This is a genomic window from Amycolatopsis sp. TNS106, assembly GCF_019330265.1.
Taxonomy (GTDB): Bacteria; Actinomycetota; Actinomycetes; order Mycobacteriales; family Pseudonocardiaceae; genus Amycolatopsis; species Amycolatopsis lurida.
Genome location: NZ_CP024972.1, coordinates 7,014,302 through 7,127,853, shown reverse-complemented (window position 1 = coordinate 7,127,853; position 113,552 = coordinate 7,014,302). Strand labels below are relative to the sequence as shown.

Annotated in this window: 109 protein-coding genes, 1 tRNA gene and 1 pseudogene (2 of these 111 running past the window's edge); 49 read left to right on the top strand and 62 right to left on the bottom strand. The window is 68.9% G+C overall.

Annotated elements, in window-relative coordinates:
* The 3 genes in view from boxB to CVV72_RS32840 are tightly spaced (at most 32 nt apart) and all read right to left on the bottom strand, a layout consistent with a single transcriptional unit that may run on beyond the window.
* Positions 1–1,213, bottom strand: partial view of a benzoyl-CoA 2,3-epoxidase subunit BoxB gene (boxB, locus tag CVV72_RS32850; RefSeq protein ID WP_219147787.1) — the 5' portion only. 209 nt of this gene lie to the left of the window's left edge; the window shows 1,213 of its 1,422 coding nt (coding positions 1–1,213); its start codon is at positions 1,211–1,213; its stop codon lies off the left edge, out of view.
* 7 nt (positions 1,214–1,220) lie between these two features.
* Positions 1,221–2,813: a 2,3-epoxybenzoyl-CoA dihydrolase gene (boxC, locus tag CVV72_RS32845; RefSeq protein WP_219147786.1), complete on the bottom strand. Its 1,593-nt coding sequence runs from the start codon at positions 2,811–2,813 to the stop codon at positions 1,221–1,223.
* Positions 2,814–2,845: 32 nt separating this feature from the next.
* Complete coding sequence (locus tag CVV72_RS32840) at positions 2,846–3,286, bottom strand: hypothetical protein (RefSeq protein WP_219147785.1); 441 nt, start codon at positions 3,284–3,286, stop codon at positions 2,846–2,848.
* A 732-nt stretch (positions 3,287–4,018) separates the two neighbouring features.
* On the opposite strand from CVV72_RS32840, the gene CVV72_RS32835 reads away from it, so the two are divergent.
* From CVV72_RS32835 to CVV72_RS32825, 3 genes are read left to right on the top strand one after another with little or no spacing between them, the layout of a single operon-like run.
* Complete coding sequence (locus tag CVV72_RS32835; protein WP_219147783.1) at positions 4,019–5,920, top strand: ABC transporter ATP-binding protein; 1,902 nt, start codon at positions 4,019–4,021, stop codon at positions 5,918–5,920.
* Between the two features lie 45 nt (positions 5,921–5,965).
* Positions 5,966–6,157 (top strand): hypothetical protein, encoded by a 192-nt coding sequence (locus CVV72_RS32830; protein WP_219147782.1) that lies wholly within the window; start codon positions 5,966–5,968, stop codon positions 6,155–6,157.
* Between the two features lie 32 nt (positions 6,158–6,189).
* A complete protein-coding gene (locus tag CVV72_RS32825) occupies positions 6,190–7,074 on the top strand; it encodes an alpha/beta fold hydrolase (RefSeq protein WP_219147781.1) in 885 nt (294 codons plus the stop codon).
* On the opposite strand, the gene CVV72_RS32820 is transcribed toward CVV72_RS32825, so the two are convergent.
* Together CVV72_RS32820 and CVV72_RS32815 are read right to left on the bottom strand one after the other, a co-directional pair.
* Entirely contained in the window at positions 7,055–7,816 is a 762-nt protein-coding gene (locus CVV72_RS32820; RefSeq protein WP_219147780.1) for a 2-keto-4-pentenoate hydratase, read from the bottom strand. The two genes, CVV72_RS32825 and CVV72_RS32820, sit on opposite strands and share 20 nt — an antisense overlap.
* On the bottom strand, positions 7,813–8,610 hold the full coding sequence (locus tag CVV72_RS32815; RefSeq protein WP_219147779.1) for a 2-keto-4-pentenoate hydratase: 798 nt from the start codon (positions 8,608–8,610) through the stop codon (positions 7,813–7,815). The genes CVV72_RS32820 and CVV72_RS32815 overlap by 4 nt, the downstream gene beginning before the upstream one ends.
* A gap of 162 nt (positions 8,611–8,772) precedes the next feature.
* Here CVV72_RS32815 and CVV72_RS32810 point away from each other — a divergent pair, with 162 nt between their 5' ends.
* The 4 genes from CVV72_RS32810 to CVV72_RS32795 all read left to right on the top strand — a co-directional run bounded on the left by CVV72_RS32810 (position 8,773) and on the right by CVV72_RS32795 (position 12,572).
* Positions 8,773–9,345 (top strand): hypothetical protein, encoded by a 573-nt coding sequence (locus tag CVV72_RS32810; protein ID WP_219147778.1) that lies wholly within the window; start codon positions 8,773–8,775, stop codon positions 9,343–9,345.
* Positions 9,346–9,407: 62 nt separating this feature from the next.
* Positions 9,408–9,815: a CoA-binding protein gene (locus CVV72_RS32805; protein ID WP_219147777.1), complete on the top strand. Its 408-nt coding sequence runs from the start codon at positions 9,408–9,410 to the stop codon at positions 9,813–9,815.
* Between the two features lie 281 nt (positions 9,816–10,096).
* Complete coding sequence (locus CVV72_RS32800) at positions 10,097–10,879, top strand: IclR family transcriptional regulator (protein WP_219147776.1); 783 nt, start codon at positions 10,097–10,099, stop codon at positions 10,877–10,879.
* A gap of 1 nt (position 10,880) precedes the next feature.
* Positions 10,881–12,572 (top strand): L-lactate permease, encoded by a 1,692-nt coding sequence (locus tag CVV72_RS32795; RefSeq protein ID WP_219147775.1) that lies wholly within the window; start codon positions 10,881–10,883, stop codon positions 12,570–12,572.
* Here CVV72_RS32795 and CVV72_RS32790 read toward each other — a convergent pair.
* On the bottom strand, positions 12,553–12,963 hold the full coding sequence (locus tag CVV72_RS32790) for a GNAT family N-acetyltransferase (protein WP_219147773.1): 411 nt from the start codon (positions 12,961–12,963) through the stop codon (positions 12,553–12,555). The two genes, CVV72_RS32795 and CVV72_RS32790, sit on opposite strands and share 20 nt — an antisense overlap.
* Before the next feature lie 150 nt (positions 12,964–13,113).
* Here CVV72_RS32790 and CVV72_RS32785 point away from each other — a divergent pair, with 150 nt between their 5' ends.
* Together CVV72_RS32785 and CVV72_RS32780 are read left to right on the top strand one after the other, a co-directional pair.
* On the top strand, positions 13,114–13,986 hold the full coding sequence (locus CVV72_RS32785; protein WP_219147772.1) for a nuclease: 873 nt from the start codon (positions 13,114–13,116) through the stop codon (positions 13,984–13,986).
* Between the two features lie 124 nt (positions 13,987–14,110).
* Complete coding sequence (locus CVV72_RS32780) at positions 14,111–14,506, top strand: sigma factor-like helix-turn-helix DNA-binding protein (RefSeq protein WP_219147770.1); 396 nt, start codon at positions 14,111–14,113, stop codon at positions 14,504–14,506.
* A gap of 76 nt (positions 14,507–14,582) precedes the next feature.
* Here CVV72_RS32780 and CVV72_RS32775 read toward each other — a convergent pair whose 3' ends face one another.
* Entirely contained in the window at positions 14,583–15,851 is a 1,269-nt protein-coding gene (locus CVV72_RS32775) for an RNA polymerase sigma factor (protein WP_219147768.1), read from the bottom strand.
* Between the two features lie 30 nt (positions 15,852–15,881).
* The gene (locus CVV72_RS32770; RefSeq protein ID WP_219147766.1) at positions 15,882–16,298 is read right to left on the bottom strand and encodes a YciI family protein; all 417 of its coding nucleotides are present in this window, start codon (positions 16,296–16,298) and stop codon (positions 15,882–15,884) included.
* 152 nt (positions 16,299–16,450) lie between these two features.
* Here CVV72_RS32770 and CVV72_RS32765 point away from each other — a divergent pair, with 152 nt between their 5' ends.
* Complete coding sequence (locus tag CVV72_RS32765; RefSeq protein ID WP_219147765.1) at positions 16,451–17,440, top strand: small ribosomal subunit Rsm22 family protein; 990 nt, start codon at positions 16,451–16,453, stop codon at positions 17,438–17,440.
* On the opposite strand, the gene CVV72_RS32760 is transcribed toward CVV72_RS32765, so the two are convergent.
* The 4 genes from CVV72_RS32760 to CVV72_RS32745 form a co-directional block, all read right to left on the bottom strand.
* A complete protein-coding gene (locus CVV72_RS32760; RefSeq protein WP_219147763.1) occupies positions 17,422–18,336 on the bottom strand; it encodes a LysR family transcriptional regulator in 915 nt (304 codons plus the stop codon). The genes CVV72_RS32765 and CVV72_RS32760 overlap by 19 nt on opposite strands.
* A gap of 52 nt (positions 18,337–18,388) precedes the next feature.
* Positions 18,389–19,102: a GAF and ANTAR domain-containing protein gene (locus tag CVV72_RS32755; protein WP_219147762.1), complete on the bottom strand. Its 714-nt coding sequence runs from the start codon at positions 19,100–19,102 to the stop codon at positions 18,389–18,391.
* A 31-nt stretch (positions 19,103–19,133) separates the two neighbouring features.
* Complete coding sequence (locus CVV72_RS32750) at positions 19,134–19,856, bottom strand: GAF and ANTAR domain-containing protein (protein WP_219147761.1); 723 nt, start codon at positions 19,854–19,856, stop codon at positions 19,134–19,136.
* A gap of 224 nt (positions 19,857–20,080) precedes the next feature.
* Positions 20,081–20,701: a sigma-70 family RNA polymerase sigma factor gene (locus CVV72_RS32745; RefSeq protein ID WP_219147759.1), complete on the bottom strand. Its 621-nt coding sequence runs from the start codon at positions 20,699–20,701 to the stop codon at positions 20,081–20,083.
* 306 nt (positions 20,702–21,007) lie between these two features.
* Between CVV72_RS32745 and CVV72_RS32740 the strand changes: the two genes are divergently transcribed.
* Positions 21,008–22,195, top strand: a complete 1,188-nt coding sequence (locus CVV72_RS32740; protein WP_219147758.1) for a glycoside hydrolase family 64 protein — start codon at positions 21,008–21,010, stop codon at positions 22,193–22,195.
* A gap of 367 nt (positions 22,196–22,562) precedes the next feature.
* Here CVV72_RS32740 and CVV72_RS32735 read toward each other — a convergent pair whose 3' ends face one another.
* The 3 genes from CVV72_RS32735 to CVV72_RS32725 form a co-directional block, all read right to left on the bottom strand.
* A complete protein-coding gene (locus CVV72_RS32735) occupies positions 22,563–24,716 on the bottom strand; it encodes a germacradienol/geosmin synthase (RefSeq protein WP_219147756.1) in 2,154 nt (717 codons plus the stop codon).
* A 105-nt stretch (positions 24,717–24,821) separates the two neighbouring features.
* Positions 24,822–25,601: a DUF3800 domain-containing protein gene (locus tag CVV72_RS32730; RefSeq protein ID WP_219147754.1), complete on the bottom strand. Its 780-nt coding sequence runs from the start codon at positions 25,599–25,601 to the stop codon at positions 24,822–24,824.
* A gap of 32 nt (positions 25,602–25,633) precedes the next feature.
* The gene (locus CVV72_RS32725) at positions 25,634–26,425 is read right to left on the bottom strand and encodes a metalloregulator ArsR/SmtB family transcription factor (RefSeq protein WP_219147753.1); all 792 of its coding nucleotides are present in this window, start codon (positions 26,423–26,425) and stop codon (positions 25,634–25,636) included.
* A gap of 157 nt (positions 26,426–26,582) precedes the next feature.
* On the opposite strand from CVV72_RS32725, the gene CVV72_RS32720 reads away from it, so the two are divergent.
* Positions 26,583–26,951 carry a hypothetical protein gene (locus tag CVV72_RS32720; protein ID WP_219147751.1) on the top strand — a complete coding sequence of 123 codons (369 nt, stop codon included), beginning with the start codon at positions 26,583–26,585 and terminating at the stop codon, positions 26,949–26,951.
* Between the two features lie 43 nt (positions 26,952–26,994).
* Here the strand turns inward: CVV72_RS32720 and rfbB are convergent, their stop codons facing one another.
* Together rfbB and CVV72_RS32710 are read right to left on the bottom strand one after the other, a co-directional pair.
* Positions 26,995–27,987 carry a dTDP-glucose 4,6-dehydratase gene (gene rfbB / locus CVV72_RS32715; protein WP_219147750.1) on the bottom strand — a complete coding sequence of 331 codons (993 nt, stop codon included), beginning with the start codon at positions 27,985–27,987 and terminating at the stop codon, positions 26,995–26,997.
* 1 nt (position 27,988) lies between these two features.
* Entirely contained in the window at positions 27,989–28,771 is a 783-nt protein-coding gene (locus CVV72_RS32710; RefSeq protein WP_219147749.1) for a GntR family transcriptional regulator, read from the bottom strand.
* Positions 28,772–28,862: 91 nt separating this feature from the next.
* Here CVV72_RS32710 and CVV72_RS32705 point away from each other — a divergent pair, with 91 nt between their 5' ends.
* Together CVV72_RS32705 and CVV72_RS32700 are read left to right on the top strand one after the other, a co-directional pair.
* Positions 28,863–31,985 carry an AAA family ATPase gene (locus CVV72_RS32705; protein ID WP_255632338.1) on the top strand — a complete coding sequence of 1,041 codons (3,123 nt, stop codon included), beginning with the start codon at positions 28,863–28,865 and terminating at the stop codon, positions 31,983–31,985.
* A 137-nt stretch (positions 31,986–32,122) separates the two neighbouring features.
* Positions 32,123–32,941 (top strand): NAD(P)H-binding protein, encoded by an 819-nt coding sequence (locus tag CVV72_RS32700; RefSeq protein ID WP_219147748.1) that lies wholly within the window; start codon positions 32,123–32,125, stop codon positions 32,939–32,941.
* Between the two features lie 26 nt (positions 32,942–32,967).
* Here the strand turns inward: CVV72_RS32700 and CVV72_RS32695 are convergent, their stop codons facing one another.
* From CVV72_RS32695 to CVV72_RS32585, 24 genes and pseudogenes are all read right to left on the bottom strand, one after another.
* Positions 32,968–33,870, bottom strand: coding sequence for an ACP S-malonyltransferase (locus CVV72_RS32695; protein ID WP_255632337.1), 903 nt, complete (start codon positions 33,868–33,870; stop codon positions 32,968–32,970).
* A gap of 56 nt (positions 33,871–33,926) precedes the next feature.
* Positions 33,927–35,090 carry a glycosyltransferase gene (locus CVV72_RS32690; RefSeq protein ID WP_219147746.1) on the bottom strand — a complete coding sequence of 388 codons (1,164 nt, stop codon included), beginning with the start codon at positions 35,088–35,090 and terminating at the stop codon, positions 33,927–33,929.
* 35 nt (positions 35,091–35,125) lie between these two features.
* Entirely contained in the window at positions 35,126–36,070 is a 945-nt protein-coding gene (locus CVV72_RS32685) for an NAD(P)-dependent oxidoreductase (protein WP_219147745.1), read from the bottom strand.
* A 30-nt stretch (positions 36,071–36,100) separates the two neighbouring features.
* The gene (locus CVV72_RS32680) at positions 36,101–36,811 is read right to left on the bottom strand and encodes a class I SAM-dependent methyltransferase (protein ID WP_219147744.1); all 711 of its coding nucleotides are present in this window, start codon (positions 36,809–36,811) and stop codon (positions 36,101–36,103) included.
* 25 nt (positions 36,812–36,836) lie between these two features.
* A complete protein-coding gene (locus tag CVV72_RS32675; protein WP_219147743.1) occupies positions 36,837–37,994 on the bottom strand; it encodes a nucleotide disphospho-sugar-binding domain-containing protein in 1,158 nt (385 codons plus the stop codon).
* Positions 37,991–39,457, bottom strand: coding sequence for an FAD-dependent monooxygenase (locus tag CVV72_RS32670; RefSeq protein ID WP_219147742.1), 1,467 nt, complete (start codon positions 39,455–39,457; stop codon positions 37,991–37,993). Before CVV72_RS32670 ends, CVV72_RS32675 begins: the two co-directional genes overlap by 4 nt.
* Positions 39,454–40,398, bottom strand: coding sequence for an aromatase/cyclase (locus tag CVV72_RS32665; protein ID WP_219147741.1), 945 nt, complete (start codon positions 40,396–40,398; stop codon positions 39,454–39,456). Before CVV72_RS32665 ends, CVV72_RS32670 begins: the two co-directional genes overlap by 4 nt.
* Positions 40,399–40,425: 27 nt before the next feature.
* A complete protein-coding gene (gene fabG / locus CVV72_RS32660; protein ID WP_219147740.1) occupies positions 40,426–41,208 on the bottom strand; it encodes a 3-oxoacyl-ACP reductase FabG in 783 nt (260 codons plus the stop codon).
* 21 nt (positions 41,209–41,229) lie between these two features.
* Positions 41,230–41,499: an acyl carrier protein gene (locus CVV72_RS32655; RefSeq protein WP_034310255.1), complete on the bottom strand. Its 270-nt coding sequence runs from the start codon at positions 41,497–41,499 to the stop codon at positions 41,230–41,232.
* A 26-nt stretch (positions 41,500–41,525) separates the two neighbouring features.
* Positions 41,526–42,746 carry a ketosynthase chain-length factor gene (locus tag CVV72_RS32650; RefSeq protein ID WP_219147736.1) on the bottom strand — a complete coding sequence of 407 codons (1,221 nt, stop codon included), beginning with the start codon at positions 42,744–42,746 and terminating at the stop codon, positions 41,526–41,528.
* Positions 42,743–44,014, bottom strand: a complete 1,272-nt coding sequence (locus CVV72_RS32645) for a beta-ketoacyl synthase (RefSeq protein WP_219147734.1) — start codon at positions 44,012–44,014, stop codon at positions 42,743–42,745. Before CVV72_RS32645 ends, CVV72_RS32650 begins: the two co-directional genes overlap by 4 nt.
* Positions 44,011–44,340 (bottom strand): TcmI family type II polyketide cyclase, encoded by a 330-nt coding sequence (locus CVV72_RS32640; RefSeq protein WP_034310249.1) that lies wholly within the window; start codon positions 44,338–44,340, stop codon positions 44,011–44,013. Before CVV72_RS32640 ends, CVV72_RS32645 begins: the two co-directional genes overlap by 4 nt.
* Positions 44,341–44,368: 28 nt before the next feature.
* Positions 44,369–45,841 (bottom strand): FAD-dependent monooxygenase, encoded by a 1,473-nt coding sequence (locus CVV72_RS32635; protein ID WP_219147733.1) that lies wholly within the window; start codon positions 45,839–45,841, stop codon positions 44,369–44,371.
* A gap of 41 nt (positions 45,842–45,882) precedes the next feature.
* Complete coding sequence (locus CVV72_RS32630; RefSeq protein WP_219147732.1) at positions 45,883–46,992, bottom strand: DegT/DnrJ/EryC1/StrS aminotransferase family protein; 1,110 nt, start codon at positions 46,990–46,992, stop codon at positions 45,883–45,885.
* Entirely contained in the window at positions 46,989–48,746 is a 1,758-nt protein-coding gene (locus CVV72_RS41790) for an NAD-dependent epimerase/dehydratase family protein (protein WP_255632336.1), read from the bottom strand. Before CVV72_RS41790 ends, CVV72_RS32630 begins: the two co-directional genes overlap by 4 nt.
* Before the next feature lie 123 nt (positions 48,747–48,869).
* Complete coding sequence (locus CVV72_RS42030) at positions 48,870–49,610, bottom strand: NDP-hexose 2,3-dehydratase family protein (protein WP_370641979.1); 741 nt, start codon at positions 49,608–49,610, stop codon at positions 48,870–48,872.
* Positions 49,556–49,672, bottom strand: a complete 117-nt coding sequence (locus CVV72_RS42025) for a hypothetical protein (protein WP_370641978.1) — start codon at positions 49,670–49,672, stop codon at positions 49,556–49,558. The genes CVV72_RS42030 and CVV72_RS42025 overlap by 55 nt, the downstream gene beginning before the upstream one ends.
* Positions 49,641–50,249, bottom strand: a pseudogene (locus CVV72_RS42020) (NDP-hexose 2,3-dehydratase family protein); the annotation flags it as partial. The gene CVV72_RS42025 and the pseudogene CVV72_RS42020, both read right to left, overlap by 32 nt.
* Positions 50,250–50,306: 57 nt before the next feature.
* Entirely contained in the window at positions 50,307–51,197 is an 891-nt protein-coding gene (gene rfbA / locus CVV72_RS32610) for a glucose-1-phosphate thymidylyltransferase RfbA (RefSeq protein WP_219147730.1), read from the bottom strand.
* A gap of 186 nt (positions 51,198–51,383) precedes the next feature.
* Complete coding sequence (locus tag CVV72_RS32605) at positions 51,384–52,157, bottom strand: AfsR/SARP family transcriptional regulator (protein WP_255632335.1); 774 nt, start codon at positions 52,155–52,157, stop codon at positions 51,384–51,386.
* Between the two features lie 128 nt (positions 52,158–52,285).
* A complete protein-coding gene (locus CVV72_RS32600; protein WP_219147728.1) occupies positions 52,286–53,677 on the bottom strand; it encodes an acetyl/propionyl/methylcrotonyl-CoA carboxylase subunit alpha in 1,392 nt (463 codons plus the stop codon).
* 12 nt (positions 53,678–53,689) lie between these two features.
* Entirely contained in the window at positions 53,690–54,223 is a 534-nt protein-coding gene (locus CVV72_RS32595) for a biotin/lipoyl-containing protein (protein ID WP_219147727.1), read from the bottom strand.
* On the bottom strand, positions 54,220–55,923 hold the full coding sequence (gene accD, locus CVV72_RS32590) for an acetyl-CoA carboxylase, carboxyltransferase subunit beta (protein ID WP_219147726.1): 1,704 nt from the start codon (positions 55,921–55,923) through the stop codon (positions 54,220–54,222). The genes CVV72_RS32595 and accD overlap by 4 nt, the downstream gene beginning before the upstream one ends.
* Before the next feature lie 618 nt (positions 55,924–56,541).
* Positions 56,542–57,234, bottom strand: a complete 693-nt coding sequence (locus tag CVV72_RS32585) for a TetR/AcrR family transcriptional regulator (protein WP_219147725.1) — start codon at positions 57,232–57,234, stop codon at positions 56,542–56,544.
* Between the two features lie 88 nt (positions 57,235–57,322).
* Between CVV72_RS32585 and CVV72_RS32580 the strand changes: the two genes are divergently transcribed.
* Complete coding sequence (locus CVV72_RS32580) at positions 57,323–58,900, top strand: MFS transporter (RefSeq protein WP_219147723.1); 1,578 nt, start codon at positions 57,323–57,325, stop codon at positions 58,898–58,900.
* Positions 58,901–58,991: 91 nt separating this feature from the next.
* Here the strand turns inward: CVV72_RS32580 and CVV72_RS32575 are convergent, their stop codons facing one another.
* On the bottom strand, positions 58,992–60,443 hold the full coding sequence (locus CVV72_RS32575; protein WP_219147722.1) for a hypothetical protein: 1,452 nt from the start codon (positions 60,441–60,443) through the stop codon (positions 58,992–58,994).
* Positions 60,444–60,513: 70 nt separating this feature from the next.
* On the opposite strand from CVV72_RS32575, the gene CVV72_RS32570 reads away from it, so the two are divergent.
* Positions 60,514–61,098, top strand: coding sequence for an RNA polymerase sigma factor (locus CVV72_RS32570; protein ID WP_034310236.1), 585 nt, complete (start codon positions 60,514–60,516; stop codon positions 61,096–61,098).
* Positions 61,095–62,345, top strand: a complete 1,251-nt coding sequence (locus tag CVV72_RS32565) for a hypothetical protein (protein ID WP_219147721.1) — start codon at positions 61,095–61,097, stop codon at positions 62,343–62,345. Before CVV72_RS32570 ends, CVV72_RS32565 begins: the two co-directional genes overlap by 4 nt.
* 717 nt (positions 62,346–63,062) lie before the next feature.
* Here CVV72_RS32565 and CVV72_RS32560 read toward each other — a convergent pair.
* Both CVV72_RS32560 and CVV72_RS32555 read right to left on the bottom strand, forming a co-directional pair.
* Positions 63,063–63,135, bottom strand: a tRNA-Thr gene (locus tag CVV72_RS32560).
* Between the two features lie 44 nt (positions 63,136–63,179).
* Positions 63,180–64,748: an alkaline phosphatase gene (locus tag CVV72_RS32555; RefSeq protein WP_255632334.1), complete on the bottom strand. Its 1,569-nt coding sequence runs from the start codon at positions 64,746–64,748 to the stop codon at positions 63,180–63,182.
* 149 nt (positions 64,749–64,897) lie between these two features.
* Between CVV72_RS32555 and CVV72_RS32550 the strand changes: the two genes are divergently transcribed.
* From CVV72_RS32550 to otsB, 3 genes are all read left to right on the top strand, one after another.
* Positions 64,898–66,472: a threonine/serine exporter ThrE family protein gene (locus CVV72_RS32550; protein ID WP_219147720.1), complete on the top strand. Its 1,575-nt coding sequence runs from the start codon at positions 64,898–64,900 to the stop codon at positions 66,470–66,472.
* 81 nt (positions 66,473–66,553) lie between these two features.
* The gene (locus CVV72_RS32545; protein ID WP_219147718.1) at positions 66,554–68,005 is read left to right on the top strand and encodes a trehalose-6-phosphate synthase; all 1,452 of its coding nucleotides are present in this window, start codon (positions 66,554–66,556) and stop codon (positions 68,003–68,005) included.
* A gap of 36 nt (positions 68,006–68,041) precedes the next feature.
* Positions 68,042–70,570, top strand: a complete 2,529-nt coding sequence (gene otsB, locus CVV72_RS32540) for a trehalose-phosphatase (protein ID WP_219147716.1) — start codon at positions 68,042–68,044, stop codon at positions 70,568–70,570.
* A gap of 75 nt (positions 70,571–70,645) precedes the next feature.
* Here the strand turns inward: otsB and CVV72_RS32535 are convergent, their stop codons facing one another.
* From CVV72_RS32535 to CVV72_RS32520, 4 genes are all read right to left on the bottom strand, one after another.
* Positions 70,646–70,918, bottom strand: a complete 273-nt coding sequence (locus CVV72_RS32535) for a MoaD/ThiS family protein (RefSeq protein ID WP_091598452.1) — start codon at positions 70,916–70,918, stop codon at positions 70,646–70,648.
* Positions 70,919–71,971, bottom strand: a complete 1,053-nt coding sequence (locus CVV72_RS32530) for a glycoside hydrolase (protein ID WP_219147715.1) — start codon at positions 71,969–71,971, stop codon at positions 70,919–70,921.
* 211 nt (positions 71,972–72,182) lie between these two features.
* The gene (locus CVV72_RS32525; RefSeq protein ID WP_219147713.1) at positions 72,183–73,139 is read right to left on the bottom strand and encodes a glycoside hydrolase family 6 protein; all 957 of its coding nucleotides are present in this window, start codon (positions 73,137–73,139) and stop codon (positions 72,183–72,185) included.
* A 107-nt stretch (positions 73,140–73,246) separates the two neighbouring features.
* Positions 73,247–73,912 (bottom strand): C39 family peptidase, encoded by a 666-nt coding sequence (locus CVV72_RS32520; RefSeq protein WP_219147712.1) that lies wholly within the window; start codon positions 73,910–73,912, stop codon positions 73,247–73,249.
* Between the two features lie 158 nt (positions 73,913–74,070).
* Between CVV72_RS32520 and CVV72_RS32515 the strand changes: the two genes are divergently transcribed.
* Positions 74,071–74,700, top strand: coding sequence for an RNA polymerase sigma factor (locus CVV72_RS32515; protein WP_219147711.1), 630 nt, complete (start codon positions 74,071–74,073; stop codon positions 74,698–74,700).
* A complete protein-coding gene (locus tag CVV72_RS32510; protein ID WP_219147710.1) occupies positions 74,687–75,820 on the top strand; it encodes a CU044_5270 family protein in 1,134 nt (377 codons plus the stop codon). The genes CVV72_RS32515 and CVV72_RS32510 overlap by 14 nt, the downstream gene beginning before the upstream one ends.
* On the opposite strand, the gene radA is transcribed toward CVV72_RS32510, so the two are convergent.
* Together radA and CVV72_RS32500 are read right to left on the bottom strand one after the other, a co-directional pair.
* Entirely contained in the window at positions 75,817–77,175 is a 1,359-nt protein-coding gene (gene radA, locus CVV72_RS32505; RefSeq protein ID WP_034310209.1) for a DNA repair protein RadA, read from the bottom strand. The two genes, CVV72_RS32510 and radA, sit on opposite strands and share 4 nt — an antisense overlap.
* Before the next feature lie 112 nt (positions 77,176–77,287).
* Complete coding sequence (locus tag CVV72_RS32500) at positions 77,288–77,995, bottom strand: hypothetical protein (RefSeq protein ID WP_219147709.1); 708 nt, start codon at positions 77,993–77,995, stop codon at positions 77,288–77,290.
* Between the two features lie 297 nt (positions 77,996–78,292).
* On the opposite strand from CVV72_RS32500, the gene CVV72_RS32495 reads away from it, so the two are divergent.
* The 11 genes from CVV72_RS32495 (at position 78,293) to CVV72_RS32445 (ending at position 86,571) form a co-directional block, all read left to right on the top strand.
* The gene (locus tag CVV72_RS32495; protein WP_005165253.1) at positions 78,293–78,784 is read left to right on the top strand and encodes a CarD family transcriptional regulator; all 492 of its coding nucleotides are present in this window, start codon (positions 78,293–78,295) and stop codon (positions 78,782–78,784) included.
* 74 nt (positions 78,785–78,858) lie between these two features.
* Positions 78,859–79,491, top strand: a complete 633-nt coding sequence (locus CVV72_RS32490) for a 2-C-methyl-D-erythritol 4-phosphate cytidylyltransferase (RefSeq protein ID WP_219147708.1) — start codon at positions 78,859–78,861, stop codon at positions 79,489–79,491.
* An 87-nt stretch (positions 79,492–79,578) separates the two neighbouring features.
* Complete coding sequence (ispF, locus tag CVV72_RS32485) at positions 79,579–80,049, top strand: 2-C-methyl-D-erythritol 2,4-cyclodiphosphate synthase (RefSeq protein WP_034310203.1); 471 nt, start codon at positions 79,579–79,581, stop codon at positions 80,047–80,049.
* 28 nt (positions 80,050–80,077) lie between these two features.
* Positions 80,078–80,473: a PPOX class F420-dependent oxidoreductase gene (locus CVV72_RS32480; RefSeq protein WP_219147706.1), complete on the top strand. Its 396-nt coding sequence runs from the start codon at positions 80,078–80,080 to the stop codon at positions 80,471–80,473.
* A gap of 22 nt (positions 80,474–80,495) precedes the next feature.
* The gene (locus CVV72_RS32475; protein ID WP_034310197.1) at positions 80,496–80,891 is read left to right on the top strand and encodes a PPOX class F420-dependent oxidoreductase; all 396 of its coding nucleotides are present in this window, start codon (positions 80,496–80,498) and stop codon (positions 80,889–80,891) included.
* A gap of 107 nt (positions 80,892–80,998) precedes the next feature.
* Positions 80,999–81,685 (top strand): HAD family hydrolase, encoded by a 687-nt coding sequence (locus CVV72_RS32470; protein WP_255632330.1) that lies wholly within the window; start codon positions 80,999–81,001, stop codon positions 81,683–81,685.
* 46 nt (positions 81,686–81,731) lie between these two features.
* Positions 81,732–83,123, top strand: a complete 1,392-nt coding sequence (gene cysS, locus CVV72_RS32465) for a cysteine--tRNA ligase (protein ID WP_219147702.1) — start codon at positions 81,732–81,734, stop codon at positions 83,121–83,123.
* Between the two features lie 35 nt (positions 83,124–83,158).
* Entirely contained in the window at positions 83,159–84,115 is a 957-nt protein-coding gene (rlmB, locus tag CVV72_RS32460; protein ID WP_034310192.1) for a 23S rRNA (guanosine(2251)-2'-O)-methyltransferase RlmB, read from the top strand.
* 181 nt (positions 84,116–84,296) lie between these two features.
* Positions 84,297–85,730 carry an MBOAT family protein gene (locus CVV72_RS32455; protein ID WP_219147700.1) on the top strand — a complete coding sequence of 478 codons (1,434 nt, stop codon included), beginning with the start codon at positions 84,297–84,299 and terminating at the stop codon, positions 85,728–85,730.
* 13 nt (positions 85,731–85,743) lie between these two features.
* Entirely contained in the window at positions 85,744–86,097 is a 354-nt protein-coding gene (locus tag CVV72_RS32450; RefSeq protein WP_219147698.1) for a hypothetical protein, read from the top strand.
* Positions 86,098–86,106: 9 nt separating this feature from the next.
* On the top strand, positions 86,107–86,571 hold the full coding sequence (locus CVV72_RS32445; RefSeq protein WP_219147696.1) for an HIT family protein: 465 nt from the start codon (positions 86,107–86,109) through the stop codon (positions 86,569–86,571).
* Positions 86,572–86,610: 39 nt separating this feature from the next.
* On the opposite strand, the gene CVV72_RS32440 is transcribed toward CVV72_RS32445, so the two are convergent.
* Positions 86,611–87,474: an alpha/beta hydrolase gene (locus CVV72_RS32440; RefSeq protein WP_219147694.1), complete on the bottom strand. Its 864-nt coding sequence runs from the start codon at positions 87,472–87,474 to the stop codon at positions 86,611–86,613.
* 138 nt (positions 87,475–87,612) lie between these two features.
* A complete protein-coding gene (locus CVV72_RS32435) occupies positions 87,613–88,335 on the bottom strand; it encodes an alpha/beta fold hydrolase (RefSeq protein WP_219147692.1) in 723 nt (240 codons plus the stop codon).
* Positions 88,336–88,422: 87 nt separating this feature from the next.
* Between CVV72_RS32435 and CVV72_RS32430 the strand changes: the two genes are divergently transcribed.
* The 5 genes from CVV72_RS32430 (at position 88,423) to CVV72_RS32410 (ending at position 92,210) form a co-directional block, all read left to right on the top strand.
* A complete protein-coding gene (locus tag CVV72_RS32430) occupies positions 88,423–88,983 on the top strand; it encodes a TetR/AcrR family transcriptional regulator (RefSeq protein WP_219147690.1) in 561 nt (186 codons plus the stop codon).
* Positions 88,980–89,585, top strand: a complete 606-nt coding sequence (locus CVV72_RS32425; protein ID WP_219147688.1) for a transglutaminase family protein — start codon at positions 88,980–88,982, stop codon at positions 89,583–89,585. Before CVV72_RS32430 ends, CVV72_RS32425 begins: the two co-directional genes overlap by 4 nt.
* A 149-nt stretch (positions 89,586–89,734) precedes the next feature.
* A complete protein-coding gene (locus tag CVV72_RS32420; RefSeq protein ID WP_255632809.1) occupies positions 89,735–90,781 on the top strand; it encodes a hypothetical protein in 1,047 nt (348 codons plus the stop codon).
* A gap of 40 nt (positions 90,782–90,821) precedes the next feature.
* Entirely contained in the window at positions 90,822–91,460 is a 639-nt protein-coding gene (locus CVV72_RS32415; RefSeq protein ID WP_034310175.1) for a hypothetical protein, read from the top strand.
* Positions 91,461–91,526: 66 nt separating this feature from the next.
* Positions 91,527–92,210: an HD domain-containing protein gene (locus CVV72_RS32410; protein WP_219147683.1), complete on the top strand. Its 684-nt coding sequence runs from the start codon at positions 91,527–91,529 to the stop codon at positions 92,208–92,210.
* A 5-nt stretch (positions 92,211–92,215) separates the two neighbouring features.
* On the opposite strand, the gene CVV72_RS32405 is transcribed toward CVV72_RS32410, so the two are convergent.
* Genes CVV72_RS32405 through CVV72_RS32380 form a run of 6 tightly spaced genes read right to left on the bottom strand, consistent with a single transcriptional unit; the run spans position 92,216 to position 98,210 of the window.
* Positions 92,216–92,866, bottom strand: a complete 651-nt coding sequence (locus CVV72_RS32405) for a class II aldolase/adducin family protein (protein ID WP_219147681.1) — start codon at positions 92,864–92,866, stop codon at positions 92,216–92,218.
* 2 nt (positions 92,867–92,868) lie between these two features.
* Positions 92,869–94,317 (bottom strand): FGGY-family carbohydrate kinase, encoded by a 1,449-nt coding sequence (locus CVV72_RS32400; protein ID WP_219147678.1) that lies wholly within the window; start codon positions 94,315–94,317, stop codon positions 92,869–92,871.
* Positions 94,314–95,348, bottom strand: a complete 1,035-nt coding sequence (locus tag CVV72_RS32395; protein WP_219147676.1) for a 2-hydroxyacid dehydrogenase — start codon at positions 95,346–95,348, stop codon at positions 94,314–94,316. Before CVV72_RS32395 ends, CVV72_RS32400 begins: the two co-directional genes overlap by 4 nt.
* Positions 95,349–95,385: 37 nt before the next feature.
* Positions 95,386–95,841 carry a ribose-5-phosphate isomerase gene (locus tag CVV72_RS32390; protein ID WP_219147675.1) on the bottom strand — a complete coding sequence of 152 codons (456 nt, stop codon included), beginning with the start codon at positions 95,839–95,841 and terminating at the stop codon, positions 95,386–95,388.
* Positions 95,842–97,527: a dihydroxyacetone kinase family protein gene (locus CVV72_RS32385; RefSeq protein ID WP_219147673.1), complete on the bottom strand. Its 1,686-nt coding sequence runs from the start codon at positions 97,525–97,527 to the stop codon at positions 95,842–95,844.
* Positions 97,524–98,210: an HAD family phosphatase gene (locus CVV72_RS32380; RefSeq protein WP_219147671.1), complete on the bottom strand. Its 687-nt coding sequence runs from the start codon at positions 98,208–98,210 to the stop codon at positions 97,524–97,526. Before CVV72_RS32380 ends, CVV72_RS32385 begins: the two co-directional genes overlap by 4 nt.
* A 77-nt stretch (positions 98,211–98,287) precedes the next feature.
* Between CVV72_RS32380 and CVV72_RS32375 the strand changes: the two genes are divergently transcribed.
* The 4 genes from CVV72_RS32375 (at position 98,288) to CVV72_RS32360 (ending at position 102,933) form a co-directional block, all read left to right on the top strand.
* A complete protein-coding gene (locus CVV72_RS32375) occupies positions 98,288–98,905 on the top strand; it encodes a histidine phosphatase family protein (protein WP_219147669.1) in 618 nt (205 codons plus the stop codon).
* 5 nt (positions 98,906–98,910) lie between these two features.
* On the top strand, positions 98,911–99,705 hold the full coding sequence (locus CVV72_RS32370) for a DeoR/GlpR family DNA-binding transcription regulator (protein WP_034310157.1): 795 nt from the start codon (positions 98,911–98,913) through the stop codon (positions 99,703–99,705).
* A gap of 457 nt (positions 99,706–100,162) precedes the next feature.
* Complete coding sequence (locus CVV72_RS32365) at positions 100,163–101,497, top strand: MFS transporter (protein ID WP_219147667.1); 1,335 nt, start codon at positions 100,163–100,165, stop codon at positions 101,495–101,497.
* Positions 101,494–102,933 (top strand): FGGY-family carbohydrate kinase, encoded by a 1,440-nt coding sequence (locus tag CVV72_RS32360; RefSeq protein WP_219147666.1) that lies wholly within the window; start codon positions 101,494–101,496, stop codon positions 102,931–102,933. Before CVV72_RS32365 ends, CVV72_RS32360 begins: the two co-directional genes overlap by 4 nt.
* 4 nt (positions 102,934–102,937) lie before the next feature.
* Here CVV72_RS32360 and CVV72_RS32355 read toward each other — a convergent pair whose 3' ends face one another.
* Positions 102,938–103,876: a hypothetical protein gene (locus CVV72_RS32355; RefSeq protein WP_219147665.1), complete on the bottom strand. Its 939-nt coding sequence runs from the start codon at positions 103,874–103,876 to the stop codon at positions 102,938–102,940.
* A gap of 123 nt (positions 103,877–103,999) precedes the next feature.
* Between CVV72_RS32355 and CVV72_RS32350 the strand changes: the two genes are divergently transcribed.
* Genes CVV72_RS32350 through CVV72_RS32340 form a run of 3 tightly spaced genes read left to right on the top strand, consistent with a single transcriptional unit; the run spans position 104,000 to position 107,779 of the window.
* Positions 104,000–105,229, top strand: coding sequence for a DUF445 family protein (locus tag CVV72_RS32350; protein ID WP_219147664.1), 1,230 nt, complete (start codon positions 104,000–104,002; stop codon positions 105,227–105,229).
* A gap of 50 nt (positions 105,230–105,279) precedes the next feature.
* Positions 105,280–106,506 carry a DUF445 domain-containing protein gene (locus CVV72_RS32345; protein WP_370641835.1) on the top strand — a complete coding sequence of 409 codons (1,227 nt, stop codon included), beginning with the start codon at positions 105,280–105,282 and terminating at the stop codon, positions 106,504–106,506.
* 49 nt (positions 106,507–106,555) lie between these two features.
* A complete protein-coding gene (locus tag CVV72_RS32340) occupies positions 106,556–107,779 on the top strand; it encodes a DUF445 domain-containing protein (protein ID WP_219147663.1) in 1,224 nt (407 codons plus the stop codon).
* A 184-nt stretch (positions 107,780–107,963) separates the two neighbouring features.
* On the opposite strand, the gene CVV72_RS32335 is transcribed toward CVV72_RS32340, so the two are convergent.
* The 3 genes from CVV72_RS32335 to CVV72_RS32325 all read right to left on the bottom strand — a co-directional run bounded on the left by CVV72_RS32335 (position 107,964) and on the right by CVV72_RS32325 (position 110,716).
* Positions 107,964–108,839 carry a metal ABC transporter permease gene (locus tag CVV72_RS32335; RefSeq protein ID WP_219147662.1) on the bottom strand — a complete coding sequence of 292 codons (876 nt, stop codon included), beginning with the start codon at positions 108,837–108,839 and terminating at the stop codon, positions 107,964–107,966.
* Positions 108,840–108,950: 111 nt separating this feature from the next.
* Positions 108,951–109,784, bottom strand: a complete 834-nt coding sequence (locus tag CVV72_RS32330; protein WP_219147661.1) for a metal ABC transporter ATP-binding protein — start codon at positions 109,782–109,784, stop codon at positions 108,951–108,953.
* Positions 109,784–110,716 carry a metal ABC transporter solute-binding protein, Zn/Mn family gene (locus CVV72_RS32325; protein WP_219147659.1) on the bottom strand — a complete coding sequence of 311 codons (933 nt, stop codon included), beginning with the start codon at positions 110,714–110,716 and terminating at the stop codon, positions 109,784–109,786. The genes CVV72_RS32330 and CVV72_RS32325 overlap by 1 nt, the downstream gene beginning before the upstream one ends.
* Before the next feature lie 200 nt (positions 110,717–110,916).
* Between CVV72_RS32325 and CVV72_RS32320 the strand changes: the two genes are divergently transcribed.
* The 4 genes from CVV72_RS32320 to CVV72_RS32305 form a co-directional block, all read left to right on the top strand.
* Complete coding sequence (locus tag CVV72_RS32320; RefSeq protein ID WP_005165317.1) at positions 110,917–112,017, top strand: LacI family DNA-binding transcriptional regulator; 1,101 nt, start codon at positions 110,917–110,919, stop codon at positions 112,015–112,017.
* Between the two features lie 51 nt (positions 112,018–112,068).
* Entirely contained in the window at positions 112,069–112,560 is a 492-nt protein-coding gene (locus tag CVV72_RS32315) for a carbonic anhydrase (protein ID WP_219147658.1), read from the top strand.
* An 18-nt stretch (positions 112,561–112,578) separates the two neighbouring features.
* Entirely contained in the window at positions 112,579–113,454 is an 876-nt protein-coding gene (locus tag CVV72_RS32310) for an A/G-specific adenine glycosylase (RefSeq protein WP_219147657.1), read from the top strand.
* Positions 113,455–113,542: 88 nt separating this feature from the next.
* Positions 113,543–113,552, top strand: partial view of an N-acetylmuramoyl-L-alanine amidase gene (locus tag CVV72_RS32305; protein ID WP_219147656.1) — the beginning only. It continues 953 nt past the right edge of the window; the window shows 10 of its 963 coding nt (coding positions 1–10); the start codon lies at positions 113,543–113,545; its stop codon lies off the right edge, out of view.

The following is a 113,552-nucleotide window of genomic DNA, read 5'->3' as shown; positions in this document are numbered from 1 at the left end:
GGCCGGAGTTTATGCCGACTTCGCGATTGAATCCAGGGTGCGGGAGGACGAATCGGAAGTCGATGCCCGCCTCCTCCAGGATCCTGTTCCAGCGGTTGACGCCGGTCTGGCAGTCGGCGCGGTACTCCTCCCGCAGGTCGAGGTTCAGCAGCAGGATGGCCGCGAGTTCCTCGGTCTCCCAGGTGCCGTCGGCCCGCGGCCGGGACAGCGAGCCGGCGGCGTCGGTGAGCTTGTGGTCGTCCTTGCGGCGAGCCTCCTGCCAGCGGCCTTTCAGCCCGGCGGTGTAGTAGTTCGCCGCGTTGGTCGACGTTTCGCCACCGAACAGGTCGAGCGACACGGTGTAGTGGAAGTTGAGGTAACGCTGGATGACGTCCAGCGGGATCCCGCCGTGCCCGGCGATGTCGAAGGTGTCGTGCTCGCGGATCAGCTCGGCACTGCGGGTGACCACCCGGTCGACCCCGGTGGTGCCGACGAACATGTGGTGCGCCTCTTCCTTGAGCATGAATTCACAAGTGCGGGAAAGCGGGTCGAAGCCGCTTTCCTTGAGGGTGCCGAGCTGATATTTGCCATCACGATCGGTGAAATAAGTGAACATGTAGAACGCGAGCCAATCCGCGGTCTCCTCGTTGAAGGCGCCGAGGATCCGGGGTGCGTCCGGACTTCCGGAATTCCGGAGCAGCAATCCTTCCGCTTCGTCCCGGCCTTCGCGGCCGAAGTAGGCGTGCAGCAGATACACCATCGCCCACAGATGGCGGCCTTCTTCGACGTTGACCTGGAACAGGTTCCGCAGGTCGTAGAGGCTCGGCGCGGTGAGCCCCAGCAGCTTCTGCTGCTCGACCGACGCGGGTTCGGTGTCACCCTGGATCACGATGAGCCGCTGCAGGTCGGCGCGGTATTCGCCGGGCACCTGCTGCCAGGCGGGCTCGCCCTTGTGCTCGCCGAAGCCGATGACCCGGTCCGGATCCGGCTCCGCGAGGAAGATCCCCCACCGGTAGTCGGGCACGTCGACGTGGTCGAAATGCGCCCAGCCGTCCCGGCCGACGCTGACCGCGGTGCGCAGATAGACCCCTTGCGTCCGCAGCGCGGGGCCCATTTCGCCCCACCAGTCAAGGAACTTCGGCTGCCAGCCCTCCAGTGCCCGCTGGAGGCGGCGATCGCCGGAGAGGTCGACGTTGTTGGGGATCTTGGCGTCGTAATCGATCTTGGTCGGCATGGGCTGTTCAAACCCGCTTCCTGTCGAAGACGGCCTTCTGACCGGTACCGTAGCGACGCAGCGCGCCCTCGGGGCCGGATGCGTTCGGACGAGTGAAGATCCAGTTCTGCCAAGCGGCCAGGCGGCCGAAGATCTTGCTTTCCAGTGTCTCGGGGCCGACGAACCGGTGGTTCGCCTCCATTCCGGTCAAGGCGTCCGGGCTGAGCGAAGCCCGTCCTTCCAGCGCGATCCGGATCTCGTCCTCCCAATCGAGGTCGTCCGGGGCGTCGGTGACCAAGCCGAGTTCGTTCGCCTCCGCCGGGCTCAGCGGCTTGCCGCGGAACTTCGCGAGCCTCGTGACGTGATCCGGGTCGCCGAAGAACCGGGATTCGAGGCGCGTCAAGCCGTTACTCATCGGGAAGCGGCCGAAGTTGGCTTCGGACAACGTGATCGACGCACGTTCTTCACTGTCTTCGTCGTCGACCAGCGGACCGTCCAAGATGTACTGCCGGTCCGCGGCGAGCGCGAGCTCCAGCAACAGCCCGGCATAGCAGCTACCAGGCTCGACGAGGGCGATCAGGCTGCGGCTGGTGACGTCCAGCCGCTTCAGCGTCCGTTTGAAGTAGTGGACGATTTCGTTGCTCAGACAGTCTTTCGCGTCGAACACGACGCGTTCGTGTTCGAGGACCTTCGCCGGATCGCCTTCGGTGCGGAGCACCCACGTGCCGAGTTCAGGTTCGTTGGTGCGCAGGCGAAGGATCGCGTCGTCGAGTTCGCGGGTGACGTCCAGGAGCCAGCCGTCGTCGCCGTCCGGACCCTTGACGGTGATCGTCGCATCGGTCTTGCCGAGGCCGATGTCGACATAACGATGCTTGAGTGGCTTCAGCTCGACGCCTTCGCCGTCGAGCCGCTCGCTCGTCCGCGCGATCTCCTTCGCCCTGGCCAGCACGGCTTCGCGGAAGCCCTGCCGCGGTACGAGTTCGTCGACGAGCCGCCAGTCGACCGCGGTCCGCCCCTTCACCCCATCGGGGCGGGTGGCGAAGACGTCGGCGAGGTCCCGCCGCACGCCGCGTTTGTCGACCACCCTGGTGAGCCCGCCGGTGCCGGGCAGGACGCCGAGGAGCGGCACCTCCGGCAGCGCGACGGTCGAGGAGTTGTCGTCGACCAGCAGGATCTTTTCGCAGGCGAGCGCGATCTCGTAGCCACCGCCGGCGCAGGTGCCGTTGACCGCCGCGACGTAGATCTGCCCGGAGTGCGCGGCGGCGTCCTCCATGGCGTTGCGGGTCTCATTGGTGAATTTGCAGAAGTTCACCTTCCACTCGTGCGACGACGAAGCCAGCATGCGGATGTTCGCGCCCGCGCAGAAGACGTTGTCCTTCGCGCTGGTCACGATGACCACGCGGACCTCGGGATGCTCGAACCGCAGCCGCTGCGTCGCGTCGTACAACTCGATGTCGACGCCGAGGTCGTACGAGTTGAGCTTGAGCTCGTAACCCGGTACGAGACCCCCGTCGGCGTCGACATCGAGTTCGAGCCACGCGACGTCGCCGTCGGTGGACAGTTTCCAGTGCCGGTAGCCGCTGGGATGACGTTCGAACGTCACCGATGTGGTCCGCGTCACCCTACTGATTGTCTACATGGCACTGATCAGCGTCAATGTTGTGTAGAAAGTTGGTCACGGAGCGCGGGCTCCCGGTTGAGTTTCGTTGCCGCCCAGGTCACGAACGCCCACAGCACCAGCGCGGAAGCCGTGTCGGTGTAGATCGTGGCGAACCAGAAGGCCGGGATCTGCGGCACGGCGACCAGGAAGTGGCCGAGGCTCGCGAGCCCGGACAGCGAATAGACCATCAGGAAGGCGAGCGCCCGCCAATAACGTCCGCGCAGGTAGTCGCGGTAGCCGAGCACGCCGAAGACGGTGAGCAGGACGTACGCGACGACGACCAGGGTGGCGGCCATGCCCACCGAGATGCCCTCGACCTGCGGATAGTCCGCCGCCCTGAGCACGTTGTGCGCGTAGTGCAGCGTGGTGGACAACAGCGTGAAGGCGAGGATCAGCCGTAACGCGGTGAGCCCCCGGCCTTGAAGAGTTTCCATGTTCGCCCCCTTTGCGACTTGATAGATCGCTCTAGCGAGAGAGTAGCCCATGGCGGGCGAGAGATGAAGGGACCTTTGGTCCTGCGCGTGACAGGAGGGGCGCCGCGGCTGACCGTGTGGATTTCGGTGCGTTGGACGACCCAAAACCCACACAGTCACCTGGAGGAGCAAGGGACCTTCACCACCGCGGGGCGTGACCGGGGATAGAGACGTTGAGTGTCCGTATCTCCAGACACCCCTCATGTAGCGACCGTGTGGGTTTCGGGACGTCGGATGTCCTGAAACGCCACAGTCACCCGTAGGAAGCAAGGGACCTTCGCTACCGCGGGGCGTGACCGGGCCGGAGACAGGAGGGTGTGCGGGGATAGAGACGTTGAGTGTCCCTATCTCCACACACCCCTCACCCCGCGTAACGACCGTGCGGGTTCAGGACACCAGGCGTTCTGAACCCCCAGTCACCGAAAGGAAGCAAAGGACCTTCGCTACCGCGAGCCGTGACCGGGCCGGAGACACAACGGTGTGCGGAAATAGAGACGTTGAGTGTCCCTATCTCCACACACCCCTCACCCCACGTAACGACCGTGCGGGTTCAGGACACCAGGCGTTCTGAAACCCACAGTCACCTTCAGGAAGCAAGGGACCTTTGCTACCCCCAGCCGCCGAACGCGGGTCGCGAACCATCGCGTCACCGTCAGCTCAAAAATGTCGGTGGGTGCGCGTAGAGAAGGAGGAGTGCCCGAATCGACCGTGCCCCTGATCGGGGTCGAGAACCTGAAGATGCCCGACTGGGCCACCCCCGACGAGACTGTGGCCGACGCGGGGATGGTCAAGGCCATCCGCGCGCTCCCGTCCGCCGTGGCGATCGTGCTGCGGCTGGCCTGGCGGACGTCGGCGCGGCTGACCCTGCTCGCCGGCGTCGTCCACGTTCTTTCCGGTTGTGTCACGGCGTTCGGCCTGCTGGCGACGGCGAACGTGTTCACCGCACTGCTGGAGAGCGGGCCGACACCGGACAGGGTGCTGGAATCGCTGCCCGCGCTGATGATCGTCATCGGCTCGTACGCCTTGCGCGCGCTGCTGGACACGGCGGTGGCCGCGGTCGAGGGCACGCTCCGGCCGCGGGTCGTGACCTCGGCGGGCGACGAGGTCACCGCCGCCATGGTCAGGGTCCGGTTGCTGGCCTTCGAGGACGCCGATTTCCGGGAACTGGCCAGGCAGGGCGCGCGGGACGGGGTCCGGTCGATCGAGATGAGCCTGCGCTGGATCGCGGATCTGACGTCGGCGCTGATCTCGCTGATCGCCGCGCTGGTAGCGGCGGGTCTGCTGAACCCTTGGCTCGCGCCGGTGCTCCTGCTCGCGGCGGCGGCCGACGGCTGGGCGGCGGCCAAGGTCGCGCGGCTGAACTACCGGCACTACCTCGACACCGTCGGCCGGAACATCCGGAAGAGGATCGTCGAAGAGGTGGCCACCTGGCGCCAATTCGCCCTCGAACGGCACGCCCTCACCTTGCAGGAGCCCTTGCTCGACGAGTACCGCCGGATCACCGAAAGCCTGATGCGCGAGGAGGTCCGGCTCGCGCATCGCAGCAACATGGTCCGCCTGACCGGTCGCGCGGCGGCCGGGGTGGGCACCGCGATCGCGTATCTGGTGCTCGGTCTCCTGCTCTACGGCGGGCAGATGGAACTCGCCCTCGCCGGGACGGCCGCGCTCGCCATGCGGACGGCGTCGAACTCGCTGTCCGTCACGATGCGCGCGGTGAACGCCATGTACGAGGAGTCGTTCTACATCGCCTTCTTCCAGCGGTTGCTCGTGGAATCCGGGAAACGCGGCCCGGTGAAGGACGGGGTCTCCGCGCCGCCGGATCCGGCGGAGATCCGGTTGGAGAACGTCGGTTTCACCTATCCCGGCCAGGAAACCCCCGCGCTGCGCGAGGTTTCGCTGACCATCCGGCGTGGTGAGGTGATCGCCCTCGTCGGGGAGAACGGTTCGGGCAAGACCACGCTGGGCAAGCTGCTCACCGGGCTCTATCCGCCTTCGGAGGGAAAGGTGTTCTGGGACGACGTCGATCTCGCCGGTGCCGATCACGAGTCGGTGCACGCCAACATCGCGGTCATCGCCCAGGATCCCGCCGAATGGCCGATGACCGCGGAGCACAACGTGACCGTCGGCAGGCTCGGCCGGGAAGACCCGGAGCGCACCGCGTGGCATGACGCGATCATCTCTTCCGGCGCCGACGAAGTGATCGATTCCTTGCCCGCCAAGGAGAAAACGGTGCTGTCCAAGAAGTTCAACGACGGGCAGGACCTTTCGGGCGGGCAGTGGCAGCGGATGGGCATCGCCCGCGGGATCTACCGCGACGCCGCCGTCCTGGTCGCCGACGAGCCGACGGCCGCCCTCGACGCGAAGGCCGAGGCACGGGTCTTCGCGGGGCTGAGGCACGCGAGTGTTTCCGGGGCGGGCAGGCGTACGACGATCCTGGTGACCCATCGGCTGGCCAACATCCGCTCCGCGGACCGGATCCTGGTGCTGGAGAAAGGGCGGCTGATCGAGCAGGGCACGCATGCCGAACTCATCGAGGAAGGAGGCCTCTACCACGAGCTTTACGAAATCCAGGCCCGTGCGTATCGCGGCGAGTGAGCGGGTAACCGGTGGACGGCAAGGACCCGATCCACCGGAGGAACCATGTCCGACCAGGAAGACCGCGAAGCAGCCGACGGCCCGAGCCCGGCCGACGTCTCCGAAGAAGCCGTCCAGCTCAGCAGGCCCGACGGCGGCGAACCGGGCGACACCGAGCCGGAGGAGATCGCCGAAGACGAGGGCACGCAGCGAACCGCCGGGCCGGAGAGCCAAGCCGTCCACATCGAGGAGGCGTAGCCGATTTCGCCTTGGCCGGTCACACTGTCCTGATGCCGGAGAAGATCGCCGAAGTGAACGGCATCCAGCTGTGCCACGAGACGTTCGGTCCGTCGGACGGCAGGCCGTTGCTGATGATCATGGGTTTGGCGTCGCAGATGATCTGGTGGGACGACGAACTCTGCGAGGACCTCGCGGCCGAGGGGTTCTACGTCATCCGTTACGACAACCGGGACGCCGGCCGGTCCAGCCGGATGTCCGGCCGGGCGAACCTGCCGCTCGCGTACGCCCTCCGCACGGCGCCGTACTCCCTGGCGGACATGGCGGGTGACGCCGCCGGGCTGCTGACCGCGCTCGGTGTCGAGAGCGCGCACGTCGTGGGCGCGTCGATGGGCGGGATGGTCGCGCAGACGCTGGCCATCGAGTATCCGTCGCGGGTGCGATCGCTGACTTCGATCATGTCGACCACCGGCAACCGGTTCGTCGGGCGGCCGAGCGCCAAGGCGATGGCGATGCTGCTTTCGGCGCCTCCTCGCGGCCGCGAGGAGTACGTCGATTCGCTGGTGCGCACCTTCCGCGTCATCGGGTCGCCCGGTTACCCCTTCGACGAGGCCAGGATGCGTGAACGCGCGGAGCGGTCGTTCGACCGCGGCGTCAATCCCGGCGGGACCGCGCGGCAGCTGGCGGCGATCGTTTCCAGCCGGGATCGCTTCCGCGCGTTGCGGAAACTCGAAGTGCCCGCACTGGTCGTGCACGGTTCGAAGGATCCGCTCGTGCACGTTTCCGGCGGCCATGCGACGGCCCGCGCCCTGCGGGAGTCCGAAGTGGACATCGTCCCCGGGATGGGACACGATCTCCCGCGCGCGATCTGGCCCCGGCTGACGCGTGGTCTGGTCCGGACGGCCGACCGCGCCGACGTCAAGACCCGGCGAGCGTGATCGAACCCAGATGCGAGAAATGCGCCGCCACCCGTGAACCCGGGCGCACGTCGACCGCGTCGGTCATCCCGCCGGTGAGCACGATCCAGCCGGGCTCCAGCGCGAGCCCTCGGGCACCGAGGGTGTTGGCCGCCAGCGCCAGCGCTTCCGCCGGATGTCCCTGCACGGCCGCACCGGTGGCGGTGTCGACGATGGCACCGTCGACCTCCAAAAGCGCCGCCTCCAGCGAAAGGTCCACTGCAGACGGTTCGATGCCGACCGGACCCAACGTGAAATACGCCGAGAAACCGTTGTCCGCCACGGCGTCCGGGAGCTTGCCCCGGTAGTCACGGTAGCGGCTGTCGACGATCTCGATGCCGCCGTGGACCCGGTCCACCGCCGCCATCGCGGTCGCCGCGGTGACACCGGGGCCCGCGAGCCGGTCGCCCAATACGAAGACCAGCTCGGGTTCCGCCCGCGGGTGGATCAGCGACGGCACGGGGACGCCGGCAGGCAGCACCATCGCGTCGGTCAGCCACGCGAGCAACGGCGAGTCGATCCCCATCCGCCGCTGCATCACCCGCGAGGTCAGGCCCAGCTTGACGCCGATCACCGTCTCGCCGCGTGCCCGCCGAAGCCGCAGCGCCTCGTCCTGGATCGCATAGGCGGTATCGACGTCCAGATCCGGCCAGGCGTCGGTCAGCGGTTCGCGTTCTTCCCCGGACAGCAGCGCTTCCGCCGCCTCCCGCACACCAAGGCTCACGGCCGTTCCTCCCCGGAGAACTTCGCGGTGACACTGCCGAGCCCCGCCATCGTCGCGACCACGGTGTCGCCCGGACTCACCGGGATCGCCCGCGTCATCGAACCCGGCAGCACGACGTGCCCCGGTTCGAGCGCGACGCCGAGCGGCCCGACCGTGTTCGCGAGCCACACCAGCGCGTTCACCGGCGAGCCGAGCACCGCGCCGCCCGCGCCGGTCGCCGCGATCTCGCCGTTCTGGTGCAGGACACAACCCACGAGCCGCAGGTCGATGTCGCCGATCGCGGTCGGCCTGCTGCCGAGGACGACCCCGCCCGAGGACGCGTTGTCCGCGATCGTGTCGACGATGCTGATCTTCCAGTCCTGGATACGGGAATCGACGATCTCCAGCGCCGGGACGACGAAGTCCACCGCCCGCAGCGCGTCCGCCACCGTGACGCCGGGGCCGCGCAGCCGCGAGCCGAGCACGAACGCGATCTCCGGCTCGATCCTCGGCTGGAGGAAACCGCCGATCGGGATCGCCTGGTGTTCGAGGTGGAACATCGAGGCGGTCAGATGGCCGTAGTCGGGCTGATCGACGCCCATCTGCCGCTGCATGGCGGCGGACGCGAGACCGACCTTGTGCCCGCGCACCTCGTCGCCGCGTTCGGCCCAGTGGCGGACGAGCCGCTGCTGAATGCGGTACGCGTCCTCCAGGGTCGCGGCGGGATACGTCTCGATGAGGGGCGCGATCGGCTTGCCGGTCTCGTACGCGCTGAGCAGCGCGGCCGCGGCCTCCTGCAGCGTGCTGGCGTCCATGGGCTCCTTCCGACAGCCGAACTCTGCCCCGTCGCCTGGGCCCGCACAAGACGCCCGTTCCACTGGCCGGTACGCACGGGGTCGGGCCGAGTCCTGGCCGCCGCCGTACTGATTAGGCCGAAAGGGTCTCGCACGACCCCGATCATCACCTAGCCTGCTCCCATGTCCGATTGGGCGCTCTCACGGGCGAAGGCCAGGATCGACCGTCGCGAAGAGCTCGACGAGCTCACCGCGCGCATCCGCTACGAGGTACGGGTGCACCTCAACGAGCCCACCGCGCACAACGCCTACGACGAGCTGACCGACATCTTCGCTATCGGACACGCGGAGTGTTCGGCGCTGCTGAAGCACCGCCGTGTCCTGCCGCTGTGGGAGCGGCTGCTGCTCCAGCGCTACACCCGCCGCCTCTACGGCAAGGCGGTCTCGGCGACCGTCGGTGACCTCCCCGCCGACGCGGGGCCCGCGCCCGCGACCGCGTTCGGCCAGGAGATCGCCTCCCTGGCCCCGGATTCCGGTGACACGGGGGCGAAATTCGATCTGCAGGGCCGCGGCCTGGTCAACGTCTTCCGGATCGCGGCCGGTCGGCACGGCGCGAGCTGGCCGGACCGCCACGACGTCGCGACGACGTCCGCGCGCAGCGTCCTCACCTGCTCCGCGGTCTTCCTGCGCCGCCGCGCCTGGCACGTCGTCTGGCCGGTGTACCGCGTGCGGGGCCTGCGGCTCTGGAAGCTCTAAAGCTGCCACGCGTGACGGACCTCTACAGGAATGCGGGGCCACCCGTCGTCGTTGAAACCGGTATGACCGATCGCGCCACCGAGATCCTCGCCGGCTCGAAGACGATCGCCGTCGTGGGGCTGAGCCGTGACCCGGCCAAGGCTTCGCACGGGGTCGCCGCCGTGCTGCAGGCACACGGGTTCCGGATCATCCCCGTCCACCCCTCGGCCGACGAGCTGCTGGGCGAGAAGGTCTATCGCTCGCTCACCGACATCCCGGAGCCCGTCGACCTTGTCGACGTCTTCAGGCCGGCCGAGGACACCCCGCCGATCGCCGAACAGGCCGTCGCGATCGGCGCGAAGGCGCTCTGGCTCCAGCAGGGCATCGTCTCCGCCGAGTCCCGCCGGATCGCCGAAGAAGGCGGTTTGGCCTACGTCGAAGACCGCTGCACCGCCGTCGTCCGAGCGGTCGCGAATCTGTCTGTGCGTTAGAAACGCACTTCGCACCGAACCCTCGCCGCGATTTTCCGGCGGGGGTTCGTTCATATCCGTGAACAAAAGAATGACCTTTGAAGTCATACACCGATTCCGATCAGCCGAACGGATTGGTCCAAACCGGTGATCTTGACCAGAAGCCTCCGAGCAGGGAAAACTTGTCCGGTCGCCAGTTCGTTAAGAAACCTTCCCAAGGATCGGGTGAACTGTTAACGTCCGAATCCGCTTAACGGAAACAGGTGCCGGCCATCGGTACCCCGGTCCAACGGAGGGGCGAAGTGGGCACACCACGCGGCCTGGATTCCAGTGGCACACTCGAGCGCGGGCTCGCGGTTCTCGAGCATGTCGGTCAGAACCAGGAGATTTCCACCAACGCGATCGCACGAGCTCTGGGTCTCTCCCGGAGCGCCGCGTACCGCATCGTCGGCACCCTCAAGAACCTCGAATATCTCGAAGCCGATCGTGCCACCGGCCGCGTGCGGCTCGGCACCCGGCTGGTCGAACTCGGCGCCCGCGCGATGGCGGCGACCGACCTCCACCGCTGCGCGCCGCGCTATCTCGCCTCGCTCGCCGAACGCAGCGGCGAGACGACGTATCTCGCCGTCCCCGACAACGACACGATGGTCTACGTCGCCACCGAACGCAGTGCCAACGCCGTCACCCTGGCCTGCCGCCTCGGCACCCGGCGTCCGCAGCACGCGACGTCACTGGGCAAGGCGTGGCTGGCGGCACTGCCCGAACAGGACCGCGTCGAACGCATCCGCCGGATGAAACTCGACAGTCTCACGCTCAAGACGATCAACGATCCGGCCCGGCTCCTCGACGACCTGGCCAGGACCAGCCGTCGCGGCTGGGCCGTGGACGACGTCGAGAACGAGCCGGACGTGGGCTGCGTGGCCGCGGCCGTCCGCGACCACACCGGACGGCCGATCGCGGCGATCAGCATCGCGGGCCCCGCCGGCCGGGTGCTCCGCCGCACCGAGGAACTGGGCGCGACGGTGGCGGGCACCGCGGCCGCGCTGTCGCTCCGGCTGGGTTACGTCCGCGCGCAACGGGGCTGATGTGGGCTGGATCCAGGACTACCAGCCGGCGGGCGGGCTGTGGGTGTCCGCCGCGCTGGCTGCGCTGCCGATCGTCGTGCTGCTGGTGACGCTGGGAGTCCTGCGCAGATCCGCGCATCTCTCGGCGGCGCTGGCGCTGATCACCGCGCTGCTGGTCGCGGTACTGCTGTACCGCATGCCCGCCGGGCTCGCCTTCGATTCCGCGGCCATGGGGCTGGTGTTCGGGGTGTGGTCGGTGGCCTGGATCGCGTTCCACGCCGTGTACTTCCACAATGTCACCGTCGCGACGGGACGCTTCGACGACATCAAGGCGGTCCTCGCCGGGTTCAGTGAGGACCGCCGCCTCCAGGCGCTGCTGATCGCGTTCGGTTTCGGCGCGCTGCTGGAAGGGATCGCGGGCGGTGGTTCACCGATCGCGATCACCGCGGCGATGATGGCCGCGCTCGGTTTCCCGCCGGTGAAGGCGGTCGTGCTCGCGTTGCTGGCGAACACCGCGCCGGTCGCGTTCGGCGGACTCGGCAATCCGCTGATCGTGCTGGGCAGGCTGACCGCGCCGATCCTCGACATGAAACAGGAGCAGGCGACGGAACTGTTCTCGTCGATGGTCGGCCGCCAGCTCCCGGTGCTGGCACTGATCGTCCCCGGATTCCTGATCGTCGTCCTCGCGGGCTGGAAACGGATGATCGAGGTCTGGCCCGCCGTGCTGACGGCCGGGCTGTCGTTCGCGGTCATGCAGTTCGTCACCTCGAACTTCATCAGCCCGAGCCTCGTCGACGTCGCCGCCGCGCTCGCCGCGATGGCCTCGCTGTGGATCTTGACGCGGTTCTGGCAGCCGCCGGCGATCTGGCGTTTCGACGGCGAAGAACCGGTGCGGGCCGGGGCGAGCCTCGGCGCGGCGAAAGCCGGACGCGGCACGCTGTACGCGTGGGCGCCGTACATCGTCCTGATCGCGGCGATCTTCCTGTCCCGGATCGGCACGATCTTCAAGAACCTGCCCGAATGGCTGGACCTGACGAAGCTGCTGCACAAGGCCGACTGGGTGTTCGCGTGGCCGGGGCTGCACAAAGAGGTCGTCCAGCACGCGCCGATCACGCCGAAGGACACCCCGTACGCGGCGACGCTGACCGTCGATTTCCTTTATTCGCCGGGAACGGTGGCCCTGATCGCGGCGATCGCGGCGGGTTTCCTGATGGGCGCGAAACCGCGGCTGCTGCTGGCGACCTACCGCCGGACGCTGCACCAGATGCGCTGGGCGCTGGCGACGATCTTCATGATCCTCGCGATCGCGTTCGTCATGAACTACTCGGGTGCGACGCAGACTCTCGGTCTCGCACTGGCGACCACCGGGGTCCTGTTCCCGTTGTTCTCCGCCTACATCGGCTGGCTGGGCGTCTTCCTCACCGGATCGGACGCGTCGACGAACAGTCTCTTCGGGCCGATGCAGGTGATTTCGGCTCAGCAGCTGCACGTCGACCCGATCCTCGCCGGGGCGACCAACACCTCCGGCGGCGTGATGGGCAAGATGATCTCGCCGCAGAACCTGTCCATCGGCGCCACCGCGATCGGGCGGTCCGGACAGGAGGGCGCGCTGCTGCGGCAGACCTTCCTGTGGTCGGTCGTGCTGACCGCCGTGGTCGGGGGTATCGCGTTGCTGCAGGCGACGGTGCTCGACTTCATGATCCCTGGTCGTTGAGCCGGATCAGGCCCGCTTCGGTCGGCCGGAAACCGCAGGCGCCGAAGTAGAACGGACCCAGTTCCGGCACGAAGTCGACGTGCAGCCATTCGCAGCCCGCCGCCCGCGCGTGGAGCACGGCCAGCCGGACGACAGCCGTGCCGACGCCCCGGTGCTGATGGGTCCCGCGGGTCTTCGTGTCGAGCAGGAAGGCGTGAGCGCCGCCGTCCCAGGCGACGTTCACGAAGCCGACCAGTGTTCCGGCGACGTCGCGGGCGGTGACCCAGCCCAGGCTGTGCCGCCGGATGCCGTTCCACCAACCGGGTACGGGCTCCCCGCCGTGCGAACGGACGAGATCGGACATCTCGTCGTCGGTGACCGGGTCACGCCAGCGATAGGAGAAGTCGGTCATTCCACCAGCATCCACGAAATGATCATTCCGCGCCAACCCTTTTGAAGGTCGCCGAGAATGTCCACAATGGTCACCCTATCTTTACCGGCCATTGGGCTGGATGGATGAACACCAGGTTCGTTCACCGGAATGGGAACTACCGTTGTCCTCATGCCCATGACGCTGATCAAAGGTACGTTCCAGCTCGTCGGAGCCTCACCGGACGGCGATTCGGTCCGGTTCTATCCCGAGGATCCACAGGCGACCAAGAAGGCGGGCCTGAAGGTCCGGCTCAATTCGCGGGGCGGCATGCAGCTGCGGCTCGACGCGATCGACGCGCTCGAAACTCATTACCAAGCCAGGGGAACCGGCGGGATGTGGCATCAGCCCGCGGAATTCGCGGACGCCGCCGCGGCCAACCTGCTGAAGGCACTCGGCTTCAAGAAGGTCGAACGCGATGAACGGGGAACGGTCACTTCGTCGACGCCGATCAAGGTACCGGGTCACATACTGACGCGATTCGCCGACAAATACGGACGGGCGGTGGCCTTCGCCTTTCCCGGACAACGGCCGGGACGGTCGGCCGACCTTTCCAAGGTCCATCTCGACGTCAAAACGCTGAAGAACTCCGCGAACTACCGGCAGGTCGCGGACGGGCTCGTCTACCCGACGTTCTATTCACTGCTTTACCCCGATCTGCGTGAAGCCTTGGCCGATGCGGCGGTCAAAGCGCGTCAGAACGGGCTCGGGCTGTGGCCGCAGGACGTCACGAACTCCGGGTTCAAGCTCTCGTCGCGGCGGCAACTGGCCGACGAACTGGTGATCCTGCCGAAACTCTTCCGCAGGCTCGTCGACTACCTCGCGCTCGACGAGAGCGGCGGGGTCTCGCTGAGCGGCTTCTCCGATTTCCTCGACTCCCGCAACGACCGCCTGTTCACCGTCCCGGACGGGCACGCCACGGAGTTCGAGACGCTGGTGAGCGTGAAGCGGCAGACCGTGAACCTGACGATCGAGCCCGAGCGGATCGTCTTCATCGAGGCCTGAGCCGTGCCCGGTGTCGGCAAAAACACCGTACCTCCCTCCCCCTCCGCCGTGCTCATCTGAAAGGTGGGAGAGGGAGCCGATGCGAGGACACGGTTCACGGCGGCCGGAGGAGGCCGACGGGCGGATGGAGACGGCTTCGAAACTCGTCGACGCCATCCGCGTCCTGGTCGTGCGCTACTGCCGGGCGCGGATCGGCCGCCGTTCGGGTACCTACGACATCGCCGACGCGATCGCGAAGGACAGCTGCCGCGAGATCTTCGCCGGGGCGGCCGGCGCTCCCGCGCTCCTCAGGTTCGCCTACGACGTCACACACGGCCTGGTGGACGACTTCCACCGGACCACCGCCGAGCTGCCGAACCCGCTATCGGGGCTGCCGGGCCAGCAGCGCGAGATCATGGTGCTGCGGACGCTCGTCGGGCTTTCCGCCGACGACACCGCGCTGGCGCTCGGCTGCTCCGTGCAGGCCGTCCGGCTGGGGCAGCACCGGGCGCTGAGCACCCTGCGCCCGACCCCCGCCTGACGCGTTCCTTCGCAATTAGTCACCTACTTGCGTTCGATCCCGCGCGTACCGGCCGGTATCCGGCGCAAGTAGGTGACTAATTGCGGCATTCGGCGGCCCGGTTCAGCAGCAGGGTGCGCTCGCGGTCGTTCCCGGTCATCTCGGCAGCGCGCTCGAACTCGGCGCGAGCCTCATCGAGACGGCCGAGCTTCGAGAGGAAGTCGCCGCGCACACTCGGCAGCAGGTGATACGACTTCAGCGCGGGCTCGGACACCAGCTTGTCGACGACCTCGAGCCCCGCCTCCGGCCCGACGGCCATCGACAGCGCCACGGCCCGGTTCAGCTCGATCACCGGTGACGGGTTCAGCTTCCCGAGCCCTTCGTACAGGACGGCGATGCGGGCCCAGTCGGTCTCGTCGCCCGTTCGCGCCCGTGCGTGACAAGCGGCGATGGCGGCCTGTGCCGCGTAGACGCCGAAAGCGCCGTCCGCGAGCGACTCGGCGAGTTCCAGCGCGGCGAGACCGCGGCCGATCAGGAGCCGGTTCCATTTCGTCCGGTCCTGATCCATCAACAGCACGGGTTCGCCGCTCGGCCCGACTCGCGCGGCGGAACGTGACGCCTGGATCTCCATCAACGCGACGAGGCCGTGCACCTCGGGTTCCTTGGGCATCAGCCCGGCCAGGATCCGGCCGAGCCGCAGCGCCTCTTCGCATAACGCCGGCCGCATCCAGTCTTCGCCCGCCGTCGCCGAATAGCCCTCGTTGAAGATCAGGTAGATGACTTCGAGCACCGAGGACAGGCGTGCGACCCTGTCTTCCCCCTCGGGCACCTCGAACGGCACCTTGGCGTCGCCGAGCGTCTTCTTCGCCCGGACGATCCGCTGCGCGATGGCGGTCTCCTTGGCGAGGAACGCCCGCGCGATCTCGTGCGTCTGGAGCCCGCCGATCATCTTCAGCGTCAGCGCCACCCTGGCCTCGGTGGAGAGCACCGGGTGACAGGCGGTGAACACCAGCCGCAGCAGATCGTCCTCGATGTGGTCGTCGAGAGCCGCGGTGAAGTCGGGATCCTCCTCGAACTCCAGCTCGCGGCCGATCTCGCCGAGCTTCTTCTCATACCGCTCGTTGCGCCGGAAGGTGTCGACGGCGCGGCGTTTCGCCGTGGTCATGAGCCAGGCGCCCGGGTTCCTCGGGACGCCCGACTCAGGCCACTGTTCGAGCGCGGCGACCAGCGCGTCCTGCGCCAGTTCCTCCGCGAGTCCGACATCGCGCGTCATCCGCGCGAGGCCGGCGATGAGGCGGGCCGATTCGATCCGCCACACCGCGTCGATCGCCGAACGGGGGTCTGCTGTTGCCGTCACGCCGACCAATCAACATCGTCGGCGCGACGACCGCAACCACTAGTTCGCCTCGGCCTGCTCCCGCAGCCGCTGCTCGTGCTCGACGATCTCGGGGGTCGCGTTGTCGAAGTCCTCCATCTCCGCGATCCGGCGGATCTCGATCTCGCCCTCGCGGAACGGCGCGCGCTTCATCCATTCGATGACCTCGGCCCTGTCCTTGACCTGCAGGATCCAGAAACCCGCGATGAGCTCCTTGCTCTCGGCGAACGGCCCGTCGACGACCCTGGCCTCGGTGGCGCCGGAGTACTGGATGCGGAAACCCTCGGAACTGGGGAGCAGGCCCTCACCCGCGAGCATGACGCCGGCCTTCACCAGCTCCTCGTTGAACTTCCCCATCTCCTGAAGGTCCTCGGCGCTCGGCTGCGCACCGGCCACGTCGCTCTTCTCGTCGCTCTTGACGATCACCATGAACCGCATCTCGCGTCTCCGTTCCCGGCGGGGCTCGTCCCTGCCACATCTACGCGTCGATCGGGCTTACCCGGTTTCGACACGGTCCCCGAACTTTCTTCCGCGGATATTCGAGCAGCCGGAAAACCGCAGGTCAAGGACCCATGAGAGAATGAGCCCTCGTGGCCTCACTCCCCGAAACCCTCCGCTCCGCCCTCGACGAAGAGCTGGGCAAGTACCCGCAGAACAGGCTGACGCAATCCGTCGAGCGGCTCAGCACGCGCTACCGCGAGAACAACCCCGCGAGCGCGCCCATCCTCTCTTCCGAGGTCGACATCGCGGCGTACGCGGGCTACCGGATGCCCGCCACGTACGCGGCCGTACACGCCGTTCTCGCCGAAGCCGCCCTCCGCGCTCCCGGGTTCGCTCCGCGGACGCAGATCGACGTCGGGGGCGGGACCGGTGCCGCGATCTGGGCGGCGGCCGACGTGTGGCCGTCGCTGGAGGAGAGCACCGTCGTCGAACAGGTCCCGGGCGCGATCGCGCTGGGACGGCGGCTCGCGGGGAAGGCCGGGGACAAGGCCGTCCGGGGTTCGACCTGGCGACGTGGCCTGATCGACCCGGCCGCGCCCGCGCCGGAGGCCGATCTGGTGACCCTCTCCTATGTCCTCGGCGAACTGCCCGAAGCCCGCCGGTCCGACGCCGTCCGCTGGCTGTCGGCGAAGGCCGGGACGCTCGTCCTGATCGAGCCCGGCACCCCCGCGGGTTACGAACGGATCGTCGAAGCGCGGGATCAGCTCGTCGGACTCGGGCTCTCCCTGGTCGCGCCCTGTCCGCACGAGGGCGCGTGCCCGATCCCGCGTGGCAAGGACTGGTGCCATTTCTCCGCGCGGCTCCCGCGCACCGGCCTGCACCGCCAGCTCAAGTCCGCGACGCTCGGCTTCGAGGACGAGAAATTCTCCTACGTCGTCGCTTCGCGCACGGCACCGGAACGCGCCGAAGCCCGTATCCTGCGGCATCCGGTCAAACGCAAGGGCATGGTCGGCCTCTCGCTCTGCGCCGGAGCCGGGCTCACCGAAACGATCGTCACCAAACGGCACGGCACGGCCTACCGCGCGGCCCGTGACGCCGAATGGGGCGACGCCTGGCCCACTCAGTCCACAGTGGACTGACGAGCTCGTCGCACCTGGTTGCCGACGGCGGCGAGCAACGCGCCGAGCGCCGGATTGTCGTTGCTCCGCCGCCACATCAGTTCGAGTTCGACCGGGCGGTTCTCGACCCCGTCCACCGGACGGAGCACCACTCCCTCGAAGCGCAGCACGGCGGCCGCGGCCGGGACCAGCGCGACCCCGAGTTCCGCCTTCACCAAGGCGAGCACCGTATGCACCTGACAGGGATATTGCGTGTACTCCGGCAGCACCCGGGCGGAGCGGAACACCGCCACGACCAGGTCGTGGAAGTAACGGCCCTCCGACGGCGAGTACATGATGAACGGCTCGCCGTCGAAGTCGCGGACATCGGGATTCTTCTTGCGCCGCGCCAAAGGATGCGCCGACGGCAACGCCGCCAGCAGCCGCTCCCGCCACAGCGGCAGGGTCACCACGTCGGCTCCCGCGACCGGCGGCCGGATCAGGCCGAGGTCGATCCCACCCGCCAGCAGCTCCTCCACCTGCGCCGCCGTCACCAACTCCCGGAGCACCAGATCGACACCGGGCACTTCGGCGTTCGCCACGGCGATGACGCGTTCGAGAGAGGAATACGCCGCCGTGGCGGTGAAACCGAGCGAGACGACCCCGGCCTCGCCCTTCTTCGCCCGCCGGGCGTACAGCGTCGCCTCTTGCGCCGAACGAAGGATCTTTCTCGCCTCGGCGAGGAAAACCCGGCCGGCCGGGGTCATCCGGACCGCGCGGTGCGTCCGGTCGAAAAGCTCGACCCCCAGTTCGCGCTCCAGCAACTGGATTCGCCTGCTCAACGGCGGCTGGGTCATCGAGAGCCGCTCCGCCGCCCGGCCGTAGTGCAGTTCCTCGGCCACCGCGACGAAACTCACCAGCTGCTCCAAGGAAAACACCCAGCCAGTCTAGGTATCGCCGAAGGGCGGACAAGCGCCGAATCGGTATCGTTCAGCGTGGGATTTCCACCTTGCGGTCGACAATCCCGTTCGCCACGGAAAGGATCTTGCGATTGTTGCTCCGCGCGTAGGCGCGCAGTACGCCGAACGCGTCGTCCACCGAAACCCGGAGCCGTTCGGCGAGCACGCCTTTCGCCTGCTCGATGCGCACCCTGCTGTTCAACGCGGTCTGGAGCTGCGCGGTGACGATCTCCTGCCGCTGCCAAGTCCGGTGATGCAGGATGCCGATCGTGGCGATGTCCGCGAGCGCTCGCGCCAAACACAAGCCGTCGTCATCGAGCGACGCGGGGCGGGAGTCGAAAAGGTTCAGCGCACCGATCACGTCTTCACGAAGCCGCATCGGCAAGGCGTACACGGAACGGAATCCGGCGTTTTCCGCCTCTCGGGAGAACTTGGGCCAGCCTTCGCCCGCGCGCGCCAGATCCGGGCAGACCACCGGCTCGGCGCTCCGGTGGCAGTCCAGGCCCGGCCCCTCCGAGTTCCGCAGCTGGAACAATTCGAGCAGGCGGGTCTTTTCATCGGACGCGGCGACCATCGTGAGGGCGCCGCGCGCGTCGGCGAGCAGCAGGCCGGCGGTGCCGACACCGAGCAGTTCGACGCATCTGCACGCGAACAGATCGAGGAACTCGACGAGGTCGAAGTCGTCGACGAGGGTGTCCGCCAACTGGACGAAGGTCTCGCGTAAGCCGGCCGTCAGGTCGGTCATCGTCTCTGCTGTCTCCTTGGGCTCACGTCCGTCAGGGCTCGGGCCGGAGGGTGACCCGGCGAAGCACCACGTCCGTGGCCACCTCGTCGAGCTTCCGGTCGTTGGCGTAGGCGTGGGCACGCAAACGCGCGAGCGCGTCCCCGAGCCCGATGCCGAGCTGGACCGACACCATGCCCGCGGCCTGATGCACCCGGTCGCGCCTGCCGTCGAATGCTCGATCGATCATTCCGGCCGGTCCTGGCCCGCCGGCGGCCTCCGCGATGGCGATGGCGATCACCGCTTCGGCGCAGACGAGTGCTTGCGCCCGGCTCTCCCTTGACGGGGCCCCGGCGAATTCGCGATAACAGTCGACAACGCCCACCTTGATCGCACCGGCCTGAATCGGCACCGCGATGATCGATTTCACGCTCCGGTCAATCGCCTCCGGCGTGAATATCGGCCATCGGAGTGATGCCTCCGAACTGGTCACATCGGTTACCACGACGAGCATACCGCCGCGCGCCACCTCGACCGCGGGACCTTCGCCCAAGGTGAATTGCAGATCCTCCAATTCGCGACTGCGTTCGTCGGTGGCGAAGACCGGCTCGGCGAGACCTCCGCCGCCGATGAGCGCGAGCCCGACACCCGCCGCGTCGAGGACCTCACCGCAAATGACGCAGGCGTGTTCGATCGAGATCGGTGAATCGGTCGCCGAAGCGAGAAAACACATCTTCGCCCAGACCGAAGCGGCGCGATCATGCCGTCGAATCTCCATGGCGGGACCATTCTTCCCTGTTCCGGTGACGAATCGCTCGCGCTCAATGGTCCGTTCGGCCGGTTCCGGTTCTCCGGTCCACGCCTAGGGTGGAATCCGAGACCGCTTGTCCCCGGCCCCCGGCAACGGCACTCGTCGGCGAGCTCTGGAGGGGCCATGTGCGTTCGCATTCTCGAAACCCGTGCCAAACGGGAGAATCCGTTTGTCCGGCTGTTGATCCGTATTCAGCTCAAGGCGTCCTGGCGCTGAGCGCAGGCGCGCAGCCTGCTGATCGCGCGGTGTTTGGTCACCCGCACCCGGGACGACGTCGTCCCGAGCGCCGCCGCGGTCTCGTTCGACGTCAGCTCACCGATCACCCGCATTCCCAGCACCTCCCGGTGCGAGGTCGGCAGCGTCCGCATCAACCTGCCGAGCCGTCGGCCGAGATCGGTCCGCAGGGCACGTTGCTCGGGTTCCTCCGCGGCCCCCGCCGGACGTTCGGGGAGCTCGCCGGTCAGCACCTGCCTGCTCCGCGCGGCCTTCCGGAAGACGTCGGCGACCTTGTTCGCCGCGATGGCGCGCAGGAGGAAGAGGAAGGAGCCGCCGCGCCTGCCGTATCCGGGGATCGCGACGAAGACCGCGAGGCAGATCTCCTGTGCCACGTCGGCCGGTTCGAGATAAGTCAGCTCATGGCCGCCGAGGCGGGTTTCGGCGTACTGCCGCGCCCACGGCACGAGGGCGGCCATGAGGTCGTCCATGGCGTTCGGCTCGCCGTCCACCGCGGCTTTGGCGAGGCCGTCCCAGGAGGCGGGGGAAACCCACGTCTCTCCGCCGCCGGTTCTTCGCATCGGAAACTCGTCGCTCATGTCCCGCTCCCCACGGATGAGAAAACCCGGCCGCCGGGGTCCAGGACGGAACCCAGCCCACGGTAGTCGACGATTCCGGCCGTCTCAATCGGCTAAACCGCCCGCGACAAATTGTCCGGCCAGGCGGAAAATCGGACAGATTCCCACCAGTGGTCTGGACATCTCCGCGTCCGGCGACGTAACTTCCCGTGCTGAGACCCCTCGCCAAGGTCACGCCCAGGCCGGGAACGCGCCCCCGGCCGACATCCGCAAGCACCGCCGCGGCGCGTCCACGCTCCGCGGCGGGATTCCGCCGAGGAGTGAACTGTGCGCATCCGCAAGAAGATCCGGCGCGTCTTGACCGCGTTGACGGTCGCCCTCCCCCTGGTCACCGGAGTATCGGCCCTCTCGGCACCCACCGCGGTCGCGGCCGGTCCCGATCCGCTGCCGCTGACCGTCACCAACAATTCGAACCGCTCCGACGCGGTCCACCTCTACGTGCTCGGCACGAACCTCAACACCGGGAAACTCGGCTACGTCGACGCCGGCGGCACCTTCACCCCGTGGCCGCCGGGCGCGAACCCGCCGAGCCCCGCGCCGGACGTCTCGATCGCGGGCCCCGGCAACGGCGGCTCGACCACGCTGCGGATCCCGCGGATGCTCTCGGGCCGCGTCTACCTGTCGTTCGGGCAGAAGATCAAGTTCTTCCTCACCCCGGACGGGCTGGTGCAGCCGGCACCGTGGGCCGACGGCGACCCGAACCGGGACATCCTGTTCGACTGGAGCGAATTCACCTACGACAACGGCGGGCTGTTCATCAACAGCTCGCAGGTCGACATGTTCAGCGTGCCGCACGCCGTCGGGCTCACCAACGGGGCCGGGACGAACAAGGAGGCCGGACGGCTCAAGGCGGGCGGCCGCGAAGCCATCTTCAACGCCGTCCAAGGACAGTCCGGTTTCTCGAACCTGGTACGCGACCGGTTGCGGGTCCTCGCGCCGGGCAAGGGTCTCGACACCGGCAAGTTCAGCGGGACCTACCTCGACGGCTACGTCACGAGCGCTTGGAACGCCTACAAGTCGACACCGCTGACCGTGGTCCCGTTCGAGGCCGAACCCGGCAAGAAGTTCACCGGCCGGACCGGCGGGGACGACGTCCTGCGCTTCACCGACACCTCGGGCGCCACGGTCGCGTCGTTCACCAAGCCGAGCACTCGCGACGTCTTCAACTGCGACGGACGGCTGCACGCGCCGAACGACCAGGTCGTCGGCCCGATCGCGCGGACGCTGTGCGCGGCGCTGCACCGCTCGACCCTCGGCACCCTGCACACGCAGCCGACCTATGACGCGAGCCAGTTCTACAAGCAGTCCGTGACCGACCACTACTCGCGGATCGTGCACGAGCAGATGGTCGACGGGAAGGCGTACGGATTCGCCTTCGACGACGTCGGGCACTTCGAGTCGCTGGTGCACGACGGGGACCCGCGGACCGCGCGGATCGTCCTCACCGCGTTCTAGGCCTGGGCGAGGGGCTTTTCCCGCATCGGATGGCCGGGAAAGGCCCCCTCACCCCCTGGTGCGCTTTGGGTTTTCTTGCCGCGAGCCACTTTCGGGGCGCACTTCGGCAGCGGCGGGGCGGCTGGCGCCGGGATCGCATGTCGCGAAAGTGGCTTTCGCGACACACCCCGACAGCGGCGGGCGGGCTGGCGCCAGGCCCACGTGTTGCGAAAGCCGCTTTCGCAACGCTCAAGGTTGCGAAAGCGGCTTTCACAACACACCCACCACCAACAGACCCCCACCAACGTCGCGAAAGCCACTTTCGAGACACCCAACGTCGCGAAAGTGGCTTTCGCGACACACCACGGGCCATGGCCGCAGTGAGCACCTACCGCGCCCCACTCCCGATCCGCCAGGCCGACATGCCGATCCCGCTCGGCACGAGCGAGAACGACGGCGGCGGCGCGGGAGTGCTGAGGCGCTCCAGCTCCTCCGGCGTGTACCGCACGCATTTCCGGTGCCATTCCAGGATTCCGGCCATCCAGTCCTTCATGTTGTCCGCGTATCGGGTCAGCACCGCGCGGACGTCGTCGTCGAGTTCGAGGTCGTCGCACATCCGCGGCAGGCCCTCGTCGGCGAGCTGCTCGAACTGGTCCATCCGCGCGTTCATCAGCCGGGCCGCGATGTCACGGGCCTCGATCCGGCCGACGTCCAGGAAACGCTCGACGACATAGACGAGGTTGTGCACCTCGCCCTCGTACTCGACCTCCTTCTGATAGGAGAAGAGATCATTGGAGAAAGCCGCGTAGTCCTGTGCCGCGGTGTCGAGTTCGAACAGCACCCGGTTCTGGTAGATCTCCGGGGGTACGACCTCGCCGAGCCGGAGCCGGGCGAGGCTCTTCGTCAGGTCCGAACCGAACGTCCGCCGCCGCATCTCCACGTAGTCGACCGGGTCGGGGACCCGGTTCTGCGCCTGGTTCGCCACCTCCCAGACCCAGCTCGCCGTCATCCTCTCGATCGCCTGCCGGAACTCCGCCCGCGCGGGTGGCGCCAGCGGTCCGGCGGTGCGGTTCCACAGGTCCTCGAGCCCGCGCTCGACCGGGTTCGACGGCTCCGGCATCGGCTCGCCGTCGAGCGGCATGAAGAGGGAAAGACGGTCACTGCACAGTTTCGCGGCGACGGGGTCCCTTCTCATCCCGAAGACCAGCGGAAAGTAGTCGTCGCCGTAAGTTCCCCAGGTCAGCCAGTCCGAGGACAGCTTGAGCTGGTCGAGATCCGAGTCCGCGTGGATCATCGCGGCGCAGTGCGGCAGGTCGATGCCGCGCATGCGGCGCTCGTCCCAGATCCCGCCTTCCTCGAACATCCCCATCTCCCGTGCCCAGCCCGGCGCGTACTCGCGGGCGGCGGCGAGGTGGGGGCTGGTGCGCACGGGGTACGGCATGCGGAATTCCGGCAGGGGCAGCTGCCCGACCTTCGCGAACGGCGGCGGTGCCTGCTGCCGCACCCGCTGGACGAGGCCCAGCCCATGGCCACCGGAGGCCGCGCCCTCGTTCATGTACCGGCTCGACCGGATGTGCCATTCGTGCCCGCCGGACTGCCAATCCTGCAGACCCTTGACGTAAAGACCGACCGCGATCTGCTCGGACAGCGAGACGTCGCGTTCGGCCAGCAGCGCGGGAACCTCGACGAGCGCGGTGTTCTCGAACTGCTGCAGCCGCGAGGTCAGCAGGGCGTTGGTGAGATCGGCGGCCTCCTGCGTCGGGCAATCGAGGAATTTCTCCAAGACGAGGACCGCGTTGGAGTTCTCCCCCTCCTCGCGCACTTCTCGTTGGTAGGAAAAGAGATCGTTGCGAAGGTGGACGGCGTCGGCGAACGTGTCGCGCAGGACCTCCATCGGCCTGGTCGCCGCGATCCGGTCCGGCACCTCGGCGCCGACGGCGTACTCGATGAGGTTCGCCGACCACGGCGCACCGCCGACCCGCCGACGCATCTGGACGTATTCGATCGGGTTCGCGATCCGGCCGCGGTCGATGTTGTCCAGTTCCCAGAGCGATTCGACCATCAGATTGTGCGTACTGGTGACGAAACGCCGTCGCCATGCCTCCGACATCGAGGGAATGGTGCGCGCCCAAAGATCCTCCAGCCCGGCTTCGGCGGGATTCCCCGGCGCCGGCGACGTTTCCCCCGGGCCGGTCATGAACATTTCCAGGCGGTCCAGATAAGCCTTCGCGCCTTCGGTGTCCCGGGTGTACTTGAATTGCGCGAGGAAATCGTCGTCGAAGAAGAACACCCAGACGTACCAGTCCGTGACCAGATCGAGGGACGGCCCGTCACAGTCCGGATGGGTATGCGCGCAGAGCAGCGCGTAGTCCATTTTCGCCAGTGCCTGTTCGGTCCAGACGACATCGCCGGACGGCGACGGTGAATCGAGCATCCCCATTCGCCTCGCCCAGGCCATACTGTGCGCCCGCGCCGCTTCGAGGTGCGGATTCATCCTGGCCGGATGCGGCACGTAGAACTCGGGCAAGGTGAAAGCCTGCATCTGCGAGTGCCTCCCGGGCCGGTGTCGGATCCGTTCCGACGTTTCCAGCCCGCGACCGCACCGGGCAACCGTCCACCCGAGCGATTCGGTGCGCCATGGAGTGAATCAGTACCAGAGGGACGCCGAATCGACATACGGCGCGAGCAATCCGGTCAAGATCCGGTCGCCGTTCCCGTTCAATTCGTCCTCGGCGATCCGGCGGGCGGCACCCACCAGGAAATCGGCGGCCTGCACCCGCGGATCGGTCCGTGAATCCACGAACTTCACCCCGGCCAATCCGGGACTCGCTTCGATCCTGGCGAGCCGGTCCCCTTTGAGCGACGGTTGTTCGTCGTGGACGAGAAACACCTGCTCCCCGCCCGCGCTCCAGTATTCGACGGCGCGGAGGATCGCGGGCACCAGCGGATCGAGGGCCTTGGCGTCACGCGCCTCGGCGACCTTCGCCCTCAATTCCGCGGTGTCCCCGGCCATCGCGAAGAACGACCCCGTCGCCGGATCCCGGCGATTCCTGGCCCGCAGCACGTCGTTGAACGCGGCCAGGAGTTCGTCGTCCGGCCGGAGGCCGGGACCGGCGAGCGCGCGCAGTTCGTTCGCCAGCAGCCGCTTCTTGTCCACGAGGTACACGTGCGCTCGCCCGTGGACCGGGCCGAGCGGCCCGAGGAACCATTCGAGGACCCGCCGGTGCTTCGTCCGGAGAAGATGGTTCGCCTTGTACTCGACCGCCGGCGAACGAATCCTTCGCCGCAGTTCGACCAGGCAGGCGGCGGCCTCGTCGAGGCTCAGCCGGACCCCCGCGTGCGCGAACACGCCGGTCTGCCCGCCGATCAGTTTCTCGCCCTCGGACCCGGACTCGTCGCAGGCGATCTCCAGGGGCACGCTGCGCATCGTGCCCGATCACCCCGTCGACGTCGACCCGGTTACGCGGGATCGGGCAGCGGCTCTCCGGTCTCGAGCAACGTCTTGAGGCTCGACAGGATCGACGGCCAGCCGCCCTTGACCATTTCCAGCGCGGTGCTGCCCGGGTCGAAACCGTCGTGCACCACGGTCAGTTTCACCGTGTCGCCGACGGGCTCGAGATCGAAGGTGACCTTCGACCGCGATTCGGCCTGCAGCTTCGCCGACACGTCGTCGTCGAGGCCCACCGACTTCGCGAACTCCGGCGTGAAGGTGTGCCACGTGTAGGACAGCCGCCGGTACGGGTCGGATTCGAGGATGACCTGTTCGGGGTCCTCCAGCTTCACGCCGAGCTGCTCCCAGGCCATCGCCGACCCGGGCTTCCAGTCCGAAGTGAACTCACAACCCCAGTACTGCTTGGTGAAGACCGGATCGGTGAGCGCCCGCCAAAGCCGCTCCGGCGTCGTCCTGATGTAGCTGGTGTACACGAATTCGTCGGTGCTCATGGGTTCCTGCTCCAATGCCTTCTTGAGGTCGGCGAGCGCGTCGACGCGGCCCTGGTGGTAGCGGTCGATCCAGCGCTCGGCGATCGCGTTGATCGGCTCCGCGTTCACGTAGTGGAACTTCTCGCGGCCACGACGCACCGTGGTCACCAGATTGGCCGCCTCCAGGACGTCCAGATGCTTGCTGACCGACTGCCTCGCCATGTCCAGCCCGGCGCACAGCTCGCGCAGGGTCTGCCCGTTGCGGGTGTTCAGGTCGTCGAGCAACCGGCGACGGCTGGGGTCCGCCAATGCCTTGAAGACCTCGTCCATTGCCGCACTCCCTGATATGCAGCCTCGCGGCTGCCTTTTGCAGATTAGGCAGCCACATGGCTGCATGTCAAGCCGTCGGCTCTTTCCCGCGCACGACTGTCACGTTTCCGGTGGCTCCCTCGTCGACGTGGGGACACTTCCACCCGAAGGAGTTCCCATGCCGACCCCGTTGCGCGTCGCGATCGCCGTGCAGACCCTGGCCGTCTTCCTCACCCCGATCTCCGCCGGTCTCCTGCTGACCGTGCCGAGCGGTCAGGCACTGCACAGCGCCACGTCCTACACGCTGTTCATCGTCGCGACGCTGCACGTGCTCACCGCGATCCTCGTGTGGCGCCCGGGCGGCGGCTCCCCCAAGCCGATCCTGCCGTCGGCCGTGTTCCTCGGGCTCACGCTGGTACAGGTGTTCCTCGGGCTGGCGCACGTCACCGCGGTTCACGTTCCGCTCGGTGTCCTGCTGTTCGGCTTCAGCCTCCTGCAGCTGAGCCGGATCCGCCCGGCGCGGGAAGCGGCGGTCCGGAACACCTGACCTGGCGTCCGGCGGCGGGCGTCACGTCTCGAGAGGAGCAGGCCTAGCCGGTCCAAACGCCCTCGGTCACCGGGGAACGGTCGCGCAGCGGCTCCCACCAGTCACGATTGTCCGCGTACCAGCGGACGGTCTCACGCATTCCGGCCTCGAAGCCCACCAAGGGTTTCCAGCCGAGTTCGCGGCGGATCTTGGTGGAGTCCAGCAGGTAGCGGCGGTCGTGGCCCGGCCGGTCGGGCACTTCCCGTTGCAGCGACGCGGGAAGTCCGAGTTCCTCCAGCACCAGGTTCGCGATCTGCCCGACACTGGCCTCGTCTCCGGTGCCCACGTGATAGGTCTCGCCGATCCGGCCCCGGTCGAGCACCGCTTCGATGGCGCGGACGTGGTCCAGGGCGTGGATCCATTCGCGACGGTTGTCCTTGGAGGCGTAGACGGGCAGCGGCCTGCGGTCCAGCGCGTGGGTGGTGAACAGCGGCAGCACCTTCTCCGGGAACTGATGGGAGCCGTAGTTGTTCGCGCAGTTGGTGATCGTGACCGGCAGCCCGAAGGTCTCGTGATAGGCGCGGACGGCGTGATCGGCACCCGCCTTGCTGGCGTTGTACGGCGTACGCGGCCGGTACGGCGACTCTTCCGTGAAGGCTTGTTCGGCGTCCAGCGCGAGATCCCCGTAGACCTCGCAGGTGGAGATGTGGTGGAAGCGTCCGACACCGGACTGGCGAGCGGCCTCCAGGAGGGCCTGTGTCCCCAGCACATTGGTGCGGAAGAACCGGCCCGGATCGAGGATCGCGAGACTGTTGTGGGACTCGGCGGCGAAGTTGACGATCACCTCGATGTCGTGCTCGCGCAGCACCTGTTCGGCGTCGGCGATGTCGGCGTGCACGAAGGTGATCCGTTCGCGCACGTCGGCCAGGTTGGTTTCGGTGCCCGCGTAGGTCAGCGCGTCCAGCGCGACGACGCTGTCGTCCGGATGCTCGCGCACCCAGTGGCGGACGAAGTGGGAACCGATGAATCCGGCCGCTCCGGTGACGAGGAGACGCATGTCAGCCTTCCTGTTCGGTGGGGATGATCGGGGCGACCCCGGGCGGTTCGGCGACGGCGGTGGCAGGCCAGCCGCGGAACTCGACCTCCAGCCGGAACCGGTGCCCGAGATAGCGGTGCTCGGACAAGGCGATCGGCCGTTCGTCCGGCCCCACCGCGAGCCGGCGGACCAGCAGCACGGGGGTGGCGGGCGGAACGTCGAGCAGCTCCGCGACGCGCGGCGAGGCGGCCGCGGCGGCGATGCTCTGCCGGACGACGGCGATGCGGTGACCGTGGCGGCGGAGGACCTCCCAGATACCCGGATCCTCGGCGTCGGCCCGGCTGATCGGCGCCGCCTGCGCCAGCGGAACCCATTCGGTGACCACGTCCAGCGGCGTCGCCCCGGCCCGCCGTAACGCCTGGACACGCAGCACTTCCGCACTGCCGGGCAGCTCCAGCAACCGGGTCACGCTGCCGGGCGCGGGGACGTAGCCGTATTCGGCGACCGCGCGCACGAGCGGGACTCCCGCCTCGGCGACCGCCGAACCGGCGTGCTGGAAACTGCCCAACGCGAGCGATTGCCCGAACGAGGCGTCGGAAACGACATACCAGCCCGCTCCCTTGCGGGAGACCAGCAATCCTTCCGCGCGAAGCTGCTCCAGAGCGCGCCTCACCGTCACCCGGCTCACTTGGTACCGGCGTCCTAATTCCGCTTCGCTCTCGAGACTCCCGGAAGGCCCGTAATCGGCGAGCGCGATCCGTTCCCGCAGTTCGCCGATCAGGCGCTCGGACCGAGAACCTGTCATAAGCTGTATAATACAGGACCGACAGCCGGTCGGCTGAGCTGTTCGGGCGACAACGGGCACAAGTTTATGTTGACACCGTAAACTACGCAACGTGGTGACATCGGAACCGATCGCACGCGAGCACCCCGCCGCAGTGCTGGCCGCGGAGATCCGGCGCGTACGGGAATCCCACGGAGGCCTCGTCCTGGTCACGGGTGAGGCGGGAATCGGCAAGTCGACGCTGGTCGCCCACGCCGTCCAGGGTGCCTCGGCCCCCGAGACGCTCCTACTCGACAGCGCCTGCTGGGGCGAGGAAGGGGCACCGGACTACTGGCCGTGGATCCAGCTGATCCGCCGCTACCGGCGTGCCCGTCCCCGGGAATGGGCCGACACCGAGGCGGCGGTGCTCAAGCCGCTTTCCGCCCTCCTCGGCGAAAATCCCTCGCCGAGTGCCGGCGACCGGGGATTTCGGCTCCACGACGCGGTCACGACCCTGCTGACCGCGGCCTCACGACATCGGCCGGTCGTGGTGGTGATGGAGGATCTGCATTGGGCCGACCGAGCTTCGGTCAAGCTGCTCCAGTTCGTCACCCAGCACATCGGCCTCTACCGCGTGCTGGTGATCGGCACCTATCGCGACGCCGAGATCGAGCCGCCGGGACACCGGCTCGGCGCGTTGCTGTCCGAACTGGTCGCCAGAGCGACCGTGCTCCCGCTCGCCGGGCTCGACCAGAGCGGGGTGAGCGAACTGGTGGCCCGCACGACCGGCCGCGCCCCGGACGCCGCCACGGTTTCGGAAATCCACCTGCGCACCGGCGGCAACCCCTTCTTCATCGAGCAGGTGGCCCATCTCTGGCACAGCAACGGTTTCCTCACCGGCGTGACACCGGGAATCCGGGCGGCACTGGACCGGCGGCTGGCTTCCCTGCCTCCAGAAGTGACCGTAACGCTGACCAGGGCCGCGGTACTCGGCCGCGAGTTCTCCCGCAAGCTCCTCAAAGCGGTGAAGGCGGAGCCGCGGCTCGACGCCTTACTGGACCAGGCGGTTTCCGCGCGGCTCATCGTGCACGCCGGCGAAGGCCGTCACGCGTTCGCACACGATTTGGTGCGAGAGCTGCTTTACGACTCCCTCGACGAGAAGTCGCGGCGCGAACTGCATGCCGCGGTGGTTCGCGGGCTGCGCAAACGTCCTTCGCTGGCCAGAGAAGTCATGCCGGCGGATCTGGCCAAGCACGCCACTCGGGCCGCCTCCTTGCTGACCGCGGCCGAAGTGGTCGGCATCCTTCTCGACGCCGCGGAGGACGCGTCACGCAGATTGGCTTGGGAGGAGGCGGCGCGCCACTACCAACGAGCGCTCGACACCCTCCCTGAAGGCCACCCGAGACAATGGATGCGGATCGCCCTCGACCTCGGCACCGCGCAATATCTCTCCGCCGAACTCGAGGGCGGACGGCGCACCTTCGAGAGCGTCATACGCCGCGCCGGGGAGCTGGACGAACACGAGCTGCTGGCCGACGCGGCGCTGACCCTGCTCGGCCTGAGCCATCCGACCAGAAAGGACAAGATCGAGGTCGACCTGGTCACGATGGCCTACCTCAAACTCGTCGGCGACGCCGGCGAGCCCGGCGGTCTCGACCGCGCCGCCAGGGAACTGAGCGCGCACGCCACCTCGGCGGCCAGGGCGGGGCACGACGACCAGGCGCTGGCCAAGTGCCTGATCGCCAGGCACGACGCCATCCTCGGCCCCGGCACCGCGACCGAGCGGCTGGCCATCACCGAGGAGGTCACCGTGCTCGCCCGGCGCACCGGTGACCTCGCCCTCGAACTCCAGGCCTCGCAGCTGCGGGTGGGCGCCTTGCTCGAACGAGGCGATCCCCGCTGCCGGGAAGAACACCGAGGTTTCGTCGCCATGGCCGAGCGCTCCGGACTGGCCTGGTTCCGGTTCGAAGCGGGCTGGAGCCAGGCCACCTTCGCGACGCTCGCCGGACGCTTCGACGATGCCCGCGCCGCCATCGACGCCGCGATGGCCAGCAGCGACCAGCCCTACGTCAACAGCATCCGGGTCAGCAGACATCTCCGGTGGGCGCTGGAACTGGCACAGGGCCGCTTCGACGAGGCCGAACGCCTGCTCGCCGACATGGGCGACGACACCCATCCGTATCCGCGGTTGATCAAGGCGACCACCGCGATCCAGAAGGGCGAGCTCGACCACGCCCTGCGGTATCTCGAGGAATTCGCCGCCGAAGGGGCACAGGATCACCACCATGGCTGGTTCGCCCCGCTCTGGATCCGGTTCCAGGCCCAGACCGCCGCCGCCTCCGGGGACGCCGCACTGTGCGCGGCCGCCCGCGACACGCTCCGGCCACTGCTCGGGCAATGGGCGGTCACCGCCGGAGCCACGGTCGACGGTCCCTTTTCCTTGTGGATGGCCAAACTCGACGCGTCGGAGCACCGATGGGACGACGCCGTCCGCGGGTTCACCCAGGCCAGGGTGGCGGCCGACCGGCTGCACGCGCGGCCGTGGTCGCTGGAAGCCCGGCTCTCGCTCGCCGGCGCGCTGCGCGGCCGGGCCGGGCCGGGGGACGAGGCCACCGCGGCGGAGCTGGTCGCGACGGCCACCGCCGAGGCGGCGGAGCTGGGCATGACGGGCTTCGCCGAACGGATCAAGGCTCCGGCGCCCACCGGTGGCGCGAACGTGTTCCGGTTCGACGGCGACGTGTGGACCATCGGCTTCGACGGCCGATCCGTGACCTTGCCGGACGCCAAGGGATTGCGCGATCTGCACTACCTGCTCAGGCATCCGGGAAGCGACGTACCCGCGGTGCGGCTGCTCAACCCGGCAGGCGGCGAACTCGTCACCGCCGCCCGGGGGCTCGGCGGCGATCCCGTCCTCGACGAACAGTCGAAAACCCGGTTCCGCGAACGTTTGCGCCTGCTCGACGACGAACTCGAACGGGCCACCGAGCTGGAGAACGACGTCCTGGCGGCGTCGCTGGACCGTGAACGTGAGGCCCTGCTCGACCAGCTTCGCCGGGCCACCGGTCTCCACGGCCGGACCCGCCGTCTCGGCGACGAGGCGGAACGCGCCCGCAAAGCGGTGACCGGCCGGATCCGGGACTCCCTGCGGCGGCTGGGAGAACGGCATCCGGCCGCCGCGGAGTTCCTCCGCGCGTCCGTCCACACCGGAGCTAACTGTGGCTACCGGCCGGGAAGGGAGATCGCCTGGAAGCTGTGAGCCGCGTCCCGCCAGACGCCGCCAGACGCGTTCTGGCGGCGGTGAAGCCGGGCTTCTGGCGCCTTCCCGCCGAGGCCCGGCGCGAGCGGGGAACATCCGCTCGATGCCGGATCACGACGACGTTCGGAGGAGAAACGATGACCATTCTCGTGACCGGGGCGACCGGAACCGTCGGCAGGCACCTGGTCGGCCAATTGGTGCGCGGTGGCCACGACGTCCGGGCCATGACCCGGGATCCGCTGCGCGCCAAGCTGCCGGAAGGCGTGCAGGTGGTCGCGGGTGACCTCACCCGTCCGGAGACCTTGCCCGCGGCTCTCGACGGCGTCACGGCGCTGCACCTGATCACGTTCGGCGGGGAGGGTTACGCGCCACTGGAGAACGCCGAGCAGGTGCTGGGCCTGATCAAGAAGGCGGGGGTGCGGCGGGTGACCGTGCTGACCGGATTCGAGCCGGGGCCCGTCGAGGCCGCCGCCGAGAACAGCGGCCTGGAGTGGACGCATCTGCAACCGGTGGAGTTCATGTCCAACATGCTGGAGTGGGCGCCTTCGGTCCGCGAGGACCGGCCGGTGTCGTTGCCCTTCGCCCACTGCCCGAGCGCGATGGTGCACGAAGCCGATATCGCGGCGGTGGCCGCGGCCGCACTCCTCGAAGACGGGCACGACGGCAGCGCCTACACGATCACCGGACCGCAGTCGCTCACTCCGGTCGAGACCGCCCGCCTGCTCTCCGAAGCGCTCGGCCGCCCTTTGAAGACGATCGAGGTGGGAGTCGAGGAAGCCCGTCGTGAGCTGCGCGAATCAGGTCTCGCGGAAGACGAGGTCGAGGCCCTCGTGCGGCTGGGCACCAATCCCCCGGAACGGGCCCGCACCGTCCTGCCCACGGTGGAGCAGGTCACCGGCCGCCCGGCAAGGACCTTCGCCCAGTGGGCCGCCGAGCACGTGGACGCCTTCCGCTGACCTGGCGGGACCGCCGGGGAAGCGGGTCAGCCCACCGCTCCCCCGGTGGCCGCCAGCGCGTCGGCGAGCTGCCAGGAAGTGCTGGTGTGGAAGACGGCCGCGGACGGGATGATCCGGCGGCACAGCCTGCCGACCACCTGTCCGTTGCCCACTTCGACGAACCGCACCGCCCCGGCCGCGGCGACGGCCCTGACCGTCTCGGTCCACCGGACCCGGCTGGTGAGCTGACGCCGCAACACCGCGGCGGCCTCCTCACCCGTGCGGACCAGACCGGCCGTCACCCCGGAGAACACCGGAAGCCGGGGCGCGGCCGGCGGGGTCGCGTCCACCGCCGCGGCGAACGCGCGTTCGGCGTCGGCCATCAGGCCGCAGTGCACGGCGGCCGAAACCCCCAGCCGCCGCACCCGGCCCGCGCCGGCGGCCTTCGCGGCCTCCTCCATCGCGGCGATCGCGGACAGCCTGCCCGCGACCACCACCTGCCGCGGTTCGTTGTCGTTGGCCACCTCCACCGGTTCCCCGACGGTCGCGGTGACTTCGGCGCACAGTTTCTCCACCGTGGCGAGATCCAGTCCGACCACGGCCAGCATCGCGCCGGGCGCGCGACGGCCCGCCTCGGCCACCAGCAGGCCGCGCCGCCGGACCAGGCGCAGCGCATCGCGCCAGTCGAGCGCGCCCGCGGAGACCAAGGCGGCGTACTCGCCGAAACTGTGCCCCGCCACCACATCCGGCCGGACCCCTCGGGCCCGCAGCACGGTCAGCGCGGCGACGCTGGTCATCAGGACCGCGGGCTGGGTGACCGCCGTTCCGTCGAGCCTCTCGGCAGGCCCTCGCAGGCACCATCGGGACAGGGGCAGCCCGAGCACCTCGTCCGCCTCCTCGAACACCGCGCCGACCAGGCGCGGTTCGGCACGCAGCAGATCGGCTCCCATGCCGACCCGTTGCGCCCCTTGACCCGGGAAGACGAAAGCCGTGCCGTCGGCCACCATCAGCGCAGCAGTTCGGTCAGCCGCGCGGAGACCTCGGAGCTACGCGGCATCCCCGCCATCTCGGCGGCGACCTCCTGCGCGGCGATCCGGTACGAAGCCCCGCCCAAAATCTCGCCGAGCGCCTCGCGGACCACCTCGCCGGTGGCCTCCGCCGGGGGAACGACCAGTCCCGCCCCGCGCTTCGCCGCGATCTCCGCGTTGACCGAGGCGTTCCCGATGTGCGGGATGCCGATCTGCGGCACTCCCGCGGCGTAGGCGGAGAACATCGACCCGGACCCGGCGTGGTGCACGATCGCGGAACAACTCGGCAGGATCGATCGCAGCGGAAGCCATTCGACCACCCGGACGTGCGCCCGGCTCGCCTCCGGCAGCGCCTCCAGCGCCGTCAGCGTGGCACCTCCGGACGTCAGCAACAGCTCCACGTCCATGTCCGCGGTGGCGGCCACCACCTCCGTGAGCAGTTCACCGCCGCCGACCGTCACCCCGGACGACCCCAGCGTGGCGATCACCCTCGGCCGGGCGGGTTCGCCCAGTGCCCACGACGGCAACTCGGCGCCACCGTTGTACGGGGCATGCCGCAGATCCACCATGGCGGTGGCGATCGGCTTCTCCGGCAGGTCCGGATTGAACTTCTCCAGCGAGCTCGGACTGATGTTGATCTCGACGTCGGCGCCGTCGAGCAGGTTGTCCACCCCACGCTCCCGCGCCACCGGATCCATCGCGGACAACGCCCACAGCAGCGGGTTGCGGTGGCCGATCCCGTGCACCACCGCCTTGGCCCCGGCGAGCCTGGCGGCGGCGAGACCGGCGAAGCAGATCGGCATGTACACCACCGCGTCGGCGCGCCAGCGGGTCGCGGCGTCGACCAGGCCGTCGAGCATGATCCCGCCCATTTCCGCGAAGGTCGCCCCGACCGCGGCGAAGGCCTCTTCGTCGGTCAGCCCGCCTTTGGCCAGCCTCTCACCCAGACGCAGGCCTGGCTCGTCCACGTCCTGACCCGGTGCGACCTCGAACGCGGGCAGTCCCGCGTTGATCGCGGCCTTGACCGCCGGGCCGTTGGTGGCCACCAGGACCTCGTGTCCTTCGGCCTGCATCGCCTGGGCGAGCGGAACGAGCGGGAACAGATGGGAGATCCCGGGCAGCATGGTGTAGAGGAACCGCATGAGCGTGCCTTTCTCTTGGTGTGCGAGGAATCCGGTCAGTGGACCGGGGCGAGGGCCGCTCGTGGGCGACCGGAGGTGTGCTCCCAGAAATCGTCGACCGATTCGCGCAGGGACCGGCTGGGCCGCCAGCCGAGGCGGCGCTGCGCCGGGCCGGTGTCCACCTCGATCCAGTCGTGCCAGGCACGCGCGGCCGGACGGTCCGCTTGCTCGATCAGCCGGGTGCGGACCCCGCTGGCTTCGATGAGCAGGTTCACCAGCAGGCGCACGGGCACGGCGTGCCCCCGGCCGATGTCGAAGGCCTCCCCGCTCACCGGCGCCGCGGCGGTGGCCACGACGGCTTCCGCCACGTCCCGCACGTCGACGTAATCGCGATAGGCCTTGAGCAGTGACAGTTCCACCACCGCGCCGCGCTCCGCCGCGGCGGACGCCGCCAGCTCCCTCGCCACCCGGCCGAGCAGGCTGACCTCCGGCGAACCGGGCCCGGCGACGTTGGCGACGCGCAGCACCGTGCCGTCCACCACGCCGGCGGCGGTGGCTTCGAGGACCAGCCGCGTGGCCTCCGCCTTCGCCCGCCCGTAGGCGTACTGCGCGGGCACCGGTCCGGGGCTCCCCGGAGGCCGGTCCGGGGTGTGTTCGAGCACCGAACCGAGGTGCACCAGCCGTGGCAGGCCCGGCATCAGCGCCAGCGCGTCCAGCAGCCGCCGCGTCGGGGTCAGGCAGCGTTCGACCATGTCCTCCGCGGAACCGCCCCAGATACTGCCGACGGCGTTCACCACGATCGCCGGTGCCGCTTCGCTCAGCCTCGTGGCGAGCTCTCCGGCGGACACGGTGGTCAGATCGAGCGCGAGGAAGCGGCCCCTCTCCGGCGCCGACCGCGCCACGGCGACCACCTCGTGACCCCGCCGCGCGAAAGCCTCGCAGACATGTTCGCCGACAAAGCCGGTGCCACCCAGTACGACCACATTTCCCTTTTCAGTCAACACATCCCCCTAGACGAAATCCGCGTCCGGTCAGCCCCGCAGCACACCGGTGAACAGGCCGCGCCCCGCGTCCGGCACGTACTCCACGTCGAACCCGGCCCGGTCGAAGGCGGCTTCGTACTCCTGCCGGGAAAACAGCGAGTAGAGGTGCTCTTCCTGGAAGTGCCGCACGCCCGAGTCCTCTTCGGCCACCAGGTAGTGCACTTCCATCCGAGATCCGGCCGGGATGCGCGAAGCGTGCGACACCCGGCTCACGGTGCGCCCGCCTTCCCGGACCACGTCGGCCGCGATATAGCCGGGCGTGAACCGCTCGGGGAACCACCACGGTTCGACCACCGTCACCCCGCCGGGGGTGAGATGCCGCGCGAAACCGCGCAGGGCCTGCTCCAGCTCCCCGGTCGAGCGGACATAAGCGATCGAGCAGAAGAGGCAGGTGATCACGTCGAATCGTCTGCCGAGCGAAAAGTCCCGCATATCCGCCTGGGTCAGCTCCGCCTCCGGCAGCCGGGCGCCCGCGAGGTCCAGCATCGCCGCGGACAGGTCCACGCCCGCGACCTGGTCGAAGCGTTTGCCGAAGACCCGGAGATGCGCGCCGGTCCCGCAGGCGACGTCCAGCAGCGAATCCGCGGCCGGCCGTCGTCCGAGAGCCAGTTCCAGCACCGCCTCCGCCTCGTCCTCGAAGTTCTTGCCCCTGGCCCGGTGCAGCAGGTCGTAGACCTCCGCCGCTTCGGTTCCGTACATCGGCGCACTCCTTTCTCGGGTCGGTTCAAGCGGGCGCGCGGTAGGTGCCCGCGGCCACCCGCTCGAGCACCGCGACCAGTTCGGCGGGCCCCGGCAGGGCGGCGATCTCCTTGGACAGCTGCGCCGACCTGTCCGAATAGGACGGTGTGGACAGCAGCTGCCGGGAGGAACGGACGATGTTCTCCGGAGTGGCCTCGCCCGGCAGGAGGACGTCGGCCGCGCCGAAGGCCGCGATCCGGCGCGCGGACAACGTCGAGTAGGCCACCACCGGCAGGATCAGCTGCGGGACCCCGGCGTTCATCGCGGTCATGCCGGTCACCCCGCCGCCGTGGTGCACGATCAGCGAACAGGTCGGCGCGACCACGTCCAGCGGGATCCAGCCGACCCGCACCTCGTCACCGAGCGCCTCGTGGAGTTCCGCCTCGCTGCTCTCCGGGACGGGGATCACCACCTCCACGTCGAGCGCGGAGACGTCTTCGGCGAGGCGGCGCACGAAGTCGATGTCGTGGGCCAGACCGACCCGGTTCCCGAGCGTCACACAGACCCGGCGCCGTTCGCCACGGGTGTACATCCAGCGCTCGAGGCGGCGCTGTTTGTTGCCGGGAATCCACCGCATCTGCTCGGTCGGCGCGGCACCTTCGGGCCGCAGGCTCGGCGGGCAGACGTCCAGGAAGGCCACCGGATCGGGAATCCGGTCCAGTTTCAGGCGGTTCAGCTCGGGCTGGAGCTCTTCCAGCGCGCCGGGATCGCTGCCGGAGTTCATGTCGTTGATGTCGTAGGCCTGCACCAGGAACGGCACATCGAGGTAGGCGGCGAGGAGGGGCGCGGCGTAGGAGATCGGGCCGCCCACGATCAGATCGGGGCGCCAGTCCTGGGCCAGCTCGATCAGGGCGTCCAGGGTGACCGCGCCCATCCTGGCGAAACCGGCGCCGATCGCGCGCATCTGCGCGGCCGGTTCACGCGGGATCTCGACGGGCTGCCCCGCCCTGTCCTTGCCGATGAAGTAGTTGAACGGCAAGGAACTCACCGGGTAAGCGGGCAGGCCGACGCTCACGACGGCGGGGACGAGGTCCTCGGTCGCGGTCATGAAGACCTCGTGGCCCGCGTTGCGCGCGGCCATGGCCAACGGCACGAAGGAGAAAATGGTGGCCTGGCTTCCGGCGGGAATGAACAGGATCTTCATCGCACTCCTCGGTGGTTTCGCTCGGTGTGGTTCGTTCCGGCCGGACCGAACCAGTGGGACAGGGCCTGCTCCAGTTCGACCGGCCCCTCGTCGGCCCAGATCACTCGCCCGTCGGGCCGGATCAGCACGGCTTCGTCGACCCCGTCGATCCGCGCCTCGGCCAGTGCGACCCGATCCGCCCAGGACGCGGCGGTGGCCCGGAACACGTCCGCCCGCGCGGTACCCGGAGCCGACAGCAGCACCGCGCGGCCGGACCGGATCGGCTCGACATCCACGACCGGCACCGGGCGGCCGAGCAGCGGATGGTCGCCGCCACCGACGGGGTAGCGGACATCCAGCCCGCTGATCGCCCCGGCCAGCAGCGGGACGGTGCCCGGGAGTTCCAGCAGTTCGGCCAGTACCGCCCGCATCGGGTCCACTTCGGACCCGCCGAGCAGCACCATGGCCTGTGCGCCGATATTGGCCAGTGTCCGCGCGCCGACCGGCCGCCGTTCCCGGTCGTAGGTGTCGAGCACCCGCTCGGGTGCCCGGTCCCGCACCCACGCCGCGAGCTTCCAGCCCAGGTTCATCGCGTCCTGCAGACCGAGATTCAGCGCCTGGCCGCCCACCGGCATCTGCTGGTGCGCGGCGTCACCCGCGAGCAGCACTCGTCCCCGGCGGTAGCGGGTGGCCTGCCGCCGCGCATCGCCGAAAGCGTTGACCCACAACGGTTCGCCGTCGCCGATGTCCTCCCCGGTGACCCCGCGCCAGGCGGCGGCCACGGCCGGGAACCCGGGATCGGTTCTGCCGCCGGGTTTCCGTCCGTACTCGTGGACCATCACCCTGGTGATCCCGTCCCGGGTGGACGCGATCGCCAGCCCTCGTTCGTGCCGCTCGAAGCGCCGATCCGGCACGGTGATCCCGGTCAGGTCCGCGCGGAAGATCTCGCGTTCCGCGGCCGGGCCGGTGAACTCGAAGCCGGCCAGCGAGCCCACCACGCCGTTCTCCCCGTCACAGCCGACCAGTGCCTTGGCGCGCACGCGAAGCGGGCCGCCCGGCCCGGAGATCCGCGCTTCGACCCGTTCGCCGTCGTCACGAAGACCGGTGAGCTCGTGGCCGCGCCACAACCGCGCGCCCGCTCCGGTCGCCCATTCCGCGAGCACCCGCTCGATCGCGGCCTGGGGGATCTTCCACTGGCCGGGGTACCGGCTCCGCACTCTCCCCAGATCCAGCGGCAGGCCGCCGAAATGCCCCTTCGGCAGGTTTTCCGGGGTGCCGAACCGGCCCGACAACCCGCGCAATGCCAGCAGTTCCATGGTGCGGGCGTGCACCGTGGAGGCACGGGATTCGGTGGTGGGCGAGGGAAGCCGGTCCACCACGAGCACCGAGGCACCACCCAGCCGCAGCTCGCCCGCCAGCAACAGGCCCACCGGCCCGGCGCCGACCACGAGCACGTCCGCGTCGTTCCACGGCTTTCCGCTCATCGGTCGCCGCGCAACCGCTCGGCGTAGTCCTTGGCATGGCCCAGCGTCGCGAGACTGTTGGCACTCAACGCCGCACGGACGAATTCCTTCGCCTCGGCCGTCCCCTTGTGCGGGCCGAGTACCGACGCGATGTTCTCGGTGTTGATCACGACGGTGTGCTGGGAACTCGCGGTGCAGCCGGTAGCCGTCGGGCCGAGTGTCCAGCGTCCGGTGTGGAGACTCATCAACGGCGGCAACGTGGTCTGTTTGTAGACCAGCGTGTGATCGGGGAAACCCACCCGGACCGAGCGGGTGGTGTGGACGGATCCGTCCTTGGTGCGGGTGTCCATCTCCAGCACCTGCAGCCCGGGCACTTCCTCGGTGAGCACCACACGGCCGACGTGCGGAAGCCGGTCCGGCCAGCGCCCGGCGTCGTTGAGGAACCCGTACACGTCCTTCGCGTCGCCCTCGATGTCCACGCTGTCGGTGAACGAAAACAGCCGCTCGTCGGCGCCGGCGATCAGCTCGGCGTTCTGTTTGAGCGCGGCCAGTTCCGCCCGGCTGTTACGGTCCACCGCGTCGTCGATCCAGCGCAGTTTCGCGGGGTCGTCGTCCACGGCGCGGTAGTCGTGCAGCAGCCCCACGACGGTCTGTCCGTCCGCCGCGGGTTCGAGCAGCCACGCGCCGCCCATCCTCGCCACCGGCGGCGAGGAGATCTCCTGCCGGAAGTCGATCCGCCATCCGGCCGGATCGAGTTCGCGCCGGGACGTCCAGCTCTTGGGCTCACCGTTGGCGGTGGCCCAGATCCGGATGCGTTCGCTCGATCCACCGCGCTCCACCACGTCGACGTGCACGGTGGGCGGGAACAGGGTGGGCCAGTGCTCCACGTCGGCGAGCAGTCGATAGATCGTCTCCGGCGCCGCGGCCACGGTGATCTCGTGCCGCACTTCCCGGTTCGTCATGCTGTCTCCTCGTTTTCGGCGCGCGGCTCAGAAGTTGCCGAGCCCGCCGCAGACGTTGATGGCCTGTGCGGTGATCGACGCGGCCGTGTCCGACGCCAGGTAGCCGACCAGGCCGGCCACCTCCTCCGGCGTCGAGTAGCGGCCGAGCGGGATCTTGGCTTGGAATCGCCGCAGGATGTCGTCCTCGGTGGAGTTCCACGCGGCCGCGTAACCCTGCCGGACCCGTTGGGCCATCGGGGTTTCCACGTAGCCGGGGCAGACGGCGTTCACCGTGATCCCGGTGCCGGCCAATTCGTTGCCCAGTGATTTGGTGAACCCGACGACTCCGTGCTTCGAGGCCGAATACGGCGCGGCCAGCACCACTCCCTGTTTCCCCGCGGTGGAAGCGATGTTGATGATCCGTCCGCGGTCGCGGTGGCGCATGCCACCCGTGTTGAGCACCGCCCTGCTCACCTGGAAGACGCTGGTCAGGTTGGTGCTGATCACGTCGGCCCAGAGCTCGTCGGTCAGGTCCGCGGTCACCCCGCCACCGCTGCGCCCGGCGTTGTTCACCAGTACGTCGATCGGCCCGTAGCGGTCGACGGCGGCCCTCACGAGCGCATCGATCTGCGCGAGATCGGTGACGTCGCAAGTGGTCCCGTCCGCGTCGTAGCCGCTCTCCCGCAGTCGTTCGATCGTGGATTTCAGCTTCTGCGCGTCTCGCGCGCAGAGGAAGACCCGGTGCCCCTGTGCGGCCAGCAGTTCGCCGACCGCCAGGCCGATGCCGCTGGAGCCGCCGGTGATCAGGGCCACGCGCTTCCCGTCCGTCATGGTGTTCCCCTTTTCGTCCGGTCAGACGGCCGCGGCGCGGCCGAGCTGGTCGTTCACCAGCGCCAGCAGTGCGGCGGGCGTCCTGGCCTCCGCGACGGTGGAGTCGTCGAGCCGGATACCGAACTCGCGCTCGATCCGCGTGGTGGTTTCCAGCAGGGCCAGCGATTCGTAACCGAGTTCCTCGAAGGGCACCTCGGCGATTTCACCGTCGAGATCGACACTTTCGTCTTCGCCCGCCGCGTCGCGCAGGATCCGTCGCAGGTCGTCGATGGTCAATTCTGTCGCGGACAAAACAATTCCCTTCCTCGGAAGAACCGTCATCCCTCACCGCGCACGACCATCGCGGCGTTGAAACCGCCATGCCCGCGTGCGAGTACCAGCGCCGCGCGGACCTCCGCCTCCCGTCGCTCGCCGGTCACCAGGTCGAGTTCGTGGCGCGACGGTGGCCGCGCCTTGGTCATCGGCGGGATCACTCCGTCGCGAATGGACAGCAGCGCGGCGGTCACGTCGAGCGCGCCACCCCCGGCGGTCAGCCGTCCGGTCAGCGTCTTGGGCGTGGTCACCGGGACCCCGCCCGCGCCGAACACCGCGGTGATGGCCTCGGCCTCCACCCGGTCCAGTTCGGGATCCGCGGCCGCGTCGGCGAAGACCACGTCGATCCGGTCCGGGGTCAGCCCGGCATCGGCCAGCGACAGTCTGATCGCCCGTTCCAAGCCGGGCTCCCGGCCCTGCCCGGGCTTCGGGTCCATCGTCGCGCCGTAGCCGCAGATCTCGCCGTAGCTCCGGACACCGCGGGCGCGGGCCGATTCCGGGTCCTCCAGCACCAGGATCGCCCCGCCCTCGCCCGGCACGTACCCCTTGGCCCCGGCCCCGAAGGGCTGATAGGCCGTTTCCGGGTCTTCGCCGGCACTCAGTCGCCCACCTGCCTGCTGGGCCACCCAGCCCCACGGGCAGAGCGCACCGTCCACCCCGCCGGAGAGCACCAGCCGCGTGCCCTTGCGGATCTGCCGCCGCGCCTGTGCCAGCGCGTCGAGCCCGCCGCAGTGATCGGAGACCAGCACACCGCTGGGTCCCTTCATCCCCTGGCGGATGGAGATCTGTCCGGAGTTCACCGCGTAGAACCAGGCGAAGGACTGGTACGCGCTGACATACTGGTTTCCCTTGGCCCACAGGTTCTTCAGCTCACGCTGACCGAACTCGAAGCCGCCCGCCGCGGCCGAGGTGATCACGCCCATGTCGAAGGCGTCCAGTTCGGACGGTCGTACTCCCGCGTCCTCGACCGCCCAGTCCGCGGCGACGAGCGCGAGCCGGGTCATGTGATCGGTCTGCGGCATCAGCCGGTTCGGCAGATGTTCGGCCGGGTCGAAACCGGGTACCTCGCCGGCCAGCTTGGCCGGATAGGAGGCGGCGTCGAACCTGGTGATCGGCCCGATTCCCGCCTCGCCCCGGCGGGTGGCCGCCCAGAAGTCGTCGAGGCCGAGGCCGTTCGGCGCGGTCACGCCGATACCGGTCACCGCGACGGCGGTCTTCGTGCTCATCGTGCCCCGCTCCCCGGTTTGGCCAGCACCATCGCGCTCTGGAACCCGCCGAACCCGCTGCCGACGGTGAGCACGACGTCGGTCGCCCACTCGCGGGCGGTCAGCGGCACGTAGTCGAGGTCGCAGCGCGGATCCGGTTCGGTCAGATTCGCCGTCGGCGGCACTACGCCGTTCTCGATGGCCAGCACCGAGGCCGCGATCTCGATCGAACCGATCGCGCCGAGCGAATGCCCGACCATCGATTTGATCGAACTCATCGGCGTGCGATAGGCGTGCTCGCCGAGGACCTGCTTGACCGCCGCGGTCTCGTGGATGTCGTTCTGCTGGGTGCCGGAGCCGTGCGCGTTGACGTAGTCGACCTGGTCCGGATCGAGCCGCGCCTCGTCCAGCGCGGTCCGGATCGCCTCCGCCATCTCGTTGCCGTCGGGGCGCAGGCCGGTCATGTGGAAGGCGTTGCTGCGCGAGGCGAACCCGGCGATTTCGGCGTAGACGCGGGCATTGCGCCGTCGCGCGTGGTCCAGCCGCTCCAGCACGAACACCGCGCTGCCTTCGCCGAGCACGAACCCGTTGCGGGTGCGATCGAACGGCCGCGACGCGTGTTCGGCGTCGTCGTTGCGCGGCGAGGTGGCCTTGATGGCGTCGAAACAGGCCACGGTGATCGGCGAGATCGGCGCGTCGGTCGCCCCGGCGATCATCACCTCCGCGCTGCCCTCGCGGATCAGTTCGCAGGCATGCCCGACGGCGTCGAGCCCGGACGTGCACCCGGTCGAGATCACCGCGGCCGGTCCTTCCGCGCCCACCGCCCAGGCCACCTCGGTGGCGAAGGAGCTCGGAACCAGGTGGTCGTAGAGCTGCGGCACCGCGTACCGGTGATCCACGGTGTCCAGCCGCCCGTCGTCGCTGACGACGCGGTATTCGGCCTCCAGTGCCATGGTCGCGCCGACCGCGCTGCCCACGGTCACCCCGGTCCGGGTGGGATCGAGCTCGGCGGGCTCCAGTCCGCTGTCGGCCACCGCCTCCCTCGCGGCGACCACGGCGAACTGCGCGGCCCGATCCATCCGCCGGATCTCCTGACTGCTCAGCCCGTGTTCGGCGGGGTCGAAGTCCACCTCGGCGGCGATCCGCGAGCGGTAGGCCGAGGCGTCGAAGAAGCTGATCGCCCTGGTGGCGGTCCGGCCGTCACTGAGCAGGCTCCAGAAGGACTTGGCGCCCACCCCGCCCGGAGCCAGTACGCCGACCCCGGTGATCGCCACCCGATGCCCGCTCACGACCCGGCCTGCCAGTGGTAGAAGCGGGTCGCCATGGCATCGGCGGGACTGCGCCAGGTCTCCGGGTCGTACGCCTGGATATGGGGTCGCAGATCCGCGCTGATCCCGCGGAAGAGCGGATGTTCCTTCGCCTTCTCGATGGTTTCGGCGCCCTCGTCGGACTCGAAGTCCTGGAGGTGGAAGTACAGTCCGGCGTAGGAGAACAGCTGCCTGCGCCGCGTGCCCATCAGGCCCGGCAGCTCGGTCCGGTCGAACTCGCCGAACAGATCCGCGACGGCCTCTCCGGAGCCGGACGCCATCCTGGCCACGATCAACGTGCTGAACATGAATTCCCTCCTGTGGATTGCCCTTCGCTCACGCCGGGCCGAACCAGCGGGTGAGTGCCGTGGTCAGGGACTCACCGGGGGCGGCCGCGACCCAGGCGACGTAGCCGTCCGGGCGCACCAGCACGGCGCCCGCCTGGCGCAGGACGTCTCCGGCGTCGTCCTCCGTCAGTGAGGCGGTCACCACGTCGACGCGATCCGCCCACGGGCCCGCCTGCGCCCAAGCCCCCGCCCCGGCCCCCGCTCCGACGTCCAGCAGGATTCCGCGGCCCTCGCGCAGCAGCTCGGTGGTGCCGGTCTTCTCGTCCGCGACCACGAGTTCGCGGGGCGGCAGGCGGCGGCCGAGCAGCGGATGCTCGCCCGGGCCCAGGTCGTACCGGATCTCCAGTCCGCTGATCATGCCGACGAGATGGCGGTTCACCTCGTCGATGGCCATCAGCTCGCCCATCACCTCGCGCAGCGGCTCGACCTCTTTCCCGCTGAGGAACAGCAGCCCCTGCGCCTGCGTGTTCATCAGCAGCCGTTCGCCGACCGGATGCCGTTCGCCGTGATAGGTGTCCAGCAAGCTCTCCGGCGCGCGTCCGCGCACCACCGCGCCGAGCTTCCAGCCGAGGTTCAGCGCGTCCTGGAGACCGACATTGAGCCCCTGCCCGCCGGCGGGCAGATGGATATGCGCCGCATCGCCGGCCAGCAGCACCCGGCCACGCCGGTACTCGGTCGCCTGCCGCGCCGAATCGGTGAACGAGCTGGTCCACAGTGGATCGCCGCCGCCGATGTCCTCGCCGGTGAGCCGCGACCAGGCCTCGGCGATCTCGCCGAAGGGCGGCGGCCCGTCCCGCTCCACCGGCGGGTCGCCCCGCTCGCAGACGATCACCCGGTCCACCCCGCCGCCGATGGGCGCCGACATCGCCATCCCGCCCGGCACCCGCTCACCGATCGGCCGCGGCCTGAGCGCGCAACCCGCGACGTCGGCGAGGAACATCTCCAAGGTCGGTTCGCTGCCGGGGAACTCGAACCCGGCGAGTTTGCGGACCGTGCTCCGGCCGCCGTCGCAGCCGATCAGGTACCGCGCCCGCAACCGCCGTCGGCCGTCGGGTGTGTCGACCTCGGCGGTCACGGCGGTGCCGTCGTCGGACAGTCCGGTCAACTCCCAGCCACGCCGGATGTCGGCGCCGAGCCCCGTCGCCCACTTGGCGAGGATCTCCTCGGTCTTGGCCTGGGAAACCCCGTTCGCGCTGAAGTGGATCCCGTCCAGCACGCTGAAGTCCACCGGCAGGCCGCCGAAGTGGCCGTGAGGACTCGTGACGATCTCCCCGTACTCCGCCAGCAGACCGCGCTGGTCGAGGATCTCCATCGTCCGTGCGGTGAAGCCCAGTCCGCGCGATTCGCCGGTGGGCCGCTCCAGCCGCTCGATCAGCACCACCGGCACGCCCGCCAGCCGCAGTTCCCCGGCGAGCATGAGACCGGCCGGGCCCGCCCCGACCACGATCACGTCGGCATCCATCGCTACCTCCTTCTGCTCGCCGGTGCTTCCGGTCTTCGCGTTCACAACCGGGCCAGCACCGCACGGACGGCCCGGATCACCTCGTCCTGCTTTTCCGCGCTCAGTGCCGGATACATCGGCAGCGAGAAGATCTCCCCGGCGAGCCGTTCGGTGACCGGCAGACTGCCGGGTTCGACGCCGAGCTTGGCGAAGCCGCGCATCGTGTGCACCGGCCACGGGTAGCTGATGTTCAGCTGGATGTCGTACGCACGCAGCGCTTCGATGATCTCGTCGCGGCGCGGATGCCGGACCACGTAGACGTAGTGCACGTGGTCGTTGCCCGGATTGGTCGTGGGCAACAGGATTCCGGTGTCGCCGAGACCCTCCGCGTAACGCCGCGCCACTTCGCGGCGGCCCTTGAGGTAGTCGTCGAGGCGGGTCAGCTTGCGGCGCAGGATCTCCGCCTGCACGTCGTCGAGACGACTGTTGTGGCCCGGCGTCTCGACGACGTAGTAGACCTTTTCCATGCCGTAGTACCGCGCACGGCGGAGGTTCGCTTCGACGGTCGCGTCGCCGGTGATCACCGCGCCGCCGTCGCCATAGGCACCGAGGACCTTGGTGGGGTAGAAGGAGAACGCCGCCGCGTCGCCGAAAGTGCCCGCCCGGCGGCCGCCCTGGGTGGCGCCGTGCGCCTGCGCGCAGTCCTCCAGCACCTTGAGGCCGTGCTCCGCGGCGATCCGCCCGATCGCGGCCATGTCCACGCACTGGCCGTACAGGTGCACCGGCAGCAGGCACCGCGTGCGTTCGGTGATCGCCGCTTCGATCTGCCCGGTGTCCATCAGGAAGTCCTCTTCCCGGATGTCGACGAACACCGGGACCGCACCGATCGCGTCGATGGCCACCACCGTGGGCGCGGCGGTGTTCGACACGGTGATCACTTCGTCACCGGGCCCCACACCGAGCGCCTGCAGGCCCAGTTTGATCGCGTTCGTCCCGTTGTCCACCGAGACGCAGTGCGCGATCCCGTGGTAAGCGGCGAATTCCTCCTCGAAGCCGCGTACGCTCGGGCCCAGCACCAGCTGTCCCGATTCGAAGACGGTCTCCACCGCGTCCAAGATGTCGGCACGCTCGTTCCGGTACTCGGCCAGGTAGTCCCACACCCGAATGGTCATTCGCCCTCTCCTTGGAGAACCCCGACGAACAGGCCGGGCCCGTACTGGACCCCTTCGATGTACTCGACGGTGAAACCGGCCGCGCGCAAGGCGTTCTCGTACTGCTCGCGGCTGAACAGCTGATACTGATAGCGCTCGTGAAAGTGCCGTGCGCCTCCCTCGGGGCTGGCGACCACGTAGTGGACGTCCATTTTGGACTGATCGCCTTCGCGCCAGGCATGGGAGATCCGCGCGATGGTGCGCTCGTCGGGGGTCAGGACGTCCGAGCTGACGTACCCGTCGATGAAGTTGTCCGGGAACCACCACGGATCGATGGCGACCACGCCACCGGGATTGAGATGTGCGGCGAACCGGCGCACCGTCCGCGCCATCTCCTCTTCGCCGCCGACATGGCTGATCGAAGCGAACATGCAGACCACGACGTCGAACCGGCGGCCGAGGTCGAATTCCCGCATGTCACCGTGGTGCATCGGGATTCCGGGGAGCCGTTCCCTGCCGATCTCCAGCATTTCTTCGGACAGTTCGAGGCCCTCGGCCTCGCCGAACAGCTCGTCGAAATAGACCAGATGCCCGCCGGTGCCGCAGGCCACGTCCAGCAGCGAGGACGCCCTCGGGTTGCGGGCACGGACCAGTTCCGCGATCTGCTTGCTCTCGGCCGCGTAGTCCTTGCCCCGTAAGGTGTAGACGACGTCGTAGATTTCGGACGCTTCGGTTCCGTACATCTGTTTCCCTTCGGCGACGGGTACCTTCTTCGGGCCGGCGACCGCGCGCCGGTGCATCACCGCGACGGTGTGCCGCAGGCCCTCCGCGAACGGCAGCCGCGGCTCCCAGCCCGTGATCGTCCGGAACGCGGCGGGATCGACCGTGAGACTGGTGAAGTCGGTGATCGGCGTATGGGCGGGCGGGGGCACCCGCCGCACCGGGACCGGGTCCGAACCGGTGCGCTCGGCCACGGTGGCGGCGACGCGTTCGAACGCGTCGGCGAGATCCCACCCCTGGCCGGAGCCGATCACCCAATGCCCTCCGACCAAGGCGTCGGCGTGGTCGAGGGCGGCCATGAAAGCGGCCGCCACGTCGGCGACGTGCAGCAGGTCACGGCGGACGATCCCGCTGTGCCACAACGGGAGTTCGGCACCGTTCAGCGCACGCCGGATCATCGTGCTGATCACCCCGAGGTCGGGCACGTCCGGTGCCGGATCCGGCCCGTAGACGGTGGGCAGGCGAAGACTGATCCCGCGCAGCACCCCCTCGGCGGTGGCCGCCATGAGCAGTCGTTCGGCCGCCAGCTTGTGCCGGTCGTAGACGCTGCCGGGGCGGTCCGGCTGGGAACCGTCGGCCGGTTCGTCCAGCACGCCGGCCTGTGAGGCGGCGCCGCTGTGGAGCACCAGCGGTGGCGGCCCGGCCGATCGCCTCGACCGCAGTACCTCCACCAGGTTCCGGAGCACGCCGACGGTCACCCGTTCGCAGCCGGGGTCCTCCTCCGCGGTCCGCCAGCCCGCGCTGTCCTTGACCAGATGGAAGAGCACGTCGGCGTCGGCGACGACCTCACGCAGCCGCTCCGGATCGGTCAGGTCCGCGCTGTGCACCTCCACCTCGCCTGCCCGGACGGACGGAATCGCCGTCCGGCGGCGGGCCACCGCGCGAAGCCGGACCGGACGGCGGGCGAGCGCCGCGGTGACGGCGGAACCGATCAGCCCGGAGGAACCCAGTACGACGATCTTCGGCTCGGGTTTCGACTCGGGAAACCTCAACACCGCCACCCCTCCCTCGTCTCCGGATTCCCTTGTGGATTCATGTTTTTCCTGCCCCACAACGTCTCCACCGAGTCTGCCGGTCCGTGGTCCAGCTGCGATCCAACGAGGCTCGGCACCGGTGCCTCACCGGGCGGCCAGTGCGGGCGCACTGGGGAAGCAGCTGAGCAGGCACCGGGCCGCCACGTTGACGTGGTTGCCGTACCGCAGGAACCCGGTCAGCTGACGCGGGGTCATCCAGCAGTAGTCCTCGGGCACGTCCAGACCGAAATCCGGGCCGACGTCGGCGACCACGTAGCGGTTCTCCGCGTGGTAGAACCGGCCGCCCTCCTCGGAATGCACCACGTCCACCAGCGCGCCGCGGGCCGCCGCCTCCTCCAGGTCGCGCAGATACCGCGGACGGCGCGCGGCGGGCAGCCCGGCGTAGCTGGCCGGGATGCAGGTCACCGTGGGCGCCATCTCCACGACGTCCTGCGTGCCCGCCTCGGTCCTGGCGTGCACCAGCACATGGAACACTCCGTCGATGTGACGGCCGAGGAAGCCGATGACCCCGCGTTCCACCGGACGCAGCATCGGCTGCGACCACGACCCGACTTCCCGGCTGGACGCCTCGACCCGGACACCCGTCACCGAGAAGAACCGCTTGCCCTCGTCGATGATCTCGCCGCCGATCCGGCGCCAGCCCGGCAAACCCGCGAGCGGCACGAAGCGGCGGTTCAACTGGTAACGGGCCCGGCATCCAGTGAACCAGCTCAGCAGTCGACCGGTGGTGTGCAGCGGACGGCCGTCCTGTTCGGCGGGCAGTCCCTCGGTCAGCTCCGGAGCGTGGAAGAACGGCAGCCCGGAAAGCACGGTGCGCGCGTCCATGTTGACCAGATTGGGCACTCGGAGCAGTTCGGCGATCTGGCTCGTGGAGAGCCAGCAGAAATCCTCGCGGGGAACCGGATCCTCCGGTACCTCCACGATCATGTTGCGGTTGCGCTTGCTGAGGAACCACGAGCCCTGTTCCGATTGCAGCACGTCCAGCGCCACCCTGCCTTCCCGTGGCGCGACGAAATGCTCCAGATACGGCACCGCGTTCCCCTTGTGCACCCGGGTGTAGTTGCTTCGCGTGGCCTGTACCGTCGGGGAGAGCTGGACCAGGTTGATGTTGCCCGGCTCCATCTTGGCCTGCAGCAGGCACCGGACTTCACCTCGCACGACCTTGACCACGATGCCGAGGATGCCGATCTCGGGCTGGTGGATGATCGGCTGCGTCCAGGCCGCCGTCTCGCGATGGTCGGTGCCGACCTCCAGGCCGCGGACGGCGAAGAACTTCCCGGTGTGATGCACCAGATCGCCGGTTTCCGCCTCGGTCCGCCAGCCCTCGATCCGGTCGACCGGCACGGCGGACACCTCGTAGTGATTGGCGGCCCGCCGTTCGGCGAACCAAGTGTGGAAATCAGCCAGGTCATCGAACACTCGGCACACCTCCGGAATAGGACTCAGCCGTTGTCTTAGCTGCATCATTTCCCGGCCGGGTGGTACGCGAATGGGATTTCCCTGGTGTGAACGGAAACGGGCTCAGCGCACCGCGCGCAGCAACGGGGCGGGCGCCGCGATTTCCATCACATACTTTCCGTAAGGCGATTTCGAGAGCCGTTCACCCAGCCGGTAACAGGTCTCCGCGTCGATGAAACCCATACGCAGAGCGATTTCCTCGATACACGCGATGCGGACGCCTTGCCGCTCCTCCAGAGTCTGGACGTACAGGCTGGCCGAGGTGAGCGACTCGTGCGTCCCGGTGTCCAGCCAGGAGAAACCCCGGCCGAGATCGACCAGGCGCGCTTTTCCCCGGTTCAGGTATTCGATGTTGACATCGGTGATCTCCAGCTCACCGCGCGCGGACGGAGTCAGCCCGCGCGCGATTTCCACGACGTCACCGTCGTACATGTAGAGACCGGTGATCGCCCGGTTCGACCGCGGCCGTTCCGGCTTTTCCTCGAGCGAGACCAAGCGGCCCCGGTCGTCGACCTCACCGACCCCGTAGCGTTCCGGATCCCGCACCGGATAACCGAACAGGACACAGCCGTCGAGCGCCTGTGCCGCGTCCCGCAGCAGATCCGGGAAACCCGGACCGTGAAAGATGTTGTCCCCCAGGATCAACGTCACCGGGCCGTCGCCGATGTGGTCCGCGCCGATCAGGAACGCGTCGGCCAGTCCCCGAGGTTCGTCCTGCACCGCATAGGTGATCCGCAACCCCAGGTCGCCACCGTCGCCGAGCAGGCGCTCGAAGTTCCCCAGCTCCGCCGGGGCCGAAATGATCAGCACCTCGCGGATCCCGGCCAGCATCAGTACCGAGAGCGGGTAATAGATCATGGGTTTGTCGTAAACCGGCAACAGCTGCTTGGAAGTGGTCAGCGTGACCGGGTACAGCCGGGTTCCGTTCCCGCCGGCGAGGATGATGCCCTTCACTGGATTCCTCCACACTGGATTTCCGGAACGGAAAGGCCCGTCCCCGAAGTCCAGTCTGGCCCTCGGCGTTCCACCGGAAGTCCAGTATGAGTACAGCTTCCCCCAACCGGTCCGTGGTGGACTGTAAGGGCCTTTCAGGACATCGGTCGCCCTGAAAGGCCCTTACCGTCCGAAAAACCGGGCCACTCAGTCCGCGGTCAGCAATTCCTGGTGCAGCCGCCGCAGTTCGGCGTTGGGTTCCAGCCCCAGTTGCTCGACCAGTGCCGAGCGGATGTTCTGGTAGGTGTCCAGCGCGTCACCCCGGCGGCCGCTGCGGCCCAGCACCCGCATCAGCTGCCCGTGCAGTCCTTCGTCGAGCGGATTGTCGGCCGCCAGCGACCGGAGTTCGCCGATCACCTCGTGGTGCATACCCGCCTCGATCTCGGCCTGGATGCGCAACTGGCGGACGTTCCGGCGCTGCTCGTTGAGATCCAGCACGTGCGCGGTGAGCAGCGGCCCGCAGTTGACGTCGGCGACCGGTTGCTCCGACCACAGGTCCAGCGCCTCCCGGAACAGCCGGGCCGCGTCCTCGTGGCGCCGGTCGTCCATCGCGGCCCGTCCCCTGGCGGCCAGTGCCCGGAAGCGGTACACGTCGATCCGCTGCTCCGGGATCCGGAGGATGTACCCCGGCGCCTTGGTGACCAGCAGCTCGTCACCACTGCCGGGCAGGCCACTGGTTTCCAGCGCCCGCCTCAGCTGATACACGTAGGTCTGCGCGGTGGACCTGGCGCTGCGGGGCAGCCGCTCCGGCCAGAGCTCGTTGATGAGCATGTCGGTGTGCACCACCCGGCCTGCCCGCAACAGGAAGAGCGCCAGCAGCTGATGCACCTTGCGTGCCCTGGGGATGAACGGCCGTTCCTGGCCGAGGATCTCCACCGAACCGAGCACCCGGAACAACGGCGGCCCGTCGTCGTCGAGCACGGGCGACGCCGTGCCTCTCGTACTTCGGTATTCACCGAACACTTTCTCCACCCTCTCCCGAAGAATTCTGCCCGTCCGGCGCTTCGCGCGCGGACGAACCGTTGGTGAGAAACCGGCCGCGACCGGGATCAGCGCTCAGCCGCGGCCGCGGAAACCCCCAGCACCTCCTTACGGCTCTCCAGCACACGGCCGACGATGTCGGACGAATGCGTTCCCGAACGGAACTCGGGATCGTGCAGGACGTCGCGGAGGAATTCCGAGGTGGTGCGCACCCCGGGCCCTTCGACGCGGAACTCGGCCAGCGCACGGTCCATCCGGCGCACGGCCTCGGCCCGGGTGGGCGCCCAGACGATCAGCTTGGCCAGCAGGGAGTCGTACCCGGCCGGAACCCGGTAACCGGGGAACCCGTGCGTGTCCACCCGGACGAACGGCCCGCCGGCGGGCACGAACTCGGTCAGCACCCCCGGTGTCGGCACGAAACCGCGGGCGGCGTCCTCCGCGTTGATGCGGCATTCGATCGCCGCGCCCGGCGGCCGGGTCCCCGGTGGGCGCACGGTGAGCGGCTCGCCCGCGGCGATCCTGATCTGCTCGGCGACCAGGTCGACGCCGGTCATCATCTCGGTCACGGGGTGCTCCACCTGGATCCGGCAGTTCACCTCCATGAAGTAGAAGGCCCCGTCGGGGGCGAGCAGGAATTCGAAGGTGCCCGCGCCGACGTATCCCGCGGCCTTGGCCCCGGCCACGGCGACCTGCTGCATCCGGTCGACCACTTCGGCGGGCAGCCCGGGCGCGGGGCTCTCCTCGATCAGTTTCTGATGCCGCCGCTGGACCGAACAGTCGCGCTCGCCGAGCGCGATCACCTCCCCGTACTGATCGGCGAGTACCTGGATCTCGACGTGACGGGAGATCGGCAGGTACCGCTCCACGTACACCCGGGAATCGCCGAAGAGCAGCTGCGCACCAGCGGCGGTTTCGCGGTAGGCCGCGGCGAACTCGTCCGCTTCGTGCACGATCCGCATCCCCCGGCCACCGCCGCCCGCCGCGGCCTTGATGATCACCGGATAGCCGATCTCGTCGGCCGTCTCCTGGGCGGCGGCCACCGTCGGAAGCGGGCCGAGGCTGCCCGGCAGCATGGGCAGGCCTACCTCGGCCATGAGCGTCCTGGCCGCCGGTTTGTCCCCCAGCCGGGCGATCACCTCGGCCGGCGGTCCGATGTGGACGATTCCGTTCTCCCGGCAGACCTCGGCGAAATCCGGGTCCTCGGAGAGGAATCCGTAACCGGGGTGAATCGCGGTGGCGCCGGTGCGCCGGGCCGCTTCGATGAGCGCGGGGATGCTGAGGTAGCTGTCCCTGGCCGCTTCGGGTCCGATGTGGACGGACTCGTCGGCGTACCGGACCACCGCGGAGTCCCGGTCGGCCGTGGAGTACACGGCCACCACCCCGATGCCCAGCTCCCGGCAGGCGCGCGCGACCCGCAGGGCGATCTCGCCCCGGTTGGCGATCAATACCTTGCTGAACACGGCCGCCCCCGATCAGTCGCGACGGAAGGAGAGCAGCGGCTGGCCGAATTCCACCGATTCGCCGTTCGCGGCGAGCAGTGCGACGGCCGTCCCCGCCTCGTCCGCCGTCACCGCGACCATCAGCTTCATCACCTCGATCACCCCGATCTGCTGTCCGGGCTCGATTCGATCGCCGGGCTCGACGAAAGGCGGCGCGCCCGGTTCGGGCGCGTGGTAGAAGACGCCGACGGTGGTCGAGCACACCTCACCGAGGCCGGTGTCCCCGGCGGGTTCCGTGACGGCCACCGCCCGCGGCTCCACGGCAGGCGCCGGGACCGGGGCGAACGAGTCCGGCCAGTCCATCTCCACCGACACCTCACCGGCCCGCAGCCGCAGTGACCGCGGCGGAACCGGGGTGGCGGTCACCAGGCGCAGCGCGGTTTCCCGCACCTGCTCCAGGAGTTCGCCGTGACTCTCCCGTCGCTCGTCCAACGCTCCGAGACCGGCACCGTTGCCCATGCGGCCGCCGAACTCACGCGCCAGATGTTCGGTCCAGCTCTGTGTCATCGCTCCGCGCTCCATTCCTCGGTAACCGCAGTACCCACCGCACCGTCGAAAGCCCGGAACCGGGCGCGACGTCCGCGCACCAGCTCGTCCGGACCGTGCCCGGCCAACCGCCGGATCGCGGGGACCAGCGCGCCACGAAGCCGCTCCGCCGCCATCGCCGGATCGGCCTGATTGCCGCCTTCCGGCTCCAAGATCACCCCGTCGACCACTCCGAGCCGGAGCAGCTCCCGCGCGTCCACGCGCAGCGCCCTCGCCGCGGCCGAGGCCATCGACGGGTCGTTCCAGAGAATCGCCGCGCAGCCCTCCGGGGTGATCACCGAGTACACCGCGCCGGAGAACATCAGCACCTCGTCGGCGACGGCCAGGGCGAGCGCGCCGCCACTTCCGCCCTCGCCGGTGATCACGGTGATCACGGGGACCGCGAGGCCGGACAACAACCTCAGGTTGTCGGCGATGGCGAAAGCCTGGCCGTCCTCCTCCGCGGTCAAGCCGGGATAGGCGCCGGGAGTGTCCACCAGGGTGATCACCGGGAGCCCGAGCTTCGCCGCCAGGCGCATCAACCGCGCGGCCTTGCGATAACCCTGCGGGGAGGGCATGCCGTAGTTGCGGGCGGCCAGCTCGGCCGCGGTGTGTCCCTTCTGCTGGCCGACGACCATCACCGGCGTGCCGTCCAGCCGGGCGGGCCCGCCGACCACCGCGGCGCAGTCCCCGCCGAGGCGATCCCCGCGCAGCTCCTCGAAATCGGTGAAGACCCGGCTGATCAGGTCCAAAGTGGTCGGCCTGCCGAGATCACGGGCGGAGCGCACCGCGGCCCACGGATCACCGGCGGCCAGTTCGGTGTGGTCGCGGATGACCACGGCGCCGCCCGTCCCGGGTCCGGGCTCCGCGGCAGGCCCAGCGGCCGCCAGCAGCCGCGTCAAGCTGTCCCGCAGCGCGTTCCGTGACCGGACGCCGTCGATCAGCCCGCGCTCGGCGAGGAACTCCGCGGTCTGGAAACCGTCGGGAAGTCGCTGGCGGATCGTCTGCTCGATCACGCGGCGGCCGGCGAACCCGAGGCGGGCGCCCGGCTCCGCCAGCACCACGTCCGCCAGCAGCGCGAACGAGGCCGCGACACCTCCGTAGGTGGGATCGGTGATCACCGACAGGGTGAGGATCCCGGCCTCGTCGAGTTCGGCCAGCGCCTGACTCGTCCGCGCCATCTGCATCAGGGCCAGCGCGCCCTCCTGCATGCGGGCACCCCCCGAGGCGCACACCAGCAGCAGGGGAATCCGTCGCCGCAGCGCCGTTTCCGCGGCCGCGACGATCAGCGTGCCGACTCCGGCGCCCAGACTTCCGCCCAGGAAGCGGAAATCCATCACCGCGGCGACCAGCGGCCTGCCGTTCACGGCGGCCTCGGCCACCACGACCGCCTCGTCCAGCCCGGTGCGGGCCTTGGCCGCGGCCAGGCGTTCCGGATAGGGGATCGTGTCGGTGAATCCGAGTACGTCGGCGCTGGGCACCGGCTGTTCCAGTATCCGGACCGATCCTTCGTCGAACAGCTGGCCGATGCGTTCGAGTGCGGTGAGCCGCTGATGGAAACCGCATTCGGGGCATACCAGCGATTCTCGCTCAAGCCGCTTGCGATAGACCACCCGGCGACAGCCGGAGCAGAGCGACCAAGAACTCTCCCCGGCCACGCCGTCCGGTGCCGTCACTTTCATCGCCACAGGATCCCCCTATCCCAGAAATCCGCACGCATTAACGAAGCAACCTCGTGTCCACCCAGGCCACATCGGTTGTTTGCTATGGCAGATCGACCGCGAATTACCCATCCGGCACACCATTCGAGGACATCTCGAACGTCCCCCAGCACCTCGGGCAGCAACCCGGGGAACTTGTGCCGCTCCCAGTTAATCCCCGAGCCCCATGGGTTCCCCGGGGGAAAGATCGAATACGCTGATTACATCGTACACAGGCTTCGGCCCATGGCAACCCCGAACTTCACGGGGCATCCGCCGAAGATCATCGAGCACGTATCCCAGTGAGCGGGAACGACACGTCGACGCTCCCCACGTGTGCTACCGCGAGGTGACAGCCGGAAATCGAGCGACCGATCGGCTCGTTCCGCGCGCCACCCATACCGCCCCCATTCCACGGCATCGAAACTAGCAGCACGGCCGATTCGGCCGCACCTATTTTCGGATGGTGGCCGATTCCCGGCCGGAGCCGGTAGGCTCTTCCACAGCAATGGCCATCACCGCCGACCACCTCGGCAAGCGCATGCGGCGACGTTCGGCGCGCTTCTTTCGAAACGCGCCGCGAGACGTCGGCGCCGCGACTCAGCCTCGGCTGTCGAGGTAAACCTGAATTCCGTCGAGCACCCGCTGGAGGCCGAATTCGAACTCGTCGTCGATGTATCCCTCGGAGGCCGGACTCGCCCCCAGTGACTTGGTGACCTCGAGCAACCGCGAATACCGCGGTGACGTCTCGTTCGCTCCCTCACCGGGAAGATTCGCCATCCACCAGTCCGCGGCATCCTCCCGGTCTTCCCCACGGGAAAGAAAGCCGTGGCCCCAGCTCAGCGCCAGCCCCTGACCATAGGAATTCACCACGCCGAGCAGATAGAGCTTCTCGGCACCCGAAAGCCCGAGCCCGTCGAAGGTCGCCAGCGACCACTCCATCGAAGCGAGCATGTTGGGCCCCATGGGCGGTTTCGCCGTCGCCGTCGCGGCCAGCATCCAAGGATGGGCGAAGTAGGAACGCCAATCCTGCCGGGCCGCCGCCTGCAACGCGTCGCGCCAATGCTCCGGCCTGCCCTCCGGATAGGCGAACTCCTTCACCACTTGATCGATCATCAACTCGATCAGCGCTTCCCGGTTCGCCACATGGCGATAGAGCGCCATCCCCGTGGCGTTGAGCCGCTGCCCCACCCCGCGCATCGTGACCGCTTCAAGGCCGCCTTCGTCGGCGACCTTGATCGCGGTCTCGACGATCAGCGACAGCGACAGGGCCGCCCGAACCTTCGATGCCACCGTTCCTCACATCCTGTTTGCGTGATCCCGAGGGTTCAGTATACATTGTCAACGTCCTTGTTTACGTTGTAATCAAGTAGGGGGATCCATGACTGCACCACCACCGCCGACGGGCTCCGAACGAGCCACCGGCAAGCAGTGGCTCGGCCTGGCGGTCATCGTGCTGCCGTGCCTGGTGGTCTCGATGGACCTGTCGGTGCTCTTCTACGCCTTGCCGTTTCTGAGCGCGGACCTGGCACCGAGCAGCGCCGAACTGTTGTGGATCCTGGATCTCTACGGTTTCGTGCTGGCCGGTTTCCTGATCTCCATGGGCACCCTCGGCGACCGCGTCGGCCGTCGCAAGGTGCTGCTCGTCGGCGCCACGCTGTTCGCCATCGCCTCGCTGATCGCGGCATACTCGAACTCCACCGAGATGCTGATCGCGGCGAGGGCCTTGCTGGGAATCGCCGGCGCCACCCTGGCGCCGTCCACGCTTTCCCTGATTCGCAACATGTTCCACGACGCACGCCAACGGCAGGTCGCGATCAGCGTGTGGACACTGGGCTTCGCCGGCGGCGCCATCGTCGGGCCGATCATCGGCGGGCTCATGCTGGAGTACTTCTGGTGGGGATCGGTCTTCCTGCTGAACGTGCCGGTGATGGTGCTGCTGCTGATCCTCGGCCCGATCCTGCTTCCGGAATTCCGCAACCCGGGTGCGGGGAGGTTCGACTTCGCCGGCGCCGTGCTCTCGCTCGCCACGGTGCTGCCGGTGATGTTCGGCGTGAAGAAGATCGCCGCCGACGGATTCTCCTGGGGTTACCTCGGTTCCGTGGCGCTGGGCCTGGCGTTCGGCGTGTTGTTCGTCCGGCGGCAGCTGACCGCCGAGCATCCGATGATCGACATCAAGCTGTTCCGGCGCGCGCAGTTCAGCGGCGCGGTGGCCGCGTGCGCGTCCACCTTCCTGGTCCTGGCCGGGCTCGGCATGTTCATCTCGCAGTATCTCCAGCTGGTGCTCGGTTTCAGCCCGTTCCAGGCGGCGCTGTGGAGCTTGCCCGGCATCGCCGGGATGCTGATCGGCGTGAGCACCGGCACCGCGTTGGCCGTCCGGGTCAAACCGTCCAGGATCGTCGCGGTGGGCCTGGCCCTCGGCGGCGTGGGTTTCGTCCTCTTCGCTCAGGTGGACGTCGCGTCCGGAGTGGGCTGGGTGGTGGCCTCGCAAGTGGTCATGTCCAGCGGTATCGGCGCGGTGGCCACCCTCTCCACGGACCTGGTGCTGGCCACCGCCCCCAAGGAGAGCGCGGGCGCGGCCGCCGCCATCTCCGAGACCGCCAACGAGTTCGGCGGCGCCGCCGGTATCGCCTTGCTCGGCAGCCTCGGCGCGGTGGTCTACCGCGGCGAACTGGAGAACCTCGTCCCGCCGGGGCTTCCGGCGGACGTGCTCGCCAGCGCCAAGGAAACCCTCGGTGCGGCTTTCGAAGCGGCCGCCCAGCTACCCGCCGCCCTGGGCGACGGGCTTCGGGCGGCGGCGAGTCAAACCTTCGTCAACGGCTTGCACTGGGTCGCCTGGATCGGCACCACCGGGTGCTTCGTCCTCGCCGGATTCGTGCTGGTCGCCCTCCGCCGCGTCCCGCCGACCAGCCAAGCGTCCGTCGAAGAGCAGGACAGCAGCCCCGCTGCGCACCACTGACCCCCCAGCAGCGGTGCTACGCAGCCTTATCGCGGACGCGCGGTCGCCCTCCCAGGCGCGACCGCGCGTCCGCCTCGTCGCGGCACTGCTTTCACTCCTTGTCCGGCACCAGGTACAGCTCCTGCTTTCCGAGGGTCGGCGCCTCGAGCGTCCAATGCGCGAGCGCGTCCGGCGGCGGGATCGCCAGCCGGCGCAGCACGAGTTCGGGACGGCGTGGCTTGACGTCGAAGTCGAAGAAGGCGTAATTCACGCGGAGTATCGCGCGGATCCAGCGATTCTCCTCGCCGCGCGCCGCGATCGCGGCAGGCAACAGGCCACGGTCGGAGAAGACGTCGACGATGGGGCAACCGCAATGGTAGGCGAGGACGCCGATTTCGCCCGCGCTGCCGACGATCCGGCCTCCGGCGAGCGCACCCAGTTCCGCTCCGATACGGGCGTACTGCGCGCTCGACGTGTAGTTCGACGTGAGCGGCGCGTACGCGCGGGGAAGTCCGGCAGCCGCGTACGCGATCAGACCGGCGACGATCAGCGCGAGTACCCCGATGGCCGTGATCCGGCGGGAAACCGCGACGGCACAGACGAAAACGGTCGCCGCGGTGAGACCAGGGCCGTAGTACCAGTGGTAGGGCGGAACCGCCAGCACCACATAGCCGACGTGGTAGAGCAGGCCGCCTAGGGCGAGGAGCGCGAACGGCCGCAGCCCCGCGGGGATCGTGCGCCGCCGGACGGCCAGTGTCACCACGGCGAGGACGGCGAGCACGGCGGGCAGGAACGCCAGCGCGGTCATCACCGGCGAAGTCCGCGCGTAGAACAGCGGGCCGTTGCCGAAGTTCCAGGCGCCCCAAGCATGTCGCGATCCCTGGAGCGTCTTGATCACCACGGTGTCCGGTACCGCCGCGCCGAGCACCACCCAGCTGAAGCCGAACCACGGCACCGTGATCAGCCCGGCGCCGAGCAGCGCGCGTCCCGCGCCGGGACGGAGGAAGACGAAGAGCACCACCGCGAACACGATCAGGTCCAGCCGAACCAGGGCCAGCAGGCCGGCTGTCAGCCCGAAGGCGAAGGAGGTCTTTTCGACGGCGAACACGGTGAGCCAGCCCAGGACCGCCGCGCCGAGGGCGACCTCGAGCCCGATCGACGAGAGCAGAAGCGGGTTCGCGGTCAGCGCGGCGAGTGTCAGCACAGGGAACCGGGGCGGTAGCCCGGCCGCCGCCCCGAGCCTGCGCAACGCCAGAGCGAGAAAGACCTGGCACAGCACGAACAGCACTCCGGCGGCGAAGACGGCGTCGCGGACGAAGACGGTCAGAGCCGCCAGGATGAGCACGTTCGCCGGCGACGTCGCGGTGTTCGACGTCGCATCGGCGAGCAGGCCCCAGTGGCCGTGGAAGGCGACGTTGCGCGCGTACGCCAGCGTGATGAACGTGTCGTCGATCAAATGCGGGCGGGCCAGCAGGAACACCACCGCCGAGAGCACCGCCACGGACAGGGGCATCCGCCAGGACGTCGCCTGGTTGTCCGTCGTCCGGACCTGTTCCATGATCATGGCCTGACATGGCTTCTCCGCCCCCGAAAGTTGCGCGCAACGTTCGGCCGGTGCCGGCCACAACCAGGGTGTGAGCAGTCTTGCGATCGGGGCGGGGGTACCGGTGGAAAAGACCGGTGACCGGGAACTGTGGGCCCGCGCGGCCGACGGCGACGAGGGGGCGTTCGGTGAGCTGTTCGAGCGGCACGCCGAAGCTCTGTGGAACTACACGTATCGCCTGACCGGTTCGTGGAGCAGCGCCGAGGACCTGGCGTCCACGACGTTCCTCATCGCCTGGCGGCGGCGGGCCGAGGTGACCCTGGTACGGGACAGCGCCCTGCCGTGGCTCTACACGGTCGCGGCCAATGTCGCCCGTGACGAGCACCGCGGTGCTCGCCGCCGGCTGCGGCTGCTCGGGAAGATCCCCGCCCAGCCCGCCGTATCCGACCACGCCGATTCGGTGGCCGAGAAGATCGACGGCCAGCGACGGCTGGGGCGAGTCGCCGAAGCCGTCCGGTCACTGCCGAAATCGCAGCGCGAAGTCGTCGAACTCTGTCTGGCCGCCGAGGTGAGCATCGCCGACGCCGCGGAGTTGCTGGGCATCGCCGAGGTCACCGTCCGCGCCCATCTTTCCCGGGGACGAGCCCGGCTGCGTACGTTGCTGGAGGAGAAATGAGCGGCGAACCCGTGTACCCGCCTCGCCAGGCGATGCCGGACGACGTCCGCGCCCGGATGCGGTCGTCCGTCCGCGAGGGGATCGCGAAGCCACGGCGGACGGCACGCACCTGGTACGCCGCCGCCGCGGCGGTCGTTCTCGTCGCGTCCGGTGTCGCCGCCGCAACGCAGTCACTTCGTCAGCAGGGCACGGACCCCGGCCCCGCGCCGGCCGCCGGGGAGCTCAAACTGGACCTCGGGCTGGCGGCGTCCTCGCTCGACCGCTGCTGGGCCGCGGTGCGGGCCGCGGGCAAGACGGACCGAGTGGCCCCGCGCGAGGAATGGGTCCCCCACTTCACGGACGTCATGCTGGACGTTTCGGTCGTCGCCGCGACGGCGGCGGGCAAGCCGATGTTCTGCGAGACGACGCCGACCACCGTGACCTTGTCCGACCCGAACGCCGCCCCCGCCTATGCGCCCGGCACCCGCACCGGACTGCTCCTGCAAAGCTCGACCGGACTGATCGGCGGGGTCCTCGACCCGGCCTGGCAGGGAGCGGGTCTCGCGTTCCAGGCCGAGGATTCCGGCGGCGGGGACACCGTGGAAGCCTCGCCCCTGACACATCAGTTCGCCTCGTTCACCTGGACCGCCCCCGAGAAGACACAACTGTCCGTCTACGAACCCGTCGGAGCGACGACCACGAACCTGCCGCCGGCTCCGGCGCCACTGCTTTCGGCCGTCGATCGCCCGGCCGCTCCAGCCGACCGGAACTCGCCTGCGGGACGTGCGCTGGGCGAATGCCTGTCCGGCGCGGTGGACGCCGTCTCCGACGCGGCGGGCTACCGGCCGGGCGCGCTGCTGGAGAAGGACGGCTATCGGGTCGTTCTCGCTCGTTTGGGCGACCGGAGCCTGGCATGCACGACCATCCCGGACCCTCGGCACCCCGGCCGGTTGAAGATGCGTGTCTACCAAGACCATTTCGAGCTCCCGCCGGAGCAGCCCCGGACGATTCCGATGCAGCCCCTGGGTGGTGTGGAAGACGGCGGTGACCGGGGCAACGCCCGGACGCCGTACGCCGGGACGCGGCTTCCGTCGACGGCGGTGACGGTGACCTGTGACTTCGGCGCCGGACTGACCTCGACATCCGATGTGGTCGACGGGACCTTCGTGGTCTTCGTGCCGAAAGAGGTGAAGGATCCGTTCCCGCGGGAGGTCCACACTCGAGCGCGTGATGCCAACGGCACCGTCGTGTTCGAAGGGACTCTGTAGCCGGGGTATCAGCAAGGTTTTACCGGCCGATACCCATTCACCCCATCGATGCACTCTCGCCATTCGGCCGAGCACCGTAACGGACTTCTTGATCGACCCGTCCGGAACTCACCCGATGCCACGCAGCCCGCGGACAACCGCCCGCCGAACCGGCCCAAACCACCGAAGTTCCCTCCCCCGGACTAGGAAAGCGTGCTCAAAGACGACGGCGCGACCGGCGTGGCTGCCTTGCCGGGGATCAGGTCCGAAACACGGCCTTCGGTAGCGCGGGAAGTCATCCTCCGAAACAGCCGACCGGGCCGACCCATCCGGGTGCCGGATATCGCTCGGCCCGGTTCCGCTGGCCTCCGGAACCGCCGACGCGCGGCGAACCTCACCGGCCAACGGCTGTCCGCGTTGCTGGAAAAGCTGCTTAACCTCGGATGGGTCACCGACGGATTCGACGAGGCCTCTCCGGACCGCCCTGACCGTTTGCCGTACTACGTGCTCACGGACGTCGGTCGGCGCGAGCTGACCAGGCCGTAGCCCACTCAGCTCGAACGCATCGAAAGCCCCCACTTCCCGCAGGACGCGGATGCGGGGGCTTTCGATGTTTACGCGCCGGAAATCGGTAGCAGCGTGGCGTCGTTGTCGTCGCGCGGGTCGGCAACCGGCCGCTGGCAACAGCCGAAGACGAAAACACCAGGTAGATGGGTGTTTTCGATGGAATAAGAAGTGAGCCGCCAAGGGGGCTCGAACCCCTGACCTTCTGTTTACAAGACAGATGCTCTACCAGCTGAGCTATAGCGGCCGCGCCCAGGGCAGCCCGGGCACGGCCAGTATATCGGCGCCCGTTCAGCCGTCCGCAGGGCGCACCCGGGGGTCCCCGGCCACCGTCCGGAAGGCGTGCGCGAACGTCACGGCGGTCGCCGGGTCGCGGCGGTCGGCGACGTAGTACCAGTTCATCCGGACGGCTTCCGGGGTCACCTCGAGGACGCCGGGGCCGTGCGAGTCGAGCTCGACGAAGCGCACGTGCGGGTTCAGCGCGCGGATCGCCGCCTCCACCTTCAGCGAGCCGGTCCGCGGCGGGACGCCGAGCTGCTCGTCGATGTTGTCCGAGGTGACCGACGGGCAGACGAACTCCACCGCGACGCTCGTCCCGTCCCGTGGCACGTCGTTCGCCCACGACGAGTGGACGTCGCCGGTCAGGAACACCGTGTTGCCCCGCCCCTGCGCGGCGATGGTGTCGAGGACCTGGCGACGGTCGGCGGTGTAGCCGTCCCACTGGTCGGTGTTCACCGTGGTCGGCTGGCCTTCGAGCAGGTCGTCGAGGGCGAGCCGTTCACGGGTGGGCAGCGCGGGAATCTTGATCGGCGTGACCATCACCGAGTTCCCGATCAGGTTCCAGGACGCGGTCCCGCGCGCGAGGCCGTCGAGGAACCACCGCCGTTGCTCGGCGCCGAGGATGGTGCCCTCCGCCGAGGCCGGGCCGGGCTGCCGCGTCCGGTACGTCCGCAGGTCCAGCATGGTGAGGTCGGCCAGCGTCCCGAACTTCAGCCGCCGGTACAGCCGGTCGCCGCGGTGCCGCACCGGCATCCATTCGAAGTACGCCTGGTGCGCGGCCCGCATCCGGTCGTGCCAGCTTCCCTCGGTCGCCGGGTCGTGTGACGGCGACCCGCCGGACCAGGCGTTGTCGGCGGCCTCGTGGTCGTCCCAGGTCGCGACCATCGGGTGACGGGCGTGCAGCCGCCGGAGGTGCTCGTCGGTCTTGTACATCGCGTGGCGTTGCCGGTAGTGCCCCAGGGTGATCAACTCGTTGGGCGGTACCGAAGGCCGAAGATCACCCGCAGGGTTGGGATTCCCTTCGTAGAGGTAGTCACCCAGGTGAATGAAGGCGTCCAGATCGTCGCGGTCGGCCAGGTAGCCGTAGGGGGCGAAGTGACCGACAGCCCAGTTGGCACACGAGACCACGCCGAGCCGCAGGCTCGCGACGTCCTCGTCGTGCGAAGGCGCGGTGCGTGTCCGCCCGGACGGCGAGACCCTCCCCTGTGCCGTGAAGCGGTACCAGTACGCGGTCGACGCGCACAGCCCGTCCGCCGTCACCTTCACCGTATGGTCGCGTTCCGGCCCGGTCCGGACGTGACCGCGAGCGACGACTCGCGTGAATCCGGCGTCTTCGGCCACCTCCCACCGGACGTCCGCCGTCCCTCCTTTTCCGGATCCCGGAATCGCCTCGGGCGAGGGCGTGACACGGGTCCAGAGAAGGACCGAATCGGACATCGGATCGCCCGACGCGACCCCATGCGCGAAAACCGGGGCCTCCGCCCCGCTAGATGCACCCGAAAGGGTGAACGTCGCCGCTGTTCCGGCGGCGGTGACACCCGCCGCGCGAAGAACGGATCTCCTGCTCACAGAGGACGCCATGGCATGCAGTGTGCCGCAAACCGGCGGGCCCGCGATGATCTTCCTCGGACGTGGTGGACGCCACTTCGGATTTCCTGCAACGGTCGAGGCACCGGCCCCGATGCTCCTCGGGAAAGTCCCTCGAACCAGAGTGAGGAGGTGGATCGATCATGAAGATCAACGAGCACACCAAGAGGGCCCAGCCGGGCGAACAGAGCGAGCACAGTGCCGAAAAGAACCAGGACGAAACACCCGAACGTGGCGGATGGCTGCTGGAAGCGCCGCGCCAGCGTGACGGAGAGCGATCGATCCCCCAGGCTCGCTCGCACCGGCCGAATCTGCTGCGCCGCCGCGCCTGGCAGATCCTCGAGGCACCGACGGCGGAGCAGCCCGCCGTCGAGGCCGACGAGGCGATGGGACCGAAGCCGCCCGACGACTCGACGGTCAACTTCGTCCTGGACCTCGCCCTGCGTATCGGCGAGGTCCAGATGTCGAGCGGCGCCGGCGCCTCCGACGTCACGGCGACGATCATCGCGCTGACCTCCGCGCTCGGCCTCCCGCACTGCGAGGTCGACGTGATCTTCACGTCGATCACGGTGACCTGCCACCGCGGCACCGACATGGCCCCGGTGACGGCGCTCCGGGTGGTCCGCTCACGCAGCCTCGACTACACGCGGCTCACCCAGACCGAGACGCTGGTCCGCCGGATCGTCCGCGGCAACATCGGCGCCGAAGAGGCCCAGCAGGAACTCCAGCGGATCACCACCGCGCCGCATCCGTACCCCCGCTGGGTGGCCACGGCCGCCTGGGGCGGGCTGGCCGCGTTCATCACCCTGATCCTCGGCGGCAGCATCGACGTCGCGCTGGTCGCGCTGGTGATCAGCGCGGTCATCGACCGCCTCGGCCGCTTCCTCAACCGCTTCGCCCTGCCGTTCTTCTTCCAGCAGGTGATCGGCGGCCTGGTCGCGACCCTGTCCGCGATGGCCATAGTCAGCAGCAACCTCCTCACCACGGACAAACCCACGCTGGTCGTCGCGGCGGCCGTCACCGTGCTGCTGTCCGGCCTGTCCACGGTGTCCGCCGTGCAGGACGCCATCACCGGCTACTACGTCACGGCGGCCGGCCGCACGATGGAAACGGCGCTGATGAGTGCCGGGCTGATCGCGGGCGTGGTGCTGGCGCTGAAGATCGCGCTGCTGCTCGGCCTCCCCCTGACGCCGCTGCCCGAGGTCGTCTCGTCGACGCCGCAGGATCTGCCGATCATCATCCTCGGCAGCGTTGGCGCGTCGGCCTGCTTCGCGCTGGCCTCGTACTCGACGCTGCGCGCGATGATCGTCGCGGGAGCGGCGGGCGCCATCGGCGGCGCGGTCTACGGGGCCTTGATGCTGACCGACTTCCAGGCCGTCAGTTCGTCCGCCGTCGCCGCCACGCTGGTCGGTTTCTGCGGCGGAGTGCTCGCGAGGCGGCTCAAGGTGACGCCGCTCGTGGTGGCTGTGTCCGGCATCACGCCCCTCCTCCCCGGCCTCTCCACCTATCGTGGTCTATACCAATTGGGCGTCGAGCCCGGCGGGAACATCTCGACGCTGATGACCGCGGTCGCGATCGGGCTTGCCCTGGCAGCGGGTGTGGTACTCGGTGAATACCTCGCGCAGCCGGTGCGTACCGGGCTCGGCAGGCTCGAACGCAAGTTCGCCGGGCCGAGGATGGCGGGCCCGATGGAACCCGCCGAACGACGCTTGGAGTGATCGCTCGCCGACCGGCCGCGGCCTCCTCGCGCGATAGGGTTTCCGCTTAGGGCAGCGACCCGCGAATCGAGGGAGCGGCTGGTGGACGAAGTGATTGCCGAGACGAGCAGAACGGCCTCCGCGGATTTCGTCGTGGTGGCGAACAGGCTCCCGGTGGACCTCGAACGGACCGCCGACGGAAGCAGGCGCTGGACGGCGAGCCCCGGCGGGCTGGTGTCCGCGCTCGAACCGTTCCTGCGGTCACGCAAGGGAGCCTGGGTCGGGTGGCCGGGTGTACCCGACGTCGACGTCGAGGAATTCGACGACGACGGCCTGGTCCTGCACCCGGTCTCCCTGACGTCGGACGACGTCCGCGACTACTACGAGGGCTTCTCCAACGCGACGCTCTGGCCGCTGTACCACGACGTGGTGGAGCGGCCGGTGTTCGACCGGAGCTGGTGGGAGTCCTACGTCCGGGTGAACCGGCGCTTCGCCGAGGCGAGCGCGAAGGTCGCCGCCGAGGGCGCGACCGTGTGGATCCAGGACTACCAGCTGCAACTGGTACCGGCGATGCTCCGCGAACTGCGTCCCGACCTCCGGATCGGGTTCTTCCTGCACATCCCGTTTCCCCCGGTCGAGTTGTTCATGCAGATGCCGTGGCGGACCGAGATCGTCCGCGGCCTGGTCGGGGCCGACCTCGTCGGCTTCCACCGGCCGGGTGGCGCGCAGAACTTCCTCTGGCTGGCGCGGCAGCTGGCCGGCCTCGAGTCCAGCCGCGGCGCGGTCGGCATCCGCACCCGCCCCGGCCTGATGCAGGTCGGCGACCGCACGGTGCGGGTCGGCGCGTTCCCGATCTCCATCGACGCCATCGGCCTCGACAAACTCGCCAAGACCAAGGGCGTCGCCGAACGCGCCGCCCAGCTGCGGCGCGACCTCGGCAATCCGAAGAAGGTCCTGCTCGGCGTCGACCGGCTCGACTACACCAAGGGCATCGACCTGCGGTTGCAGGCGTTGCACGAGCTGCTGCACGAAGGCCGCGTCCGCCCGGAGGACGTCACGTTCGTCCAGCTGGCCACCCCGAGCCGCGAGCGCGTCGAGCACTACCAGCGGATGCGCGGCGACATCGAGCAGATGGTCGGGCGGATCAACGGCGAATTCGCCCGCGTGGGTCACCCGGTCGTGCATTATCTGCACCAGTCCGTGAACCGGACGGAGCTGGCCGCGTTCTTCTCCGCGGCCGATGTCATGGTGGTCACTCCCCTGCGTGACGGGATGAACCTCGTCTGCAAGGAGTACGTCGCCTGCCGCCACGACCTGGGCGGTTCGCTCGTGCTTTCGGAGTTCGCCGGCGCCGCGGCGGAGCTCACCAGCGCGCTCCTGGTCAACCCACATGACCTGGACGGGGTGAAGAACGCCTTGGAGACTGCCATTACGCTCGACCCCGCAGAGGGACGCCGCCGTATGCGCGCCATGCGTCGACAGGTCCTCACGCATGACGTCGACCGCTGGGCGCGCTCGTTCCTCCAAGCACTCGGTGCCGAACCGGCCGACTGATTCCCCAACCCCCGCTACGTTCCCGAGGAGAAATCGTTGACCGCCGAGGCACTGCCCGCCGAGCTGCGGCGCGCGATCGTCCAGGTCGCGCGCACCCCGCGGTTGCTGGTCGCCTGCGACTACGACGGCACGCTGGCTCCGATCACGGCCAATCCGGACGAAGCCCGGCCGCTGCCCGAATCGGTAGGCGCGCTGAGGTCGCTGGCCGGCCTGCACGAGACGACCACCGCCGTCATCTCCGGCCGCGCGCTGCGTGATCTCGCCACCCTGTCCCGTCTCCCGGCCGAGGTGAACCTGGTCGGCAGCCACGGGTCCGAATTCGACATCGGCTTCATCCACGCGCTCGACGACAAGGCCCGCGAGCTCCACAGACGGCTCGAAGCCGAGCTGGAGAACCTGGTGCTCGACGTGCCGGGCGTCTCGCTCGAGGTCAAGCCCGCCAGCATCGCGGTGCACGTCCGCCGCGCCGAGCACGAGGCGGGCCGCCGGGTCCTGCGCGACGTCCACAATGGACCCGCGCGGTGGGAAGGCGTGTCCACGACCGACGGCAAGGAGGTCGTCGAGCTCGCGGTCGTCCAGACGGACAAGGGCCGCGCGCTGGACACCCTGCGCCACCAGGTCGGCGCGACGGCCGCGGTCTTCCTCGGCGACGACGTCACCGACGAGAAGGCGTTCGCCCGGATCTCCGGCCCGGACGTCGGCGTGAAGGTCGGCGACGGGGAGAGCCTCGCGCAGTACCGGGTCCCGGACACGGTCGACGTCGCGATGGCGCTCGCCTTCCTCCTCGAAGAGCGGCGCAACTGGCTGTACGGCGAGCAGGCGCCGCCGATCGAGCGGCTTTCCATGCTGGCCAACGAACGTTCGGTCGCGCTGGTCACCCCGGACGCCCGGCTGACCTGGCTGTGCCACCCCGGTCCCGACGCGCCCGCGATCTTCGCGGACCTGCTCGGCGGGGCCGGCGCCGGACACTTCTCGATCAAGCCGCACCGCAACGGCCTGCCGCTCGGGCAGCGCTACCTGCCGAACACGATGACGGTCGAGACCCGCTGGTCCCGGCTGCTCGTCACCGACTACCTGGAGCCGGAGAGCCCCTCGCACCGCACGGATCTCGTCCGGGTGATCTCGGGTGAGGCGGCGGCGGAGATCGTGTTCGCGCCGCGGCCCGAATTCGGTGGTGTGCCGGTGAAGCTGGTCGCCGAGGGTGACGGGATCCTGGTGCAGGGCACCTCGGAACCGTTCGCGCTGCGCTCGCCGGGCGTGGAGTGGGAGATCACCTCCGACGGCATGAACGACACCGCGACGGCGCTCGTCACCCCCACCCCGGACAACCCGGTGGTGCTCGAACTCCGTTGCGGCACCTCGGATCTCGGCGCGCACGAACTGTCCGAAGTGGATCGGCGGGCCCGTGCGGGCGACTACTGGAGCACCTGGGCGCGGACGCTCAAACTGCCCGGCGTCCAGACCGACCTCGTCGGCCGCTCGGCGCTCACGCTGCGCGGGCTGGTGAACACCGACACCGGCGGCGTGCTCGCGGCGGCGACCTCCTCGCTGCCGGAGGAGATCGGCGGCGTCCGGAACTGGGACTACCGCTACTGCTGGATCCGTGACGCGGCCATGACCGTGCGTGAACTGGTCCACCTCGGCTCGACCGAAGAGGCGGAAGGCTACCTCCGCTGGCTGCACGGCGTCCTGTCCACTTTGGCCGGTCCGGAACGGCTTCACCCGCTGTACACGTTGGCGGGCAGCGTGATCGGCGCCGAAGCGGTCATCGAGTCGCTGCCCGGGTACGCCGGCTCGCGACCGGTCCGCGTCGGCAACCTGGCGAACCACCAGGTCCAGCTGGACGTGTTCGGCCCGGTCGTCGAACTCGTGCAGACGCTGGCGGCGGCGCGCGGCGAACTCCGCGACGAGGACTGGCAGATGGTGCGCGCGATGGCCGAGGCCGTCACGCGGCGCTGGAACGAGCCGGACCACGGCATCTGGGAGGAGCGGCACGTGCCGCGCCACCGGGTGTACTCGCGGGTGATGTGCTGGGTGACCATCGACCGGGCGATCAAACTGGGCGAGGTCTACGGCCGCGAGGTACCGGGCGCGTGGCCTTCGCTGCGTGACGAGATCGCCGCGGACGTCCTGGAGAAGGGCTGGAACGAAGAGGTCCAGGCCTTCACGACCGCTTACGACGGAACGGATCTCGACGCCGCGTCGCTGTTCGTCGGGCTGACCGGGCTGATCGATCCGGCCGACCCGCGCTTCCAGTCCACGGTGACCGCGATCGAGGCGGAACTGCGCAGTGGGTCCACTGTGTACCGTTACCGCCGCGACGACGGCCTTCCCGGCGGCGAGGGCGGTTTCCACATCTGCGCGGCCTGGCTCATCGAGGCGTACCTGCTCACCGGGCGGCGCACCGAGGCCGAGGAGCTGTTCACGCAGATCGTCGACGCCGCGGGCCCGACCGGGCTGCTGCCCGAGCAGTTCGACCCGATCGCGGAGCGCTCGCTGGGCAACCACCCGCAGGCGTACTCGCACATCGGGCTGATCCGCTGCGCGAACCTGCTTTCCCAGTAGCGCGCCCACGCAATTCGGCACCTGCTTGCGGTAGTTGCACACGCAAGAATCGCAAGCAGGTGCCGAATTGCGAGTTCAGCCGCCGGCGACCGACGGGATGATCTGCACTTCCTTCGCCTCGGCGAGGGAGGTCTTGGCGCCGTCGAGACGGCGGCACTCCTCACCGTCCACATAGAAGTTCACGTAGCGCCGCAGCGCGCCGGTTTCGTCGCGCAGACGGCGTTCCAGCGCGGGGAACCCGGCGCCGAGCGAGTCCAGGACGCCGTCGAGCGTCGACGCCTCGACTTCGAGCGTGCCGCGGCCGTCCGCGAGCGGCCGCAGCATCGCGGGCAGCAGGACCCGGACCACCTAGACCACCTGGGCCCGCACGCACAGCACGTCCGGCAGATGCGCGGCCACCTGATGCCAGGTGTCGCCTTCGTCGGGGCTCGCCCACACTTCGCCGGATCGCGTGCCGAAGTAGATGCCGTCCCGCGTATCGACGCACATCCCGTCCCGCAGCACTCCCGCGTAGAAACCCTTGTCCGGTAAGCCGTTCCCGAGCCCGGTCCAGGTCTCGCCCGCGTCCTCGCTGCGGTAGACCCGGCAGCGGCCCTCCGGCGGGAAGCGGAGAACGTCGGCCACCAAGGGGAAGTTGTAGATCGTGTCCGGCTTGGACGGATGGACGACCATGGCGAACCCGAAGTCGTTCGGCAGGCCGCCGGCGATCGACCGCCAGGTCTTCGCGTCGTCGTCGCTGCGGTACACGCCGCCGTGGTTCTGCAGGAAGAACCGCTCGGGACGCGACGGATGCATCGCGACCTTGTGCACGCACTGCCCGAACTCGGGCTCCTCGTCGGGCAGGAAACCCGCGCTGATCCCGCGGTTCGACGCGGTCCAGCTCTTGCCGCCGTCCTCGGTGCGGTAGACCCCGCCGGTCGACATGGCGACGGTGATCCGCCCGGGATCCGTGGGATGCGGCAGGATCGTGTGGATCATCTGGCCGCCGCCACCGGGAGTCCAGTGTGGACGGTGCTCGTGGTCCCAGAGCCCGCGGACGAGTTCGAAGGTCTCGCCGCCGTCCTCGGAGCGGAACAGCGCCGACGGCTCGACACCGGCGTAGACGACGTCCCCGGCGAGCGCGATCTGCCAGATGCCTTCGAGCGCGGTCTCCGTGTCGGCGGGGAAGGCGACCGGCGCGTGATCGGGCTGGGACCAGGTCTCGCCGAAGTCCTCCGACGTCGCGATCGTCGGGCCGAAATGCTCGTTGACCGCGGCCGCGTGGATCTTCGAGGGAGCGAGCGCGACCGCCCGGACGGCCTCCATGGGGAACTTCGGTTCGGAGATCTCCCAGTTCTCACGGTCCTCGCTGCGGGCGAGGAACAAGCCCTTCCTGGTACCGATCCCCAGCTGGAACTCCACGACGCCATCCTCTCGGCCGATACTGTGACTCAGGTCACCGTACTACCGGAAGCGCGTGAAGGCCCCCTTCCCTCGACTGAGCCGAGGGAAGGGGGCCTTCACGGGAAATGGAGGCGTCGCGCCGGCTGCTGTCCAAGGGGTCGTGGCCCTCGCCTTCTCGGGAGAACGAGGGTCACAAACGAACAGCCGGCGCGACGGGTTTCGGGGGCGGTCAGGTCCCGCTGATCAGGCGCAGCGCCAGATCGGGGCTGAACTGACCGGCTTCGACGTTCGGCGCGATCCCGCACTTGCCATCGGAGTCACCAGGCACCTTGACCCACAGCAGCATCTCGGCGCCGCCGCCGGTCTGCGAGGTCGCCCCGAGCTTGCGCCCGGCCGGGTTGCACCACTCGGAGCCCAGCGGGCCGTTGCCGTTGCGGCTCGTGTCGATCACGAACGGCTTGGTGTAGCCGTACTTGCTCGACAGGGCGGCGCTGACGGCCTTGCCGTAGTTCGCCGAGTCGGTGGTGGTCTTGTAGTTCGACACGTTGATCGCGAGACCGCGGATCGACTTCACCCCGACGGCGTTGAGCCGGTCGGCCATGGTCGCGGCGGGGATCCAGGTCGAGTTGCCGCCGTCCATGTACGCCCAGGTGTTCGGGGCCTTGGCGGCGAACTGCTCGGCGGCGTACTTGAGCAGGTCGAGGCGGGTCTGGCGCTCGCCGACGGGCAGGCAGTCGACCTGCGCGAGGGCGTCCGGCTCGATGACGACGACCGCGGGCTTGCCGCCGATACCGTCGGCGAAGTTCGAGATCCAGGTGCGGTAAGCCTCCGGGCTGCCCGCGCCACCACCGGAGTGGCCGCCGCAGTCACGGCCGGGGATGTTGTAGGCGACCAGGATCGGCAGCTTGTCGGCCACGTCGGCGGCGTAGGTGTAGCCGTCGACGGCCGTCTTGACGTTCCCGCTCCAGTTGCCGAACCAGCGCGCGCCCGCCTTGGTGGAGATGGCGGCCTTGATCTTGTCGGCGGTGCTGCCCGGGTGGTCCCGCACCCAGACCGCGGGGTTGGAGTTCGGGTCGACGTAGAAGCCGTTGGTCTTCTCAAGGGGGTTGCCGTCGGCGGCCTGGGCCGGCGCGGCGATGAGGGCCAGCAACGAGGCGGCCAGCAGACCGAGCGTCTTGATGCGCATGACCGACAGCTTCGAGCCCTCCCGTACAAGATTCGTACAACCCACGCCATTCGTCACCTGCTTGCGGCGCGCGGGCGCCGCAAGCAGGTGACGAAACGCGAAGAGGGTCAGGCCGAGTAGCCCTTCGGCGGGATCAGGGTGGCGAGCTGGTTGAAGGTGAGCCAGTAGATCTGGTTGCCGCCGAAGTTGGCCGGGTCGGCGATCTTCACCGTCATGTTGTCGCTGTTGTAGCCGATGATCGTGAAGTAGTGGTAGATCGTGTAGTTCGGGTAGCCCGGCGGGTGGTTGTTCGCCGGGGCGACGATGTTCGCGACGATCGCGTAACCCTTGTCGACGTCCAGCACGATGTCGCGCCACAGGAGATCGCGCTGCGCCTGGGTCGGCGGGTCGTTCGGCATCTCCTTGGTCTCGTACCAGCCACCGGCGACGTGGTTGTTGAGGACGCGGGTGACCTGCCCGATCCAGTCGGTGCCGTTGGTGCTGGTCGGGAGCTCGTTGGCGAGCTGCTGCTGGCTCGGCGGGTTGCCGTTCTTGGCCGAGATGGCGATGCGGGTGGCGGCCGGGCCGCACCAGTACCCGGTCTCCTGGATCTGGTACTGGATGTTGAGCTCCGCGGCCGCCCTGACCCCTTCCACCTTGGCGGGCGGCGCCATCGACTTCACGAAGTCGGGCGCGGGGACGACGTACTCGCCTTGGGCGACGGCCGCCGCCGGAGCGGTGATCAGTGCGGACACCGCGAGCGCGGCCACGACCGCGGTCCTGAGTCGACGCATGGTAACCCTTCCCCAGTTTCACTTTTGGATGGTGAATCCTGAACAGGATCTCGGCTCCCGCGTCTTTTGTCTGCGGTGTCACCTGCGCTTTCCCCGTTCGGCCCACGACGAAAGTAGGATCGGATGAACGCTCCGGGCGTCATCGGGCAATAGCGATCGTGCAGGTGATGAAAGACGATCACGAGCAGGCCGGCACGCGCGGGCTGGACAGGCCGGATCTCGGTGGTCCGGATCCCGCACCCGTCTTCGGCCTGCTCTTCGACGCCCACGCGGCCCCGCTCCAGCGTTATCTGGCGCGCCGCGTCGGCACGGAGACCGCGCACGACCTCGTCGCCGAGACCTTCCTCGTGGCGCTCCGGCGACGCGAGACGTATCGCCCCGAGGCCGGCACGGCGCGCGCGTGGCTCTACGGGATCGCGACGAACCTGCTGCGCCACCACGTCCGCACGGAGACCAGGGCGCTCAACGCCACGGCCAGGCTCGCGGCCGCCGACCAGACGGTCTCGGCCGGGCACGACGGCCGCGTCGCCGAGCGGGTCGACGCCCAGTCCCGTGCGGCCCTGCTGGCGGGAGCACTGGCCGAACTGAGCGTCGCGGACCGCGACACCCTGCTGCTGGTCTCGTGGGCGGGGCTGGATCCCGGCGAGGTCGCCGAGGCCTTGGGAATTCCCGCCGGAACGGTCAGATCGCGTCTGCACCGGATCCGAAGATGGTTGCGCGCCAACGCGCCGGAGTCCACAAAGGACGATTCAAGGAAAGAGGAGGAGGGCGAAAGTGCACGGCGGTAGCATCCGGAAGGTGTGGTCCGAGGCCGAACTCGACGAAGCGCTGGCCTGCCTCCACGCCGAGCCGGAAACCCGGCAGGACGAACTTTCCCGCGCCAAGGCGGCGCTCCTGCGCGCCGCCGGTGACGTCGAGGACGAACTCCTTCCCATGACCACGCCCCCGGTGAAGAAGCGGCCGGGTTCGTGGCGATGGATCGCGGCCGCGGCCGCCGCGGCGCTCGTGTCCGGCGGCGGGATCGTGGCGACGAACGTCTTGACCGTCGACGACGGCCCGGATCCCGCGGCCCACTCGACCGTCACCCAGGGCCAAAACGCCCTCGAAGGCCTCCACGGCGACGACTTCCCGATCCGGGACGACCAGTTCCGGCTCGTCACCGAGTCCACGTGGACCACGCATGTCACCAAGACGGGGCTCGTCTACCAAACCCACGAGATCCTCGAACGATGGCTGCCGCCGCGCAGCTGGATGCGGATCAAGACGCGCTTCACCGGAACCGGCGAGATCCGCTGGGTCAAGGGCGACTACCAGACGGCCGTGTCCCACGGCGAAACGCTTCCGGGCCCGTCTTCCCACGTCACCGTGGCGGAGGCCCGGTCGCCGCGGACGACCACCACGTCACCGGTGCCACCTCCGCTGAAGACCTCCGAGGACCGGCTACCGTCGGAAAGCGGGTGGACCGACCCGACGCCGGAGTTCCTCGCCGAACTGCCCGTCGACCCGACGAAGCTGTCCGAGCGGCTCCGCCGTGACGGCCTCTGGCCGGACGGCCGCTCACCGGAGCAGGGGAACTCCACCCCCGAGATGTTCGAGATGGCCTTCAAAGTCCTCCGTTCCTCCCAGGGCTTCGGCGCGCTGCGAGTGGCACTGTGCGAAGCGCTCGCGAGGATGCCCGGTGTCGACGTGACGAGCGTGGTCACTCCCGGCGGACGGCCCGCGGTGGCCTTCACGGTCGCGTTGCCGGACCGGACGCGCACGTTCGTCGTCGACAAGGCGACGGCCGCCGTCGTCGGGAACCGCGCCGTCCGGTCCAACGGGCAGCACGAAGGCTGGCCGGGGCTGACCTTGTTCGACACGTCGATCTCGGTGGTGATCACCGACGACGGCGGCCCCAAGCCCAGCTAGCGCGCGTGCTTGGCGGCGTTGAGCGCGCTTCCGACGTCCGGGACCTCCAGCACCCGGATCCCCGGCGGGATCTTGCCGGAGTCCGGCGGCACCAGCGCGTAGGTGAACCCGAGCCGGGCGGCCTCCGCGAGCCGCCGCCCGACGCTCGGCACCCGGCGGACCTCGCCCGACAGCCCGACCTCGCCCATCGCGACGAGCTTGGGCGAAAGCGGCGTGTCCCTCGCCGAGGAGATCAGGGCCAGCACCACCGCGAGGTCGATCCCGGGTTCGGTGATCTTCATGCCGCCGACCGTCGCCACGTAGACGTCCTTGTCGCCGACCTTGATGTTCGCCCGCTTCTCGACCACGGCCAGCACCATCGCGACGCGCGCCGAATCGAGCCCGCTCACCGCACGCCGGGGCTGCGGTGACTGGGTCGCCGACACGAGCGCCTGCACCTCGCCCAGCAGCGGCCGCTTGCCCTCCATGGTCACCGTGACCGCGGTGCCCGCGACCGGCTCCGCGGTGTGGCTGAGGAACAGCCCCGACGGGTCGGGCACGCCGACGATGCCCTCCTCGACCAGTTCGAAGCAGCCGATCTCGTCGGCGGCGCCGAACCGGTTCTTGATGCCGCGCAGCATCCGGAGCGTCGAATGTTTGTCCCCCTCGAACTGCAGGACCACGTCGACCAGGTGCTCCAGCACGCGCGGCCCGGCGACCGAACCGTCCTTGGTGACGTGCCCGACCAGCACGATCGGCAGCCCGCGCTCCTTGGCCAGCGCGACCAGCCCGGAGGTGACCGCACGGACCTGGGTGACACCGCCCGGCGCGCCCTCCACCTGCGGCGAGGCCATGGTCTGGACCGAGTCGACGATCAGCACCCCCGGTTTGACCGCGTCGACGTGCCCGAGGATCGCGGAGAGATCGCTCTCGGCCGCGAGGAACATCTCGTCGTGGACGTTGCCGGTGCGTTCGGCGCGCAGGCGCACCTGCCCCGCCGACTCCTCGCCGGTGACGTAGAGCGCCCGGCCCGCGGTGGCCGCCCATTGGTAGGCGACCTCCAGCAGAAGGGTCGATTTGCCGACACCGGGCTCGCCCGCGAGCAGGATGACCGCGCCCGGCACGAAGCCGCCGCCGAGCACCCGGTCCAGCTCGGAGACGCCGGTGGGCTTCGCCCGCGCCGTCTCGACGTCGACCTCGCCGATCGGGCGCGCCGGCGCGCTGGGCGCTCCCGCCGCGACCCTGGCTATCGCGGGACGGGCGTCGCCGCGTTCCTCGATGGTCCCCCACGCCTGACATTCCGGGCAGCGCCCGACCCACTTCGGCGCCTCGTATCCGCATTCACCGCAGCGGTAGGTGCTGCCTTTCTTGACCACCCCGCGAGGCTAGCGGCCACCACCGACAAACCCCGGCAACGACGCAAGTACGTGAAGGCCCCCTTCACTGCGCCAGGCGCAATGAAGGGGGCCTTCACGTACTTATGAGGACTTAGTGCCCGCCGCCCTTGGGGGCTTCCTTCTCCGGCGCGGGCGCCCGGCTGCCCGGGTGCGACGGCGCCGCGACCGGCAGGTCGACCGTGATCGAGCCGGAGTTCTTGAAGACGAAGGTGACCTTGATGGTCTGGCCCGCCCACACCGGCTGCTTCAGGCCCTGCAGCTCGATCGTGGCCTTGCCCACCTGGTCCGGCGCGTTGGTCGTCTCCGGGCCCGCGGACGGCGTGACCGTCCCGGCGGAGCTCGACGGGGCACCCGACGACGAGGGGGCACCCGACGACGGTGCGCCCGAGGACGAAGCCGGCGCGGAGGACGGGGCGACCTCCTTGGTCGACTCGACGGTGTCGGAGGGGCCGATCACGAGCGCGTGGCTCGCGGCGATGACCTTGGATCCGGTGATCTTGGCGTCACCGGCGGCGGCTTCGGAGGAGACCGAGACGAGCTCGTCGTCCTGCTTGCCCTGGTTCACGATGGTCAGCGTCAGCGGCGCGGCGGAACCGGCCGGGTACGCCTGCCCCTCGGTCGGGAACTGGAGCGCGGCGTTCCGCAGCACCAGGTCCTTCGCCTGCGCGTACGTCCCGTTGACCGCGGGCTGCTGCGAGTCGGTCTGGGTGATCTGACCAGCACCGCAGCCGGCGAGCACGAGCGCGGCGCCGAGCGCCAGCACACCTGCGCCGAACACGCGACGATTCTGCAGCCTCACGTCGGAGTCCTTCCATCTCACGGCCTCTTCACCGCGAAGACTAGCCGGGCGCCTTCGCGGGCGGAGAACCCGGTGCGTGTTGACACCCCACCAATGCGGTGACGTGCCCAAGATCAACCGTCCACAAAGGATTTGGAAATCGTTCGCTTCTCACCAGCGTGAGCATGGGCGAATTGGGTTTGTCAACCCCCGGGCGGAGCACCGTCAGGCCGCTGACCTGCGACGACGATCGCGGGCCGCTAGGTGGGCCTCGTCGGCACGTGCTAAGATGAATTCAGCGAAAGGGGCAGAGGACACATGGTTTTCAAGGTCGGAGAGACCGTCGTCTACCCGCACCACGGTGCCGCACTCATCGAAGCCATCGAGACCCGCGTGATCAAGGGCGAGGAGAAGAAGTACCTCGTCCTCAAAGTCGCGCAAGGGGATCTTACGGTTCGCGTGCCCGCTGACAACGCCGAGATCGTCGGCGTTCGTGATGTCGTCGGGCAAGAAGGACTGGACAAGGTTTTCGACGTTCTGCGTGCTCCGCACACCGAAGAGCCCACCAACTGGTCTCGTCGGTACAAGGCCAACCTCGAGAAGCTCGCCTCCGGCGATGTGAACAAGGTGGCCGAAGTGGTGCGCGACCTCTGGCGGCGAGAGAAGGACCGCGGACTTTCAGCCGGCGAGAAACGCATGCTGGCGAAGGCGCGGCAAATTCTGGTCAGCGAGCTGGCGCTCGCGGAGGGCACCGACGAGGACAAGGCTGAAGTCCTCCTCGACGAAGTTCTGGAAACCGCGGCAGTCTGAACCGGCGGGTGTCCCACGCCAGGTGAGGCTGCGGGGGATACCTCTACGATCGCGCACATATGAGCACCGTCCATATGAGCACAATCGTGTTCGTCACTGTCGTTCGTCACCATGCCTCCGACGCGGAGCTCGCTCTCGCGCCGGTCAATGGTGAAGCGCTACTCACGCACACTGTGCGGGGGCTGCTCGCTCTGCCGGATCTCGATCTGGTGGTCGTAGCGGCCCCCGAGCGGTGTGCTGATTTGTTTTCGGCCGCTTTGAGCGGGTTCGAAGAGCGTTGCCGGATAGTACCCGGCGCGTCACTGAAGCATGCTTTCGACACCGTCGAAAAAGAGGTCACCGGAAATCCGGTCTTCCTCGTGCACGACGCCCTGCGTGCCTTCACCCCCGCGGACACGATCCGTGCCGTCGCGGACGCGGTCCGTGCGGGCTCGTCTTTCGTGGTTCCCGTCCTGCCGATGGCGGACACGGTGAAGGTGACCGACGCGGCGAAGGTGATCACAGGCACCGAAGACCGCGCATACCTGCGCACGGCCCAAACCCCGCTGGGCTTCACCCGTGAGACTTTTCTCTCGTATGCCGCCGAACCGTCTCTCGACGGCGCGCACACCGTCCCGGGACACCCGGACGCGATGCGCGTCACCACCGCGTTCGAACTGAACCTGGCCGAGGCGATCGCGGTGGCCGGGAAAGAGGAAGTGCTGTGATCCGTGCGGGTCACCTCCCCCGATTCCCGGGATGAGTCGCTAACGTGATCGCGGTCGCGCGCGAACGGTGAGAAAGAGGAAACCCCTGTGAGGATCGGCAACGGCGTCGACGTCCACCCCGTCGAGGCGGGCCGCGAATGCTGGATCGCCGGTCTTCTCTGGCCCGGCGTCGACGGCTGCGCGGGCCATTCGGACGGCGACGTCGCGGCGCACGCTTTGTGCGACGCGCTCCTGTCCGCCGCCGGGCTCGGTGATCTCGGCGCGGTGTTCGGCACCGGCGACCCGCGATGGGCGGGTAAGCACGGCGTCGAGTTCCTCGCGGAGGCGCGGCGCCTGGTCGAGGCGGGCGGCTGGACCGTCGGGAACGCGACCGTCCAGATCGTGGGCAACGCGCCGCGCGTCGGGAAGCGCCGCGAAGAGGCGCAGAAGGTGTTGAGCGAGGCCGTCGGCGGGCCGGTGAGCGTCTCCGGGACGACGACCGACGGGCTCGGCCTGACCGGACGCGGCGAGGGCATCGCGGCGTTCGCGACGGCGCTGCTCCTGCCCTCGCAGGAATAGCCGCCGCCGGGAGCCGGTTCGGCCTGTCATGGCAGTCACACTTCCCGAACCGGTTCGCGAACTGGTGGACGGCAAGAACTTCGCGACCGTGGCCACGCTGGACGCCGACGGCGGTCCGCAGACCTCGGTCATCTGGGTGGGCCTCGACGACGGCGATCTGGTCTTCAGCGCCACCGAAGACCGGCTGAAGGTGCGGAACCTGCGTCGCGATCCGCGCGCGAGCGTGTCGATCACCGACGCGGAGAACCCGTACCGGCACACGCAGCTGCGCGGCACGGTCACGATCACCCCGGACCCCGGGAAGACGTTGCCGAAGACGCTCAGCCACAAGTACCTCGGCCAGGACCCGCCGCCGGAGGCCGACGACGTCCAGCGGGTGATCGTCCGCCTGCGGGTCGAACGGATCGCCGGGAACGTCCGGTGATCAGGCTGCTTAGGATTCAGCCATGGGTGTGACCTTCAACGACGCGACCAAGAAACTCCTCGACGGCAACAACTTCCCGGTGCTGGCGACGATCAACGCCGACGGCTCCGCGCAGACGTCCGTGCTGTGGGCGAAGCGGGACGGCGACACGGTGGTCTTCGCCACCGTCCGCGGCCGTCTCAAGGAGCGGAACATGGCCAGGGACCCGCGGGTGTCCGTCTCGGTTTTCGACCAGGAGAACCCGTACGACTACGTCGAGATCCGCGGGACCGTCGAGATGACCGACGAGGGCGGGCGCGAGCTGATCAACGAGCTCTCGCACAAGTACCTCGGCAAGGACTACCCGGAGGAGCCTGCGGACGTCGTCCGCGTGCTGGTCCGGATCACGCCCACCAAGATCACCGGCAACGCCGCCTGACAAGCGCCATGAAAGGCCCCTTCATCGCAAAATTTGCGATGAAGGGGCCTTTCATCTCACAAGCGGAGGGCGGCGAGCACCCCACGATCGTGGCTAATGTGGTGCTCGTGACCTTTCGCGCTGTGTTGTTCGACTTCTCCGGCACGGTCTTCCGGCTCGAACAGGACGAGACCTGGCTCGCCGACCTCACCGACCACGAAGGCGAGAGCCTCGACATCGAGGCCCAGACCGAACTGATGCGCCGGATGACCGCGCCGGTCGGCCAGGTCGTCGATCTCGACGAGGAGCACCTGCACGCCTGGAACCACCGCGACCGCGACCCGGTGCTGCACCGGAAGGTGTACCTCGAGGTCCTCAAGCAGTCCGGGGTGCCGCACGCCGACCAAGCCGTCGCGCTCTACACCCGGCTGATCGATCCCACCCAGTGGACGCCGTACCCGGACACCGAAGCGGTCCTCAAGGGCGTCTCCGGCAAGGGCGTGAAGCTCGGCGTGCTGAGCAACATCGCCTTCGACATCCGGCCCGCCTTCGGCCGCCGGGGCTGGGACGCCTACGTCGACGAGTTCATCCTGTCGTTCGAGGTCGGCGCGGTGAAGCCGGAGCCGGAGATCTTCCGCGCGGCCGTCGAGCGGCTCGGGGTCGACCCGGCGGAAACGCTCATGGTCGGCGACAGCGAGGAGGCCGACGGCGCCGCACGCGAGATCGGCTGCGCGTTCGCGCTGGTAGAGCCGCTGCCGACGACCGAGCGGCCGGACGCCCTGCTCACCGTCATGCGCGCCCATAACGTGCTGTAATACGGTCACTGCGACACCGCTCACGCCGACCCCGTACCCTTTTAGGGTGGCACTACACCTCTATGACACGGCGACCCGGAGCGTGCGGGAATTCCATCCCGCCCGTAGCGGAACGGCGTCCATGTACGTGTGTGGTGCCACCGTGCAGGGTGTTCCCCATATCGGCCACGTCCGCGGCGCGCTGAACTACGACGTCCTGCGCCGCTGGCTCGTCCACAGTGGACTCGACGTGCTGATGGTCCGCAACGTCACCGACATCGACGACAAGATCCTCACCAAGGCCGCCGCGGCGGATCGTCCCTGGTGGGAGTGGGCGGCCACGCACGAGCGCGCCTTCGAGTCGGCGTACGAGGCCCTCGGCTGCTTGCCGCCCTCGATCGCCCCTCGGGCGACAGGGCATGTCACGCAGATGGTCGAGCTCATGCAGCGGCTGATCGACGGCGGGCACGCGTACGCCTCGGGCGGCGACGTGTACTTCTCGGTCAAGGCGTTCGACGGCTACGGCGATCTCTCCGGCCAGAAGCTCGACGAGGTCCAGCAGGGCGAGAGCCTCGGCGAGGGCAAGCGCGACGCGCGCGACTTCACGCTGTGGAAGGCCGCGAAGCCGGGTGAGCCCTCGTGGCCGACGCCGTGGGGTTCCGGCCGTCCCGGCTGGCACCTCGAATGCTCGGCGATGGCGACGGCTTATCTCGGCGCGGAGTTCGACATCCACGGCGGCGGCGTCGACCTGGTGTTCCCGCACCACGAGAACGAGCGCGCCCAGTCGAACGCGGCGGGCGACCCGTTCGCGCGGTTCTGGCTGCACAACGCCTGGGTGACCATGTCCGGCGAGAAGATGTCGAAGTCGCTGGGCAACACGGTCTCGATCCCGCAGATGCTCAAGGACTACCGGGCGCCCGAACTGCGGTACTACCTGGTCCAGCCGCACTACCGGTCGACGATCGAGTACTCCGACGGAGCGCTCGCCGAAGCCGCGCAGGGTTACCGGCGGATCGAGCAGTTCCTCCGTCGCACGGCGGGCATCGCCGGCGCGGTCCACCTCGGTGAGATCCCGGACGGGTTCGCCGCCGCGCTCGACGACGACCTGGCCACTCCGCAGGCCTTCGCAGTGCTGCACAACACCGTCCGCGACGGTAACGCCGCCCTCGACGCGGCCGACAATTCCAAGGCACTCGAAATCGCCGCCTCCGTGCGCGCGATGACCGACGTGCTCGGCCTCGACCCGCTCTCCGCGCGCTGGTCCGAGGCGGGCGGCAATGAGACGCCCACCCGGCAGGCGCTGTCCGAACTCGTGGAAGGGCTGCTCACCGAACGGCAGCAGGCCCGCGCCGAGAAGGACTTCGCCCGTGCGGACGCCGCGCGTGACCGCCTCCAGCAGGCGGGCATCGTGGTGGAGGACACCCCGAACGGTCCACAGTGGACCGTCAAGGACGTCTGACACTTACTCGGTTTCTAGCTCAAGGATTCTCACTGATGGCAGGCAACTCCCGGCGCCAGGGCGCTATTCGCAAGCCCGGCACGAAGAAGGGTCAGGTCGTCGGCTCCGGCGGCCAGCGCCGGAAGGGCCTCGAAGGCAAGGGCCCGACGCCCAAGGCCGAGGACCGGCCCGGCCACAAGGCGTACCGGATGGCCAACGCGCGTGACCGCAAGGACCAGGCGCGGCAGAAGAAGGCCGACAAGCCGGAGCTGATCGCCGGGCGCAACCCGGTGGTCGAGGCGCTGCGCGCCGACGTGCCCGCCACCGCGCTGTACGTCGCGATCAACATCGAGATCGACGACCGCGTGAACGAGGCCGTCCGGCTCGCCGGCGACAAGGGCATCTCGATCCTGGAGATCCCGCGCGAGGAACTGGACCGCAAGACCAACCGGGCCATGCACCAGGGCCTCGGCCTGCAGGTCCCGCCGTTCGTCTACGCCGATCCGCGTGACCTGATGGCCGTGGCGAAGGACTCGGGGCAGACCCCGCTGTTCGTCGCGCTCGACGGCGTCACGGACCCGCGCAACCTCGGCGCGGTGATCCGCTCGGCCGCCGCGTTCGGCGCGCAGGGGGTCCTCCTGCCGGAGCGGCGCAGCGCGGGCATGACCGCGGTCGCGTGGCGGACCTCCGCCGGCACCGCGGCCAAGCTGCCGATCGCCGTCGCCACCAACCTCACCCGCCAGCTGAAGGCGTGGAAGGACGACGGCCTGATGGTCGTCGGCCTCGACGCGGACGGCTCGGTGGACATCGACGAACTCGACCTCGCGGCGGATCCGCTGGTCATCGTGCTCGGCTCGGAAGGCCGCGGTCTCTCCCGGCTGGTGCGCGAGACCTGCGACGCGACCGTGTCGATCCCGATGGCGGCGGGCGTCGAATCGCTCAACGCGTCGGTCGCGGCCGGGGTGCTGCTGGCCGAGGTGGCTCGCCGCCGACGGCTCGCGGGACGTGTCTGACCCGCACTTCGCCACACGGTGCGGGGGCTGTGTCTTTCGGTGAACCGGCGACAGCGGAGCCTCCGGCCGTGCGGGTTCATGCGCGTGGTCACTTTCCGAGGCCATTTCAGCTCCGCCAACGGGTACGCAGGCTAAGGTCACCAGCGCATATCGCGTAACCGCCCTGGGGGACCTCGCACCGATGTCGTTCATTTCACCGCTGTTCCTGTGGTACTTCATGCCAGCGGTCCTGCTCGCCGTTCTGGTGTGCCCGCGCAGCTGGCGGAACGGCATCGTCGCGGTCGGCAGCCTGATCTTCTACGCCACCGGCGCGGGGCCGTACACGCTGGTCCTGCTCGGCTGCATGGTGGTCAACTACCTGGTCGGGCCCGCGCTGGAACCGAACGCCTGGGACCTGCGGAACAAGCGGCGCAAGCGGCTGCTGCTCGGGGTCATCGGCCTCAACGTCGGCATGTTGCTGATCTGGAAGTACGCGGGGTTCGCGACGCAGCAGATCGCGGCCGTGACGCACTGGTTCGGCGGCGATTTCCCGGTGGCCGACCTGATCATCCCGATCGGCATCTCGTTCTACACGTTCCACCACATCTCCTACGTGGTGGACATCTACCGCGGTGAACGCCGCGCGCTGCGCGACCCGGTGTCCTTCGCCGCGTACATCGCGATGTTCCCGCAGCTGGTGGCCGGGCCGATCGTGCGGTTCCGGGAGATCGCCGACCAGCTGCCGCAGCAGCGGTCCCACCGCCTCGACGACATCGCCGCCGGTTTCCCGCGGTTCGCGCTCGGGCTCTGCAAGAAGACGATCATCGCGGACTCGCTCGGCCCGATGGTGGACGCCTGTTTCAGCACGCCACCGGACCAGATGACCTTCGCGATCGCCTGGCTCGGCGCGATCGGGTACACCCTGCAGCTGTTCTTCGACTTCTCCGGGTACTCCGACATGGCGATCGGGCTCGGCCGCATGCTCGGCTTCCGGCTCCCGGAGAACTTCGCGAGACCGTACTCGTCGGTGACGATCACCGAGTTCTGGCGGCGCTGGCACATGTCGCTGTCGCGCTGGTTCCGCGACTACGTCTACATCCCGCTGGGCGGCAACCGCGCCGGCGCCGGGCGCACCTACCGGAACCTGTGCATCGTGTTCGTGCTGACCGGGTTCTGGCACGGCGCGCAGTGGACGTTCCTGATCTGGGGCATGTATCACGGCGCGATCCTGATCGTGGAACGCGCTTTCGGCTACGACGTCACCCCCGAGTCGAGGGCCGCCCGCATCGGCCGCCGCGCGCTGACACTCGTGCTCGTGGTCTTCGGCTGGGTGTTGTTCCGCGCCAAGGATCTGCCGCACGCGCTCGGCATGATCGGGCATATGGTGCTGCCGGACTTCACCGGCCTCACCGACGTCGTCGAGAGCGCGGTGACCAACCAGCGGCTGGTCATCCTGCTGTGCGCGCTGGCGATCGTGTTCCTGCCCGCGCATCCGGTGACCGGGCCGCTGCTGGAGTCCTCGCGGAGCCGCACCGCCACGGCGCTGCGGATCGGTGTGATGACCGTCGGGCTGGTGTACGCGGCCATCCTGATCGCGACCGGGACGTTCAGCCCGTTCCTCTACTACCAGTTCTGAGGGAGCCCGGAAGATGACCGAACCGACCGATCTGGCCAAGCTGCCCGGCGTGATCCCGTACGTCGACAACCACGACGGTCCGCGGCGGCTGCTCACCATCGAGATACGCCCGTTCCCGTCGTCCATGGTGCCGTACGCGCCCCTCGTGAGCATCGACGGCAGGCAGTTCGTGGTCTCCTGGGGCGCGGTCACGTTCGAGATCCCCGCCGACCGGAACGTGCACGTCAGCGCACACCTGCACACCAACTACGGGTCACAGGCCGCCGCGACGCCGTTCGCCTCGATCGTCCTGGCTCCGCATCAGGAGCCCGTCCGGCTGACCACCCAGTTCACCGGCAAGGGTGGTTCGATCTTCCCGGTCGGTTAGCTTGGCCGCATGATCGACGACTGGAAGCGGGATCGGATCGGTTCGGCGTTGCGCGGGGAGAACCCGACGGTGCTTCGACGGCTGGACGCGGGTTTCGCGGTGATCGGCGATACGCAGTTCCTTCCCGGCTACTGCGTTCTGCTGGCCGATACCCCCGCCATCGGCAGGCTGACCGACCTACCGCGACCGCGGCGGTTGGAGTTCCTGTCGGACATGGAGTTGCTCGGCGAAGCCGTCGAAAACGTCTGTGCGCGCAGGGATCCGGGTTTCCGCAGGGTGAATCTGGAGATCCTGGGCAACACGGATCCGTTCCTGCACGCCCATGTCTGGCCGCGGTACGACTGGGAACCGGCCGACGTGGCCGGACGGCCGGTCTGGCTGTATCCGGTGGAGAACTGGGCCGCTTCACTGGGACCTCAGCACGACTCGCTGCGTTCCGAGCTCACGGAGGAGATCGACAGGCTGCGAGCCTGACGCGTCCCCGCCGCCGAAACCGGCGGCGGGGACGCTGTCTCAGACGAGATCGACCAGCAGTTCGGCGAAGATCCCCGGCCGGCTGAAGTAGCCGACGTGCGACGAGACCAGGGTGCGCACCTCGAACGGGTTGTGCGGAGTCAACTCGTCGGCCTTGCGGATCATGTAATCCTGCACCGCCGGAGTGATGCTGAGGTCCTCGGCGAGCCGGACGTAGGTGTGCGGGACACGCCCCCACCTGTCGGCCTGAACCAAGGCGCCCGGCTCGAGTACCGCGTAGCTCTCGTCCGGATCCAGGGAATCCAGCAACAGCCGGAACTGGTGGTCGGTGGAATCGGCCATGATGGCGGTCTTCAACTCGGCGAACAAGGCCGGGTCGCCGTGGGCACCGCGCCAGTTCAGCCGGGCCACGCCGGGTTCGTCCACCTCAGGCACGGTGATCCGCGCCGCCAGCGCGTCCAGCAGGTTGTCGTCGACCACGTCCCACGGTTCGGTGAGCATGGCCGGGTCGCTGAGACAGAGGGCGGAGAGGTAGACGACGCGGCCGAGCAGTTCGGGCGCGGCGTTGGCGACGGCGCTGATCGTCAGCCCGCCGAGGCTGTTGCCGACCAGGACGACCGGCCCCTGGCCGTCGAGCCGCCGCAGGGTGTCCACGACGTGCCGCACGTTGTCCTGCAACGTGATTCCGCGCAGCGGGGAGGGCGCGGAAGCCAGTGCGGTGAGGTCCTGGGGTTGGCGGTAGTAGGCGGCAGGGCTGTCCGCCCGGTCGCCGTGGCCCGGCAGGTCTACGGCGTGCGAACGGTAGCCGAGCAGAGCCAGTTCGTTCTGCAACGGGCCCCACGCCCGTGCATTACTGGAGCCGCCGTGAACGAAGACGAAAATGGGGCGCGAAAGTGCGCGCATGGTGAAAGATCCTTGTCATCCCTTGGCGAACGGTGGACGTGTGGACCTTGACGCCGACGAGGGCGGCACCAGGGTCAGCGCGTCGACCGGGTACGAACGGCCTGCCAAGTGTGGATGACGGAACACATGCCGATCATCTTAGCCGGGGGCGGCGCCGGGCGCCTCCGATTTACCGGAGATCGACAGGCCGCGGGCCGCCTCGAGCATCAGCAGCGAGAACTCCTTGCCCCGCACCATCGGCAGGTAGTGCCCGGCTTTCGGCACGGTGACGAGGCGCCCGTCGGCGCAGGCGTCGAGAAAGCGGCGTTCGTGGCGGCGGAAGTGATCGCGTGCCCCGTTGACGATCCAGGCGGGGCCCGGATAGGCCGCGAGTTCCGCCAGCACGTCGAAGTCCGCGAAGGCCTTGGCGACGTCCGGGATGACCTCGGTCGCGATGCCGCCGCCGATCACCGCTTCGGCGAGTTTCGGTGGCAGGGCACTTCGGAACTGCCATCGGCTGAGGCCTTCACCCCGGTCCGGGAGCCGCATGAGCAAGCGGTGCGCTACGCGGAACGGTGTCTCCAGCGTTCTGCCGGGCAGGTAAGTCGAATTCGCGACGACGAGGCCTGCCACGCGCTCCGGATACCGCGCGGCCGCGGCGATGGCGACGTAGCCACCGAGGGAATGCCCGACGACCAGAGCGGGCTCCTCGACGGCATCGGCGACCGCGTCCGCCGCGGCCGCCAGGGTGAACCGCTCGCCTCGCCGGGCGCCGTGTCCCGGCAGGTCGACCGCTTTCGCGGGATGCGCCGAGCGCTCCAGCTGCTCGGTCCAGGCGGCACGACTGAGCCGGATGCCGTGGACGAAGACGAGGGGGACCATGGACTACCTCCTGAATACAACGCACCGTTGCGTTGCAACGTACGCCTGCTCGCCGCACAACGCAACGGTGCGTTGTATTGTTGCCCGGTGAGCACCCGGAACGGCCCGCGCAAGGCCGAGGCGATCTTCGCCGCCACCCTCGAGCTTCTGGCCGAGCACGGCTACGACAAGCTCGCCATCGAGGCCGTCGCCGCCCGGTCCGGCGTCAACAAGACGACGTTGTACCGATGGTGGCCGTCGAAGGACGCGCTTCTGGCCGCCGCGCTGCGCGATTCCGACCTGTTCGCCGTCGACCTCCCCGACACCGGCAGCCTGCGTGGCGATCTTCTCGCCGTGGCAACGCAAATCCACCGGCTGCTGACCTCGGACCGCACCGCACCGGTCGTCACGGCGACCTTGACCGCGGGCCCCCGGCGCCCCGAACTCGGTGACGTGGCGAGAAGTTTCTTCGCCGACCGCATGGCACGCGAGGAGCCGATCTTCGAACGAGCCACGGCGAGAGGCGAGCTGCGCGACGGCGTCGATCCGGTTCTGGTGATGGATCTGCTCGCGGGAGCGATCTGGTTCCGGCTGCTGTTGCGCGGGGGCGAAGCCGGTCCGAAATTCCTCGAAGAGGTCGTCGACACGGTATTGGGTGGCGCCACGTGAAAATCGCACTGAAGATCGAATCCGAGCGGCTCGACGACTATCTCGCCGCCGACGCGATCGTCGATCACGATCACCCGCTGATCCGCGAAACGGCTGACGGACTGTCACCGACCGGTGGCACCGAAGTCGACGTGATTCGTTCGATGTTTCACTTCGTGCGCGACGAGATCGACCATACGGTGGACGCCGCCGATCCCCGGGTCACCCTTATGGCCTCCGAGGTTCTGCGCGAGAGAGTCGGGCTCTGCTACGCGAAGGCCCATCTGCTGGCCGCCTTGCTTCGCAGCCAAGGCATCCCGGCCGGGTTCTGTTATCAGCGGATCGGCGTACTGCACGGGCTCAACGGCGTGTACGTCGCCGGCCTGGACCGATGGATCCGGCTCGACCCCAGAGGCAACAAAAACGGTGCGGACGCGCGCTTTCCTTTAATACAAGCGGGCCTGCCGGAAGAGGAGCGGCTCGCGTGGACTCTGGACCCGGGCAAAGGCGAGATCGACTTCCCCACGGTGTACGCCGCACCGTCTTCGGCGGTCGTCGAAACCTTGTCGTCGGCGAAGCCCGGACCCGCGTGGTACGAAGGAATCCTTCCGCACGCTCCGTGAGTGGTTTTTCCGCGATCCGGCGAAACCTCCGATGCGAAACCGGCATCGCGGTGCGTCACATTCGTTGTTGGTAGCTTTCCCCCGAATTTCTTATTTCGACATTGTCACGATGCGCGTAGAGTAACTCCCCGCACTCGAACAGATACGCACTGCGTTCTTCCGTTCGAGTGCCGATCAAGGAGGTGACCTTCGTGCCCGCGGAAGCCGATCGGCTCCGCCGTACCCCGTTGCAAGAGATCTTCTGGACCAGGACGAGTCTGCTGCTCACCGTACTGGTCGTCGTCGCGGGCTTCAGCCTGTGGATCTCCAGCATGATGGATCCCGGCGCCGGCAAGACGCTGCTCACTTCACTGGGCACCGGCACCCTGATCTCCGCGGTGGTCGGCTTCGGCCAGACCCTGATCACCGCCACCGCGTCACAGCGCGCGATGGTGACCCCGGTGATCGAGGAAAGCCGCCGGGCGCTGGAAGCGCTCAGCGCCGAATATCGTTCGCTCAACAAGGAATTCTTCCCCACCCACGTCTTCGAGGCGACCACCGATCCGGATCCGTTGTTCAACCGGGTCATGACCGAAGACCTCGACATGACCAGGCACTACTTCTTCCGCGGGTTCTCCGGCAGGCACGCCGCGGCTCGATTGCTGTTGTCCCGCACCGAACGGGAGCTTCGCGTGGTCATCGCCGATCCCCGCGACGACGGAGCGATCGGCGGCAGGGCGCGCTATCTGCTGCGCAGCGAAGAAGCGGGGATGGACTACGAGACGATCCGGAAGCGGCTCAACGACGAGATCAGCATCGGTCTCGTCGGATTGTTCCTGGCGCGCAGCCGGTGCTCGCTGGTGGACATCACCGTCGTCGCGGATCCGCCACTGGACCGGCTCGAAGTGTTCGACGAGAGCGTTTGGGTGACCTTGTACAGCGACATCCGCGGCGCGACCACGTTGTACCCGCGTACGCTGCGGTTCAGCGAAGGTTCGTTCCTGTACAACAAGGAACGTTCCGAGTTCCTGCGCGTGTCCCAATCTCGTTCCGGACGGCACTTTCGCATCTCGACCACGACGACGAGGGCGGATTTCCTCGCCCTGTACGAAAAGATCACCGGCTCTCCCCTGTCCGAAGAGAACTTCCTCGAACTGGAAGGGAAATTCCACACCTTCCGGAAGGAGTTCACCACACTCGCCGGGTTGAACCCCTGACCTCTCGGCGTCGCACGGCACTAGATTTGAGGAGCTGAAGTTGCTCACTCGCTTGTCCCCCCTCACCCAGCTCTCCACGCTGCTCCGGACCACGGATCTGCCGCTGACCCAGCACTGGCAGATCGTCGACGGGATCTTTCGCGACTGGACGTCGAGACCAGCGCTGCGCGACGACCTCCGGCGGCATTTGGCTTCGCTGAGCCCGGACGAGGCGAGCGCGGTCCTCGAGCGGTCCCGGGAGACCACCACCCATTTCGCCTGGTGCCTGCTCGATTGCCCGACCGACCCCTTTTCGATCTGGCTTCACGAGTACAAGGCGCCGTCGGACTGGCGTGAGGGGTACGCCGATTCCGTCCACAATCACAGATATCACTTCTGCACCACGATCCTCCGTGGCAACTATGTCCACGAGCGTTATTCGACCCTGCGAGATCAACTTTCCGGATTGATCACATCGGTTCGGTTACGACGGAGCACGCTGTGCCAGACGGGTTCGGCGGGCGTCATGTACGCGGACGAGTTCCATCGGATTCCCGAGGCCACCGAAGGGACTATGACCTTTCTGGTGAAGTCACGGCCGGTGAGCGAGTTCAGTCTTTCCTATGACCCGAAGACCGGAATCGGACATCGTCACGTTCCGGTCGAGGTCCGATTGGGGGACCTGGCAAGCCGCATCTGACTACACACCGCCGCCGAAGGCGCATACCCTTACTCCACCCGTCCGTAAACGGGATCGGAGAGGTGTATGCGCGCGCGAAAGAACACGATTCCTTCCCATACCATCGAAGCCGTCGATCACCACGTCCGGCGATTGTGCTGGCGTTATGCGGACAAACTGCAGTTCCACGGCTGGCACCACGTGAGTTTCGTCCGGGCCAAGGCCGCGGGGTTCGCCGAACACAACGGCGCGGATCGCGCCGTCGTCGAGGTGGCGGCGCTGGTGCACGATGTGAACTACATCGTGCACCGGAACTCCCCCGCGGCCGCCGGACGAGACCTTCGGATGAGCATCCTGCGGGAATGCGGTGTCGAAGAGACCGTGGCCCGGTGGATCGACGACATCATCGACGAAGCCGAGATGGCCACCAGGGGCCGGCACATCTCGCTCGAGGCCCAGGCATTGAGCGACGCCGACACGCTGTTCAAGGCGCTGCCGGTGACGCCCGTCGTGCTCGCCCACCGCTATCTGCGGGAGAACGGGTTGAGCCTCCGCGAGCTGGCGCACAAGATCGTCGGCGAGCAACGCGATGTCCACGACAGTGGCTACTACTTCTACAACCCCAAAGCGGCGGAGAACTACTCCCGCTGGGCGCTGGCGAATCTTCAGTTGTGGCAGTGCATCAAGGAAGCCGTCGACGATCCGACGGTCGTCGAGCTCCTCGACGCGGTACACGCCACGGACTTCGAGGCCGAGCCCGCCGCTTCCTAGCGCCGTCAGCGCTGGCCGTAGCCGCGGAGTTTCTCCACGACGTGCTCGATCTCGGCGGGCGGGAGCAGGTTCGGTGTTCCCGCCGCCCGGGCCGTCAGCCACACCTGGCAGACCCACTCGAGCTGCTGTGCCCGGCTGTACGCGGAGGCGAGGCTGTCGCCGAAGGTGATGGTGCCGTGGTTCGCCAGCAGGCAGCCACGGCGGCCCTCCAGGGCTTCCAGCATCACTTTGGCGAGCTCTTCGGTGCCGTATGTCGCGTAAGCCGCGACGCGGGCTGTCGGGCCGATCGCGGCGAGCATGTAGTGGATCGGCGGCACTTCGGTGACGAGGGTGGAGACCGCCGTGGCGTGCACGGAATGCGTGTGCACCACGGCGGAGACCGGTTTGCCGTCGGGATCCGCCGCCTGCCGGTACACGGTGAGGTGCATCGGGAGTTCGCTCGTCGGCTTGAGTGAGCCTTCGACGGTTTCCCCGTCGAGGCCGACGACCGGTACGTCCTCCGGCCGCAGCGCGGCGTAGTCGACTCCTGTCGGGGTCACCGCGATCAGCTCGCCCTGCCGCGCGGACACGTTGCCGGAAGTGCCGACCACGAGCCCGTCGGTGGTCATCCGCCGGGCGAATTCGCAGACCGCCAAGCGTTCTTTGGCCAGGATCACCGTCACAACCTCCAGAGTCCGCGGGCCGCGGCCAGTGAGGCCTGATAGTCGGCGTAGCCCTGCTCGTAGAACTCTACGTTCCCGGGCCGGACCTCGACGACACGTGCGCTTTCCGCCCAGAGTTCCCGGTCGACCGGTTCGCCGAGGGCGTCCGCCGCGACGATCACCGCTCCCCGGGCGCCGACCCCGGGATCACCGGGGATCACGATGGGCCGCCCGAGAACGTCGGCGAAGATGCGCGTCCATTCGAGCGAGCGAACCCCGCCGCCGCAGGCGTACAACGTGCCGGTCAGCCCGGCGGCGTCGAAGCAATGCCTTGCCGCGTATGCGATCGACTCGCACAGCGCCCGGACGATGTCGCCGCGCTCGCTCTCCAGGCTCAGTCCGGAGAACTGCGCCCTCGCCGAAGCGTCGACGAACGGCGCTCGCTCCCCCGACGCGGAGAGGAACGGCAGCGCGCGAACCCCACCCGCCCCCGGCCTGCTCGCGTCGAGCAGCGGGCCGATCTCCTCGACCGCGATGCCGAACAGGCGGCACACCCAGTCGATGCCGGCGGTGCCGACCATCGCGGGCATCGCCCGCAGGAACTCGCCTTCTTCCGGCGTGCAGAGGAACATGCCCGCGGGCTCGCCCTCCGGATCGAAATCCGCCGAATCCGTCAGGACCTGGCACGCGAGGGTGGTGCCCGCCGTCAGGATGCCGTCGCCCGGGCGTCGTACACCGGCGCCGATGGCACTCGCGGGCAGGTCGAACGGCCCCGCGGTGACCGGCAATCCGACGGGAAGACCGAGCAGCGCGGCTCCGTGCTCGTCCAAGCGGAAGACGGTCTTCGGCGCCGCGGGTTCCACGAACAGGCTCCGGCGATGGGAGAGCCCGACGGCCGCGATGGCGTCTTCGTCGTAGCGGCGGGTCGCCGGGTCGAGGAAGGGCAGCGAAGCGTCCGACGCGTCGACGGTGATCTCGCCGGTCAGCCGCTGGAGCACCGCGTCGACGCAGTAACCCGCCACCGCCGCCCGGTCCAGCGACTCCGGTTCGTGAGTGTCCAAAAAGGACATGATCGCCGCGGCACAACCCGGGAACATTCCCGACGCGGTGCGGCGGAACACCTCCCTGGTCACTCCGTCGGCCTGCCATCGGGCGAGCAGGGAGTTCGCCCGTCCGTCGAGCCAGGAGATCGCCGGGCGCACCGCCTCACCGGATTCGCCGCGAAGCCACAGGCCGTCGCCTTGACCGGTGAGGGCCAACGCGGTGACCGGGCCGTCGAGACCGGCGGCGACCTCGCGCACCACCGTCGCGACGGTGCCGAGCACCTGGTCGAGGTCTTGTTCGACCAGCCCGCCCGGCAGGTGGTGCACTTCGGACGTGGTGCACGCGCTCGCCACGGACATCCCGGCCTTGTCGAAGACGACCGCCTTGGTCAGTGACGTGCCGATGTCGACGCCGATGATCATGGCCGCAGGACCTCGGGATTCGCCGGATTCGCGAGCGCTTCCCCGCGAACGTACCGGCCGACCTCGGCGGCGACGATGTTCGCCGCCCGCTCCGCCGTCTGCCTGCTGGCTCCGGCGAGATGCGGGGTCGCGATCACGTTCGGCGCGTCCCGCAGTGCCCAGTCCGCGGGCGGAGGCTCGACGTCGTACACGTCGAGCGCGAGCGCGCCGAGCCGTCCCGAACGCAGGGCTTCCGGCAGCGGGGAGTAGTCCAGCAGGCCGCCGCGCGCGGAGTTGACCAGTACTGCCCCCTTCGGCAGCAAGGCGAGTTTGGCGGCGTCGATCAGGTGCCGGGTCTCCTCGGTGAGCCGGGCGTGCAGGCTCACCACGAAACTGCGGCGCAGCAGATCGTCCAGCTCGACGAGCTCCGCGCCGTCGGCGGCGATCTTGGCCGGGTCGGCGAACGGGTCCGAGACCAGCACCTTCGCGCCGAACGCCACGAGGACCTTGGCCACCCGCGCGCCGATCGCGCCGTACCCGACCAGGCCGACGGTGGTCCCGTCGAGTTCGAGACCGGCCTGGTCGTAGGCGTAGTAGTCACCGCGCCACGTGCCGCCCAGCAGTTCGGCCGAGGACGTCGAGATCCGGCGCATCGCGGCGAGGATCATCCCCACCGCGAATTCGGCGGCGGCGCCGGCGTTGCGGCCGGGCGCGTACGTCACCGCGACCCCCGCCTCGGTGGCCGCCGCGAGGTCCACGTTGACCGGTCCTCCCCGGCACACCGACACGAGTTTGAGCCCCGGCGCGGCGGCGAACACCTGCTTGGTGAAGGGCGCCATCTGGGTCACCGCGACCTCGGCTCCCGCCAGCGCCTCGATCACCTGCTCCTCGGTGCCGCTCGCTTCGTGCACGTTCGCGACCGGGCCGAACGGCTCCACCGGCCACGGCAGGGTCAGTTCCGAGAGCTCGTGCCCGGCGCCGATCTCGGCACGGACGGCGTCGGCCAGCAGGCCGCTGCCGACGAAATGGTCTCCCGCAGCGAGTATCCGCAACTCTGCGTCCTCTCTCCGTGCCCGTGATGGGCGATTCTCAGTGAGCCTGCTCGTATTCGGTGATGTGCGCGACCTTGCTCGCGCTGGCCGAGGCCGGGTCGAAGCGGTAGCCGACCCATTCGGTGACGATCTTCTTCGCCAGCTCGGGACCGATCGCCCGGGCACCGAAGGTGATCACCTGGCAGTCGTTCGACTTGACCGAACGCTCGGCCGAGTACGAGTCGTGCGCGACCGTGGCCCGCACGCCCGGGACCTTGTTCGCCGAGATCGCCATGCCGATCCCGGTCCCGCAGACCAGCACGCCGCGATCCGCCTCGCCCCGCGCGATCGCCTCCGCCGCCGCGAGGCCGAGCAGCGGGTACGCCTTGTCGTCGGAGCCATCGGCCACACCGAGGTCGGTGACCTCGTCCACCCGGTCATCGGCGAGGAGCAGGTCACGCAACTGGTCCTTGAGGGCGACCCCGGCGTTGTCCGCCGCCACCACGATCCGCATTCAGTCTTCCTTTCCCAAAGCCTGGCCGACCGCGGTGACGAGCAACGCGAACGAAGTGGCCCCGGGATCGGGATGCCCTTCGCTCCGCTTCGCCAACCGCGCCGCCCGTCCCTTGGCGGGCAGCAGGTCCGCCGTGGCCTCGGCCGCGCTCACCGCGACCTGGGCCGCCTTCCGCCAGGCCTCCGGGACGTCGGCGCCCGCGTCGGCCTGTTCGCGCAACGCCAGCCTGAACGGCTCGATGGCGTCGAGCATGGTCTTCTCGCCGGGCTCGGCCTTGCCCAGTTCGACGAACGCCTGCACCGCGCCGTCCACCGCGCCCGCGAGAGCTTCCGTGGTGACCTCTTCTCCCGCCAGCCCCCGCAGCCCCGCGCCGGTCTCGGCGAGCAGGACTCCGTACAGCGCACCGGACGCCCCGCCCGCCGCGTCGGCGAACGCCGTCCCGGCGGCCAGGAGCGCGGTGGACAGGGAGCCTTCGTCGCGTCGCGCGGCGGCCACCGCGGCCCGCATCCCCCTGGTCATGCCCAGACCGTGGTCACCGTCCGCCGCGACCGCGTCCAACCTGCCGAGTTCGGCTTCGTTGGCCTCGATGTCGTGCAGGGCCGCCGTCAACGCCCGGTCCACGATGCCCCGGCCCGGCGCGGTCTCGGCCAGCAGCGAGTCAACTGTGGACTCCAACGGCACCTGTGCCAGCGCCGCACCGGTGCTCCGGTAGCCCGGGGTGTCGCAAGGGGCCGCGTAGAGCTCGGCGAGTTCGTCGTCGAGCACCAGGATCGACAGCGAGACACCCGCCATGTCGAGCGACGTGACGAATTCGCCGACCTCGGTGTGCAGCGGGCTGAGCCCCGCCGCGGCGAGCCGTTCGTGCACGCGGGTGTAGGTCGCGAACATCTCCTCGTACTTCGTGCGGCCCAGCCCGTTCAGCAGGACCACCACCCGGCCGTCACCGGCGGGCAGCTCCGGGAGGAGGCCGTCGACCAGTTCGTCGGCCAGCTCCCGTGCGCTCAGCCTGCCGACCGTGCGCACGCCGGGCTCGCCGTGGATGCCGAGCCCGAGCTCCATCTCGCTCTCGCCGACGGTGAACAGCGGGGCGGAAGCGCCGGGCAGGGTGCAGCCGCCGAACGCGACGCCGAAGGTCCGGGTGTTCGCGTTCGCCTTCTCCGCCACCGCGTGCACGGCGGCCAGATCGTCACCGCGTTCGGCGGCGGCACCCGCGATCTTGAAGACCAGGAAGTCGCCCGCGACCCCGCGGCGCGTTTCCGGCGCGTCGGCGGGACCGCTGGCGATGTCGTCGGTGACCAGGATCGTCCGGCTTTCGACGCCCTCCGCGGCCAGCCTGCGCGCGGCGAGCCCGAAATGCAGCACGTCGCCCTGGTAGTTGCCGTAACCGAAGAGCACGCCGGCGCCGCTCTCCGCGGCCCGCGCCGTGCGATAGACCTGCTCGGCGCTCGGGCTGGTGAACACGTCACCCACCACGGCGCCGTCGGCGAGGCCGGGGCCGACCAGCCCGGCGAACGCGGGGTAGTGCCCGCAGCCGCCGCCGATCACCACCGCGACCTTGGGCGCGGAAGCCTCCCGGCGCAGCACGCCGTAGGCATCGGGCACCTTGCGCACCGAACGCCCGTAGGCGGTGACGAACCCGTCCAGCCAGTCGCGTTTGAACGTCTCCGCGGCGCCGAGGACGGTCATCGTCGGCTCGTTTCCGCGAGTTCACCGGACAGGTACGCGAGCAGCTTGCGCCGCACGTCGTCGTTGTCCTCCGCGACCTCGGCGGCCAGCTGGAGCGCGTCCGGCTTCGGCGGGTACACCGGGTTCGGCAACGCGATCACGGTGAGCCCGGCCGCGGCGGCGGCACGGATGCCGTTGCTGGAGTCTTCGACGCCCAGGCATTCCTCGCCGGACCGGCCCAGCCTGGCCGCGGCTTCGAGGTAGACGTCCGGGCTCGGCTTGCCCCTGGCGACCTCGGCGCTGGAGACGGTCGCGGAGAACTCACCGGTGAGCCCGTGCTTGCCGAGTACCGCGTCGATCACCCGGCGGGCGGCCGACGACGCCAGCGCGACCGGGACCTTCGCGCTCACTTCGCGGACCATCTCACCGGCGCCCGGCAGCAGGGGCGCCTCGCCCGCCTCGATCGCGGCGATCATGCCGTCCACCACGGCACGCTCGACCTCGGCCGCGCTTTCCGGGGTGCCGGACCGCTTCGCGAGGTACGCGGCCCATTCGGGCGCGCTCATCCCCTGCACGGACGCGGTGTCCTCAGCCGTCCATTCGGTGTGGTGCCGGGCGGCGTACGCCACCCAGTTCTCCTCCCAAAGGTGTTCACTGTCGACGAGGACACCGTCCAGGTCGAACACCACCGCGGCGAGTGCCATCCGGCATCTCCTTTCACATCGATGCTGTTAAGTTAACATCGTGGATGTGATCTGGACAAGCCCTGAGGAGGGATCCCGTGGTCGCAAGGTTGTTATTGGCACGGCACGGCCAGACCGAATGGCACGCCGAGAACCGGTACGCGGGCAGCAGCGACGTCGCGCTGACCGAGGAAGGGTTGCGCCAGGCGGACGAACTCGCCGGCTTCGCCGCGGTGGTCAAGCCGTCGGCGGTCTTCTGCTCGCCGCAGAGCCGGGCTCGTCGCACGGCGGAACCTTCGGCCGAGGCGCTCGGCCTGCCCTTGCGAGTGGTCGACGGGTTGCGCGAAGTCCACTTCGGACTGATGGAAGGACGCACTCGGGACGAACTGGCGGCGGCGGATCCCGAAGCGGTCGCGCGATTTCTCGCCGATCCCGTGGCCGGCGCCTTCCCCGGTTCGGAGCCACCGGAGGAAGCGGCCGCACGCGGAGCCGGGGCCTTGCGCGGGATCGCCGCCGAGGTCCCGGGCGAGACGGTGCTGGTCGTCGCGCACAACACGCTGATCAGGCTGACCCTGTGCGCCCTGCTCGGCATCCCGCTCGAGACCTACCGCACCGTGTTCCCGCGACTGGACAACGCGGCCGTCACCGAGATCGCGATCGACGGCACGCGCACCGGCCTGCTGCGCCTCAACCAGCCGGCGCACACGCGATACTGAGCGGTATGAGCGATGAGAAGACGGCCGGTGCGAGCGCACACTCTCGTAACACGCGTCAGCAGCTGATCACCGAATACGTCTTCAAGACCGGCTCCGCGAGCATCGCCGAACTGGTGGAACTCACCGGCGTCAGCACCATGACGGTGCACCGCGACGTCGACGAACTGGCCCGTCGCGGCCTGCTGCGGAAGTACCGGGGTGGCGTCTCGGCCATGCCGTCGACCGTCTTCGAAAGCAACGCCGACTACCGGATGAACGTGCATTCGGAGGAGAAGATGGCCATCGCCGCGCACGCGTTCGCCCGCGTCGAACCGGGGATGTCGATCCTGCTCGACGACTCCACGAGCGCCCTCGCGCTGGCGAAGATGCTGCACCGGGTCACCCCGCTGACCGTCGCGACCAACTACCTCGGCGCCATCGAACTGCTCAAAGGCGTCCCCGACCTGCGGCTCATCTGCATCGGTGGCGACTACTCGGCGACCCACGACTCGTTTCTCGGCATGCAGAGCCTCGAGGCGATCGAGCGGATCAACGTCGACGCGACCTTCGTCTCCACCTCGGCGATGAACACGCGGATGACGTTCCACCAGGAGCCGGAGATCGTGATGCTGAAACGCGCGATGCTGGCCAGCGCCCGGATGAAGGTGCTGCTGATGGACCACAGCAAGACCGAACGCACGGCGCTGCACCGGCTGGCGCCGTTGAGCGACTTCGACGTGCTGATCGTCGACGACGGGGTGGAAGAACACCTGGCCGAGGAGATGCGGAGCCAGGTGGAAGTGGACATCGCGGAGCTCTGAGGGGTTCGGCGGGACCCGAAGTACGTGAAGGCCCCCTTCATTGCGCCTAGCGCAGCGAAGGGGCCTTCACGTACTTGGACCGGCGCCCGCGGGCTTGGCGGGCCGTACGTGTTCCGGGTCGTTATCGAGGGGTACGGCGACCGCGGCGTGTTGCGAAAGCCACTTTCGAGACGTGTGATGTCCCGAAAGTGGTTTTCGCGACACGAACGCCAGCGGGCCACGAGCGAGTGCCTACCCACCACCAGACACGTTCGCCCCACCTCGATAACGACCCGGAACGTGGCCCCTCCACGAGTCGTCCGTCCGTGAAGGCCTCCTTGAGGGACCCAGGGTCCCTCAAGGAGGCCTTCACGGACTTGGGCGCGCGAGGCTAACACGAAAATCCACTGATGTAACATCTTGAAAGTTAAGTTAACACGATCCATGATACGCTGAACACGACGTCATGGAGGCGTGCATGAACCAGATGACACCGACGTTATCGCGATCCGGGAGCGAGTTCGCCCGCCTGCTGAACCGTTGGGGGCTGCCCGCCCCGCTGTTCCTCGGCTACGCCGGGCTGCTGCTGTTCATGATCGGCGACGGGGTCGAGTCGGGCTTCATCGCGCCGTTCATGGCGGACAACGGCGCGGGCACCGAGATCAAGGCCTCGTACGTGATCACCGTGTACGGCGTCGCCGTGATGCTGGCGTCATGGTTGTCGGGCGCGCTGTCGGACCTGTGGGGGCCGCGGCGCGTGATGATGATCGGCCTGGCCATCTGGCTGGTGTTCGACGTGCTGTTCCTCGCGGTCGCCGTCTCCGGTGAGAGCTACCCGTTGATGCTGGTGTTCTACGGTCTCCGTGGTTTCGGCTACCCGATGTTCGCGTTCGGTTTCCTGGTCTGGATCACCGCGGTGGCGCCGGTCGCCAGGCTCGGCGCGGCCGTCGGCTGGTTCTACTTCGCGTTCACCGGCGGGTTGCCGACGCTGGGCGCGCTGGTCGCGAGCTTCACGAACCCGGTGCTGGGCCAGTACGGCACGCTCTGGTTGTCGGTGGCGCTGCTGGCGCTCGGCGGACTGCTGGCGATCTTCGGGGTCCGGCAGCGGACGGGGTACACGCGGCTCGCGCCGCCGGACGTGAAACCGGTACAGAGCCTGATGTCCAGCGTGTCGATCGCGTGGAAGAAACCGCGCGTCGGCGTCGGGATGCTCGTCCGCGTCATCAACACCGCGCCCGAGTTCGGGATGCTGGTGTTCTTCCCGACGATCTTCATCGAGGACATCGGGTTCGGGGAGAGCCGCTGGCTCCTCCTGGTCTCGGTCATCTACGGCACCAACATCTTCTTCAACCTGATCTTCGGTGTGCTGAGCGACCGGATCGGCTGGCGCACCACGATCTTCTGGTTCGGCGCGATCGGCTGCGCCATCTCGATCCTGTTGCTGTACTTCGTCCCGATCGCCATGGGCGCCGAGTACTACTGGCTCGCGCTTCTCGTCGGCGCGCTGTACGGCGCCACGCTCGCCGGGTTCGTGCCGATCTCGGCACTGCTCCCTTCCCTCGCCCCGGAGAACAAGGGCGGTGCGATGGCGCTGCTGAACCTGGGCGCGGGCGCGGCGGCGTTCGCCGGGCCGGCGATCGTCAGCGTGTTCCTCGGCCCGCTGGGCGCGGCCGGAGTGGTGATCGTCTTCGCCGCGCTGTACCTGGTCGCGGCGGTCATGGTGCGCTACCTGAAATTGCCCGATGAGACGGCGAAGGCGATCGAAGAGGACAAGAGTCTGCAAGAAGTCGGAAAGAAGGTCGTCACCACGTGAACCATCCCGTCACGATCGGCATCGACGTCGCCACCGCGGGGGTCCGCGCCCTCGCGGTGGGCGGCGGAACCGTCCTCGCTTCGGCCGCCGCGCCGCTGCCCGCACCGGTCCGCGACGGCCGCGGGCGCAGCGAGCAGGACGCCCGGTCCTGGTGGCCCGCGGTGAAGACGGTGCTGGCGGAGGTCACCGGCGAGCTGCCGGGCAGGGGCGGCGAGGTCGCCGCGGTGGCCGTCGCCGCGACGTCGGGGACGATCGTCGGGGTCGGCGCCTCGGGCGAGCCGGTCACGCCCGCGCTGATGTACGACGACAGGCGTGGCGCGGAACTCAACCGCAAGGCCACCGAGCTCGGCGCGGACCGCTGGCGGCGGCTCGGTTTCGGCGTGTCCGCCACGGCCGCGCTCGGCCGCATCGCCTGGCTGGCCGAGCACGTCCCCGGCGTCGCCGGGATCCGGCACACGCCGGACCTGATCGCCGCCGAACTCACCGGCGGGCCGGTGGCCGCCGACTGGTCGCACGCGTTGAAGAGCGGCTACGACCCGCTCGCCCTCGAATGGCCGGGCGAGGTCTTCGATGCCATGGGGGTGCCGGGAAGCCTGCTCCCGCCGGTGGTCGCGCCGGCCACCGTGCTGGGCAGGGTGGCACGTCCGGTCGCCGGGCTCCCGGCAGGCTGCCCGGTCGTGGCCGGGATGACCGACGGCTGCGCGGGCCAGCTCGCGGCCGGGGCGGTCACCCCGGGGACCTTCGTCGGCATCCTGGGCACGACCTACGTGCTCAAGGGCGTCACCGAAGAACTGGTGCCGGATCCGACGGGCGCGATGTACAGCCACCGTCATCCGGACGGCTGGTGGCTCCCGGGCGGCGCGTCGAACACCGGCGGCGAGGCCGTCGCCGGCCAGGAGCGCCTCCCCGAACTCGACGCGGCGGCGGCCGCGCTGGGCCCGGCGAAGGTCGTCGCGTATCCGTTGCGGCGCAAGGGCGAACGTTTCCCGTTCGCCAGCGCGGACGCCGAGGGCTTCGTGTCCGGCGAGGCCGGCGAGGTCGAGCTCCACCGGGCCAGGCTGGAGGGAGTTGCCTTCCTCGAACGGCTGGCGTTGGACCACCTCCGCCGTCTCGGCGTCACGATCACCGATCCGCTGCTGGCGGCGGGCGGCGGCAGCAAGAGTCCTTTGTGGACGCGGATCCGGGCGACCGTCACCGGTCTCGGCCTGCGGGTGTCACCACAGGCCGAAACGGGGTACGGCGCCGCGCTGCTCGCCGCGGCGGGTGTCCTGCCGGGCGGGCTCACGGAGGCTTCCGCCGGGCTCGGCCGAGGCGTGCTGGTCGAACCCGACGAGCGCGAAAGCGCCGCGCTCGCCGAGTCGTACCGGCGGTTCTGCACCGAGCTGCACACCAGGGGCTGGATCGACGACGAGTTGTTCGCCGTCGCCCTGCGGTGAGAGATCAGGAAGGACGTGGGCCGTTGGTCTTGTCAGGAGTGGGCTTCGGTGCTTCGGCGTCAGGAGCGGGAGCCAGCAGCTTGATGGCCTCCTGGACGGCGGCGTCCGTGGCGGAAAGCCGCTCGGCGACCTTCGACCGGAGTTCCAGCGAAAGCTTCCGAGCCTGCTGAGCTTCGGTCTGCTGGGTCTTCGCGTCGGCGAGGGCTTCCGCGACCTGTTCCTGCTTCGCGGCGATGTCCTCCGCGGAAGACTTCTCCGCCTTGGCGATCTTCTCCGCCGAGATCCGTTCGGCTTCGGCACGTTTGGCCGCGGACACCCGGTCGGCTTCCGCGATCTTGTCCGCGGACGCCTTCTCCGCCTCCGCTCTACGAGCGGCCGATGCCTCCTCGGCCTTCTTGTCCGCCGCGGCGCGGGCCCGGACGCTCTCCAGGTCCAGCTCCTTGCGCTTCTGCGCCGCCTCGGAGTTCAGCCGTTCGATCTCGGCCTTGGCGTCCGCGAGCAGCTTCTCGCGTTCCGCCTGCGCGTCCTTGGCCGCCTTGTCGATCGCGCGCTGTGTCTCGTGGGCGTACTTGTCCGCTTCGGCCCGCGTCGCCTTGGCGTCGGCCTCCGCGGCGGCCTTGAGTTCGGCGATCTCCTCCTCGGCGAGCTGCATCATCATGCGGACGCGTTCGGCCATCGCGCCGGCGCCGGACGGGCTCGAGCTCATCCGGACGAGAGCGGCCTTGGTCTCGTCCAGTTCCTTCTGGGCGTGACCGAGCGCCTTGGTGAGCTCGCCGGCGGTCGCCACGGCCTCGTCGCGGCTGCGTGAGGCCTGCTTGATTTCGGCCGCCAGCTCGGCGAGACGCTCGTCGACCTGACGCTTGTCATAGCCCCGCACGGAGCCCGCGAATTGGGGCGATTTCGCTGAGGGCGCCTGAGGCGCCGTCTTCTCAGGAGCGACCATGGCGGCCACCTTAATGAGCGGGGACCCGTCGGGCAGTACCGCCAAACGGCTGCACTCGGCGTACGACGGGTCGATCACATGGCATCCTGCATTGTTGACAGGTCGTAAGCAGAGGAGGCCCGGTTGGACATCTCGGCGATCCTCGAAGACATCCGCGAGCACTGGCACGTCTACGCCACGATGCCCTTCATCGCCGCGCTCATCGGGTACATCACGAAACGCGTCGCGATCGAGATGATGTTCCGGCCGCTGGAGTTCGTCGGGATCAAACCTTTCCTCGGCTGGCAGGGGGTCATCCCGGCCAACTCCCGCCGGATGGCGACCACCGCCGTCGACCTGCTGACCAAGAACCTCGTCGATCCGCAGGAGATCTTCTCCCGGCTCGATCCCGAAGAGGTGGTCAAGGAACTCGAGGAGCCGCTCCTCAAGGCCGTCGAGGACGTCACCCGCGAGGTGATGGAGCAGTACCAGCCCAGATTGTGGGAACTGCTGCCGACCCGGGCGCAGCGCATGCTGGTCGACCAGGTCCGGGCGCAGGCGCCGAAGGTCGTCGCGAGGCTGATGCGCGAGGTGTCGACGAACGTCGACGAGGTCCTCGACGTCAACGAGATGCTGATCAACGCGATGGTCCGCGACAAGTCGCTGACCTGCCGCCTGATCAAGGAGGTCGCGACCCCGGAGCTCCGCTTCATCGCCCGGTCCGGCATCTGGTTCGGTTTCGTCATCGGCCTGATCCAGTTCGTCGCGTGGGCGCTGACGAAGCAGCCGTTGATCATGCCGATCTTCGGTTTCGTCACCGGGTTCGTCACGGACTGGCTGGCCCTGAAGATGATCTTCTACCCGCGTGAGCCGCGCCGGTTCCTGTTCTTCAGCTGGCAGGGCATGTTCCAGAAACGCCGTCAGGCGGTCGCCAAGGACTACGGCGCGCTGATCGCGGACGAGGTGCTCACCGTGCGGAACGTGATGGAGGCCGTGCTCACCGGGCCCAAGTCGGACAAGCTGTTCACGATGATCACCCGCGAGGTGCAGCGCACCATCGACGCGCAGGCGAGCATCGCGAAACCCTTGGTGGCGCTGACCGTCGGCGGGGTCCAGTACCAGGAGATGAAGAAGGCCGCGGCGGAGAAGGCGATCGCGTATCTCCCCGAAACGGTGAAACACGTGGAGAGCTACGCCACTGACGCGCTCGACGTCCGCAACACCATCGTCACGAAGATGCAGCAGCTGACCCCGCTCGAGTTCGAGGGGATCCTGCGACCCGCCTTCCAGCAGGACGAATGGAAGCTGATCGCGGTCGGCGCGGTGATCGGCGGACTCGTGGGTGAACTTCAGGTCCTGCTACTCCTCCACTGAGGACAGGCGGCTAGGTTGCCCCTCAAGCGCGACGCGGGAGGGGCTGGAAAGTGAACGCCGTCATCGCCGATCTCGGCGAGCACTGGCCGGTGTACGTCACCATGCCGTTCATCGCCGCGCTGATCGGCTACGTCACCAAACGCGTCGCCATCGAGATGATGTTCAAGCCGGTGGAATTCGTCGGCGTGAAGCCGTTCCTCGGCTGGCAGGGGGTGCTGCCTGCCAACGCCGAGCGGATGGCCGCGACCGCCACCGAGATGCTGACGACCAACCTCGTCGACCCGAAGGAGATCTTCGCCAGGCTCGACCCGGCCCAGGTGGCGAAGGAGATCGAGCAGCCGCTGCTGCGGATCGTCGAGGACGTCACGCGCGAGGTCATGGAGCAGTATCAGCCCAGATTGTGGGAAGTGCTCCCGAACACCGCACAGCAGCTGCTGCTCAAACGGGTGCAGGCCGAGGCGCCGCGCGCGATCACGAAGATCATGGGCGAGATCGCGGAGAACATCGAGGACGTGCTCGACCTCAAGCACATGGTCGTGACGAACCTGGTGCGCGACAAGGCCTTGCTGAACCGGCTGATCCGCGACATCTCGCGGCCGGAGATGCGGTTCATCGCCCGGTCGGGGATCGTGTTCGGGTTCTCGCTCGGCTGCGTGCAGCTGCTGGTGTGGGCGCTGACGAAGTCGCCGATCGTGCTGCCGCTGTTCGGGATCGGCATCGGCTGGTTCACCGACTGGATCGCCCTGAAGATGATCTTCCTGCCGCGGGAGCCCAAGCGGTTCTTCGGCTTCTACACCTGGCAAGGCGTCTTCCAGAAACGCAAGGACCAGGTCGCCGCCGACTACGGCGACATGATCGCGCGCGAGATCATCACCATCCCCAACCTGCTCGAAGCCGTGTTGAGCGGGCCGAAGTCGGACAAGCTGTTCACGATGATCACCCGCGAGGTGCAGCGGACGATCGACGCGCAGGCGAGTGTCGTCAAGCCGTTCGTGGCGCTGGCCGTCGGGAGCAGGCGGTTCCAGGAGATGAAGCAGACGGCCGCGGCGAAGGCGGCCGCACGGATCCCGGAGACGATCCGCCACGCCGAGAGCTACGCGATCAACGCGCTCGACGTCCGGAACACCATTGTGGACAGAATGCGGCGGCTGAACCCGCTCGAATTCGAGCAGCTGCTGCGCCCGGCGTTCCGGCAGGACGAGTGGAAACTGATCGCCGTCGGCGCGGTGATCGGGGGCCTTGTCGGTGAACTTCAGGTGCTCCTACTGCTCCACTGACGGCGACCCGATACCGTTTCCCCTTTCCTGAGCGAAGCGAGGAGGTCGTGTGGACACCGTCCTGGACGACCTCGCCCGGCACTGGTGGCTGTACGCCGCGATCCCGTTCGTCGCCGCGCTGATCGGCTACGTCACCAAACGCGTCGCCATCGAGATGATGTTCAAACCGCTCGAGTTCGTCGGGATCAAACCGTTCCTCGGCTGGCAGGGCGTGGTGCCCAAACACGGCGGACGGATGGCCGCCGTCGCGACCGAGCTGCTGACGTCGAATCTGCTGGACGTCAAGGAGGTCTTCCGGCGGATCGATCCGGCGATCATCACGCGCGAGATCGAGCAGCCGCTGCTGCGGGCCGTGGACGAGGTAGCCCGCGAAGTGCTCGAAAAGCACCACCCCAGGCTCTGGGAGGTCATGCCGACGATGGCGCAGGAGCTGCTGATCAAGCAGGTCCAGGCGTCGACGCCGCGGCTGGTGCGCGAGTTCATGGCGGAGATGACCGAGAACCTCGACGAGGTGCTCGACTTCCAGCACATGACCGTGCAGCGGCTCACCAGGGACAAGAAGCTGCTCGTCCGGCTGATCCGCGAGACGTCGCGGCCGGAGATGGCGTTCATCGCGCGCACGGGGATCTACTTCGGCTTCGGGCTCGGCATCGTGCAGGCGATCGTCTGGGCGGCGACCAAGGAACCGTGGGTGCTGCCGATCTTCGGCGGCTGCATCGGGCTGTTCACCGACTGGCTCGCGATCAAACTGATCTTCGTGCCGCGCGAGCCGGTGCGGGTCGGCCGGGTGATCCTGCAGGGCAAGTTCCAGCGGCGGCGGGCCGACGTCGCCCACCAGTACGGCGAGATGATCGCGAACGAGATCCTCACCGTGCCGAACCTGCTCGACGCTGTGCTGCGCGGGCCGCGGTCGGATCGGCTGTACGCGCTGGTCGAACGGCTCGTGGCGCGGGCCGTCGACGAGCAGGCGAGTGTCGCGAAACCGATGGTCGCGATGGCCGTCGGCGGGCAGCGGCTGCAGGAGATCAAACAGGCGGCCGCACGGAAGGCGCTGGAGCGGCTGCCGCCGACGATCCGCCACGCCGAGGGCTACCTGACCGAGGCGATGGACGTCGCGAAGATCGTCGAGCGGCGGATGCTCGGGCTGACGCCGCTGGAGTTCGAGGGGCTGCTGAGGCCGGCGTTCCGGCAGGACGAGTGGAAGCTCATCGCGGTGGGCGGGCTCATCGGGTTCCTGGTCGGTGAGCTGCAGGTCCTCCTGATGCTCCACTGATCGCGTTCAGCCCGCTAAACGCAGGTGCGCGCCGACCTGCGTTTAGCGGGCTAAACGCGATTTGAGCGGGCCGCATCCCGGGGTGCCCAATGTGGCATTGGAGACGCTGAGTGTCCCCAAAGCCGCATTGGGGACATCGGCCCCGGAGCGGCGGATCGCGTTCAGCCCGCTAAACGCAGGTCCGCTAGCGCAGGGCGGGCTGCGCCGTCGGCTCGACGCGGACCCGCGACGAACGCCCGCGCAGCCACGCGATGAGACGGCAGACGAGGTAGATCACGAACGAGATCGTCGTGACGAACGCGCTCACCGGCTTCCCCGGCGCCAGCGAAAGGATGATCCCGCCGAGCGCGGCGATCTCCGCGAACACGATCGACAGCACGGTCGCCTTCCACGGGCTCGCCGTGACCCGCGCGGCCGCGGCGGCCGGGGTCACCATCAGCGAGACCACCAGCAGCGCGCCGACGATCTGCACCCCGAGCGCGCTCGAAATCCCGACCAGCACCGCGAAGATCAGCGACAGCAGCCGCACCGGCACGCCGCGCGCCGTCGCGACCGCCGGGTCGACCGTCGCGAACAGCAGCGGCCGGTAGATCACCGCGAGCACCACCAGTACGACGACCGAGGCGCCGACGAGCAGGTTCAGGTTGGTCGAGTCGATGGTGATGATCTGCCCGACCAGGATGCCGAACTTGTTGGCGCTGCGGCCTTCGTAGAACGACAGCAGCAGGACACCCATGCCGAGGCCGAAGGCGAGGATCACGCCGATCACGGAGTCGCGTTCGGACTCGCGGCCGCCGAGGAGCCCGATCAGCAGGGCGGCGATGACCGCGCCCGCGAGGCCGCCGAGTTCGACGCCGACTCCCAGCAGCAGCGCGCCCGCCGCGCCGGTGAAGGCCAGTTCGGCGGTGCCGTGCACGGCGAACGACATCCGCCGCATGACGACGAGCGGGCCGAGCACCCCGGCGACCAGGCCGAGGACGGCGGCCGCGAGCAACGCGGTCTGAACGAAGTCGAGACCGAGGAGTTCACCGGTCAGGGCGAAGTCGAACATCTTGTCCACGGTGTCTATCCAAGAACCCGCGACCGGGATCGCGTCGCCAGGGCGCTGGTTCGCGCCGTCGGTCGAGCCGGCCTGGACCCCACGAATGACCTCACTTCGTCTGCCACGGCGTCAGCAAGCCTGTTCGTCGATGTGGTGGGGTTCGTCCTCGCACAGCGCGCTCTGCGCACCGGCGACGTGGATCTGCCCGCCGACCTTCAGCACCTCGATGCGGGTGCCGTACAGCTCGGACAGGGTTTCCGAGTTCATCACCTCGTCCGGCTTGCCGACCCGGAACTGGCCGTTCACCAGGTACAGCATCCGGTCCACATAGGACAGGATCGGGTTGATCTCGTGGGTGACGAACAGGACGGCCGTCCCGGCGGAGCGCCGCCGCTCGTCGATCAGTTCGCTGACCGCGCGCTGGTGCGCGAGGTCGAGGGAGAGCAGCGGCTCGTCGCAAAGCAGGACTTCGGGGTCGCCGACCAGGGATTGCGCGACGCGGAGCCGCTGCTGCTCGCCACCGGAAAGCCGCCCCACCGGCTGCTTCGCGTACGCCTGCGCGCCGACGGACTCGATCGCCCGCGACACCAGCTGACGCCGCTTCGAGATCCCGAAGAGCCCGGTTCCCCACCGGTGCCCGTCCAGGCCGAGGCCGACCAGGTCCACCCCGCGCATCGTCAGGCCCTCGTCGAGGGCGCGCTGCTGCGGGATGTAGCCGATCCGCCGGTTCGTCCCGCCGGGGCGGCGCCCCGCGATCTCGACCGTGCCCTCGGGCAGCCCCTGCTGGCCGAGCAGCACCTTGAGCAGGCTGCTCTTCCCGGAGCCGTTCGGCCCGAGGATCGCGAGGAACTCGCCGGGCTCGACGTCGAGGTCGAGCCCGGACCAGAGGGTCCTGGTGCCGAACGCGAGGCTCGCCCCGCGGACACGGACCGCGGGGCGAGCTCCGGCAGGTACGGAGGTCACTACTTCAGTGCTCCCGCCAGCGCGTCCACTTCCTTGGTCATCCATGCAATGTAGTCGGTCACACCCTGGGGCAGCGTTTCGGTGACGTCGACGACCGCGATGCCGGCGTTCTTGGCGTCGCCGACGACCTGCTGGGTGACCGGGGTGGTGGTCTGCGCGTTGTTGACCAGCGCCTTGACCTGCTTGCCGGAGATCAGCTGCTTGACCTCGTTGAGCGCGGCGGCGGGCACGTCCTGCTCCGCTTCCACAGCCTCGGCGAAGGCCGGCGGCGTCGCGTCGGTGACCTTCGCGCTGTCGAGCAGGTAGTGCGCGACGGGCTCGGTCGCGACGACCTTCGCGCCCGAGCCGCCCAGGCCCGAGACCTTCTTCAGGAGCTCCTGGGTCTTGCCCTTGAACGCGGCCGCGTTGGCGGTGAAGGCGTCCTTCGAGGCGGGCTGGATCTCACCGAGCTTCGCGGCGACCTGGTCGGCGATCTTCTCGACGCCGGGCAGGCTGTACCAGACGTGCTCGTTCTCGTTGCCGGTCGCGGCGATGTCGACGGCGACCAGTTTCTGCGCGCCGGTGGCCTGGTCGGCGAGCTTGGAGAAGAAGTCGTCGTAGCCGCCGCCGTTGGACAGCGTCAGCTTCGCGTTCTTCGCGGCGATCGCGTCGCTCGCGGTGGTCTCGTAGGAGTGCGGGTCGGCGGAGGGGTCGTGGATGATCGAGGTGACCTCGACCTTGTCGCCGCCCACGGCGGTCACGACGCTGCCCCAGACGTCGGTCGAGGCGACGACCTTGATCTTCTCGCCGCCGCCCGGGTTCGCGGCGGACGCGTTCTGCGAACCGGAACCCGTCGACGCCTTGTCGCCCGACGCGCAAGCCGTCGCGCCGAGCGCGAGGACGGCCAGGGCCGACACGGCCGCGAAAACACTCTTGGTACGGCGGGAATTCATTTACTGCACTCCTGCGGATGCCCTGGCCAGGTGTCCCCAATGCCGGGTAATGGAAACCGTTGTCAGATTCAACTGTACCCCATCCGGATGACGCCGCCTCCGGTCCAGGTCCGAGCTGTACCCAGGGTCACTCTGAATCGAGACCTGCCACACGTCGGGTGATGCTTCTGCAAAACGTTCTGAACCGTTACGGTTTGCGGATGGGCCGTCCTATCCGCACCAGGAGGCAGGCGACACTGGCGTCGTTGGCCGCAGAGCTCGGTGTGTCGAGGACCACCGTCTCGAACGCCTACAACCGACCGGACCAGTTGTCCCCTGAGCTGCGCCGTCGCGTCCTCGAGACCGCACGCCGCCTCGGCTACCCGGGCCCGGACCCGGTGGCCCGTTCACTGCGGACGCGCAAGGCCGGCGCTGTCGGTCTTCTGCTCACCGAGAACCTCTCCTACGCCTTCCGCGACCCCGCCGCCGTCGGCGTGCTCGAAGGGCTGGCGCTGGCCTGCGAGGACGCGGGCGTCGGCCTGCACCTGGTCCCGGCGAGCCCGGGCCGGGAGGACGTCGCGGCCGTGCACCGCGCCGGTGTCGACGGCTTCGTCGTCTACTCGGTGCCCGACGACGACCCGCATCTCGGCGCCGTGCTGGAACGCCCGGTGCCGACGGTGATCGTCGACCAGCCGCGCGTCGACGGCGTCGACCGCGTCGGCCCGGACGACGCGGCCGCGGTCACCGCCATGGCCGAACACCTCATCTCCCTTGGCCACCGGCAGATCGGCGTGCTGTGCATGCGGCTGGCCCGCGAGCGCAACGACGACTTCGTCTCCATCCAGCGGCAGAGCGCCGCGCATTTCCACGTCCAGCGGATCCGGCTGGAGGCGCTGGCCGCCGCGTTCTCGGCGGCCGGGGTCGACTGGGCGACGGTGCCGGTAGTCGAGCGCTTCGACCACACCGTGGACGACGGCGCGTCGGCCGCACGCCAGCTGCTCGACGCGTATCCGCAGGTCACCGCCGTGATCTGCACCTCGGACATCCTCGCCCTCGGCGCGCTGGCCGAAGCGGAGCGCCGGGGCCTGCGCGTCCCGCAGGATCTGACGGTCACCGGCTTCGACGGCATCACCGAGGCCGAGCGCTCCGGGCTCACCACGGTCCACCAGCCGGTGCTCGAAAAGGGCAAGGCGGCGGGCAAGCTGCTGCTCAGCTCGGCCGACCGGGTGGGGCCGAAGGTGATCACCCTGCAGACGGAACTCCGGGTCGGCCGCACGTCGGCGCCGCCACGAACGGCGGAAGAACGCTGGTTCGGGCCGTGATCTGTGCCCGCACACGTTGCTCTCCCCCGGCGTGTCGGTTCCAATGAACGCGTGACCTCAATCGACGTACTGCTCAAGCGCAACCAGGAGCTGGGTGATGTCACTCCTGGTGACCGCTCGTCGCCGAGGCCATCACTCCAGGTGGCGATTCTGACCTGCATGGACGCCCGTATCCGGGTGTTCGAGATCTTCGGCCTGATCCAGGGCGAATCCCACATCCTGCGGAACGCGGGCGGGGTCGTCACCGACGACATGATCCGCTCGCTCGCGCTCAGCCAGCGAAAACTGGGCACCCGCGAGGTGCTGATCGTGCAGCACACCGACTGCGGCCTCTCCATGGTCACAGAAGACGACTTCAAGGACGAACTCGAAGCCGCCAGCGGACTTCGCCCGACGTGGTCGGTCGAGGCGTTCCGGGAGGTGGAAGACAGCGTGCGCCGGTCGGTGCAGCGCGTCCGGCGCAGCGACTTCCTCCCGCACACCGACAGCGTGCGCGGCTTCGTCTACGACGTGAAGCTGGGCCGCCTGACCGAGGTCGCGTAAGGGTTTTAAGCTGGCCCGGTGGGCGTCGACGCGGATGTGCTGACCGAGTGGTTCGACGAGGTGGGGCGCGACCTCCCTTGGCGTGAGCCGGAATGCACCGCCTGGGGTGTGCTCGTCAGCGAGATCATGTTGCAGCAGACACCGGTCGCGCGCGTACAGCCGATCTGGCTCGAATGGATGGCGCGCTGGCCGGTACCGTCGGCTCTGGCGGCGTCGTCGCAGGGCGAGGTCGTGCGCGCCTGGGGCAAACTCGGCTACCCGCGGCGCGCGTTGCGGCTGCACGCCGCGGCGGCCGTCATCGCCGCCGAACACGGCGACGTCGTTCCGTCCGATGTGGACACTCTGCTCGCGTTGCCGGGTATCGGCGCGTACACCGCGCGCGCCGTCGCCGCCTTCGCCTACGGCAAGCGGGCACCGGTGGTGGACACGAACGTCCGGCGCGTGGTGGCCAGGGCGGTGCACGGCGCGGGTGATGCCGGGCCGCCCTCGAACACCCGCGACATGGCCGACGTCGAGGCCCTGCTGCCGGCGGAAGACGCGCCCGCCGCGAAACTTTCGGCCGCGCTGATGGAACTCGGCGCGCTCGTCTGCACCGCGCGTTCGCCGCGCTGCGCGGACTGCCCGATCTACGACGACTGCGCGTGGCAGCACGCGGGAAGGCCCGCGTACGCCGGTCCCGCGAAGCAGCTCCAGAAGTTCGCCGGCACCGACCGCCAGGTGCGCGGATTGCTGCTCGACGTCCTGCGCGGCAGCGAAGGCCCGGTCGAGAAGGCGCGGCTCGATCTCGTCTGGCACGAATCCGGACAGCGCGACCGCTGCCTCGACTCCTTGCTGGTGGACGGGTTGCTCGAACAGACCAGGGACGGCCTGTTCGCCCTCCCTGGCGAACACTAACGCATTACGACAAAAGTTGGTCAATGGTTGTCATCGGCGCGATGGCGGGTTAGTTTTCCGGCCAACGCGCATGATGGGAGTTTCGCCCGTGGCCGACT

Excerpts from the sequence above, each read along its gene's own strand:
- CVV72_RS32580 (WP_219147723.1), top strand. The coding sequence starts at position 57,323 with ATGACTGCACCACCACCGCCGACGGGCTCCGAACGAGCCACCGGCAAG.
- CVV72_RS32565 (WP_219147721.1), top strand. The coding sequence starts at position 61,095 with ATGAGCGGCGAACCCGTGTACCCGCCTCGCCAGGCGATGCCGGACGAC.
- CVV72_RS32735 (WP_219147756.1), bottom strand. The coding sequence starts at position 24,716 with ATGCAGGCTTTCACCTTGCCCGAGTTCTACGTGCCGCATCCGGCCAGG.
- CVV72_RS32630 (WP_219147732.1), bottom strand. The coding sequence starts at position 46,992 with ATGACCATTCGGGTGTGGGACTACCTGGCCGAGTACCGGAACGAGCGT.
- rfbB (WP_219147750.1), bottom strand. The coding sequence starts at position 27,987 with ATGCGTCTCCTCGTCACCGGAGCGGCCGGATTCATCGGTTCCCACTTC.
- CVV72_RS32490 (WP_219147708.1), top strand. The coding sequence starts at position 78,859 with ATGAGCACAATCGTGTTCGTCACTGTCGTTCGTCACCATGCCTCCGAC.
- CVV72_RS32555 (WP_255632334.1), bottom strand. The coding sequence starts at position 64,748 with ATGGCGTCCTCTGTGAGCAGGAGATCCGTTCTTCGCGCGGCGGGTGTC.
- CVV72_RS32455 (WP_219147700.1), top strand. The coding sequence starts at position 84,297 with ATGTCGTTCATTTCACCGCTGTTCCTGTGGTACTTCATGCCAGCGGTC.
- CVV72_RS32595 (WP_219147727.1), bottom strand. The coding sequence starts at position 54,223 with ATGACACAGAGCTGGACCGAACATCTGGCGCGTGAGTTCGGCGGCCGC.
- CVV72_RS32755 (WP_219147762.1), bottom strand. The coding sequence starts at position 19,102 with ATGACCGACCTGACGGCCGGCTTACGCGAGACCTTCGTCCAGTTGGCG.
- CVV72_RS32730 (WP_219147754.1), bottom strand. The coding sequence starts at position 25,601 with ATGCGCAGCGTGCCCCTGGAGATCGCCTGCGACGAGTCCGGGTCCGAG.
- CVV72_RS32445 (WP_219147696.1), top strand. The coding sequence starts at position 86,107 with ATGATCGACGACTGGAAGCGGGATCGGATCGGTTCGGCGTTGCGCGGG.
- CVV72_RS32650 (WP_219147736.1), bottom strand. The coding sequence starts at position 42,746 with ATGAGCACGAAGACCGCCGTCGCGGTGACCGGTATCGGCGTGACCGCG.
- CVV72_RS32695 (WP_255632337.1), bottom strand. The coding sequence starts at position 33,870 with ATGGGAGCCGATCTGCTGCGTGCCGAACCGCGCCTGGTCGGCGCGGTG.
- CVV72_RS32825 (WP_219147781.1), top strand. The coding sequence starts at position 6,190 with ATGCCGGAGAAGATCGCCGAAGTGAACGGCATCCAGCTGTGCCACGAG.
- CVV72_RS32785 (WP_219147772.1), top strand. The coding sequence starts at position 13,114 with ATGCCCATGACGCTGATCAAAGGTACGTTCCAGCTCGTCGGAGCCTCA.
- rlmB (WP_034310192.1), top strand. The coding sequence starts at position 83,159 with ATGGCAGGCAACTCCCGGCGCCAGGGCGCTATTCGCAAGCCCGGCACG.
- CVV72_RS32840 (WP_219147785.1), bottom strand. The coding sequence starts at position 3,286 with ATGGAAACTCTTCAAGGCCGGGGGCTCACCGCGTTACGGCTGATCCTC.
- CVV72_RS32520 (WP_219147712.1), bottom strand. The coding sequence starts at position 73,912 with ATGCGTCGACTCAGGACCGCGGTCGTGGCCGCGCTCGCGGTGTCCGCA.
- CVV72_RS32370 (WP_034310157.1), top strand. The coding sequence starts at position 98,911 with ATGAGCGATGAGAAGACGGCCGGTGCGAGCGCACACTCTCGTAACACG.
- CVV72_RS32790 (WP_219147773.1), bottom strand. The coding sequence starts at position 12,963 with ATGACCGACTTCTCCTATCGCTGGCGTGACCCGGTCACCGACGACGAG.
- accD (WP_219147726.1), bottom strand. The coding sequence starts at position 55,923 with ATGAAAGTGACGGCACCGGACGGCGTGGCCGGGGAGAGTTCTTGGTCG.
- CVV72_RS32780 (WP_219147770.1), top strand. The coding sequence starts at position 14,111 with ATGGAGACGGCTTCGAAACTCGTCGACGCCATCCGCGTCCTGGTCGTG.
- CVV72_RS32635 (WP_219147733.1), bottom strand. The coding sequence starts at position 45,841 with ATGGATGCCGACGTGATCGTGGTCGGGGCGGGCCCGGCCGGTCTCATG.
- CVV72_RS32410 (WP_219147683.1), top strand. The coding sequence starts at position 91,527 with ATGCGCGCGCGAAAGAACACGATTCCTTCCCATACCATCGAAGCCGTC.
- CVV72_RS32830 (WP_219147782.1), top strand. The coding sequence starts at position 5,966 with ATGTCCGACCAGGAAGACCGCGAAGCAGCCGACGGCCCGAGCCCGGCC.
- CVV72_RS32750 (WP_219147761.1), bottom strand. The coding sequence starts at position 19,856 with ATGGAGATTCGACGGCATGATCGCGCCGCTTCGGTCTGGGCGAAGATG.
- CVV72_RS32720 (WP_219147751.1), top strand. The coding sequence starts at position 26,583 with ATGCCGACCCCGTTGCGCGTCGCGATCGCCGTGCAGACCCTGGCCGTC.
- CVV72_RS32550 (WP_219147720.1), top strand. The coding sequence starts at position 64,898 with ATGAAGATCAACGAGCACACCAAGAGGGCCCAGCCGGGCGAACAGAGC.
- CVV72_RS32670 (WP_219147742.1), bottom strand. The coding sequence starts at position 39,457 with ATGAGCGGAAAGCCGTGGAACGACGCGGACGTGCTCGTGGTCGGCGCC.
- CVV72_RS32495 (WP_005165253.1), top strand. The coding sequence starts at position 78,293 with ATGGTTTTCAAGGTCGGAGAGACCGTCGTCTACCCGCACCACGGTGCC.
- CVV72_RS32700 (WP_219147748.1), top strand. The coding sequence starts at position 32,123 with ATGACCATTCTCGTGACCGGGGCGACCGGAACCGTCGGCAGGCACCTG.
- CVV72_RS32745 (WP_219147759.1), bottom strand. The coding sequence starts at position 20,701 with ATGAGCGACGAGTTTCCGATGCGAAGAACCGGCGGCGGAGAGACGTGG.
- CVV72_RS32805 (WP_219147777.1), top strand. The coding sequence starts at position 9,408 with ATGACCGATCGCGCCACCGAGATCCTCGCCGGCTCGAAGACGATCGCC.
- CVV72_RS32810 (WP_219147778.1), top strand. The coding sequence starts at position 8,773 with ATGTCCGATTGGGCGCTCTCACGGGCGAAGGCCAGGATCGACCGTCGC.
- CVV72_RS42030 (WP_370641979.1), bottom strand. The coding sequence starts at position 49,610 with ATGGACGCGCGCACCGTGCTTTCCGGGCTGCCGTTCTTCCACGCTCCG.
- CVV72_RS32690 (WP_219147746.1), bottom strand. The coding sequence starts at position 35,090 with ATGCGGTTCCTCTACACCATGCTGCCCGGGATCTCCCATCTGTTCCCG.
- CVV72_RS32320 (WP_005165317.1), top strand. The coding sequence starts at position 110,917 with ATGGGCCGTCCTATCCGCACCAGGAGGCAGGCGACACTGGCGTCGTTG.
- CVV72_RS32450 (WP_219147698.1), top strand. The coding sequence starts at position 85,744 with ATGACCGAACCGACCGATCTGGCCAAGCTGCCCGGCGTGATCCCGTAC.
- CVV72_RS32710 (WP_219147749.1), bottom strand. The coding sequence starts at position 28,771 with ATGACAGGTTCTCGGTCCGAGCGCCTGATCGGCGAACTGCGGGAACGG.
- CVV72_RS32325 (WP_219147659.1), bottom strand. The coding sequence starts at position 110,716 with ATGAATTCCCGCCGTACCAAGAGTGTTTTCGCGGCCGTGTCGGCCCTG.
- CVV72_RS32480 (WP_219147706.1), top strand. The coding sequence starts at position 80,078 with ATGGCAGTCACACTTCCCGAACCGGTTCGCGAACTGGTGGACGGCAAG.
- CVV72_RS32725 (WP_219147753.1), bottom strand. The coding sequence starts at position 26,425 with ATGGACGAGGTCTTCAAGGCATTGGCGGACCCCAGCCGTCGCCGGTTG.
- CVV72_RS32575 (WP_219147722.1), bottom strand. The coding sequence starts at position 60,443 with ATGATCATGGAACAGGTCCGGACGACGGACAACCAGGCGACGTCCTGG.
- CVV72_RS32380 (WP_219147671.1), bottom strand. The coding sequence starts at position 98,210 with ATGGCACTCGCCGCGGTGGTGTTCGACCTGGACGGTGTCCTCGTCGAC.
- CVV72_RS32815 (WP_219147779.1), bottom strand. The coding sequence starts at position 8,610 with ATGGACGCCAGCACGCTGCAGGAGGCCGCGGCCGCGCTGCTCAGCGCG.
- fabG (WP_219147740.1), bottom strand. The coding sequence starts at position 41,208 with ATGACGGACGGGAAGCGCGTGGCCCTGATCACCGGCGGCTCCAGCGGC.
- CVV72_RS32525 (WP_219147713.1), bottom strand. The coding sequence starts at position 73,139 with ATGCGCATCAAGACGCTCGGTCTGCTGGCCGCCTCGTTGCTGGCCCTC.
- CVV72_RS32675 (WP_219147743.1), bottom strand. The coding sequence starts at position 37,994 with ATGAAGATCCTGTTCATTCCCGCCGGAAGCCAGGCCACCATTTTCTCC.
- CVV72_RS32365 (WP_219147667.1), top strand. The coding sequence starts at position 100,163 with ATGAACCAGATGACACCGACGTTATCGCGATCCGGGAGCGAGTTCGCC.
- CVV72_RS32680 (WP_219147744.1), bottom strand. The coding sequence starts at position 36,811 with ATGTACGGAACCGAAGCGGCGGAGGTCTACGACCTGCTGCACCGGGCC.
- CVV72_RS32390 (WP_219147675.1), bottom strand. The coding sequence starts at position 95,841 with ATGCGGATCGTGGTGGCGGCGGACAACGCCGGGGTCGCCCTCAAGGAC.
- CVV72_RS32385 (WP_219147673.1), bottom strand. The coding sequence starts at position 97,527 with ATGACCGTCCTCGGCGCCGCGGAGACGTTCAAACGCGACTGGCTGGAC.
- CVV72_RS32665 (WP_219147741.1), bottom strand. The coding sequence starts at position 40,398 with ATGACGAACCGGGAAGTGCGGCACGAGATCACCGTGGCCGCGGCGCCG.
- CVV72_RS32400 (WP_219147678.1), bottom strand. The coding sequence starts at position 94,317 with ATGATCATCGGCGTCGACATCGGCACGTCACTGACCAAGGCGGTCGTC.
- CVV72_RS32355 (WP_219147665.1), bottom strand. The coding sequence starts at position 103,876 with ATGGTCGCTCCTGAGAAGACGGCGCCTCAGGCGCCCTCAGCGAAATCG.
- CVV72_RS32440 (WP_219147694.1), bottom strand. The coding sequence starts at position 87,474 with ATGCGCGCACTTTCGCGCCCCATTTTCGTCTTCGTTCACGGCGGCTCC.
- CVV72_RS32640 (WP_034310249.1), bottom strand. The coding sequence starts at position 44,340 with ATGTTCAGCACGTTGATCGTGGCCAGGATGGCGTCCGGCTCCGGAGAG.
- CVV72_RS32770 (WP_219147766.1), bottom strand. The coding sequence starts at position 16,298 with ATGCGGTTCATGGTGATCGTCAAGAGCGACGAGAAGAGCGACGTGGCC.
- CVV72_RS32435 (WP_219147692.1), bottom strand. The coding sequence starts at position 88,335 with ATGGTCCCCCTCGTCTTCGTCCACGGCATCCGGCTCAGTCGTGCCGCC.
- CVV72_RS32475 (WP_034310197.1), top strand. The coding sequence starts at position 80,496 with ATGGGTGTGACCTTCAACGACGCGACCAAGAAACTCCTCGACGGCAAC.